General features: G+C 38.4%; 105 protein-coding genes, 5 rRNA genes and 2 pseudogenes (2 of these 112 running past the window's edge). 83 read left to right on the top strand and 29 right to left on the bottom strand.

What is annotated here, in order from left to right; genetic code table 11:
• From D0S48_RS15315 to D0S48_RS21140, 8 genes are all read left to right on the top strand, one after another.
• Positions 1–2,136 (top strand): 23S ribosomal RNA (locus tag D0S48_RS15315) (it extends 791 nt beyond the left edge of the window).
• A 179-nt stretch (positions 2,137–2,315) separates the two neighbouring features.
• A 5S ribosomal RNA gene (gene rrf / locus D0S48_RS15320) occupies positions 2,316–2,431 on the top strand.
• Positions 2,432–3,360: 929 nt separating this feature from the next.
• Positions 3,361–4,227: a helix-turn-helix transcriptional regulator gene (locus D0S48_RS15330; protein WP_151112506.1), complete on the top strand. Its 867-nt coding sequence runs from the start codon at positions 3,361–3,363 to the stop codon at positions 4,225–4,227.
• Between the two features lie 219 nt (positions 4,228–4,446).
• Entirely contained in the window at positions 4,447–4,818 is a 372-nt protein-coding gene (locus D0S48_RS15335) for a GntR family transcriptional regulator (RefSeq protein WP_144541653.1), read from the top strand.
• Between the two features lie 44 nt (positions 4,819–4,862).
• The gene (locus tag D0S48_RS15340) at positions 4,863–5,705 is read left to right on the top strand and encodes an ATP-binding cassette domain-containing protein (protein ID WP_370455762.1); all 843 of its coding nucleotides are present in this window, start codon (positions 4,863–4,865) and stop codon (positions 5,703–5,705) included.
• Positions 5,689–6,420, top strand: a complete 732-nt coding sequence (locus D0S48_RS15345) for a hypothetical protein (protein WP_151112510.1) — start codon at positions 5,689–5,691, stop codon at positions 6,418–6,420. The genes D0S48_RS15340 and D0S48_RS15345 overlap by 17 nt, the downstream gene beginning before the upstream one ends.
• Complete coding sequence (locus tag D0S48_RS15350; RefSeq protein WP_151112513.1) at positions 6,417–7,121, top strand: hypothetical protein; 705 nt, start codon at positions 6,417–6,419, stop codon at positions 7,119–7,121. Before D0S48_RS15345 ends, D0S48_RS15350 begins: the two co-directional genes overlap by 4 nt.
• Before the next feature lie 16 nt (positions 7,122–7,137).
• Positions 7,138–7,272, top strand: a complete 135-nt coding sequence (locus tag D0S48_RS21140) for a hypothetical protein (RefSeq protein ID WP_255475362.1) — start codon at positions 7,138–7,140, stop codon at positions 7,270–7,272.
• Between the two features lie 30 nt (positions 7,273–7,302).
• Here the strand turns inward: D0S48_RS21140 and D0S48_RS15355 are convergent, their stop codons facing one another.
• Positions 7,303–8,442 carry an FAD-dependent monooxygenase gene (locus tag D0S48_RS15355; protein ID WP_191963815.1) on the bottom strand — a complete coding sequence of 380 codons (1,140 nt, stop codon included), beginning with the start codon at positions 8,440–8,442 and terminating at the stop codon, positions 7,303–7,305.
• A gap of 75 nt (positions 8,443–8,517) precedes the next feature.
• Between D0S48_RS15355 and D0S48_RS20985 the strand changes: the two genes are divergently transcribed.
• A complete protein-coding gene (locus D0S48_RS20985; protein ID WP_225321631.1) occupies positions 8,518–9,498 on the top strand; it encodes a GNAT family N-acetyltransferase in 981 nt (326 codons plus the stop codon).
• Between the two features lie 62 nt (positions 9,499–9,560).
• Here the strand turns inward: D0S48_RS20985 and D0S48_RS15365 are convergent, their stop codons facing one another.
• Complete coding sequence (locus tag D0S48_RS15365; RefSeq protein WP_144541664.1) at positions 9,561–10,553, bottom strand: PQQ-dependent sugar dehydrogenase; 993 nt, start codon at positions 10,551–10,553, stop codon at positions 9,561–9,563.
• Positions 10,554–10,714: 161 nt separating this feature from the next.
• Here D0S48_RS15365 and D0S48_RS15370 point away from each other — a divergent pair, with 161 nt between their 5' ends.
• Entirely contained in the window at positions 10,715–11,449 is a 735-nt protein-coding gene (locus tag D0S48_RS15370; protein ID WP_144541666.1) for a sulfite exporter TauE/SafE family protein, read from the top strand.
• An 18-nt stretch (positions 11,450–11,467) separates the two neighbouring features.
• On the top strand, positions 11,468–12,427 hold the full coding sequence (locus D0S48_RS15375) for a D-2-hydroxyacid dehydrogenase family protein (RefSeq protein WP_151112516.1): 960 nt from the start codon (positions 11,468–11,470) through the stop codon (positions 12,425–12,427).
• Positions 12,428–12,539: 112 nt separating this feature from the next.
• On the opposite strand, the gene D0S48_RS15380 is transcribed toward D0S48_RS15375, so the two are convergent.
• Positions 12,540–14,687, bottom strand: a complete 2,148-nt coding sequence (locus D0S48_RS15380) for a M28 family peptidase (protein WP_151112518.1) — start codon at positions 14,685–14,687, stop codon at positions 12,540–12,542.
• Positions 14,688–14,810: 123 nt separating this feature from the next.
• On the opposite strand from D0S48_RS15380, the gene D0S48_RS15385 reads away from it, so the two are divergent.
• The 3 genes from D0S48_RS15385 (at position 14,811) to D0S48_RS15395 (ending at position 17,612) form a co-directional block, all read left to right on the top strand.
• Positions 14,811–15,425, top strand: a complete 615-nt coding sequence (locus D0S48_RS15385) for a PH domain-containing protein (protein ID WP_151112520.1) — start codon at positions 14,811–14,813, stop codon at positions 15,423–15,425.
• Positions 15,426–15,582: 157 nt separating this feature from the next.
• Positions 15,583–16,431, top strand: coding sequence for a VanW family protein (locus tag D0S48_RS15390; protein WP_151112522.1), 849 nt, complete (start codon positions 15,583–15,585; stop codon positions 16,429–16,431).
• A gap of 11 nt (positions 16,432–16,442) precedes the next feature.
• Positions 16,443–17,612 (top strand): PstS family phosphate ABC transporter substrate-binding protein, encoded by a 1,170-nt coding sequence (locus D0S48_RS15395; RefSeq protein WP_225321632.1) that lies wholly within the window; start codon positions 16,443–16,445, stop codon positions 17,610–17,612.
• A gap of 88 nt (positions 17,613–17,700) precedes the next feature.
• Here the strand turns inward: D0S48_RS15395 and D0S48_RS15400 are convergent, their stop codons facing one another.
• The 4 genes from D0S48_RS15400 to D0S48_RS15415 are packed head-to-tail and all read right to left on the bottom strand — an operon-like array spanning position 17,701 to position 20,092.
• Positions 17,701–18,111: a DUF3021 domain-containing protein gene (locus tag D0S48_RS15400; RefSeq protein WP_151112524.1), complete on the bottom strand. Its 411-nt coding sequence runs from the start codon at positions 18,109–18,111 to the stop codon at positions 17,701–17,703.
• A complete protein-coding gene (locus D0S48_RS15405; RefSeq protein ID WP_151112526.1) occupies positions 18,108–18,566 on the bottom strand; it encodes a LytTR family DNA-binding domain-containing protein in 459 nt (152 codons plus the stop codon). The genes D0S48_RS15400 and D0S48_RS15405 overlap by 4 nt, the downstream gene beginning before the upstream one ends.
• A 50-nt stretch (positions 18,567–18,616) precedes the next feature.
• Positions 18,617–19,360 (bottom strand): ABC transporter permease, encoded by a 744-nt coding sequence (locus tag D0S48_RS15410; protein WP_151112529.1) that lies wholly within the window; start codon positions 19,358–19,360, stop codon positions 18,617–18,619.
• 12 nt (positions 19,361–19,372) lie between these two features.
• Complete coding sequence (locus tag D0S48_RS15415; protein WP_151112531.1) at positions 19,373–20,092, bottom strand: ABC transporter ATP-binding protein; 720 nt, start codon at positions 20,090–20,092, stop codon at positions 19,373–19,375.
• Positions 20,093–20,187: 95 nt separating this feature from the next.
• Between D0S48_RS15415 and D0S48_RS15420 the strand changes: the two genes are divergently transcribed.
• The 7 genes from D0S48_RS15420 (at position 20,188) to D0S48_RS15450 (ending at position 27,988) form a co-directional block, all read left to right on the top strand.
• The gene (locus D0S48_RS15420) at positions 20,188–21,417 is read left to right on the top strand and encodes a YecA family protein (protein WP_151112533.1); all 1,230 of its coding nucleotides are present in this window, start codon (positions 20,188–20,190) and stop codon (positions 21,415–21,417) included.
• A gap of 145 nt (positions 21,418–21,562) precedes the next feature.
• Positions 21,563–22,492 (top strand): AEC family transporter, encoded by a 930-nt coding sequence (locus D0S48_RS15425; RefSeq protein WP_151112535.1) that lies wholly within the window; start codon positions 21,563–21,565, stop codon positions 22,490–22,492.
• Between the two features lies 1 nt (position 22,493).
• Entirely contained in the window at positions 22,494–24,110 is a 1,617-nt protein-coding gene (locus tag D0S48_RS15430) for an ATP-binding protein (RefSeq protein ID WP_151112537.1), read from the top strand.
• On the top strand, positions 24,094–24,789 hold the full coding sequence (locus D0S48_RS15435; RefSeq protein ID WP_144541691.1) for a response regulator: 696 nt from the start codon (positions 24,094–24,096) through the stop codon (positions 24,787–24,789). The genes D0S48_RS15430 and D0S48_RS15435 overlap by 17 nt, the downstream gene beginning before the upstream one ends.
• Positions 24,790–24,927: 138 nt before the next feature.
• Entirely contained in the window at positions 24,928–25,938 is a 1,011-nt protein-coding gene (locus tag D0S48_RS15440) for a Bug family tripartite tricarboxylate transporter substrate binding protein (RefSeq protein ID WP_151112539.1), read from the top strand.
• Positions 25,939–25,993: 55 nt separating this feature from the next.
• Positions 25,994–26,443 carry a tripartite tricarboxylate transporter TctB family protein gene (locus D0S48_RS15445; protein ID WP_144541695.1) on the top strand — a complete coding sequence of 150 codons (450 nt, stop codon included), beginning with the start codon at positions 25,994–25,996 and terminating at the stop codon, positions 26,441–26,443.
• An 18-nt stretch (positions 26,444–26,461) separates the two neighbouring features.
• The gene (locus tag D0S48_RS15450) at positions 26,462–27,988 is read left to right on the top strand and encodes a tripartite tricarboxylate transporter permease (RefSeq protein ID WP_151112541.1); all 1,527 of its coding nucleotides are present in this window, start codon (positions 26,462–26,464) and stop codon (positions 27,986–27,988) included.
• A 361-nt stretch (positions 27,989–28,349) separates the two neighbouring features.
• On the opposite strand, the gene D0S48_RS15455 is transcribed toward D0S48_RS15450, so the two are convergent.
• Entirely contained in the window at positions 28,350–30,038 is a 1,689-nt protein-coding gene (locus D0S48_RS15455; RefSeq protein ID WP_151112543.1) for a methyl-accepting chemotaxis protein, read from the bottom strand.
• A gap of 199 nt (positions 30,039–30,237) precedes the next feature.
• Between D0S48_RS15455 and D0S48_RS15460 the strand changes: the two genes are divergently transcribed.
• Genes D0S48_RS15460 through D0S48_RS15470 form a run of 3 tightly spaced genes read left to right on the top strand, consistent with a single transcriptional unit; the run spans position 30,238 to position 31,479 of the window.
• Positions 30,238–30,540 carry a hypothetical protein gene (locus D0S48_RS15460; RefSeq protein WP_151112545.1) on the top strand — a complete coding sequence of 101 codons (303 nt, stop codon included), beginning with the start codon at positions 30,238–30,240 and terminating at the stop codon, positions 30,538–30,540.
• Positions 30,537–30,932, top strand: coding sequence for a MerR family transcriptional regulator (locus D0S48_RS15465; protein ID WP_191963816.1), 396 nt, complete (start codon positions 30,537–30,539; stop codon positions 30,930–30,932). The genes D0S48_RS15460 and D0S48_RS15465 overlap by 4 nt, the downstream gene beginning before the upstream one ends.
• A complete protein-coding gene (locus D0S48_RS15470; protein WP_151112549.1) occupies positions 30,922–31,479 on the top strand; it encodes a DUF6434 domain-containing protein in 558 nt (185 codons plus the stop codon). Before D0S48_RS15465 ends, D0S48_RS15470 begins: the two co-directional genes overlap by 11 nt.
• A 59-nt stretch (positions 31,480–31,538) precedes the next feature.
• Here D0S48_RS15470 and D0S48_RS15475 read toward each other — a convergent pair whose 3' ends face one another.
• On the bottom strand, positions 31,539–31,739 hold the full coding sequence (locus D0S48_RS15475) for a cold-shock protein (protein ID WP_144541707.1): 201 nt from the start codon (positions 31,737–31,739) through the stop codon (positions 31,539–31,541).
• Positions 31,740–32,101: 362 nt separating this feature from the next.
• Between D0S48_RS15475 and D0S48_RS15480 the strand changes: the two genes are divergently transcribed.
• Complete coding sequence (locus D0S48_RS15480) at positions 32,102–32,926, top strand: MBL fold metallo-hydrolase (RefSeq protein ID WP_151112551.1); 825 nt, start codon at positions 32,102–32,104, stop codon at positions 32,924–32,926.
• On the opposite strand, the gene D0S48_RS20695 is transcribed toward D0S48_RS15480, so the two are convergent.
• A complete protein-coding gene (locus D0S48_RS20695) occupies positions 32,919–33,134 on the bottom strand; it encodes a hypothetical protein (RefSeq protein WP_191963921.1) in 216 nt (71 codons plus the stop codon). The genes D0S48_RS15480 and D0S48_RS20695 overlap by 8 nt on opposite strands.
• A 535-nt stretch (positions 33,135–33,669) precedes the next feature.
• Here D0S48_RS20695 and D0S48_RS15485 point away from each other — a divergent pair.
• Entirely contained in the window at positions 33,670–35,049 is a 1,380-nt protein-coding gene (locus D0S48_RS15485) for a plasmid pRiA4b ORF-3 family protein (protein WP_151112553.1), read from the top strand.
• Between the two features lie 153 nt (positions 35,050–35,202).
• On the opposite strand, the gene D0S48_RS15490 is transcribed toward D0S48_RS15485, so the two are convergent.
• Positions 35,203–35,967, bottom strand: coding sequence for an NRDE family protein (locus D0S48_RS15490; RefSeq protein WP_151112555.1), 765 nt, complete (start codon positions 35,965–35,967; stop codon positions 35,203–35,205).
• Positions 35,968–36,125: 158 nt separating this feature from the next.
• Here D0S48_RS15490 and D0S48_RS15495 point away from each other — a divergent pair, with 158 nt between their 5' ends.
• From D0S48_RS15495 to D0S48_RS15535, 9 genes are all read left to right on the top strand, one after another.
• Positions 36,126–36,773, top strand: a complete 648-nt coding sequence (locus D0S48_RS15495) for a PAQR family membrane homeostasis protein TrhA (RefSeq protein WP_151112557.1) — start codon at positions 36,126–36,128, stop codon at positions 36,771–36,773.
• 16 nt (positions 36,774–36,789) lie between these two features.
• Positions 36,790–37,305 carry a hypothetical protein gene (locus D0S48_RS15500; RefSeq protein ID WP_151112559.1) on the top strand — a complete coding sequence of 172 codons (516 nt, stop codon included), beginning with the start codon at positions 36,790–36,792 and terminating at the stop codon, positions 37,303–37,305.
• 717 nt (positions 37,306–38,022) lie between these two features.
• A 16S ribosomal RNA gene (locus D0S48_RS15505) occupies positions 38,023–39,576 on the top strand.
• Positions 39,577–39,811: 235 nt separating this feature from the next.
• A 23S ribosomal RNA gene (locus D0S48_RS15510) occupies positions 39,812–42,739 on the top strand.
• A gap of 179 nt (positions 42,740–42,918) precedes the next feature.
• Positions 42,919–43,034 (top strand): 5S ribosomal RNA (rrf, locus tag D0S48_RS15515).
• The 16S, 23S and 5S rRNA genes sit together here, the layout of an rRNA operon.
• Before the next feature lie 463 nt (positions 43,035–43,497).
• Entirely contained in the window at positions 43,498–44,124 is a 627-nt protein-coding gene (locus D0S48_RS15520; protein WP_144541846.1) for an NUDIX hydrolase, read from the top strand.
• A 464-nt stretch (positions 44,125–44,588) separates the two neighbouring features.
• Positions 44,589–46,514: a ribonuclease YeeF family protein gene (locus D0S48_RS15525; protein ID WP_186318282.1), complete on the top strand. Its 1,926-nt coding sequence runs from the start codon at positions 44,589–44,591 to the stop codon at positions 46,512–46,514.
• Between the two features lie 12 nt (positions 46,515–46,526).
• Positions 46,527–46,901 carry an immunity 22 family protein gene (locus tag D0S48_RS15530; protein WP_144541850.1) on the top strand — a complete coding sequence of 125 codons (375 nt, stop codon included), beginning with the start codon at positions 46,527–46,529 and terminating at the stop codon, positions 46,899–46,901.
• Between the two features lie 35 nt (positions 46,902–46,936).
• Complete coding sequence (locus D0S48_RS15535) at positions 46,937–47,392, top strand: DUF4274 domain-containing protein (RefSeq protein WP_144541852.1); 456 nt, start codon at positions 46,937–46,939, stop codon at positions 47,390–47,392.
• 321 nt (positions 47,393–47,713) lie between these two features.
• Here the strand turns inward: D0S48_RS15535 and D0S48_RS15540 are convergent, their stop codons facing one another.
• On the bottom strand, positions 47,714–47,914 hold the full coding sequence (locus D0S48_RS15540; RefSeq protein ID WP_026906918.1) for a helix-turn-helix domain-containing protein: 201 nt from the start codon (positions 47,912–47,914) through the stop codon (positions 47,714–47,716).
• Between the two features lie 166 nt (positions 47,915–48,080).
• Between D0S48_RS15540 and D0S48_RS15545 the strand changes: the two genes are divergently transcribed.
• From D0S48_RS15545 to D0S48_RS15560, 4 genes are all read left to right on the top strand, one after another.
• Positions 48,081–48,857, top strand: a complete 777-nt coding sequence (locus D0S48_RS15545) for a recombinase family protein (RefSeq protein ID WP_144541854.1) — start codon at positions 48,081–48,083, stop codon at positions 48,855–48,857.
• Between the two features lie 131 nt (positions 48,858–48,988).
• Entirely contained in the window at positions 48,989–49,798 is an 810-nt protein-coding gene (locus D0S48_RS15550) for an IS110 family transposase (protein ID WP_225216193.1), read from the top strand.
• A gap of 102 nt (positions 49,799–49,900) precedes the next feature.
• Positions 49,901–50,227 carry an AHH domain-containing protein gene (locus tag D0S48_RS15555; RefSeq protein WP_144541856.1) on the top strand — a complete coding sequence of 109 codons (327 nt, stop codon included), beginning with the start codon at positions 49,901–49,903 and terminating at the stop codon, positions 50,225–50,227.
• A gap of 19 nt (positions 50,228–50,246) precedes the next feature.
• Positions 50,247–50,813, top strand: coding sequence for an imm11 family protein (locus D0S48_RS15560; protein ID WP_144541858.1), 567 nt, complete (start codon positions 50,247–50,249; stop codon positions 50,811–50,813).
• Between the two features lie 574 nt (positions 50,814–51,387).
• On the opposite strand, the pseudogene D0S48_RS21360 reads toward D0S48_RS15560, so the two are convergent.
• Positions 51,388–51,456: pseudogene (locus tag D0S48_RS21360) on the bottom strand (resolvase); the annotation flags it as partial.
• A 66-nt stretch (positions 51,457–51,522) separates the two neighbouring features.
• Between D0S48_RS21360 and D0S48_RS15570 the strand changes: the two are divergent.
• From D0S48_RS15570 to D0S48_RS15605, 8 genes and pseudogenes are all read left to right on the top strand, one after another.
• Positions 51,523–51,741 (top strand): annotated as a pseudogene (locus tag D0S48_RS15570) (YrhA family protein); the annotation flags it as partial.
• Positions 51,742–51,953: 212 nt separating this feature from the next.
• Positions 51,954–52,274 (top strand): DUF6572 domain-containing protein, encoded by a 321-nt coding sequence (locus tag D0S48_RS15580; protein ID WP_144541862.1) that lies wholly within the window; start codon positions 51,954–51,956, stop codon positions 52,272–52,274.
• A 22-nt stretch (positions 52,275–52,296) separates the two neighbouring features.
• Positions 52,297–52,623 carry a hypothetical protein gene (locus D0S48_RS15585; RefSeq protein ID WP_151112561.1) on the top strand — a complete coding sequence of 109 codons (327 nt, stop codon included), beginning with the start codon at positions 52,297–52,299 and terminating at the stop codon, positions 52,621–52,623.
• 368 nt (positions 52,624–52,991) lie between these two features.
• Positions 52,992–53,402, top strand: coding sequence for a hypothetical protein (locus tag D0S48_RS15590; protein WP_144541866.1), 411 nt, complete (start codon positions 52,992–52,994; stop codon positions 53,400–53,402).
• Positions 53,403–53,536: 134 nt separating this feature from the next.
• Positions 53,537–53,761: a hypothetical protein gene (locus D0S48_RS21145; RefSeq protein ID WP_255475363.1), complete on the top strand. Its 225-nt coding sequence runs from the start codon at positions 53,537–53,539 to the stop codon at positions 53,759–53,761.
• Between the two features lie 56 nt (positions 53,762–53,817).
• Positions 53,818–53,946: a hypothetical protein gene (locus D0S48_RS21150; RefSeq protein ID WP_255475364.1), complete on the top strand. Its 129-nt coding sequence runs from the start codon at positions 53,818–53,820 to the stop codon at positions 53,944–53,946.
• A gap of 16 nt (positions 53,947–53,962) precedes the next feature.
• Entirely contained in the window at positions 53,963–54,469 is a 507-nt protein-coding gene (locus tag D0S48_RS15600; protein ID WP_144541868.1) for an SMI1/KNR4 family protein, read from the top strand.
• Between the two features lie 113 nt (positions 54,470–54,582).
• Positions 54,583–55,092: an ankyrin repeat domain-containing protein gene (locus D0S48_RS15605; protein WP_144541871.1), complete on the top strand. Its 510-nt coding sequence runs from the start codon at positions 54,583–54,585 to the stop codon at positions 55,090–55,092.
• Between the two features lie 506 nt (positions 55,093–55,598).
• On the opposite strand, the gene D0S48_RS15610 is transcribed toward D0S48_RS15605, so the two are convergent.
• A complete protein-coding gene (locus D0S48_RS15610; protein ID WP_144541873.1) occupies positions 55,599–55,925 on the bottom strand; it encodes a nucleoside triphosphate pyrophosphohydrolase in 327 nt (108 codons plus the stop codon).
• 123 nt (positions 55,926–56,048) lie between these two features.
• Positions 56,049–56,828: an IclR family transcriptional regulator domain-containing protein gene (locus tag D0S48_RS15615; protein ID WP_151112563.1), complete on the bottom strand. Its 780-nt coding sequence runs from the start codon at positions 56,826–56,828 to the stop codon at positions 56,049–56,051.
• A 239-nt stretch (positions 56,829–57,067) separates the two neighbouring features.
• Here D0S48_RS15615 and D0S48_RS15620 point away from each other — a divergent pair, with 239 nt between their 5' ends.
• Genes D0S48_RS15620 through D0S48_RS15635 form a run of 4 tightly spaced genes read left to right on the top strand, consistent with a single transcriptional unit; the run spans position 57,068 to position 60,885 of the window.
• Entirely contained in the window at positions 57,068–57,724 is a 657-nt protein-coding gene (locus tag D0S48_RS15620; protein ID WP_151112564.1) for a CoA transferase subunit A, read from the top strand.
• Positions 57,725–57,728: 4 nt separating this feature from the next.
• Positions 57,729–58,385, top strand: coding sequence for a 3-oxoacid CoA-transferase subunit B (locus D0S48_RS15625; protein ID WP_151112566.1), 657 nt, complete (start codon positions 57,729–57,731; stop codon positions 58,383–58,385).
• Between the two features lie 29 nt (positions 58,386–58,414).
• Entirely contained in the window at positions 58,415–59,596 is a 1,182-nt protein-coding gene (locus tag D0S48_RS15630) for a thiolase family protein (protein ID WP_151112568.1), read from the top strand.
• Positions 59,548–60,885 (top strand): Nramp family divalent metal transporter, encoded by a 1,338-nt coding sequence (locus D0S48_RS15635; RefSeq protein WP_225216191.1) that lies wholly within the window; start codon positions 59,548–59,550, stop codon positions 60,883–60,885. The genes D0S48_RS15630 and D0S48_RS15635 overlap by 49 nt, the downstream gene beginning before the upstream one ends.
• Positions 60,886–61,002: 117 nt before the next feature.
• Here the strand turns inward: D0S48_RS15635 and D0S48_RS15640 are convergent, their stop codons facing one another.
• Positions 61,003–62,487 carry a response regulator transcription factor gene (locus D0S48_RS15640; RefSeq protein WP_151112570.1) on the bottom strand — a complete coding sequence of 495 codons (1,485 nt, stop codon included), beginning with the start codon at positions 62,485–62,487 and terminating at the stop codon, positions 61,003–61,005.
• Between the two features lie 270 nt (positions 62,488–62,757).
• Here D0S48_RS15640 and D0S48_RS15645 point away from each other — a divergent pair, with 270 nt between their 5' ends.
• From D0S48_RS15645 to purU, 7 genes are all read left to right on the top strand, one after another.
• The gene (locus D0S48_RS15645; RefSeq protein WP_151113843.1) at positions 62,758–64,038 is read left to right on the top strand and encodes a YjiH family protein; all 1,281 of its coding nucleotides are present in this window, start codon (positions 62,758–62,760) and stop codon (positions 64,036–64,038) included.
• Between the two features lie 15 nt (positions 64,039–64,053).
• The gene (hutU, locus tag D0S48_RS15650) at positions 64,054–65,724 is read left to right on the top strand and encodes a urocanate hydratase (protein ID WP_151112572.1); all 1,671 of its coding nucleotides are present in this window, start codon (positions 64,054–64,056) and stop codon (positions 65,722–65,724) included.
• A 6-nt stretch (positions 65,725–65,730) separates the two neighbouring features.
• Positions 65,731–67,023 (top strand): imidazolonepropionase, encoded by a 1,293-nt coding sequence (gene hutI, locus D0S48_RS15655; protein WP_151112574.1) that lies wholly within the window; start codon positions 65,731–65,733, stop codon positions 67,021–67,023.
• On the top strand, positions 66,998–67,996 hold the full coding sequence (locus D0S48_RS15660) for an agmatinase family protein (RefSeq protein ID WP_151112576.1): 999 nt from the start codon (positions 66,998–67,000) through the stop codon (positions 67,994–67,996). The genes hutI and D0S48_RS15660 overlap by 26 nt, the downstream gene beginning before the upstream one ends.
• Positions 67,997–68,234: 238 nt before the next feature.
• Positions 68,235–68,555 (top strand): hypothetical protein, encoded by a 321-nt coding sequence (locus tag D0S48_RS15665; RefSeq protein WP_144541893.1) that lies wholly within the window; start codon positions 68,235–68,237, stop codon positions 68,553–68,555.
• A 777-nt stretch (positions 68,556–69,332) separates the two neighbouring features.
• The gene (locus D0S48_RS21195; RefSeq protein WP_191963817.1) at positions 69,333–70,163 is read left to right on the top strand and encodes a 3D domain-containing protein; all 831 of its coding nucleotides are present in this window, start codon (positions 69,333–69,335) and stop codon (positions 70,161–70,163) included.
• Between the two features lie 122 nt (positions 70,164–70,285).
• A complete protein-coding gene (gene purU / locus D0S48_RS15675; protein ID WP_144540597.1) occupies positions 70,286–71,191 on the top strand; it encodes a formyltetrahydrofolate deformylase in 906 nt (301 codons plus the stop codon).
• A 104-nt stretch (positions 71,192–71,295) separates the two neighbouring features.
• On the opposite strand, the gene D0S48_RS15680 is transcribed toward purU, so the two are convergent.
• Positions 71,296–71,901 carry a hypothetical protein gene (locus D0S48_RS15680; protein ID WP_151112578.1) on the bottom strand — a complete coding sequence of 202 codons (606 nt, stop codon included), beginning with the start codon at positions 71,899–71,901 and terminating at the stop codon, positions 71,296–71,298.
• Positions 71,898–72,539 (bottom strand): phosphate starvation-inducible protein PhoH, encoded by a 642-nt coding sequence (locus tag D0S48_RS15685; RefSeq protein ID WP_151112580.1) that lies wholly within the window; start codon positions 72,537–72,539, stop codon positions 71,898–71,900. The genes D0S48_RS15680 and D0S48_RS15685 overlap by 4 nt, the downstream gene beginning before the upstream one ends.
• Positions 72,540–72,745: 206 nt before the next feature.
• Between D0S48_RS15685 and D0S48_RS15690 the strand changes: the two genes are divergently transcribed.
• From D0S48_RS15690 to D0S48_RS15700, 3 genes are read left to right on the top strand one after another with little or no spacing between them, the layout of a single operon-like run.
• Positions 72,746–73,876 (top strand): ABC transporter substrate-binding protein, encoded by a 1,131-nt coding sequence (locus D0S48_RS15690; RefSeq protein ID WP_151112582.1) that lies wholly within the window; start codon positions 72,746–72,748, stop codon positions 73,874–73,876.
• Between the two features lie 18 nt (positions 73,877–73,894).
• Positions 73,895–74,899: a FecCD family ABC transporter permease gene (locus D0S48_RS15695; RefSeq protein WP_151112584.1), complete on the top strand. Its 1,005-nt coding sequence runs from the start codon at positions 73,895–73,897 to the stop codon at positions 74,897–74,899.
• Positions 74,896–75,717: an ABC transporter ATP-binding protein gene (locus tag D0S48_RS15700; RefSeq protein WP_151112585.1), complete on the top strand. Its 822-nt coding sequence runs from the start codon at positions 74,896–74,898 to the stop codon at positions 75,715–75,717. The genes D0S48_RS15695 and D0S48_RS15700 overlap by 4 nt, the downstream gene beginning before the upstream one ends.
• A 596-nt stretch (positions 75,718–76,313) precedes the next feature.
• Here the strand turns inward: D0S48_RS15700 and D0S48_RS15705 are convergent.
• Positions 76,314–77,366 carry an acyltransferase family protein gene (locus D0S48_RS15705; protein ID WP_151112587.1) on the bottom strand — a complete coding sequence of 351 codons (1,053 nt, stop codon included), beginning with the start codon at positions 77,364–77,366 and terminating at the stop codon, positions 76,314–76,316.
• Between the two features lie 108 nt (positions 77,367–77,474).
• Between D0S48_RS15705 and D0S48_RS15710 the strand changes: the two genes are divergently transcribed.
• The 6 genes from D0S48_RS15710 to tsaD all read left to right on the top strand — a co-directional run bounded on the left by D0S48_RS15710 (position 77,475) and on the right by tsaD (position 81,713).
• Entirely contained in the window at positions 77,475–78,101 is a 627-nt protein-coding gene (locus D0S48_RS15710; RefSeq protein WP_151112589.1) for a GDSL-type esterase/lipase family protein, read from the top strand.
• A 74-nt stretch (positions 78,102–78,175) separates the two neighbouring features.
• Positions 78,176–78,586, top strand: a complete 411-nt coding sequence (locus D0S48_RS15715) for a YugN family protein (RefSeq protein ID WP_151112591.1) — start codon at positions 78,176–78,178, stop codon at positions 78,584–78,586.
• A 530-nt stretch (positions 78,587–79,116) separates the two neighbouring features.
• Entirely contained in the window at positions 79,117–79,566 is a 450-nt protein-coding gene (gene tsaE / locus D0S48_RS15720) for a tRNA (adenosine(37)-N6)-threonylcarbamoyltransferase complex ATPase subunit type 1 TsaE (RefSeq protein ID WP_144540623.1), read from the top strand.
• Complete coding sequence (tsaB, locus tag D0S48_RS15725) at positions 79,563–80,249, top strand: tRNA (adenosine(37)-N6)-threonylcarbamoyltransferase complex dimerization subunit type 1 TsaB (protein WP_151112593.1); 687 nt, start codon at positions 79,563–79,565, stop codon at positions 80,247–80,249. Before tsaE ends, tsaB begins: the two co-directional genes overlap by 4 nt.
• Complete coding sequence (gene rimI, locus D0S48_RS15730; RefSeq protein ID WP_151112595.1) at positions 80,239–80,697, top strand: ribosomal protein S18-alanine N-acetyltransferase; 459 nt, start codon at positions 80,239–80,241, stop codon at positions 80,695–80,697. The genes tsaB and rimI overlap by 11 nt, the downstream gene beginning before the upstream one ends.
• The gene (tsaD, locus tag D0S48_RS15735; RefSeq protein WP_151112597.1) at positions 80,694–81,713 is read left to right on the top strand and encodes a tRNA (adenosine(37)-N6)-threonylcarbamoyltransferase complex transferase subunit TsaD; all 1,020 of its coding nucleotides are present in this window, start codon (positions 80,694–80,696) and stop codon (positions 81,711–81,713) included. Before rimI ends, tsaD begins: the two co-directional genes overlap by 4 nt.
• A gap of 483 nt (positions 81,714–82,196) precedes the next feature.
• Here the strand turns inward: tsaD and D0S48_RS15740 are convergent, their stop codons facing one another.
• Entirely contained in the window at positions 82,197–84,128 is a 1,932-nt protein-coding gene (locus tag D0S48_RS15740) for an ABC-F family ATP-binding cassette domain-containing protein (protein WP_144540635.1), read from the bottom strand.
• Between the two features lie 127 nt (positions 84,129–84,255).
• On the opposite strand from D0S48_RS15740, the gene D0S48_RS15745 reads away from it, so the two are divergent.
• Complete coding sequence (locus D0S48_RS15745; protein ID WP_144540638.1) at positions 84,256–84,891, top strand: redox-sensing transcriptional repressor Rex; 636 nt, start codon at positions 84,256–84,258, stop codon at positions 84,889–84,891.
• A 296-nt stretch (positions 84,892–85,187) separates the two neighbouring features.
• Here the strand turns inward: D0S48_RS15745 and D0S48_RS15750 are convergent, their stop codons facing one another.
• Both D0S48_RS15750 and D0S48_RS15755 read right to left on the bottom strand, forming a co-directional pair.
• Positions 85,188–85,742: a GNAT family N-acetyltransferase gene (locus D0S48_RS15750; RefSeq protein WP_151112599.1), complete on the bottom strand. Its 555-nt coding sequence runs from the start codon at positions 85,740–85,742 to the stop codon at positions 85,188–85,190.
• Between the two features lie 12 nt (positions 85,743–85,754).
• Positions 85,755–86,474 carry a CPBP family intramembrane glutamic endopeptidase gene (locus D0S48_RS15755; RefSeq protein WP_151112601.1) on the bottom strand — a complete coding sequence of 240 codons (720 nt, stop codon included), beginning with the start codon at positions 86,472–86,474 and terminating at the stop codon, positions 85,755–85,757.
• A gap of 367 nt (positions 86,475–86,841) precedes the next feature.
• On the opposite strand from D0S48_RS15755, the gene groES reads away from it, so the two are divergent.
• On the top strand, positions 86,842–87,126 hold the full coding sequence (gene groES, locus D0S48_RS15760; protein ID WP_144540647.1) for a co-chaperone GroES: 285 nt from the start codon (positions 86,842–86,844) through the stop codon (positions 87,124–87,126).
• Between the two features lie 40 nt (positions 87,127–87,166).
• Positions 87,167–88,801, top strand: a complete 1,635-nt coding sequence (gene groL, locus D0S48_RS15765) for a chaperonin GroEL (RefSeq protein WP_144540650.1) — start codon at positions 87,167–87,169, stop codon at positions 88,799–88,801.
• Positions 88,802–89,011: 210 nt separating this feature from the next.
• Here groL and D0S48_RS15770 read toward each other — a convergent pair whose 3' ends face one another.
• Together D0S48_RS15770 and D0S48_RS15775 are read right to left on the bottom strand one after the other, a co-directional pair.
• Positions 89,012–90,424, bottom strand: coding sequence for a VanZ family protein (locus tag D0S48_RS15770; RefSeq protein WP_151112603.1), 1,413 nt, complete (start codon positions 90,422–90,424; stop codon positions 89,012–89,014).
• A gap of 136 nt (positions 90,425–90,560) precedes the next feature.
• Positions 90,561–91,937, bottom strand: coding sequence for a right-handed parallel beta-helix repeat-containing protein (locus tag D0S48_RS15775; protein WP_151112605.1), 1,377 nt, complete (start codon positions 91,935–91,937; stop codon positions 90,561–90,563).
• A 358-nt stretch (positions 91,938–92,295) separates the two neighbouring features.
• Here D0S48_RS15775 and D0S48_RS15780 point away from each other — a divergent pair, with 358 nt between their 5' ends.
• From D0S48_RS15780 to xylF, 8 genes are all read left to right on the top strand, one after another.
• The gene (locus tag D0S48_RS15780) at positions 92,296–92,928 is read left to right on the top strand and encodes a DUF305 domain-containing protein (RefSeq protein ID WP_191963818.1); all 633 of its coding nucleotides are present in this window, start codon (positions 92,296–92,298) and stop codon (positions 92,926–92,928) included.
• A 247-nt stretch (positions 92,929–93,175) separates the two neighbouring features.
• Entirely contained in the window at positions 93,176–94,282 is a 1,107-nt protein-coding gene (locus D0S48_RS15785; protein ID WP_151112609.1) for a sugar ABC transporter substrate-binding protein, read from the top strand.
• 84 nt (positions 94,283–94,366) lie between these two features.
• The gene (locus tag D0S48_RS15790) at positions 94,367–95,887 is read left to right on the top strand and encodes a sugar ABC transporter ATP-binding protein (protein WP_151112611.1); all 1,521 of its coding nucleotides are present in this window, start codon (positions 94,367–94,369) and stop codon (positions 95,885–95,887) included.
• An 18-nt stretch (positions 95,888–95,905) separates the two neighbouring features.
• A complete protein-coding gene (locus D0S48_RS15795; protein ID WP_151112613.1) occupies positions 95,906–97,081 on the top strand; it encodes a sugar ABC transporter permease in 1,176 nt (391 codons plus the stop codon).
• 385 nt (positions 97,082–97,466) lie between these two features.
• Positions 97,467–98,447: a substrate-binding domain-containing protein gene (locus tag D0S48_RS15800; RefSeq protein WP_151112615.1), complete on the top strand. Its 981-nt coding sequence runs from the start codon at positions 97,467–97,469 to the stop codon at positions 98,445–98,447.
• Positions 98,444–99,907: a sensor histidine kinase gene (locus D0S48_RS15805; protein WP_151112616.1), complete on the top strand. Its 1,464-nt coding sequence runs from the start codon at positions 98,444–98,446 to the stop codon at positions 99,905–99,907. The genes D0S48_RS15800 and D0S48_RS15805 overlap by 4 nt, the downstream gene beginning before the upstream one ends.
• The gene (locus D0S48_RS15810; protein ID WP_151112618.1) at positions 99,882–101,429 is read left to right on the top strand and encodes a response regulator; all 1,548 of its coding nucleotides are present in this window, start codon (positions 99,882–99,884) and stop codon (positions 101,427–101,429) included. Before D0S48_RS15805 ends, D0S48_RS15810 begins: the two co-directional genes overlap by 26 nt.
• A gap of 16 nt (positions 101,430–101,445) precedes the next feature.
• The gene (xylF, locus tag D0S48_RS15815) at positions 101,446–102,501 is read left to right on the top strand and encodes a D-xylose ABC transporter substrate-binding protein (protein ID WP_151112620.1); all 1,056 of its coding nucleotides are present in this window, start codon (positions 101,446–101,448) and stop codon (positions 102,499–102,501) included.
• Positions 102,502–102,838: 337 nt separating this feature from the next.
• Here xylF and D0S48_RS15820 read toward each other — a convergent pair whose 3' ends face one another.
• From D0S48_RS15820 to D0S48_RS15835, 4 genes are all read right to left on the bottom strand, one after another.
• Positions 102,839–104,251 carry a DHA2 family efflux MFS transporter permease subunit gene (locus D0S48_RS15820; RefSeq protein ID WP_151112622.1) on the bottom strand — a complete coding sequence of 471 codons (1,413 nt, stop codon included), beginning with the start codon at positions 104,249–104,251 and terminating at the stop codon, positions 102,839–102,841.
• Between the two features lie 7 nt (positions 104,252–104,258).
• Positions 104,259–104,849, bottom strand: coding sequence for a TetR/AcrR family transcriptional regulator (locus tag D0S48_RS15825; RefSeq protein ID WP_151112623.1), 591 nt, complete (start codon positions 104,847–104,849; stop codon positions 104,259–104,261).
• Between the two features lie 192 nt (positions 104,850–105,041).
• Positions 105,042–107,123, bottom strand: coding sequence for an SA1320 family protein (locus D0S48_RS15830; RefSeq protein WP_151112625.1), 2,082 nt, complete (start codon positions 107,121–107,123; stop codon positions 105,042–105,044).
• A gap of 14 nt (positions 107,124–107,137) precedes the next feature.
• Positions 107,138–108,064 carry a DUF1672 family protein gene (locus D0S48_RS15835; RefSeq protein WP_151112627.1) on the bottom strand — a complete coding sequence of 309 codons (927 nt, stop codon included), beginning with the start codon at positions 108,062–108,064 and terminating at the stop codon, positions 107,138–107,140.
• A gap of 415 nt (positions 108,065–108,479) precedes the next feature.
• Between D0S48_RS15835 and D0S48_RS15840 the strand changes: the two genes are divergently transcribed.
• The 4 genes from D0S48_RS15840 to D0S48_RS15855 all read left to right on the top strand — a co-directional run bounded on the left by D0S48_RS15840 (position 108,480) and on the right by D0S48_RS15855 (position 113,302).
• Positions 108,480–109,511: an alpha/beta fold hydrolase gene (locus D0S48_RS15840; protein ID WP_144540694.1), complete on the top strand. Its 1,032-nt coding sequence runs from the start codon at positions 108,480–108,482 to the stop codon at positions 109,509–109,511.
• 36 nt (positions 109,512–109,547) lie between these two features.
• A complete protein-coding gene (locus tag D0S48_RS15845) occupies positions 109,548–110,246 on the top strand; it encodes a hypothetical protein (protein WP_144540697.1) in 699 nt (232 codons plus the stop codon).
• Positions 110,247–110,361: 115 nt separating this feature from the next.
• A complete protein-coding gene (locus D0S48_RS15850) occupies positions 110,362–110,865 on the top strand; it encodes a lysozyme inhibitor LprI family protein (protein ID WP_144540700.1) in 504 nt (167 codons plus the stop codon).
• A gap of 220 nt (positions 110,866–111,085) precedes the next feature.
• Positions 111,086–113,302: a YcdB/YcdC domain-containing protein gene (locus D0S48_RS15855; protein ID WP_151112629.1), complete on the top strand. Its 2,217-nt coding sequence runs from the start codon at positions 111,086–111,088 to the stop codon at positions 113,300–113,302.
• A gap of 177 nt (positions 113,303–113,479) precedes the next feature.
• Here the strand turns inward: D0S48_RS15855 and D0S48_RS15860 are convergent, their stop codons facing one another.
• Complete coding sequence (locus D0S48_RS15860) at positions 113,480–114,352, bottom strand: TetR/AcrR family transcriptional regulator (protein WP_144540705.1); 873 nt, start codon at positions 114,350–114,352, stop codon at positions 113,480–113,482.
• Between the two features lie 165 nt (positions 114,353–114,517).
• Here D0S48_RS15860 and D0S48_RS15865 point away from each other — a divergent pair, with 165 nt between their 5' ends.
• Positions 114,518–115,343, top strand: the 5' portion of a protein-coding gene (locus tag D0S48_RS15865) for a DHA2 family efflux MFS transporter permease subunit (RefSeq protein WP_225321633.1). The gene runs 671 nt beyond the window's last position; 826 of the gene's 1,497 nt are visible here — the first part of the coding sequence; it begins with the start codon at positions 114,518–114,520; the stop codon falls past the right edge of the window.

The raw sequence follows: 115,343 nt of genomic DNA on the forward strand, positions 1-115,343 counted from the left end.
TTGAAAAGTGCGGGGATGAGGTGTGGGTAGCGGAGAAATTCCAATCGAACCTGGAGATAGCTGGTTCTCTCCGAAATAGCTTTAGGGCTAGCCTCAAACGTTAGAATCTTGGAGGTAGAGCACTGTTTGGACTAGGGGCCCATCCCGGGTTACCGAATTCAGACAAACTCCGAATGCCAATGATTTATGTTTGGGAGTCAGACTGCGAGTGATAAGATCCGTAGTCAAGAGGGAAACAGCCCAGACCACCAGCTAAGGTCCCAAAGTATTTGTTAAGTGGAAAAGGATGTGGCGTTGCTTAGACAACCAGGATGTTGGCTTAGAAGCAGCCATCATTTAAAGAGTGCGTAATAGCTCACTGGTCGAGTGACGCTGCGCCGAAAATGTATCGGGGCTAAACAAATCACCGAAGCTGTGGATTGATACCTTTGGTATCAGTGGTAGGAGAGCGTTCTAAGGGCGTTGAAGTCAGACCGGAAGGACTGGTGGAGCGCTTAGAAGTGAGAATGCCGGTATGAGTAGCGAAAGATGGGTGAGAATCCCATCCACCGTATGACTAAGGTTTCCTGAGGAAGGCTCGTCCGCTCAGGGTTAGTCGGGACCTAAGTCGAGGCCGATAGGCGTAGACGATGGACAACAGGTTGATATTCCTGTACCACCACCCCACCGTTTGAGTGATGGGGGACGCAGTAGGATAGGGTAAGCGTGCTGTTGGTTATGCACGTCCAAGCAGTGAGGTGTGAGTGTAGGCAAATCCGCACTCTGTAACATTGAGCTGTGATGGCGAGGACTTAGTCCGAAGTTCCTGATTTCACACTGCCAAGAAAAGCCTCTAACGAGGTGGGAGGTGCCCGTACCGCAAACCGACACAGGTAGTCGAGGAGAGAATCCTAAGGTGAGCGAGAGAACTCTCGTTAAGGAACTCGGCAAAATGACCCCGTAACTTCGGGAGAAGGGGTGCTCTTTTGGGTGTATAGCCTAGAAGAGCCGCAGTGAATAGGCCCAGGCGACTGTTTAGCAAAAACACAGGTCTCTGCAAAACCGTAAGGTGAAGTATAGGGGCTGACGCCTGCCCGGTGCTGGAAGGTTAAGAGGAGTGCTTAGCGCAAGCGAAGGTGCGAATTGAAGCCCCAGTAAACGGCGGCCGTAACTATAACGGTCCTAAGGTAGCGAAATTCCTTGTCGGGTAAGTTCCGACCCGCACGAAAGGCGTAACGATCTGGGCACTGTCTCAACGAGAGACTCGGTGAAATTATAGTACCTGTGAAGATGCAGGTTACCCGCGACAGGACGGAAAGACCCCGTGGAGCTTTACTGTAGCTTGATATTGAATTTTGGTGCAACTTGTACAGGATAGGTAGGAGCCTTAGAGCCCGGAGCGCCAGCTTCGGAGGAGGCGTCGGTGGGATACTACCCTGGTTGTATTGAAATTCTAACCCATACCCGTAACCCGGGTAGGAGACAGTGTCAGGCGGGCAGTTTGACTGGGGCGGTCGCCTCCTAAAGTGTAACGGAGGCGCCCAAAGGTTCCCTCAGAATGGTTGGAAATCATTCGAAGAGTGTAAAGGCAGAAGGGAGCTTGACTGCGAGACCTACAAGTCGAGCAGGGTCGAAAGACGGGCTTAGTGATCCGGTGGTTCCGCATGGAAGGGCCATCGCTCAACGGATAAAAGCTACCCCGGGGATAACAGGCTTATCTCCCCCAAGAGTCCACATCGACGGGGAGGTTTGGCACCTCGATGTCGGCTCATCGCATCCTGGGGCTGTAGTCGGTCCCAAGGGTTGGGCTGTTCGCCCATTAAAGCGGTACGCGAGCTGGGTTCAGAACGTCGTGAGACAGTTCGGTCCCTATCCGTCGTGGGCGTAGGAAATTTGAGAGGAGCTGTCCTTAGTACGAGAGGACCGGGATGGACACACCGCTGGTGTACCAGTTGTTCTGCCAAGGGCATCGCTGGGTAGCTATGTGTGGACGGGATAAGTGCTGAAAGCATCTAAGCACGAAGCCCCCCTCAAGATGAGATTTCCCATTACGCAAGTAAGTAAGATCCCTCAAAGACGATGAGGTAGATAGGTTCGGGGTGGAAGCGTGGCGACACGTGCAGCTGACGAATACTAATCGATCGAGGACTTAACCAAATTGTTTGTTTCCATTAATGATGTCTTTTATCCAGTTTTGAGTGAACAACTCAGTAGGGTTTCAAAACACAAGTAGTGCTAGGAAACGAGTGAGCGAAGGAAGGAACGTACTTACGTACGTGACTGACTGAACGAGCGAAGTTGACAACGCAATGCGCAGTGGATTGAAAGCCGACAAGTCTAGTGATGATGGCGAAGAGGTCACACCCGTTCCCATACCGAACACGGAAGTTAAGCTCTTCAGCGCCGATGGTAGTTGGGGGTCTCCCCCTGCAAGAGTAGGACGTCGCTGGGCACTATAGGAAGTCGTTACCGAGAAATCGGTGACGGCTTTTTTGTTTGTTCTATAAAGAAATTAGAAATACCGAAGGCACCTAACCATTTCTAACTAAGCAAGTGTGCGAGAAAGCAGAGGGGCAAAGAGTTCGAGGAAGCAAGGAAGAGAGGCTCGGAGCGTATAGCAAACGCGAGAACCGATCGACTGCGGCTGACGAAGAAATCTGCCGTCCATCTGGTTTCGCAGCCGAGCCGATGGTAGTTGGAGGTTACCCCTGCAAGAGTAGGATGTCGCTGGGCACTATAGGAAGTCGTTACCGAGCAATCGGTGGCGGCTTTTTTGTTTGGTATTATTAAAGAAGTAAAGTCGAAAGTAAGCTTCTCTTCCAAAGAAGGAATGTCCATGATGCTATTGTTTCTCCAATGCTAAATTAAATGAAATCTTTATAAGCGCATCTTTCGTCATCATTTTAAGAGGATTATTTATTATGTCGAACAAAATTATCGATTATTTCCTTGAAATGACATTTCCCGGGAAATAGGAACGAAATATGACAGAAAGAAAATAATTTAATCCTTTAAGTAAAAGCGTAGCTGATTTAGTATTATTTTAGGCATATATTTAATTGGAATAATATGTTTGAAAAAAATCAAATTGAAAGGATCTGACGAGGTTAGAGTGACTGATAAGAAGAGGAAATATTGAACGGTCATAAAATAATTTATCCGGTCATAAAAAAATCTATCCGGTTATAAAATGACTCTATCCGGTCATAAATTTTTCTATCCGGTCATAAATCTCCACGAACGGTCATAAATCCAAAAATTCTTCCTAACTACTGTTATTTTATATCTATAATTTATCTTTCCAACGAAAATCCGCAAAAAATATCAAAAAATCCTAACTTCTACCAGATAAACTGTAATTAATAGGAGGTGCATGAGCGAATGAATATAATTCAACAAACAATTAACTGGTTGGAAAATAAATTAGAGGAACCAGTTCGTAACGAGGAAGTAGTACAAGTTACTGGCTATTCTTTTTATCATTTTCATCGATTGTTTCAGCAAAAGGTTGGAATGTCGTTACATGAATATGTTCGTAACAGAAGACTTACGATAGCAGCACAGCGATTGATTTATACAAATGAACGTATTCTAGACATTGCGTTTACTTACCAATTTGAGTCGCAGGAAGCATTTACGAGAGCCTTTCGTAAGGCCCATGGGTTGCCGCCAGGGAAGTATAGAATGCTCATGCGTACCTTACTAGAAAATTCAAAGGAGGTAGAGGTTATGAAAGGTTGGTTTATAAGTGGTACGAACCCACAGAGCTATGAAATGGGTAGAGATTTTCAAGAGGTGCATAAGGGAAATGCTTCAGGCTATTTGCGTTCTGTAATGGCTACAAAAGATGAAGAATTCGGCACTGTCATGCAACAGTTTCAGGCAAGTAAATACTGCGGTAAACGATTAAAGCTATCTTGTTTTATAAAGTCTATGAATATAGATGGGTTTGCTGGTCTTTGGATGCGGATTGACGCCAAGGACGGCGACACACTTCAATTTGATAATATGAGCAATCGTCCTATTAAAGGGACCACTGGATGGAATCATTATAGCGTTGTACTAGATGTACCTCCAAATGCAGGAGTGATTTACTTCGGTGTTTTATTGCAAGGCTCAGGGAGTATATGGATGGACGAGTTTGCTTTTGAAGAAGTGGATGATAAAACTCCTACAACAAACTTAAATACTCCTGATAGTATGCCGGCTGAACCAGTTAATTTAAATTTTGATCTGGAGTTAGAGTAGACAAATGAATATCAGGGGTACCTTTTTATAAGGTCGTTTTTCTACTCATTATAACCTTTATGTTTTTTTCGGAAATACATTCTTTCAAATCAAATTAAAAACCACATCTTAAAGGTGTGGTTTTTTATTGCCTAAATTTTATAGACAATTTCGTTTAATTATTATATACTACATTACAACACTAATGTACTAACTTCAATTGAGAGGGGATTTACCGCAATGATTTTAAATACGGATAGTGCAAAGCCCATCTATGTACAAATTGCGGAATGGCTAGAGAATGAAATAATAGCCGAGCGGTTTAAAAGTGACGAAAAGGTATATTCCCAATATCAGCTGGCAGAACTATTTAATATTAATCCTGCGACTGCAGCTAAGGGACTTACAATATTAGTAGAGGAAAATACGTTATATAAGAAAAGGGGACTTGGGATGTTTGTTGCGACAGAAGCCAAGACGATGATTCTAGATAAACGAAGAAATGAGACACTTACAAAAATGGTAACAGATCTGGTATTAGAAGCTAAAAGGTTGTCAGTGACAAAAGAGGAGTTAATTCAACTGATTCATAAATGCGGGGGGGAAAATTGATGAAGACAATTGAATGTCGAGAAGTCAAAAAAAAATATAGTAATATGAATGCTTTAGAGGATATAACCTTCGAGCTAAGTGATCAGAAAATTACAGGCCTTATCGGTCGCAATGGGGCAGGTAAAACAACATTATTGAAAATATTAACTGGTTTTATCATGCCTAGCTCAGGGGAAGTATGTGTCTTTGGGAGAAATCCCTATAATGACTTATTAGTATCTGCGAACAGTATATTAGTAGATGATCAGATGACTTTTCCAGACTCTCTGAATCTAGAAGAAATTTTAAACCTAGCACCAACCTTTTATAAAAAATGGGATGCTGAGCTTGCCAAACGCTTACTAAATTATTTTAAAATAAATCCAAAGCTTAAGTATTCTAATTTGTCCAAAGGGGCATCTGCTACATTTAATCTGATTTTTGGACTTTCTACGCACTGTGAGCTAACTATGCTGGATGAACCGATGAATGGGATGGATGAAGCAGTGAGGACTGATTTCTACCGAGCATTACTGAAGGATTATATAGCACATCCACGTTCCATCTTGATCTCTAGTCACCACTTAGCGGAAATAGAGCACTTGTTAGAGGATATTTTATTGGTTCATCAAGGGAAGGTAATATTACATCAATCACTTGATGAAATAAGAGATTATGCTGTGGGACTTCAATGGACGACAGCTGATTTAGATAAATGGACAGCAGGGGAAGAAATTTATTACTCAAAGCAGATTGATAGTGAGAGAAAATACGTAGTAGTGAAAAACACTTCTACCATTGAAAAGGCTTGTGCAGAAGGTGCTAGTATTCAGTCATTGTCGGCAAGCGATGTGTGCATGTACGTGACTAGTGATACTAAGGAGGGTATTGATGATGTTTTTAAGTAATGTCAGTTTAGCAAGCGTAGTGAAAGCACAGGTGAAATTTAAGCTACAGGCTTTTATTGGATCTTTTCTTTCATTAATATTCATCCAAGTGTTAGCACTGCTACTTACTAGTAGTACTGGAACGAGCGGAACCAGCTTTAATGGCACAGAAATCACTTTTAACATTTTTACACTTGATGGTGTCTTTGTATTTGTAGCAATATGGGCCGTATTTGTCGGGAATTTAATCACTACTAAGGCGTATCGTTATGATGATTTTTCGTTTGTCTCTACTCGACTAAGCAGTAATATAGCCAATATAATTGTACTGATGATTGTAAGTATAATTGCAGCGGTCACTACCTTTTTATCGACCTACCTGTTGCGTTTATACCAAGTAGTGTTTAGTAAAGTAGAGTTTATAAAAAGCCCAGGAATATTGAACGAGCCAGGGGAAACAGTCATGACTCTTCTTTTATTGTTCATCCTTATTTGGATGTTGACCTCTTTTGGGTACTTGCTTGGAGCATTAGTCCAAAAGCATAAGGGATTTATAATATTACTTCCTTTACTCTTTGTAGGGCTAGTGATTACCTCCTTGGGGCAAAATATTATACAATATTTCTTTATAGTAAATGGAGACTTGTGGAGCTTTATGCTAAAAGTACTTGGTGTAACTGTAATCTTCTTTATCATTTCACTTGTAGCCGCAAATAGATGGGAGGTAAGAGCATGAGTAGCATGTTTGTATTCCTAGTAGCCTTTCTCCCAATTGTTTTAATAATAGTAGTAGCTTTAATTTTAATACAACTGTTTAAAAAGCGTAAAAGGTCCTTCAATGGCTCCTTTAAGCTTAAGAAGTATATTATTTTTACTTATATTGTGATTCTCTTAATGGCAACGCTTGTTTTTGAGCTTATCCCAAGTAATCATTCAAATCTTCTAAAAAAGGAAGAGGTTCAAGATCTAGAAGCAGAAAATAAAGCATTAGAAGAAGCTTTAAAAAACTCTGAGACAAATAGTCTTACTGAAAAATTTCTGATTGAAGAGTGGACACAGGAATTAAGTGGAACGAATCTATCTATTGGATATGAAGGAATTGACACTTACTCGACTAGGTTTGTGGTGGAATGGACGGACTCTAGCGATCAAGTCGTAGAAGGTAAAGTTTATAGAACTAACACCCTTATATTTGGCATACCTATGGAAGAAAAAATACCTCTTCATATGATATATTGGTCTGGGAACCACCTAGTTTCGAAGGAGATAACGGGACAAAAAGTAGAATTTAATAAGTTTTCTAACAGTTTAACGATTCTCCCGGATGATAGTAATGAAGTGTTTTCGTATGAAAATGTAAGAGGCGTCACATATATTCACCTAAAGGTTCCGAAACATATAGAAATAGATGATCCATTAGGTTTGCAAATTTATTAATTAGGAGTGGAATAATTTGGGTTTATTTATAGGCATTGCACTATTATTAATCGTTTTAATCTCTTCTAGTACAATTGAAAAGAGATTAAAAAATATAGAGAGACAAAACGATCGCCTCATTGAAATTTTAGAAAAAATAAGTAATAAATAATAAGTGCCTGCTTAATGCAGGCGCTTTTTTTTATAGCCTCACATCAAATAAAAACTTGAGGCGCCATAGTAATGCTTTAGATGGGAGAAGAGGGAATAGAAAGTCTCGAGCAGCGGCGATAGGACGTGAGGAAATTTGAGCAGTTTCCCCAATTTGTCTAGAGAGGCGAATTACTTTAGCTGTACGGGCTACTCGCTTCTTCTCATAATGTGCCAATACTTTATTTACATCTTTGAATTGTTTAAATCCGTTTCCTAGTACAATTGAGTCTTCGATTGCCTGTCCAGCGCCTTGTCCCATATTCGGTGTGGTTGCGTGGGCAGCATCTCCTAATAAGACAACTCGATCAAACACAAAATTTTGAAGAGGCTTAATATCGTAAATGTCATGATGGAGAAGATTTTCCGCAGGAGTAGTAGCAATAATATCGGATGCTACTCTAGGAAAATGAGTGAAGATAGCTGCCACTTCTTGAGGCTTTAGCTGTTGATAGGCAGGATTTCTAGGAGTGGTGTTAATACAAGCAAACCAATAAATAAGCCCGCCTCTCATTGGTGCCATGCCGAACCTGCCTCTTGTGGACCAAAGCTCTTTGGAAGTGTATTCTTCTACCCTTCCTTTGTTCTCTGTTATACCTCTCCAACAAGTATAGCCAGAATATCTGGGTGTGGTATTAGGTAAAAGCTGTTGGCGGATAGGAGAATTAATACCATCAGCTGCTATTAGAAGCTCTGCTTCAGCTGTAGATCCGTCTTCGAAAAAAGCTGTAATCCCATTTTCATCTTGTCGAATGTGAATGCATTTTTTATTATACTGAATGGTATTTGGTTTGAGAGCCTCTAAAAAGGTTCGGTGGAGGTCAGCGCGGTGTATGGTGATATTCTCTTGTCCATACATTTTTTTTAGGACGGAGAAGTCGATGGTGTTTAACGTTTTTCCATGCACATCTTGAAAAACTTGTGTATGCAGCACGTAGCCGTTATTGAAAATTTCTTCTCCTACACCGATTCCCATTAGAGCCTGCAAAGCATTGGAGCCGATTCCTATTCCTGCTCCAACCGGTTGAAAGGCTTTAGCAGACTCAAAAACTTGTACTTCTTGACCTTGATTTTGGAGAGTCACTGTTGCACAAAGTCCTCCAATACCGCCACCAATTATGGAAATTTTCACGTTAACCATCCTCCTTAATAACATCTAGTCTAGCAGAAAATTTATGTTATGCTAATAAAAAGGGGAGGGAGAAACATGATTGCATTAGCAAAATATGAACCAAACTATCGAGAGGCATTGGACAATTACACATTGTCTGAGGAACACCTAGCCTTCACAGGTCATCCAATAGAAATGTTGAAAAAAAGTGAAACAAATCCTACCTACACTCCAATAGTTATATTAGAAGGGGAACAAGTAGCGGGCTTTTTTGTATTAGACATAGGAGATGACAAGCTACATTACACCGATATACCAGAAAGTATTTTACTAAGAGGATATTCCATTCATCCCAATTATCAAGGGAGAGGATTAGCTAAAGCCTCTATTAAGCTTCTGCCTTCATTTGTAAAAGAGCATTTCCCAGATATAAAGCAAATTGTGCTCGGGGTCAACGAAGCCAATAAGGCTGCCCAGGCTGTCTATTTAAAGAATGGATTCATAGATGAGGGGCGCAGATACTTAGGGCGTTCAGGATTTCAAATAGCTATGTGTCTTAAGGTAAATGAATTACTAGTACGTAAAGCTCAGCAAGGGGATGAGCAGGGGATAGTTGATGTATGTGTAGCTGCACAATGGAACACATATAATGATTTATATTCTAAGGAGTACATAGAAGGTGTTATTCAAAAGTTTTACACGGTAGAGAGAATCCAAAAGGAAATTGGGGAAACTAATCGTGATTGGAATGGATACTTTGTTGCGCTTCTCAACAATGAAATCGTTGGTGCAATTGGCGGTGGAGTAGATGATAAAGGAATTTCAGAGGTATATGTCCTTTACTTGGATCCAGAGAAAAGGAACAAAGGAATTGGAACAAGGCTGCTGAGCTATCTAACAGATGTTCAGCGAAGTAAATACGGTTCACATGAACAATGGGTGTCGGTAACGAAAGACAATATGCTTGGAATTCCTTTTTATGAGGCACGAGGATTTAAATTTCAGCATGAGCAGCAATCCTATGAGAGCAAGCCAGAGGATCAAGCCATTTCCTTAAGATATAAACGAAATATATAAATAGAAGAAAAGCATCTGGACCAGATGCTTTTTTATGTTTTAAAAATATATGCTTTGTTTTCCTATTTTAGCTTATATAAAATATCATCGTCCTCGCTTGGATTACCACGACCATCTGTATTATTAGTGACAAAATAGAGTGCTTCACCATCTGAAAAGACATCACGTACACGTCCAAAGCCAGTGATGGACTGTTCTACATTGCCCGTTTCTACATTCATCACCTTTACTGCTTCTCCACGAAGAGAGGCTACATATAGCTTGCCCTTATGAAAGGTGATGCCGGAAGGTGCCCATGTCTCACTACTGCCCGAAGTAATGATTGGGGTCACAAAGCCATCCTTTGTCTCATTCCCTTCAATAATGGGATAGCCATAATTCTTGCCCTGTTCAATTATATTAATCTCATCGTTAGCTGATTGGCCATGCTCTGCCTCGAAAAGTGTACCATTTTCATGCCATGCAAGTCCCTGAGGATTGCGATGACCAGTGGAGAAAATTTTGAAAGAGCCATTGTCCTCCATTCGTACAATTTTTCCGTTCATTGATGTGTCATCCTGAGAATTATTAGGGTCACCTGCATCACCAATAGTTACATAGAGTTTTCCATCAGGTCCTATTTCTAGTCTTCCGCCATGATGGATATTACCAGTCTTTATTTTATCGATGTGTATTTCTATTTCATTCCATTTCTTGTTTTCTCGCTTTAAAGTAACTACACGATTAAAAGATTCACCATTTAGGTCGTACGTATAGTAGGCAAAAGCCTCCTTAGTTTCTTGAAAGTCTGGTTTAAGTACAAAGCCAAGTAGCCCTGCCTCGGAAGCGGAGGATAGCTTATCCGAAAGCAAGACCTCCTCGTGAGTAACAGTTGCTCCATCAATAACAGCTATGGTACCAACTCTCTCAGATATATAAAAGATGCCATCCTGCTGGTTGATTGACCATGGAATATCTAAATTGGTCGCAACTTTTTCTGCAATTTCTTTTTCAGGTTCAATTGCCTCCTGAGAGCATCCGAATAAAATAAGTGATAATAGTATGAGTCTTTTCATATAAAAACCTCCTCCAGTTAGTACTTCTATTAAAGAAAAGCATAATCCTGCCTAAGACAATAAGTTTTACAAATGATAATCGATAGATTCTATCGAATTTACTTATCATAAGAGGGAGGGTATGCTGAATTTACAGAAGAGTTAAGAAAGAAGGCTAGACAATGGAATTTCTAATTTTTTTTATAATTGGAATAGCAGGGAATACGGTAGGAACGCTAGTAGGGGGCGGAGGACTTATCAGTCTGCCATTGATGCTGCTTATGGGCTTACCGATACATTCAGCGATCGGTGCGAACAAGGTATCAAATACAGTTAGCTCTTTATCAAGTTTTCTGGTCATTTTTTCTAAAAAGGAAGTGTCAGCGAAGGAAGCACTTTCTGTATTAATATTTTGTTTAGGGGGAGGAATATTAGGGGGACTCACTGCGTCGTTCCTAAGCGGAGAGACGTTGATGATCCTTGCGATTGTGTTATTAAGCTTTGCATTTATTAACTCCTTTATGGGAAAAGGTAATTTTGATGGAACTTCAACCTTCCAGCTGAATAAAAAAACGATTCCTTCCTTAGTGGGGATTGGAATGTATGATGGAATGTTCGGACCCGGAAGTAGTACACTGGCATTATACTTGTATGCTAGTGAGAAAATTGCCTATATCCGAGCGGTAGGGCTAGCTAGAATCGGTGTATTTGCTAGCTGTTTTGGAGCCTCTATTACGTATATATCCACTGGGAAAATTTTGTGGCCAGTTACTCTAGCGCTTATGTTAGGAGCAATTATTGGAGCGCAGCTAGGAGTAAGGCTAGCGCGCAAATTAAAATCTAAGCACATAACGCCACTTCTACGAGTAGTAACAGTTTTGTTGATAGTGCAAATAGTAATTGATTATATAAAGTAATAGGAAAGGAGAGGTTATATGAAATTACATTGTGCAATTTTAGATGACTACCAGCATGTAGCTATGGAAATGGCCGACTGGTCAACTGTGAAGGAGCAGGTAGATGTACAATCCTTCTCTCAGCATTTTGAAAAGGAAGAGGAACTATTAAAAGCAATTAACCATTGTGAAATTATTGTTATCATGCGAGAGCGGACCCCCTTTACAGCATCACTTTTTGAAAAGTTACCCAAGCTAAAGCTCTTAATAACCTCAGGAATGAGGAACGCTTCTATAGATTTAGCAGCTGCAGCTGCACATGGAGTAACTGTATGTGGAACAGCGAGCTCTTCAGAGCCACCGACTGAGCTGACATGGGCTCTAATCTTAAACCTTGCCAGAAAAGTTACAGAGGAGAATAGATCATTAAGAGAAAATGGTGCATGGCAGAGCACCGTAGGAACAGATCTACACGGTAGAACTTTAGGATTGCTTGGATTAGGTAAAATCGGTAGTCGTATGGCTATAATTGCAAAGGCATTTGGGATGAATGTTATCGCATGGAGCCAAAACTTAACGAAGGAGCAAACCGACCAATATGGTGTTCGTCTGGCAAATTCAAAGGAAGAGCTTCTAGTAACAAGTGATTTTGTCTCTGTTCATTTAGTATTAAGCGACCGAACAAGAGGGCTAATAGGAAAACAGGAATTACAGCAGATGAAAAGTACCGCCTATCTGATCAATACTTCTCGCGCTGCTATTGTAGACCAGGAAATGTTAATAAAAGCCTTACGTGAAAAGTGGATTGCAGGAGCAGGCTTAGATGTATTCGATGAAGAGCCACTACCAGAAAATCACTCATACCGCACACTAAATAATGTGCTAGCAACTCCGCATTTAGGCTATGTGAGTGAGATTAACTACTGTACCTACTTTAAAGAAGCAGTTGAGGACATTGCAGCTTTTCTAAAAGGAGAAGCTATCCGTAAAATAAATTAAAGCTAACTGAGATACTAGGAGTAGAACCGACCGATATGTGCTGAGCTGACTCACAGGGTCAAAAAAGGAGGGGCACAAGACTAATTGTAGTCTTGTGCCCCTTTTACTTACCTTATTTCAATTGTTCAAGCTGTCTGCCAAGCTCTCGCAAGTCAGCAACTTGCTCAGAAGTAGTTGTTTTCAATAGTGCTTTTTGAGATTTTAATACTCGATCCAGAACTGCAATTTCTTCTGATAGGTCTGGATTTTCTGTATCCCTTTTTTCTTTAAGAGAGTGGATTAATGTGTACAGATTTTCGTGTCCAACGATTCGTCCTTCTCCCCACATTAGCTTATCGGCTGGCGCATCTAGGACGTAGGCTGTGAAGTAATCAAATACTTCTTGGTCGAAGTCATAGGCATACCAATTATTATCAATATTCCAAAGGTATTCATCTAATGGTGTAGCGATATCTCCATCCTTTAATGCTTCAATTGATAGAGTTAAGTTATTAATGTTGTTTTGCGGATGCTCAAATGGGAATATAACTGCATCCTCCCAAGTAAGGCGAGTGAAGCTGTCCTCTGTATGCTTAAATGCAGATAGCAAGTCACTGTTGAGCTGACGGCTTTGATTATAAAGCTTTTTAGCAGTGGCATGATCATCCTTAGAAAGGGCATTTAAGTAATCTTCATTAATCTTTGCCACCTTCTTATTTACGTCTTTTGCCACTTTAAGTACATGATCAATTTCTTCTATTAGCTTGTCCGAAGATACCTCAGCTTGTTCAAAGATATTTTCATCTAATGTTTCTTTCATAGCGTTTAGACGGGTTGTAAAATCTAAAGGTACAACAGCAGTTTTGTCATAATGCATGGTTAAAAGTCCATACAAGTTTAAGTGGAATTTAAATGCATCCTCATTATACTGCTCCTCTGTATCGAACTGAGAATGGTAATGAGTACGCATATAATTGCTATCTTGGAAATCATTACGTAGGGCAGGGACGCCAGCAATATTAAAGGAAAAATCATCTGACCAAGTACGTAATGGAGATACAACAGAAATTCCGTCTTTATAAACTCCTTCTACAGTAGGAACATCTTTAGAGAACTCTGTAAGATAATTATTCAATTCGTAAGTAGCTCGAATTTCATCCTGTGTAGTATGCTCATAAGCAGGTAATTCAAAATTCATATTGGCAAATGCTTTTCCAACCCATTCTGGATGGATTTTAAAGATTTGATTGTATGCTCCAGTTGACCAGTCATAACGAGAGTTAGAAACTCCCCATTCCTCAGCTGCCAAGGCATTAAAGATAATTGTTTTTTCCGGCTGATAGCCACTGTCGACTAACCCTTTTGCAACACCCATCATCAATCCAATTGCTGCATTGTCATCCTGAAAACCTGTGAAGTAGGAGTCATAATGGGCAGATAGGATAATATAGGACTCGGGATCCTTTCCTACTATTTTTCCGTAGTAGTTATAGGATTTACCATCCATTTCAACAGTAGATTTTGCATCAAATTTTACTTTAATGGAGCCAGTCTCACTAGCTTCCAATGCTTTTTTAAGATTATTTCCATCAGTTTGGGACATTGAAAATGCAGGGGCATCATCTGGTCCACAAATATCCTGAGCATTCAGTGCATCTGGGGATGCTTCGCCATAACCAGCTTCTTGTACGGCTATAACACCTGCAGCACCTTTTACATGGGCTTGATAAGCAGGATAATTTATCCACCATTCCTCACGCTGATTAATATCTATTAAAACGAGCTTGCCTTCGATGTCGAGGCCTTCTAAATCCTCTGCAGTTGCTTTTCCACCGTAAACAATATCATATTCCTTCATACCATTTGTATTGAAATTAACCTGATACCCACCAAGAACAGCTAAATGTTCCTTCCCGTTTTCATCGGTGAACGTTAAATCGGCTTTTTCAAATGTCCAAGTATCTAAAGAAAACTCATCCTTCGTTACTTCGGTAAGGCCTATTTTCTCCATCTCTTGTCCAATTTTTTCACCGGTTTTTAGTTCAGCCACAGAACCAGCAGTTCGGTATCCAAGCTTTTCATTTGTTTTAAATTCTTCTAAGCTTTTAGTAAATTCGTAGGCATAATTTACATCAACTGATGATAAATACTCATCTGAAATATTATCGATTAAACCATCTTTTACTTTATCAGCGTCCTCTTTTACCTCTTTGTCAGTACAGCCTGCAAGAGCAAGTCCTACCAGAAGGGATAGAGTTAGCGCCTTTGTGATTCTTTTCATGTATCACATTCCTTTCATACTATGTAGAAATTAATATTATCAAAAAATAATAATTATTACCACTTTTCTTTACGGGAAATAGGGAATATTATAAGATGAAGGAAACTTAAGGAGGTCAATTATATGTTTAAAAAGCTTGCGTCAGATGCTTTAGGAATTTCAGATATCGGAGTTGTTGTGTCTAAAGCAGATTTTGATAAGACAGAATCGGATGACTTTGTCATGCACGAAGCAGGTGAGATAGTTTATTTTCTCATTAAAACAAAATCTGATGAATATTGCTTTACCAACAAAGCTCTGTTTCATGTAGACGGGGAAAATGCTATTAGCAAGAAAAGAACATTACGCCGCTATGACTATGCGTACAATCCGATTACTGATGTAGCGCTCGAAACTGCAGGCACCATTGATCTTGATATGGAGATTAAATTCACGATTGGTAATGTTCCATTAAGCATTGATATTCACAAAAAGTTTGCGACAGAAATTAAAGATTTGTATAAGGCAATCCATACCATTTCAATTCAAACGATAGACAACAAAAAGAAATATGAAATTGCTCAAAACAGCTTAGGCTATGCGGCTCAGTCCGTCGGCAAAATGGAAAGTAAAGATACTACTCCATTGTCTTCATTCGAAGCAATTACTCAATTCTCTTCGAATTGGATGCTAGAGCAAAAAGACAAATACTTGAAAAAAGACTTCAAGGATGTATTTGATTTATTTATTAACGAATAAGATGAACTAAGCCACTACCTGTATGGGTAGTGTTTTTTTATGTCAAATAACTTGTCTAATTTATGCTCCTCTATTACAAGGGATTTAACTCCTATTTTGTCAATATTATCAAAGTGATGCTTCTTATTTCTGAAAAGTTGGTCTATTATTGAGCTATATGTCTAATTCAGAACAGGAGGGACAAGTAGTGGAATCACTGAAGCCGATAGATAGAAGTCAATTACGCATTTACTTTGGAAAAAAGTATTTTCGTATGAAGCGTTATGTTGATTGGTATGCTGGAAAGAAAAAATATGCTTTAGAGAAGGTAGAGAATAGAAAGCCAAAGGTTATTGCCTCTCATCAAACGCTTCTACTCCGCGAATTACAAGATGTAGAAATGTGGCTACAGCATAACAAGATTAGGAATCTTAAAATTGCTGCTAAGCAAATAAGTGGTGTCATCGTTCAACCTGGAGAAACGCTCTCATATTGGCGATTAATCGGAAATACGAGTAAGAGAAAGGGTTACGTCGAAGGCATGATTTTACACTATGGAAAGGTAACGGTAGGAGTCGGAGGTGGCCTGTGCCAATTATCAAACCTGATCTATTGGATTACATTGCATACACCGCTTAAGGTAACGGAGCGATATCGCCATAGTTATGATGTATTCCCCGATTCTAATCGCAGTCAACCATTTGGAAGCGGGGCTACCTGTGCATACAATTACTTGGATCTGCAGATTACGAATGAAACAAGTCAGCCCTATCAATTAATATTATATCTAACGGATACCCATTTAGTAGGAGAATGGAGAGCAGACAACCCTGCTACTAGTAGATATGAGGTGTACGAGAAGGACCATTTAATTTCGAAGGAATATTGGGGAGGCTATGTTAGAGACAACAGTATTTATAGAAGAGTATATGATTTGCAGGGTGGGTTAATTGATGATGAGTTCATTACGCAAAATCACGCGATAATGATGTATGAGCCTATGCTGACAACTTCTGCAAAGTATTAGGGGGTAATAGAATGGATGAACGAAAAGAGTCACTAAGAGCAAAAATATTCTATGCATTTTTTAGTTTAATAGGCTTAAGCATGATAACATTTTTCATTCTCGTAGTACTTGCATTGACTGGAAACATTTATTATATAGCGACATTAATAACTGGAGCAATTGCCCTGTACTTATTTTTCATTTTCCGATTGTTTAATTTTTTTACTACTAAAAAAAGGACAAAATGGTTTTTAGGAATCATGGGAATAGCTCTAGCAATTAGTGCAATTACTCCTGTTAAAAAGATGTACGAGAATAGTATTCCAACAGTGGGGGCAGAATTAGATATTAGGGAGTATCAGCCATTCATTGAGCCTTTAAAGATTGCAACGCTAGAAGAAGAGGCGTCGCTAAAAATTACAGATAATCTTCCTAAGATGGACGGAGCGACTGCTTTGTATCCTTTGTATGCTTCTTTTGCTCAGGCGATTTACCCAGAAAAAACATATGAGCCAGGCTCCAGTGAAGTCATGGTGAATACAACTCCCGATGCATACAATAATTTAATCCAAGGTAAGGTAGATATGATTTTCGTGGCGCAGCCTTCTAAGGAGCAAATCAATCACGCAAAGCGTAATGGTGTAGAGCTTAAACTTACACCGATTGGGAGAGAAGCATTTGTGTTTTTTGTCCACCAAAAAAATGAAGTAGACGGGCTCAGTATTAAGCAAATCCAGGATATTTACTCAGGGAGCATTAAAAATTGGCAGAATGTTGGAGGAAGTGACGATTCTATACGAGCATTCCAACGACCTGAGGGTAGTGGGAGTCAAACAGCTTTACAAAGTTTAATGGGAGAAACTCCTTTAATGGAAGCTCCGACTCAGGATATTGTGAATGCCATGGATGGAATTATTGAAGAGGTAGCCCAATATAAAAATTATAAAAATGCTATTGGTTACACCTTTCGTTTTTATTCGAATGAAATGGTGAAAAACGACCAGATTAAACTATTAAACATAAACGGGATAGCACCTACGAAAGAGAATATTCGAAACAACCAATATCCAATTGCATCAGAGTTTTATGTAATAACAACCAATACTAAAAATCCCCATGTAGATGAACTCATCGAATGGATTCTTTCTCCGCAAGGGCAGGAACTAGTTGAAAAAACAGGATATGTACCAATACATGAATAATAGGTTGCGAGTTTTCCTCATAACCTATTATTCATGTGTTAGGAAATAGGAATCTGCGAACTACCTCCACAGATTTCCTACACTTTTCTTATATAGAGTTTAGTTCTTTGTTTAGTTTTTTTGCTTGTATACGGAAATAGTAGTAGAAGGCTAGCCAATGTAAGGTATAAACAACAACGAAAATGGTAAGTGCAGTTCCAAAACTAAACAAGGTAAAAGGAATCCAGCCTATAAAGAAGGCAAAGATAAAATATGCTACAAAAACAGTTAGAAAATGGAGGACAGTTGCTTGCATCATTGTAAAACGCATATTCTCGAAGTAGAGTGGAGTTACTGTGAATAACCAACCGCAAAATATAGAACCTAATGAATTTTTCAAGAATAGCGGCCCGTTTAATGTTTCTCTGTCACTAAAGAGAACGACACCATTTGTTAATAGGACAGCTATAAATGCACCGAAAAAGATACCAATCATGCTTCTAAACAAAAAAGTTTTCATTCGCTTTTCCTCCTGTTCATCTTTAGGGCCTCCTTAATATGATTGACGTACGTTCTAGAGACATATTCTTTTGCTCCAGATTTAAAGTAAACGCATAGCGTCCCATTGAAAGAAGCCTCAAAACGATTGAGTTCATAGAGGTTAGCTATTACTGATTTAGATAAACGTATAAATTTGCTTGATGGTAAGATTTCCTCTAGCTCATATAACTTTTCCTTCAATCTATACGATCCAGTTGAGGTTACTGCAATAACCGCCTCCTTTTCTGTATGAAAATAATGAATGTCCTCTGGCTTTAAAATATGCTGCATTTCACCTATTTTACCAACTAAAAATTCAGTTTCTCTGCCTTTTATAAACTCTAATAATTCCTGAACTGATTCACTTAGCTTAGGCGTTTCAATTTTGACTTTCGTCTCTTTAAATTCACTATCAATAGTTAACGATACTTTCATTTACAGCACCTCTCTTATCAATAGTGTAAACCTTCAAATAATAATTGTCTTTAGATTTTCCGCTTGTGCATGAAACGAATAAGGAGGATAGATACAATCAGAACCCCTCCAATATAGCTAAGAGAAATCAGTGTTTCATTAGACAAAGAAAGCTGACCATTCCACACTGCCTTAAACATGTTATTCATATGATAGAGAGGGTTTAGCTCTGCAATAACCTGCACAAACTTTGGCATTAAGTTAATCGGCTGTGCAAAACCCCCGGTAAAAATGACAACCTGCATGATAACGATAGAAAATACAAGAGCACTGTTCATATTCTTGAAAAAGGAGTAAATAGCAGACGCCATGATTAGTAATGCAACGTTCATAAGTATAAAAAAAACGTAGGAAGTAAGAACGTTCATTAAATCAAAGGACAAATCATACATAACTAATCCAATGCCAAATATCATAAGGTAGCCTATGGTTGTAATAATAATCGCCCGTAAAATGCTTGAAGTTAGTAAAATATTTTTGGGTACAGGAGATAGACGAATTCGTTTTTCAACACCAGTTGTACGATGAGTGACCTGATCAAACCCAAAAGCAAAAAAGACAACGGTGAATGTTATAAGTAAAATAAAGGATGGTGTATAAGATTGTGCATAATTTAATCCATGATCATACGTCATTTCACCATATAATTGGCCCATAAAGATATACGTGATTGGTGGTATAACAATGGCAAAGACAAGGTAAAAAATTTCTCTAGAAAACATAAGTAAATCATATTTTAATTGTGTAGCTAACATGATAAGTCCCCCTTAGATAGATACTTTCTGAAGGTAAAAGTCATTGATGGAGCGGTGGCCTAAAGCTAAAATTTCATCGGTTGTAGCAAAAACCTCGTTTGTACCATTGTTGATTAGCAATACCTTGTCACAGTACAGCTCTACCTCATCCATATTGTGGGTAGTCAAAATGACGGTGCCTCCGGTGCGTTCATTGTATTGAGTTATATAGGACCACAGCATATTACGCATATGTGGATCTAAACCAGTGGTTGGCTCATCTAAAATAAGCAGCTTGGGCTCGGACAAAAATGCAATAGATAGGCTTACAATTTGTTTCCAGCCACCAGATAATTTATCAAAATATTTTTTGCGATGTGGCTCTAATTTAAAGTCTCCCATAATTTTTTCTATATCAATGGAGGATCTATAATAGGACTTAAATAGCTTTAATAATTCCTCTACCTTTAACGTACGATAAAATTGAGTCGGCTGTAGAACAACCGCAATTTGTTTTCGAAGCTCTTCTAAGCGCTGCATGGAAATGGAACAAATATTTTCTTCTAGTACTAGGACACTTCCAGCATCAAATTGTTTGATAGTCATGAGAATTTCTAAAAAAGTAGATTTACCTGCTCCATTTTTTCCAATCACCCCGATGATTTCCCCCGTTGTTGCTTGAAAATCTAAACCTATTAGTACCTCCTTATCCCCATAAGATTTTTTCAAATTTTGAACTTCAATAATATGCAAAATAATCCCTCCCGTTTTATTTATAAACCAAGTGTATGATGATTCTGCTTTGCATTCTTCTGTATTTCGGTAAGTGGTAAGTTGGAGGAGGTAACTTGCATAAATTTATAGGTCAGTTGCAATTGTCTACTAAAAGGAAGTATATTGAGAGTATTAAAGGAGGAATTCAAATGAATCAAGCATTCTTAAACAAAGTAACTCCCATGATTAATCATGAGGAAAGACTGGTCAGAGAATTTGCATCGTATGTACTGAATGAATTTCCATTTACGCCAAGTGAGACGGTAAATGAACAACTAACGAATGCGCTAAATGCTGACGTACAAGAAAGGGATTCCATTCTAGTCTGGGGACAGGAGAATAATGTAACAGAAGAAACGTTCCCGATTCTGATGAAGCTCCTCCAAAAGGTAACAAAGTCGAAGAGACATTTAGTCCTTCAATATGTCATGAATCTACCTTCTCAGGTTCTGGTGGACAAAGCAAATCAGCTTACTCCTTATATTGGAACGGAGTACATTGAATTCAATCAATTATTATTGGAGGCAAGCAAGGATGCGCTTTGGAAAACGTATGAGGAGGTTGTTGGGAATGTTAACCGTGATGGATTCAACGCGCTAGAATTTCAAAAATCTAAAAAGATACTTGGACGAATGATTGAGAAGGACAGCTATGGCCCTCAAGAAGTGAAGAAAATTCTGGAGCAAGAGATAGGAGAAAAACATTTCTCGGTCGCTGGCATTTTAGCTGTAAGAGCAGTTGGTATCCTACAGTTAAATGAATATATACCTTCGCTTGCTACCCTATTAGATAGAGAAGAAGATATTCTATTAGAAGAAGTGGCAGTTGCACTTAGTAGCTTTCAATTAGATGATGTAGTGGAAGCAGTTGCTCCCTATGCGATGAAGAATGAAACGTGTATTTATGCGACCAGTATTTTAAAAGAAACGAAAACGGACAAAGCAATAGAAGTACTAATAAAAAGCTATGATAAGTTAGATGAGACTGGAAAAGAGACTGTTATTGAGTCTATAACAGCTCACTTAACAGAGCAAGCATTTCCTTTAATAGAGGATTACCTTAGTAATGGCTACCATGGCGGTATGATTGATTTAGAACAAACACTTTACGCTTTCTATACAGTAATGGGACGTTCACATGATTCGTTGGGAGAATGGAAGCAAATTGCGGAGCAAAACGCCATAGAGTTTGAACAAGAGCAACAAGCACAGGCTTCCCAACCAGTAGTAAGCGAAAAAATAGGTAGAAATGATCCATGTCCGTGTGGCAGCGGTAAAAAATATAAAAAATGCTGTGGAAAATGATTAGCTTTATTGAAAAAATTAATGAAATACAGGAGAACCACCATTAACTGGTGGTTTTTCTATATAATGATATAGCAGAAAATTTAAAAAGTTAAATAACATCTAAAAATTTTACGGGGGAAAAATTATGAAAGGAGAAGGGGATATGGAATATTTAAGTATGGTTTTTTTACAGGTAGTAGCACCTATTTTAATCATGTTGATGATTGGTGCATGGCTACAATGGAAGTTTTCGTTTAACCTGAAAGCGTTATCTAACCTAATCACCTATTGTCTAATGCCAGCCGCTGTGTTTATTAACATTTATGAGACTGAAGTTAATGCAGGAATATTAGGAAGCATTACGCTATATCTGCTTATTTTTAGTGCTTGCTTAATGGTGGTTAGCTGGCTGCTTGGAAAACTTTTAAAGCTAGAGAAGAAGCAGTCAGCTATTTTTAGTAATAGTATCGTGCTGATCAATTCTGGAAACTATGGGATTCCGGTCAGTCAAATGCTTTTCTATGCCAATCCACTGGGAACTTCTATTCAAATCATTATTGTTATCTTTCAAAATATCATGACCTATACATATGGACTTTATAATTTGATATCTACTACAAAATCTGGACTGGACATATTGAAAAGTTTATTTCGTCTCCCATTGGTACATGCGCTGATAATAGGGGCATTGATGAATTACTGGAATATTGGCATTCCTATATCATTGAGAATTCCAATCGACTATTTAGCTAATGCATTTATATCAATTGCGCTTATTACACTGGGCGCACAATTGGCGCAGCTCAATATAAAGACTATTTTCAACAAGCTCATTTTGTTTAGCACATTTGGTCGCTTAATAATAGGCCCATTGCTTGCCTTTGGATTAATCACTTTAATGGAATTGGATGGAGTCGTTGCTCAGTCTTTGTTTATCGCAAGCGCTTTTCCGACTTCTAGAAACAGTTCAACCTTGGCACTAGAATATGATGTGGAGCCAAACCTAGCAGCACAAATAGTATTGTTTTCAACCGTTGTTAGCTGCCTAACAGTAACAGTTGTCATTTATTTATCGAATATATGGTGGGGATGAGATGAAGAAGCAGAAACGTTCATTGCAAAAAAGAATATTTGGGTTTGGTGCAATCTTTGTGTCATTAGTTGCAATTATTATCGGTGTCTCTCTTTATTTTACAATGTCTCATGCAATAGAAGATGAAATTGGAGAAAGGGCACTCAGTATAGCCAAGACGACAGCGGAGCGACCGGATATTTTGGCGGGCTTTCAGTCAGAAAATCCTACTGAGCTCCTACAGCCAATAGCTCTAGAGATTCAGGGTTTAACCGGAGCGGAATATATTGTTATTGGAGACGAGGAAGGCTATCGTTACGCCCACCCAGTAGAGGACAGAATAGGAGAAAAAATGGTTGGCGATGACAATGAGCAAGCATTAGTTTATGGGAAATCCTACGTTTCCGAGGCGACTGGGACATTGGGATCTGCGTTAAGAGGAAAGGCTCCTGTTTTGGATGAACAAGGGGAAATAGTCGGGATTATTTCGGTAGGGTTTTTAAAGGAAGACATGAGTCTTATCTTTGCAAGGTATATTGATAATATTGCATATATTGTTTTGATTGCAATAGCCATTGGAATTATTGGCTCTAGTATTTTGGCACGGACTATTAAAAAGGAGCTCTTTAATCTAGAACCCTCGGAAATTGCTAACTTGTTCATGGAGCGAAATGCTTTAATAGAGTCGATACGGGAGGGAGTCATAATGGTCGATGCTAAGGGAATCATTACCATGATTAATACGGCAGCTCATGAAGTTCTCTCTTTACCTACGGAAGCCCAATTGGTTGGGAGGAACATTTGGGAGGTTATCCCTAATACATACCTCCTGCAGGTTATGGAGACTGGGGAGCAGCATTTAGACCGACCTATGGAGATTAAAGGGAAAAAGGCTATTGTTAATCGAATTCCAATACGTGTCGGTGAGGAAATTATAGGAGCAGTTTCAAGCTTTCGTCTTCAATCTGACATAGACAAGCTGTCGGAGGAGCTTTCACAGGTAAAGCAGTACACAGAAGCCCTAAGAGCACAAACTCATGAGTATCACAATTTTCTTTACACAATTTCTGGCTTAATACAGCTTCATTCCTACGAGGATGCGATTGAGTTAATACAGTTAGAGACAGCAGAGCATCAGTCGCTTATTCAATTTATGACTAGAAGACTGCAGGACCCTTTTTTAGGGGGAATTGTGATTGGCTTTTTAAATCGTGCCAAGGAGTTGAAGGTGCGCTTTATCTTAGATGAGGATAGTTACTTAGAAAAGATTCCAAGTCATTTACAAAAGCATTTATTTGTCTCTATTATAGGAAATTTAGTGACAAATGCCTTTGAGGCGGTCGAATCTAAACCAGAAGCAGAACGAAATGTTCGGATATATATTTTTGATAATGGAGAAGAAATTATTATAGAAGTCGAGGATTCTGGAGATGGAATGCCGAATGGGCTATTAGATATTGTACTAACTGAAAAGATATCCACAAAAAGTGAGGGAGATCATGGATACGGATTGGTTAAGGTAAAGGATAGTTTAAATGATTTAGCTGGAAAGATTTCCATTGAACGAGGAGATTTGGGTGGGGCATTGTTTATCGTGTCTATACCAAAAGGAGGTTACTTGCATGACAAAGGAAATTGAAGTTTTAATCATAGAGGATGACAGACGAATTTCTGATATTCATCGTAGATTTATAGAGAAAATTGAAGGATTCCAAATGATTGGTGCAGCCTTCACGGGAGAAGAGGCGAAGGATTGGATTATTTCATATAAGCCGGATCTGATTTTACTAGATGTGTACCTACCTGATACGAAAGGGACAGAGCTACTAAAAGTCATTCAGGAATATAGTCCAGAAACAGACATTATCTTCATCACAGCTGCCTCTGAATCTAATATTGTAAAAAAAGCATTCCGAAGCGGTGTAGCAGACTATATCTTAAAGCCACTTACCTTTGAAAGATTTAAAGAAAGCTTACTTGCGTACAAGGCAAAAAGAGACATTCTAGAAGAAGAGGGCCAAGTCCAGGAAAGCATCATCAAATCTCTTTGGGGAAACAGTACAACTAACGGTACGTTAGAAAAGGAAGCAATACCTCCTAAAGGGATAGATCCAATTACAAAGGAAAAGGTAGTCAATCATATTAAACAAATTAAGGATGGGATTACAGCAGAGGGACTTGGAATGGATATTGGTGTTAGTCGCTCAACTGCACGGCGATATCTAGAGTATTTAGTATCGGAACGAATCGTTTATACAGAGCTTATTTACGGTTCAGTAGGAAGACCAGAGAGAAGATACTTTATAAATCAGTCGTGAACAATATGAACAAAATGATTTTTATGTTCCTTATTGAACTTATAACCACAAACATTGAATATATAAAATGTTTTGATAAATTAATAGAAAGCGTATGAAAACGCTCTCATAAAATAGGTTATAAGGAGGGAAAGTTAGATGTGGATGAAAAAATTTGCTCCTATCGCTTTAGTCGCAACACTTACATTAGGTCTTGCAGCGTGTTCATCGGATGATGGAGGTGTTAAAGCATCGGAGTATCCAAAGAATAACATTACACTTGTTGCTCCTTCTGGAGCAGGTGGTGGCTGGGATCTTACAGCACGTGCCATTGCAAAAACATTAAACGATACAAAATTGGTGGAGAAGCCAATTACAGTGGAGAATAAACCAGGTGGTGGTGGAGCTGTATACATGGCAGAATTCGCTACGAAAGAAGTAAAAAATGATCATGTCCTAATGGTTAAATCACCACCAATTCTTATTAATAACAACAAGGCTGAAGGGAATAGTCCATATGGCTACAAGGATACTACTCCTTTAGCACAGCTTACTCGTGATTATGGCGCAATCGTAGTAAAAAATGATTCTAAGTTTGAATCACTTCAAGACGTGCTAGACGCTATTAAAGCAGATCCGAAAGCAGTTACTTTAGCTGGAGGGTCAGCACCGGGCTCTATGGATCATTTAGTTGGAGTACTACCAGCACATGAAGCGGGAATCGACCCTAAGTCTGTAAAGTATGTGCCCTATGACGGAGGGGGAGAAGCAGTTGCTGCTCTTCTTGGTGGAAATGCTGATGTGATAGCTACAGATGCTTCTACTATCGCAACTTATGTGAAGTCTGGAGATGTGAGAGTTTTGGCAGTTAGCTCTAGTGAACGATTAGAGGGAGAGCTTGCTGAAGTTCCAACATTCAAGGAATCCGGAATTGATGCAGAATTCACTATTTGGCGTGGAATTTTTGGCCCTAAGGAAATGTCTGAAGGTGCTGTAACCTATTGGTCAGAAAAGCTGGAAAAGATGACGGAGACAGACGAGTGGAAAGCAGAGCTTGAGAGAAACGGCTGGGCTAGTGAATATCGTAACTCAGAAGACTTTACCGCTTATTTAGAAGAGCAAGATGAAGTAATTGTAGAATTGCTAACAGCTCTTGGTATGCAGAAATAATCAGGTGAGGCGACTAGTAAAGTCGCCTTTTCCTTTTGGTGGGAGGGATAGATAGATGAATAAAAGCTTTGACCGCTTTGCTGGTATTGGCTTTTTATTGGTAGGAATAATTTTTTTGGTGGAGAGTCAAAAAATTTCTGATAGCGCATATGGCTCCTCAGTAGGACCAAAAATCTTTCCGATGTGGCTTGGAATTATATTAATGCTTCTTAGTATTCGCTTAATATATGAAACGTTTAAATATAAATCAGAGGAATCTGGCAAAGAAAAGCTTCAATATAAGAAATTTATCATAATTTTTGTTAGTGCCTTACTTTACGCCTTTTTACTCGAAAAGATTGGTTATGTTATTTCTACTTTTCTCTTTCTGCTTGTTGCTTTTCAAACAGTTGAACGTGGAAAAGTTATTTACTCGGTCATCATATCTGCCGTATTTTCAGTCGGGGTTTATTACTTATTCTCAGAGCTGCTCGGAGGTTCGTTACCAGGATTTCCACTGCTATAAGGAGGGAGACATCAAGCGATGAGTACATTACAGTTTTTAATGGATGGATTTAGTGTTGCCTTCCAATGGCAAAATATATTATTTGCATTTGTAGGTGTAATTATTGGAACCGCTGTTGGCGTTTTACCTGGGATTGGACCTATGAGCGGTGTGGCTCTCCTAATTCCGGTAACTGCAACTATCACGTCGGGGATGCCAACAGAAGCTGCAGCAGCTAGCTCTATTATATTGTTAGCAGGGGTTTATTATGGTGCTATGTATGGGGGGTCAACGACATCTATATTATTGAATACACCGGGAGAGTCCTCATCCGTTGTAACTACATTAGACGGATACCAAATGGCACAGCAGGGCAGAGCAGGAGCTGCTTTATCCATCGCTGCTATCGGATCATTCGTGGCAGGAATTGTTGCCCTTCTCGGTCTAGTGCTGCTAGCCGAGCCTCTTTCTAATGTCGCGATTAAATTCGGACCAGCTGAGTACTTTTCTTTAATGCTGCTGGGGCTAGCTGCCGTTAGTGGGCTCGCAGGAAAGTCTATGACCAAGGCATTAATAATGACTGTTTTAGGACTCATGCTAGGAACGATTGGTATTGATGCAGTTTCCGGTATTGCTCGCTTTACATATGACCAACCGATTCTTTATTCTGGTCTAGAGTTTTTAACAATCGCTGTAGGATTATTTGCACTAGGTGAGGTATTTAAAACGATATTGGAGAAAGATGAAGAGACGGGTAATATAGCAAAGATAAACCGCATACTACCCACTAAACAGGATATCAAGGACAGCTCTGTACCTATTGTCCGAGGTTCATTACTTGGCTTCTTTATTGGAGTCTTACCAGGAGCAGGGGCTACACTTGCATCCTTCTTTTCCTACACTACAGAGAAGAAATTTAGCAAAAAGCCTGAAACTTTCGGCAAGGGGAATATTGCAGGAGTGGCTGGTCCAGAATCAGCAAACAATGCAGCTTCAGGTGGAGCGATGATTCCACTTTTGACACTAGGTATACCTGGATCTGGGACAACAGCGATCCTTATGGGAGCACTTATTATGTATAATATTCAGCCAGGCCCGTTATTATTTGATGAGCATCCAGAGGTTGCATGGGGTCTGATTGCTAGTATGTTCATTGGGAATCTGATGCTGCTTGTGTTGAATATGCCATTAGTTAGAGTGTTTGCAAAAATTATTGAAACACCTAAAAAATATTTGCTACCAATGATTATAGCCATTTCATTTTTCGGAGTGTACGCTGTACAGTACACAACCTTCGATTTGTTTTTATTATTAGGCTGTGGAATACTTGGGTATCTCTTATCTAAAAATGATTTCCCAGTTGCCCCATTAGTGCTTGCACTTGTGTTAGGTCCTATGATAGAAAATAACATGCGCCGTGCACTGACCATTTCTAACGGAGACTTTAGTATCTTCTTTACGAAACCATTATCATTAGTTTTCATAATTGTGGCAGCTGCTTGGTTGTTAGTCCCTCTTATATTAAAGGCTAGAGGGAAACAAGTGATTATTAATGAGGAAGAATAGATATAAGGGATTCTTAAAAGATGGTTTTAAGATATTTCCGCTTTAAGCGGGCGCTTTCTGGTGGGGGAGTGAAAAAGCTGGCCCTGTCGCTTACACGTCATTTGGAATGGCCTTAGCTGTCTACCTCCCCGCCTGTCTATATGCTTTTCTTATCCCTCAAAACAGCTGCCAGAGTCATAAACTTTGGTAGCTGTTTTTTTATAAAAATGTATTGCTATAGGCGCTCACTTTTAATTGAGGTGATCGATAAATATTAAAATAGGAGGACGATCATGAAGTGCGATCATCCTCCTAAAAATTATTCGGTATTGAATGGACTATAGGTCTGTAGCTTTCGAAAAAGAGTAAAATGGAGATATTTTTATGCTAGTTTGAATTTATTTATTTCTTCTTGTAAGTCCTGAGCATTCTGTGACAGCTCAACCGCCACACCACTGACTTGCTCCATACTAGCTGTTTGCTCCTCGATAGCTGCTGCAATACTTTCTACGTTAGAGGAAGCATTTGCTGCTCCGTTAGCGATTTCCATTGCAGAGGCTGAAACCTGTTCTGCAGAAGCTGAAATTTCCTCAGAAGTAGCTGAAATTTCCTCAATTTGAATGTTCATCTGCTCTACAGCAGTGACAATTTCCTCAAAAGCTTGGCCTGCTTCTCCAATAATTTTTACACCTTCTGTAACAGAAGTGAGGGAGTCCTCAGCAGCTTTCTCTACATTGCTTGTATCTAATTTTATCTCCTTAATCAAATTCACTATTTGATTTGCGGATTGTCTAGATTCTTCTGCAAGCTTGCGAACCTCATCAGCAACAACTGCAAATCCTTTTCCATGTTCTCCTGCTCGTGCTGCTTCGATTGCAGCGTTTAGAGCTAAGAGATTAGTCTGCTCTGTGATATTCGTAATCACATTAGTGATATTTTCAATTTCAATTGTTTGTTTGCTAAGCTTTTGTACTAAATCATTCATCATCTCGGAAGAATGGTTAATCGTATTCATCTGCTCGCTAGCCTGTTGAATAATTTTACCTCCAGCGAGTGCTGCTTGATACGTCTCGTTCGAATTGTCATGTAAGCTCTGTGTTGATTCGGCAATTCTTTGAACTCCCGTTGCAGTTTCATCCATAGCGCGCGAACTTTCGTTGGCTGACTGGGCAGCAGAAGTGGAAGATTCTAGAGTGTCATTAGCACGATTGGCCATCTCATTTGTAGAGGCGGTTACCTCTTCTGTGCTAGCAGATAGCTCCTCAGCAGCTGCGCTTAAATGCTCCGAATTCTCATGTATGCGTTTGAGTAACGTTTGAAGATTGTTTTTCATTTGATTAGTAGCAGAAGAGAGCTTTCCTATTTCATCCTTAGATACGTATTTCAAATCATCCACCGATAAATCTCCAGTCGCAATGGTTTCGGACACGCTCACCATTTCTTTTAACGGATTAGAGATTTGCTTACGAGTGAACCACATAACAAAACAACCGTTTATCAGAATAATGACTAACATAACAATTGCTACAATGTTAGACAGAATCATAGCGTTATCCGTATCTTCCGATATTTTATTCAGTTCCTTATCCTGATAATCGAGCATTTTTTTTGCAACATCTAAAATACCAGCATTTGCAGGAGTAATACGATCCTTTAAAATTCTTGTTCCAGAGCTCATGCTACCTGTTTTAGCATACTCCAAGTATATTCCAGATGCCTCATTGAATTCATTTTTATAAACGTAAATCTCTTCAACATATTCCTTCATAGTTTTGGAGTGGGCAAGAGATGCAATTTCAGCAATTTTGTTGTCGACATACTGGATATAGTATTCTAACTGCTCCTTCGTCTCTGGAGAATTATCAATTAACAGTTCCTGTGAATATTGACCCTGCATTCCAATCCCAAAACGAATCTCGTCGATTATTCGTAATTGAGTGACTCTATAGTCGAGAGCCTCATCCACTTTACTTTCCACATTAGCAGATGTAAGCATAAATGTTCCAGTAGAGATTAATAACAAAACTAGAATAGTGATAAATGCGATGTTTAACTTTTTGCCGATACTCATAAGCTGCCTTCTTTCCAATAAATATAATCACTTCGTATTTATCGACTATTAGTAATGTCATTTGAAGTAGGCTAATGAAAAATTATTACTAAAAGGAATTTATTGATAAAAATTTAATAAAAATAGTCTAAAGTAGCTTAAAAACATTGTTGACATGGAGTTAACTCCACGATTTAAAGTCAAAGAGGAGGTGTTGGAGATGGAAATAGTTGTTCATAGTTTAGTTTGTATGTATGGATTCTTAACATTAGTAGCTGGAGTGGTACAATGGAAGGAAAAGGGTTTTTCTATACGATCCTTATTATTTGTGTTAACTTCGCTTGCATTGGTTGTAAGCTCGTTCATTCCAAACTGGACGTTGTATTTAATAGTAGTCTGTTTTATAAGTCTACATTTGCTAGCAATCTGGGAAGGAATACAGACAAAGGGAAGGATCAGCTATAGTCACCATGGTTTTCGGTTTGTTTTTCATATGCTAATTGTAATAGGGGTGATATTGTGAAAATTGGAGAATTTGCTTCCCAGACCGGGGTTAGCAAGGATACTATTCGTTATTATGAAAAGATAAAACTATTAAAGCCAAACATAGAGTGCCATCACCGAGATTACACAGAAGAGGATATACTGTCTATCCAAGTAATTATTAAGCTAAAACAGAATGGTTTTACATTAAATGAAATAAAATTACTCTTTGAGTGGACTGAACATGTAGATAAAGATAGTGAATTAACTGAGGAAGAAACAGATAAATTACAATTGCTAAGAAATTTATTTCAAGAAAAATATCGGGAAATGATACAAAAAGAAGAACAGATTATACAAATAAAAGAAGTGTTGCTCCGTGCAGACAAGAAAATGGAACAATTACTTGGAGGAACAAAAAATGAGACCTAATCTAACAAAAAATTTAAGCATAGAGGAATTTCAACAGTACTATTGGTTAAAGGAAGAACTTCAAAAGTTTTGTAGAGAACACAGTATTAGTCCCTCTGGTTCTAAAATAGAAATTGCCAATCGAATAGAGGTTTTCTTGCGCTCAGGTGAAATACTTCAACCAGTCAGGAGGACTAAACAGGTTAAAGCAGATGCAGTGTTATCTTTAGATACTGTTATAAATGAGGGACATCGCTGTAGCCAACAAGTAAGAGCATTTTTTCAGCATACCATTGGACCAAAATTTCATTTTTCTACATTTATTCAGGACTATTTTAAAAATAACGTTGGAAAAACATACCGTGATGCAGTGAATGCTTGGAAAGGGGAAGAAGAACGTAAAAAAGATCCAACCTATAAAAGAGAGATTGCACCTCAATTTGAATATAACCGCTTCACTCAAGACTTTTTTGCCGATCCTAACAATAAAGAAAAAACACGTCAGGATGCAATCGATGCTTGGAATGCTATCAAACAGCTACCAGGTAGTAATAAATATCAAAAATAAAAAGCCGTACATTCGAATTACTTCGAGTGTACGGCTTTTATCAAGTTAATTCCGAAGAATTAAAGTTTTACGATGTTAACTGCTTGTGGTCCGCGGTTACCTTCTTCGATATCAAATTCAACTTTTTGACCTTCGTCAAGAGATTTGAATCCTTCACCTTGAATAGCTGAGAAATGAGCGAATACGTCGCTTCCGCCTTCAACCTCGATAAATCCGAAACCTTTTTCTGCGTTAAACCATTTTACTGTACCTTGTGTCATGTAAAAAACCTCCATAAAATAAATTAAATAATATAAATCTTTCAACAGATAAAAAAATTCACATATTACAAAGAGTATCGACAAACATTTCACGATCACTTTTTGTAATATGTGAATTCAATGTTTTGATGAAGCAATTTAACTATTGAACTCAGTATATAACGTAACTTCTCATTTGTCCAGTAAAGTACTTAAGATATCTCAAAGTATTTCCCTAATCCTGTAAAACAGAATAAATAATTATCTTATATTTTATATAATGAATAGCTAAGCACCAGTACTTAGGAATGTTTAAAAATAGTGAATAGTTATTCATTTTATGATATTCTTCTTTAAAGAATATTTTTAAAAGGGGAGAATGTATGCTTTTTAAAAAGGAATTTGATGTTTCCACTAAAAATGGCGTGATAATGGGAAACGGGAAGGTATCCTTTCAGGGTGTTAAACTAAATGTCCATTGTTTTGTAGTGGATGGCGTTTTAATAGATACAGGGTCACAATCTCTCGAAAAGGAATTTAAACCATTTTTTCACCAGCAGGAAGTAAATCAAGTAATGATTACTCATTATCATGAGGATCATACTGGCTGTGCTTCTTATCTACAAAATCAAGGTAAAACAATCTATATGAATGAGCTTTATATAGATTATTGCCAAACGAAAGCCGACTATCCTCTCTATCGCAAGCTATTTTGGGGGAAGAGGCAGCCGTTTAAAGCAGAACCGATTGGCGAGACGTTTACTTCCAAATCCGCCACATGGGACGTCATTCCTACACCTGGTCACGCCAAGGATCATTTAGCATTTCTTAATCGACAGACCGGTCAATTGTTTACAGGAGATCTCTATTGCCAGGAACGAACGAAGGTCGTGCTTCGAGAGGAAAGCATCCCGACATTAATAGACTCCCTACAGCGAGTTCTTATGTATGATTTTGATGAAGTTTATTGCTGCCATGCAGGCTACTTAGAGAAGGGTAGGAGACAACTCGAAAGAAAGTTACATTATTTATTAGAGATACAGGACCGTATCTTGCAGCTTCATGCGGAGGGTAAACGTGAAGAAGAAATAACCCATATTATTTTTCCGAAGAAATATCCCATCACTCGCTTCTCCATGGGTGAATGGAGCTCCCTACATATCATACGTTCCGTGATTAATGAGAGCCTCAAAAGGACTGCTACATAGTAGAGTCCTTCAGACTGTAGACAAACACCATGAATTTTGGTGTTTTGCCTACAGTCTTTTTTCCTTTAAGAGATAAAGCTAGAAATGTTAATCTCCGCTCCGAGCGGACGCTTTCCGCGGGCACGGCTTCAGCCGCTTCCTTCGCTACGCTCTGTCCAGGGTCTTCAGCTCGCGCTATTCCCGCTGGAGTCGCCGCTCTCCGCTCCAATCAACAATGCTTCCTATTAAAGGAATGAGGGGACGGATAATATAGCTGAGGACTTGCGACACAACCATGAAAGAAATATATGGAAAGAGTAAAGAAAAGCATGGTATGCGATGGACAACCCTAATGGAATAAAAAAAATTGTCCATGCAGGCGATGCTTACTTTTGCTGACTTAAATCTTAAGAAACTAACCAGATTTAACCTAGAATAATTGGAAAAAGGTTGGAAATAGAAATGATTTCCAACCCTTTTGTCTACACTCTAAAGGACTGCTACATAGTAGAGTCCTTTTTTACTTAGTCTATTTCTCTGTACAAAGTGAGCAATCATACTAGCAAATATAGAAAAGGACAGCTTTTTTCAAATTCCTCCTACATACACTCCATTATCCCTACTATTTTACCTTTATCTAAAAAGCAAAAGACCTTCCTAAAATACATTATATAGAATCCCTGCGTAAGCGTTCTCCTAAAAGAAGTTTTTGCTCGAAGAAAACAGTTTTATACCGTATGATTAATGGAGGAAGGTGAATTTATTTGAAAGCTTATATTTTAAAATTATCATTTGAGCACGTAGATCCGAAGGTGTGGAGAAGAATCGTTCTGCCGGCAGATGCGACATTTAATAGACTTCATGAGACCATTCAATACGTGACAAATTTTCGAAGCATGATGGAACCATATCATTCCTTCGCGATAGAAACAAACGACAAGTATATTACGAATGATGAAGCAATCATACAAAAATATAAAGGGAAGAAGTATGAAGGCAAAGAGGTTAAGCAGCCAACCCGTATAAAGATTGACAAGTATCTTCAAGAGAAGGGTTACCTCATTTATAACTATGACTTTGAAGACGATTGGAGAATTCTAATAGAGCTAGAAGAGATAGTAGAGGATTATTATTTTGGTTATCCTACTATATTGGATGGAGAAGGCATGGCGCCTCCTGAAGATATTGGTGGTCCAATTGGCTTTTCGGAATTTAAAAAAATTATGGCCAACCCTAATCATCCGGATTATTTACATATGTATGGCTGGGCTGAGCATCAGGAATTTAAACCTTTTGATAAAGACAAGTTAAATGAACTGCTTAAAAATGTGAAGTATAAAAAGACAGAGTGGGAGAAAATTGATCATGATAATTATCTTGTCCTCACGGATAAATATCGAGGTGGAGAATCTACTATTCTTGAGCATTCAGAAAACACGGAAGCTATTTTAAAGTATACAGCTGCTTGTATTAACTTATATGGAATTATTGACTTCTCTAAATTTCTAGATATATATAATTCGCAAAATGTTAAAGCTCTGACGAGAAATGAATTATTGTCATTTATAGATAAATCGTCAGAACAATTACAAAATCAATTTGTTACAGTTAATTCAGATGAGTTTGTACATACTTCGATAAACTCCAATGATTATGAAATCTTAAAAGAAAGCTCTGTAGGAAAGCCTTATTACGTGCCAGCAAAGGAAGAGCTTCTTCGTTATGCAGATCCTAATTATTACGAGGAAACAATCTATCAAGAAAAGCTTGCGTCCATGATGCAAAAGGATCTATTTGGTGGTAGCACATTAATGATCAAAGAAAATATGGATCAGCTAATCGGAGATATGCGAACAGTCGGTAGTAGTATTAATACGGTGGTTCAGCAATTTGCTGTTCGTCATAACATTCAAGATCAGGAAATGTTCAATGAATATGTGCAGGCAATTGCCTTCGTGTCGGTAACAACTCGCCTGTGGGGCAATAGAGGTCATACCCCACATGAAATTACTTTGATGGAGCAGCCAAATCTAAAAGCAGTACCAGCTGCACCGGAGAGCAAACAAACAGATAAAAAGGTCGGCCGAAACGACCCGTGTCCATGTGGCAGTGGTAAAAAGTATAAGAAATGCTGTGGAAAATAAAGACTGTGACACAACTCACCTTAAAAAATGAAAAGCTTCGAAAATTTTATGAACAGTAAAATTTTCGAAGCTTTATTTTTTGTTATAGGCTGCTATTGTTTTCGCAACAGGGGAAACTTTTTCTTGATATGACCTCAGTTTTATAGAAGCTAGTTATGTCAGGCTTGTTTTGAATGCAAAAGAATTTTCAGACTGTGTTTCACCTTCTGAATAGGTTCGTTCTGCAAAGGTAACCAGTTGATTGTAGTCCATTAACAATACAGTCGAGGAGCGTGTACCGTAGTTAGGTATTTTGATAAACATTGGAGATAAGCTACGTTCAAGCTCGAGAGCTACACCAGTCTCGGGAAGCTCATAATCCTGTGCAACATTTTCGTCTTTAAGTATTTCGAACAGAGGCTCAACTTCTACTTTATCTAATAGAAGATATTCAGCTAATTTCTGCTTTCCTTTTTTCACCTTTGGCCAGGGTGTATTTAAGGTATGATTGCTTAAGCTATGTGTACCAGGCGCAATTTCATTCATTTCATCTAGGATATTGTTATAGTGATACAGGTGATTACTATCCCCAATGACAACATTATAGCCACCGTAGTTTTCTCTTTTTCTCTTTAAGCCTGCGATAAACTCCATTGGTTCTTCATTGCCAGCTAAAAAATCTCGAACGATATCACCTCGAGAAAGCCGACCCGGTTTTAGTTGAGGATCCCTAAAATTGGTCAATGCTGCAAAGCGACCAGCTTTAGAAACCCCTAGCCATGTTCCCATTTGAAGCAAATCTCGTCCGGCAAGGATGTTAGGATAATCCGTCCAAAAATGAGCAGACTCAGTTGGACGTTCATAAAATTCGTCTCGATTGGCAACTACTATGAGTGGATAGGTAGGATGAGTTTTAAATTGAAAATTAACGAGACACATATAAGATAGCTCCTTTTTGAACAAGTTATGAGGGAAGTCAGGTCTATAGCTAACTACTTCAATTATTATATCATTATCAGATTTGATGAGTGTCTGCTTTTATTGATGAAAAGTGATAGGATAAAATGGAATAAACGATTTTAATGGAGATGACAGAGATGAGTAATACACATATATTTTCTAAACGAGAAGAGCTTGCAAATGCAATTATACATGGTGTTGGTACACTTTTAAGTATAGCTGCACTTGTTATTTTAATCCTTTCCTCAGTCAAGTATGGGAATGCTTGGCATGTGGTGAGTTTTACACTGTTTGGGGCATCCATGGTGCTATTGTTTACATCATCGACCCTTGTACATGCATTTCCAGAGGGAAGAGCCAAAGACTTCTTTGAAATCATGGATCATTCTTCTATTTATTATTTAATAGCAGGCTCCTATACTCCACTTCTATTCTTAGTAGTAAAAGGTCCGCTAGGTTGGACATTGTTTGGTATTATGTGGGGACTAGCGATAGCAGGTACAGTGTTCAAAGCCTATTTTGTTAAGCGGTTTTTGCATACCTCTACTATCTTGTATGTTGTGATGGGCTGGTTAATAGTTTTTGCATGGAAGCCGCTCATCACCAATATGTCCACAGAGGGACTTGTTTTGCTAGCGCTTGGCGGATTGCTCTATACCGGAGGGGCGGTCTTTTATGTATGGAGAGGCTTTCCGTACCATCACGCAGTGTGGCATGTATTTGTGCTCGTAGCGGCTATTTTAGTTTTCTTCGCTATCATGACACTACTGCCAATACCTGTATAACTAAGGAGGAAATCACATGTATGATCCAACCGTCTTCGAAAATTTAAAGGTTGCATTTGAGAATCTTCTATATGATATGGACAATATAGAACGCAAAATCAATATAACTAACAGAACAGATCGAATGGATTTTTCTATTATAAAAAGAGACTTTTCTATTGAATTTGTCCTTTCCGATAAACAAAAAGTAACGGCAGAGATTATAATAGAAGCTTCCTTGGAGGAGTTAGCATCCGAAATTTTGGAGACTCCTGGTAAGGCCCCTGGCTGTACGTTACAGTTAAAATTTCAAAAAAGTGTAATAGAAGTACCTGAAGAGTGTAAGAGTATTGAGTTAGCCCTAAAGGAAATATGGGAGGACGATATAACAATCACTCAGCGTTTAAGCTTTGAATACGGACAATTAAAGAAAAACTATGTAAATACAATTTTGCTAAGCTTCCACCAAAAAATTAAAGAAGAAAATATAGGCGAAATAGATGATTTTCTAAGCAGTGTAATCGAAACGTTAGAGCTTCTTCATACTATATAGTCCTTTAGCAGAGAGATATTACTATTTGAGACCGGCTATCAAGGGTTTATGACCGGATAGAAAATTTTATAACCTGATAGCGAGGATTTATGACCGGATAGATTTTTTTATGACCGCATAAAAATATTTATAACCGTTCACGCCAAAAAGAAGTATTACATAGCGCAAACTCAATAGGAAGGTAATTAAAGAAGCAGTAGGAAGTAAGGATATTACTTTCTACTGCTTATTATTTGTTTCTGTAAGGAGTATTGTCTGAATCGACTGTAGAAAATAACAAGGTTGAACAGAGCGAAATATAGTTTTGAATTACCATAAACGAAGAATAACTATTGCCAGCGTATTTATATAACCAAATTGCAAGGAGATGTATACTAATATATATAGAAGGAAAGTGATTTATCATATAATTTTTTGCCTAATATCAATCCTAGAACATTCTACTAATGTAGCTAACTCTGAAGAGGAATGAGACTCTAATAAAATCTTTTTAAAAAAGTTTTTAAAAAGTGTTGACTTATAATATAAACGAGAGTAATATAGTAGAAGTCGCCAAGAGGTAAACAAGTTTGGCTGACATGATGAACATTGAAAACTGAACATGCAAAACGTTAAGAAATATAGCGTCAAACAACTTCGGTTGTATTGACACAAAACAATTTTTGACATCATTTAATGATGATGCCAGCAAAACAAAATGAGCTTTTTAAGTTCTCTATTATGGAGAGTTTGATCCTGGCTCAGGACGAACGCTGGCGGCGTGCCTAATACATGCAAGTCGAGCGAATGATGAAGAAGCTTGCTTCTTCTGATTTAGCGGCGGACGGGTGAGTAACACGTGGGCAACCTGCCCTGTAGATTGGGATAACTCCGGGAAACCGGGGCTAATACCGAATAATCCATTTCCTCACATGGGGGAATGTTAAAAGACGGTTTCGGCTGTCACTACAGGATGGGCCCGCGGCGCATTAGCTAGTTGGTGAGGTAACGGCTCACCAAGGCGACGATGCGTAGCCGACCTGAGAGGGTGATCGGCCACACTGGGACTGAGACACGGCCCAGACTCCTACGGGAGGCAGCAGTAGGGAATCTTCCACAATGGACGAAAGTCTGATGGAGCAACGCCGCGTGAGTGAAGAAGGTTTTCGGATCGTAAAACTCTGTTGTGAGGGAAGAACAAGTACGAGAGTAACTGCTCGTACCTTGACGGTACCTCATTAGAAAGCCACGGCTAACTACGTGCCAGCAGCCGCGGTAATACGTAGGTGGCAAGCGTTGTCCGGAATTATTGGGCGTAAAGCGCGCGCAGGCGGTCCTTTAAGTCTGATGTGAAAGCCCACGGCTCAACCGTGGAGGGTCATTGGAAACTGGGGGACTTGAGTGCAGAAGAGGAAAGCGGAATTCCAAGTGTAGCGGTGAAATGCGTAGAGATTTGGAGGAACACCAGTGGCGAAGGCGGCTTTCTGGTCTGTAACTGACGCTGAGGCGCGAAAGCGTGGGGAGCAAACAGGATTAGATACCCTGGTAGTCCACGCCGTAAACGATGAGTGCTAAGTGTTAGGGGGTTTCCGCCCCTTAGTGCTGCAGCTAACGCATTAAGCACTCCGCCTGGGGAGTACGGTCGCAAGACTGAAACTCAAAGGAATTGACGGGGGCCCGCACAAGCGGTGGAGCATGTGGTTTAATTCGAAGCAACGCGAAGAACCTTACCAGGTCTTGACATCCCGCTGACCGGCCTAGAGATAGGCTTTTCCCTTCGGGGACAGCGGTGACAGGTGGTGCATGGTTGTCGTCAGCTCGTGTCGTGAGATGTTGGGTTAAGTCCCGCAACGAGCGCAACCCTTGATCTTAGTTGCCAGCATTTAGTTGGGCACTCTAAGGTGACTGCCGGTGATAAACCGGAGGAAGGTGGGGATGACGTCAAATCATCATGCCCCTTATGACCTGGGCTACACACGTGCTACAATGGACGGTACAGAGGGTCGCAACCCCGCGAGGGTGAGCTAATCCCATAAAACCGTTCTCAGTTCGGATTGTAGGCTGCAACTCGCCTACATGAAGCCGGAATCGCTAGTAATCGTGGATCAGCATGCCACGGTGAATACGTTCCCGGGCCTTGTACACACCGCCCGTCACACCACGAGAGTTTGTAACACCCGAAGTCGGTGGGGTAACCCTTTTGGGAGCCAGCCGCCGAAGGTGGGACAGATGATTGGGGTGAAGTCGTAACAAGGTAGCCGTATCGGAAGGTGCGGCTGGATCACCTCCTTTCTAAGGATATATTCGGAATACAGATCTTTATCTGTATCTTAACGTTTTGCAGTTCAGTTTTGAGTGTTCATTTTTATGATGAGCATTTATACTTGCTCCTGCGATTACTCGTCGCAAAGGAACAAGCCCTTTGTTCTTTGAAAACTGGATAAAACGACATCAAAAAAGAAACAAACGCAAGATATTCAAATTGTGATCACTTACGTGATTGCAAGTGTAGTACTTTTAACTTTTAGGTTAAGTTAATAAGGGCGCACGGTGGATGCCTTGGCACTAGGAGTCGACGAAGGACGGCACTAACACCGATATGCTTCGGGGAGCTGTAAGTGAGCTTCGATCCGGAGATTTCCGAATGGGGAAACCCACTGCCCGTAATGGGGCAGTACATTTGCGTGAATACATAGCGCATCTGAGACACACCCAGGGAACTGAAACATCTAAGTACCTGGAGGAAGAGAAAGAAAATTCGATTCCCTGAGTAGCGGCGAGCGAAACGGGAAGAGCCCAAACCAAGAGGCTTGCCTCTTGGGGTTGTAGGACACTCTATACGGAGTTACAAAAGAATGAGTTAGATGAAGCGACCTGGAAAGGTCCGCAGGATAGGGTAAAAGCCCCGTAGTCCAAAATTCATTCCCTCCAGAGTGTATCCTGAGTACGGCGGAACACGTGAAATTCCGTCGGAATCCGGGAGGACCATCTCCCAAGGCTAAATACTACCTAGTGACCGATAGTGAACCAGTACCGTGAGGGAAAGGTGAAAAGCACCCCGGAAGGGGAGTGAAATAGACCCTGAAACCGTGTGCCTACAAATAGTCAAAGCCCGTTAACGGGTGATGGCGTGCCTTTTGTAGAATGAACCGGCGAGTTACGATTACATGCGAGGTTAAGTTGAGAAGACGGAGCCGCAGCGAAAGCGAGTCTGAATAGGGCGAATGAGTATGTGGTCGTAGACCCGAAACCAGGTGATCTACCCATGTCCAGGATGAAGGTAAGGTAACACTTACTGGAGGTCCGAACCCACGCACGTTGAAAAGTGCGGGGATGAGGTGTGGGTAGCGGAGAAATTCCAATCGAACCTGGAGATAGCTGGTTCTCTCCGAAATAGCTTTAGGGCTAGCCTCAAACGTTAGAATCTTGGAGGTAGAGCACTGTTTGGACTAGGGGCCCATCCCGGGTTACCGAATTCAGACAAACTCCGAATGCCAATGATTTATGTTTGGGAGTCAGACTGCGAGTGATAAGATCCGTAGTCAAGAGGGAAACAGCCCAGACCACCAGCTAAGGTCCCAAAGTATTTGTTAAGTGGAAAAGGATGTGGCGTTGCTTAGACAACCAGGATGTTGGCTTAGAAGCAGCCATCATTTAAAGAGTGCGTAATAGCTCACTGGTCGAGTGACGCTGCGCCGAAAATGTATCGGGGCTAAACAAATCACCGAAGCTGTGGATTGATACCTTTGGTATCAGTGGTAGGAGAGCGTTCTAAGGGCGTTGAAGTCAGACCGGAAGGACTGGTGGAGCGCTTAGAAGTGAGAATGCCGGTATGAGTAGCGAAAGATGGGTGAGAATCCCATCCACCGTATGACTAAGGTTTCCTGAGGAAGGCTCGTCCGCTCAGGGTTAGTCGGGACCTAAGTCGAGGCCGATAGGCGTAGACGATGGACAACAGGTTGATATTCCTGTACCACCACCCCACCGTTTGAGTGATGGGGGGACGCAGTAGGATAGGGTAAGCGTGCTGTTGGTTATGCACGTCCAAGCAGTGAGGTGTGAGTGTAGGCAAATCCGCACTCTGTAACATTGAGCTGTGATGGCGAGGACTTAGTCCGAAGTTCCTGATTTCACACTGCCAAGAAAAGCCTCTAACGAGGTGGGAGGTGCCCGTACCGCAAACCGACACAGGTAGTCGAGGAGAGAATCCTAAGGTGAGCGAGAGAACTCTCGTTAAGGAACTCGGCAAAATGACCCCGTAACTTCGGGAGAAGGGGTGCTCTTTTGGGTGTATAGCCTAGAAGAGCCGCAGTGAATAGGCCCAGGCGACTGTTTAGCAAAAACACAGGTCTCTGCAAAACCGTAAGGTGAAGTATAGGGGCTGACGCCTGCCCGGTGCTGGAAGGTTAAGAGGAGTGCTTAGCGCAAGCGAAGGTGCGAATTGAAGCCCCAGTAAACGGCGGCCGTAACTATAACGGTCCTAAGGTAGCGAAATTCCTTGTCGGGTAAGTTCCGACCCGCACGAAAGGCGTAACGATCTGGGCACTGTCTCAACGAGAGACTCGGTGAAATTATAGTACCTGTGAAGATGCAGGTTACCCGCGACAGGACGGAAAGACCCCGTGGAGCTTTACTGTAGCTTGATATTGAATTTTGGTGCAACTTGTACAGGATAGGTAGGAGCCTTAGAGCCCGGAGCGCCAGCTTCGGAGGAGGCGTCGGTGGGATACTACCCTGGTTGTATTGAAATTCTAACCCATACCCGTAACCCGGGTAGGAGACAGTGTCAGGCGGGCAGTTTGACTGGGGCGGTCGCCTCCTAAAGTGTAACGGAGGCGCCCAAAGGTTCCCTCAGAATGGTTGGAAATCATTCGAAGAGTGTAAAGGCAGAAGGGAGCTTGACTGCGAGACCTACAAGTCGAGCAGGGTCGAAAGACGGGCTTAGTGATCCGGTGGTTCCGCATGGAAGGGCCATCGCTCAACGGATAAAAGCTACCCCGGGGATAACAGGCTTATCTCCCCCAAGAGTCCACATCGACGGGGAGGTTTGGCACCTCGATGTCGGCTCATCGCATCCTGGGGCTGTAGTCGGTCCCAAGGGTTGGGCTGTTCGCCCATTAAAGCGGTACGCGAGCTGGGTTCAGAACGTCGTGAGACAGTTCGGTCCCTATCCGTCGTGGGCGTAGGAAATTTGAGAGGAGCTGTCCTTAGTACGAGAGGACCGGGATGGACACACCGCTGGTGTACCAGTTGTTCTGCCAAGGGCATCGCTGGGTAGCTATGTGTGGACGGGATAAGTGCTGAAAGCATCTAAGCACGAAGCCCCCCTCAAGATGAGATTTCCCATTACGCAAGTAAGTAAGATCCCTCAAAGACGATGAGGTAGATAGGTTCGGGGTGGAAGCGTGGCGACACGTGCAGCTGACGAATACTAATCGATCGAGGACTTAACCAAATTGTTTGTTTCCATTAATGATGTCTTTTATCCAGTTTTGAGTGAACAACTCAGTAGGGTTTCAAAACACAAGTAGTGCTAGGAAACGAGTGAGCGAAGGAAGGAACGTACTTACGTACGTGACTGACTGAACGAGCGAAGTTGACAACGCAATGCGCAGTGGATTGGAAGCCGACAAGTCTAGTGATGATGGCGAAGAGGTCACACCCGTTCCCATACCGAACACGGAAGTTAAGCTCTTCAGCGCCGATGGTAGTTGGGGGTCTCCCCCTGCAAGAGTAGGACGTCGCTGGGCACTGAAAAAAGTCGTTACCGAGAAATCGATGACGGCTTTTTTGTATTAAGGAGAAAAAGGCCGAAGGCAATCAACCTTATATAAGCAAGTGAGCGAGAAAGCAGAGGGGCAAAGAGTTCGAGGAAGCAAGGAAGAGAGGCTCGGAGCGTATAGCATACGCGAGAACCGATCGACGTAGCTGACGAAGAAATCTGCCGTCCATCTGGTTTCGCAGCCTGCGCCGATGGTAGTTGGGGGTTCCCCTGCAAGAGTAGGACGTCGCTGGGCACTATAGGAAGTCGTTACCGATTAATCGGTAGCGGCTTTTTGTTTGGCATTTTTTAAAATGAATATAAATAAATTAAGTCTAAAGTAAAATACATAATTAGACGTTTCATATATCTAAATGGCACTTCACATTATTTTAAACGAGACAATATTAATGTTACTCTTATAATAGAGAAACTAAGCAAGGGGGAACTCCATGTTCTTGGAGGAGCTAAAGAAAGAATTACACCATAGACAGCCACTATTTATTGGGGAGGAAACAGCTCTGCGCTCGGCAATCATGCTTCCACTTGTGGAAGTGGAAGGAGAATGGCATATTTTGTTTGAAGTGCGCTCCTTAACGATGAGAAAGCAGCCTGGAGATATTAGTTTTCCAGGTGGTCGTATTGATGCTACAGATGCATCTCCAATGGAAGCTGCTATACGAGAAACCCATGAAGAGTTGGGTGTAGCCCCGACATCTATAAAAATTTTAGGACAAATGAGTCCTTATATCACTTCTTCATCTTTCGTAGTTTATCCATTTGTAGCGACTATTGATCATCATCAAATCGAAAATTTTAACAAACAAGAGGTTGAAGAAGTATTTACAGTGCCAATCAACTGGCTCTTAAACTATGAGCCTTATATGCACACTGTCTCTGTTCAACCTATGCCTCCGATGGACTTTCCATTTGAAAAAATTTTTAATGGAGACAAATACCAATGGAGACCCCGTGATGTTGAAGAATGGTTTTATGATTATAAAAACTATACAATTTGGGGATTAACAGCACGGGTATTAAAACATTTTGTGGAAACAATAAGAAATGTTAATAGATAATAATAAGAAATAATCTAAAAAGGGGGAGAAATATGTACCATGATACTTTCATAATACTAAGGAGATAAATTTAACACAAAGCTCTTAGCATTGTATAAAAGTATTAGAGTATTAAATTTATAGTAGTTTTAAAAGGCTTTCTATTGATAGGGAGTCTTATTAATTTGTATAGGAAGAGTATCAAAATTAGAATTAAATAATAATAATTAGCACTTTATAAATGCGCCTATGCTCCTATAAGTCATTCCTTCTAAATAACCAGTTTCCTAAAAAAAGACAATTCTTCTGAATCATTTTAATATGAAATGACAGTCTTCACTTTACCTTTCTATATAAAAAATGGAATATTATAGGTAATGTAAGTTTGCTAGAGGAGGAGATTTTATGTCTATCTGGTGGGGAATATTGTATAATAGAGAAAATTGGAAATGCTTCATTGTACCTGATTCGATGAGGACATGCCTATGAAAATCCTAGATGTAGACTTACTTCAAGATGGGCTGCAACGTAACATAGCTATGCTTGAACGACTGCAAAACGAAGTAGGAAATATTCAAGACACAGTTAAAGAATTAGTAGCAATGGAAGAGGTATTGAAGGGGGCGGGAGGTAGTGCAATCCGAGGCTTCTATTCGGATGTTCATTTGCCATTCCTTCATTTTTTTCTTGTCTTCTCAGACAGCTTCAAGCAAAAGCTCCAACAAGTTGAAGCTGCCCTCATATCATTAGAACCGGATGCAGCTGGCTATATTCTCGAACAGTTTTTAGAGGGAGAGCTGGAACAGGGACTTACGCTAATTGCTAATATAACGGAAAGACTTACGAACGAGGCAAACAGTATCATGGACTCGGTAAGTGATATAGTTGCTTTACCTCACTTGAATGACAGTGAGGTGCAAGAAGGGGTACAAAACTCCAAAAAGAAACGTGATGACACAGTTTTACAGCTACATGAATTTGATGCCTCTCAAACGACTTCGCTAAACCCGGTGGAACAGAATATTCAAACGATGGGCTCTTGGCTTGCAGATATGGAGGGAATGTTCAAAGCAGGAGTGAAGGACATTCATTTCCAACCGAGTCAATGGAATGCACTTACGTTTGGAAGTGGAATTAGAACAGAACTATTTCCTAAAGTATACTTAGATCCTAATAGTTTATGGGTAGAAGAACATGAAAAAATGATCGGTACGATGATTAGTACCCAAACTTTTCAAGCCCTAGATTTGAAAAGAATGAATACAATTGAAGAAAACGTCGGAGAGAATGTAAAATACCATCAGTATGCAAATGGTCTCCTGATAAAAGAGTACTCGGAAAACGGGACAGTATACTACGAAATCGTTTCTAAAGTAGAATACAAGGAAGAAGTAGTCCAAGTTGAGCCACCAAAAGAAAATAAACTGTTGGATGGAATACAGTTTGGATTAGATTTAGTAGGGCTAATACCCGGAATCGGAGAAATAGCGGATGGGGCAAATGGGATTATTTATACAGCTAGAGGAGATAAGTTGAACGCAACACTCTCGTTTGGTGCGATGATTCCATTTGCAGGCTGGGGAAGTACCGGAGCAAAATTTGTAAATAAAGGTAGCAAGTTTTTTCAGCCCAAAAATGTCTTAAGTGATGAGGCTGTAGAATCTGTCTATACTTCAGTTTACCGGGATGTGGTCAATAGTCCACTGGGTGGAACACAGACAAAATTAAATCTGTTTACTAGCTTACAGAATGGGACACCGAACGCTCTAGCATTCAACCATTTGAATAGTCCATCAATGTTTAATATGCCAACAGCGAAAATGGATATACCTACAACCTCCAAAAGTACAAAGGCAATTAGCACGCCGTCTACAAAAGTGGATACTGCCCCAACAAATAAAAGTATCTATGATAATGTTAATAAAGATATAATGAATGTGGATGTAGATACTAAGGGTATAGATAATGCTAAAGATATAACAAAATTAACTGTTGAAGATATACCAACTGCAAAGAGTGGGCATTTTAATAAATTTTTCAATTCCCTCACAAGTAGTGAACTAGACGAACTTTGGAAAGATAAAAAGATTAGAAAGAAAATTGAACGTCAACTAAGAGAACCAGGAGGATTACATGAGTGGCACTTAGTTTCAAGAGCTCCTCAATTTAAGTATTGGAATATTGGTGCTGAGGAGATTAAAGATTTAAGAACAGCTATATCCGATGTCAAATTTGTCAATCCAAACGGTGTTCATGGAGGGTTAGGCTCAACTAAGGCACATAATGAATTGTTAGCAATAATAGATACTTCTAGCGACTATAATACATTTGTTAGACGACTTAATAACTGGGCTAATTATAGATTAGAGGGTGGAGTTTCGTCTTTACCACAAGGTCTAAGATTAAAGTAGGAGGGTACTATAATGGAAAAACAAGGATGGGTTTCAATTTGGTTAGGGAATATTAACGATGAGGACTCAATAGGAGAGTATGTTGATTTAACGTATGATGAGGATGGAGAGTCTGTCCCATCCCAATTTTTTATCGATTTTAATATTGATATGGATGAAACAGATGAGGATACTATAGAAAAAGCGGTCTATAAGAATAGTAGTAGTGATATTTCAGTATTATTAAATGGGTGTTCGTATGAAGAAATTGTCATCCCAAAAATCCAGAAAAGTATAGACCTAAAGAAATCATATAATGCAGTAATTTTAATATATAATTTTGAATATAAAAATGAAATTATTTCAAAAGGTGCTATTGATTTTATTGCTGCTACAAATTATGAGTAAGAGAAATCTTAAGGTATGGAGAAATGATTTAGTTGATGGTTAACTCAGAAATTACTTATCTGGTGGGGTTGCTTTATAATACAGATAAAAATATTTTAATCAGCCAGTTAAAAAAAGTAGATAATTCACTAATACTTCATTACTTTGCTGCAAATTATAATTGGAATAGTGGGTTTGATGTACCAACAGTCATCTTAGATAATGAGGCTTGTGATTTAGGGACAGGTTTACTAATGTTCCATTATGCAGATGGCTATCGTTTGTTAGAGAGTTCAGATGAAGTTTCAAGTTCTTCATTAGAGGAATGGAAAGTTTTTTTGAGAAAGATTTATAATAAACTATTAAGCTTAGACTTTAAATCACAAGACATTTCCTTTGACCCTGAATTAACAAAAATTCAAAAGTATAAGTTGAAAAAGAATAATCCAGACCTTCCTGATGTTTTAATTAGTAAGTCTCCAGGCAAAGAGATTGATATACCTAAAATATGATGTGATTTATTAGAAACCTTGATTGGCAAAAAAATTTCAAGGTTTCTTTTTTGTGGGGGCTACCTAGTGCCGAATGAACGACTTATTATTTTCAGAGTGGAGATAAGCCTTGTAAGCCCTATATAATGTTTTAACAAATTATAAAGTGCGTACAACACCTTTAAAACGTATAACCAATTTAATGTATTCTACCTCTTAAAAGTAGTCACAAAATCATCAGTTACCACCATCTATATTCTCAAATACTATACCTTTGCTTTCCCATGCTTTTTAAAATTTTTCGCAACTATGACGTACATAGAACGATTACTAGAGTGAGGACTACTCCACCTCGATTAATTCCTGAATGTCGATGTCTAACACTTTGCATACTGTTTCTAATGTCGATAAATAAACCCTGTCCACGTTGTCTGAACAAAGATGGCTTATTGTATTAGGGCGAAGCCCTGTCATTCGTGCCAATTCACGTTGTGAAAGGTCACGTTCTTTAAGGATTTCCTTTAGCTTGATTGTAATAGGCATGGTACTTCCCTTCCTCTTATTCATGTTACCTTTTACGATACATCACAAACTTGTATCGGTAAAGGGGTTGATTGTATCGTTAAAGCCGCATACAATGAATTTATGTTAATTATAGCGGCTAAGCGTTACGTTAATCCTAATTAGCGTAACGGAGGGGGAAAATACCATGAAAGTTATCGGATATATTCGAGTATCTACACAAGGACAAGCAAGGGATGGATACAGTCTTGCTTACCAAGAAGATGAAATTAAGGCATATTGTCAGGCTCAAGGATATACACTTTTACGCTTATTTAAAGATGAGGGTATCAGTGGGGCTAAAGTAGATGAAGAAGCGTTAGAAGTGGACAGAATGGGCTTTCAGGAGATGTTGGAGTATCTCACCCTCCATGAGGTGGATTATGTTGTCACACTGAATACAAGCCGTTTATGGCGGTCAGACATTGTGAAAGTGTTAGTCCATCGAGAATTGAAAAAGTATGGATTAGACATTCGGAGTATTGAACAACCACAATACAGTATCTATAAGAAAGACCCTAGCGACTTTTTAATTAATGGTTTAATGGAGTTATTAGACCAATATCAACGATTAGAAATCTCTTTAAAGCTAGGGAGAGGACGAAATAAGAAAGCCCAACAGGGCGGCTATGCAGGAGGAAATGTGGCTTTAGGCTACAAAGTGAAGAAAGGTCAGAAAAGCCTTGTAGTAGATGACAGACAGGCTCAGACCGTACAAAGAGTGTTTGACTTAAAGGAACAGTTTCCTTCATGGTCTTTAACTCAACTAGCAGAACAACTGAATGAAGAAGGACATCGAACAAAACAAGGAAAATGGTTTACGAAAGTCCAGATCAAACGGATTTTAGATAGAAAAGCGTTTTATAGTGGTTTATACCACTATGGAGAAATAACAGCAAATGGCAAACACGAAGCCATTTTATAACGGTTAACAGATAGAGAATGGATAGGCTTTCGTACCCTTGCGAGTCCAAGTGACTAACGCTCGACCTAAGGTTGCCGACATTCTCTGTCTTGCTTTATCCGTTTAATCTAATGTAGGGGTGAGGATTTCTGATGAAAAGAGATAAGTATATTTATATAGGACTAGATTTACATAAGTTTCAACATACAGCGGTGATAGTGGATTGTTGGTTTGAGAAGTTGGGTGAGATGACTTTTCAAAATAAACCATCTATTTTTCCTAGTTTATTAGAATATGTGAATAGATTTCTAACAGAAGGGTTGACCCCTGTATTTGGATTAGAAGATGTGGGCGGTTACGGAAGAGATTTAGCGTTATACCTTTTAGAGCAAGGGTATATTGTGAAGTTTGTTAATTCCTCTTTATCCAATGCAGAACGAAACAGCTATGCGATGACACAAAAACATGATAGTTGGGACGCTCAATGTGTGGCAAGGGTTTTAATACGTGACCTACCTTATTTGCCTGAAGCTACACCATCCGATATTCATTGGATAATCTCTCAATTGGTTGGAAGAAGAAATACGATAGTGAAAGCACAAACAGCCTTGAAAAACCAACTGCATATGCAATTAAACTATCATTTTCCAAGCTACAAGGAGTTCTTTTCAGAAGTGGATGGCAAAACTGCATTAGCTTTTTGGGAGAGTTACCCTTCACCTTCTCATTTGGATGGGAAAACAGTAGAGGACTTACGAAAGTTTCTATTAGAAGCGAGTAGCAAAGCTTGTTCAACTAAAAAAGCAGAACTAATATTATCTTTAGTCCAAGATGATGGAGAAGTAAAACGAGAATATCAGACATCTAGAGATTTTATCATTCAAAGCATGGTCAGAGATATAAGCCCTTCTTTGCATTATGAGAAGATTAGTCAGAATAATCTATGGTATGATGAAAAATAAAACGGCTTACATCATGCCAGAGCAACTTGTAACAATAGCTAGTTAATCAATTTGGGTGGTGGTTGAATAGACTGCCACCTTTCATAAAGTATATTTTTCGATATTCCTAAGGGTACGGGTAAGCCTAAAAAAGAAAAACCAAAACAAGTTCATCACTATGCGACAAATAAAAGTAAAACGTATACTCACCAGTTAGAAAATGTGAAAAAAAAGTATGGTTTGGAATTAGATGACGCTTGGAATAAAGAATTATTGCCACCTCAAGGTAGAGATCCGAACGCATATCATGAATATGTGTTAGACAGGATAAATGAATATGATGCTATTGCGCGTGGGAATAAAGAAATTTTTTTAGAGCTATTTGAAGGTTTAAAGAAAGAAGTCAGGGAAAATCCAGATATGCTTTACAAAGAGTATTGGTTAAATTAAAAATAGGTAGGGAATACAGATGAAATTTTATAAGCTAAGCATAGAAGTTTCAGGTGAAAATGATATAGTTTGTCATTATAAGGATGATTTAAGTATTCAACAATATGAATTTAAAACTGGACAGACTTTTAATAGATGGGATGGAAGTTTTAAATTTTACTATGATAAAAGTGAGGGAGAAGTGCCTACAGACTATCTTGCAAATGATATGGGATGGTCTGTGGTATCTAGAAGATTGAAAACTATTATGGAGACCTTAAATACAAAAATTGAGTACTTTCCAGTTGACATTGTTGAGTTGAAAAGTGGAGATAGTTTAGAAGGGTATTATATTGCTAATATTCTTAAAGTGGTCGATGCAATTTGTTTAGAAGAATCAGACTACCATGAAATACAGACTAAAAGTGTTGGGACAATATATAATGTACGAAAATATGCAATTTATGAGAGTAAAGTAGAAAATAGTGATATTTTTAAATTGGGAAATAGACAGGAAATTCCTATTTTTGTTTCAGAAATATTTAAAAAAGAAATTGAAAATAATGAATTAACGGGTATGGAATTTTACGAAATTAAAGCTATCTAAATTTTAGAATAAGAATTTTTTACTAGAATATATTCGAAAATAAAGACTCCATGAAGGTAATACCATCATGGAGTTTTATTTATATAGGAATGATAAGAGAAAAGTACAAGAAATGGTCGATTTGACATTTCACATGTTGGTGGTAACGATACGGATACATAAAGATAGTGAATAATAGCATTATGAGCTTTGTCATTGCCTTAAGTTTGTAGGTTTTGCAAGTAAGATTTTTGAGTGAGACAATAAGAATGTGTTTTGTTTGAGAATCGAAAGCTCATGATGGTTATACCATCAAGGAGTTTTATTTTAATACTGGCTAGGAAGAAAAGTATGAGTTGGGCGAGACGACATTTTACATGGCGGGGGTAGCTATGACATGTAATGGCTAAAAAACTAACGAGAATGACAAATCTCGTGGCGATAACAATAAGATTACGTGAAAGAGAGTTCTTATATTGCTTGGGCTTAAAATTTGGGGGTTGTATTTTTACTAGAGACGGTCGTGCTAAAAAGTTGATATTATCAAATATTTTAAAAGCGGTGAAATAAAATTAAAGCACTTGATTGTCTACTATTGGGCTTTCTTGTTTCGCACTCTCCCTAACTTTAATGCAATTTCTAATCTTTGATATTGGTCTAATAACATTTTCCTATTCTAGAAGGAGACATTTACCCAAGAAATAAATAATATTTAGAAGGTGATTATTATATGTGGAGAGAGCAAGTTAGTCAGATTTCCAAAATGAGAGAGAAACGAAATCGAGAACTCAATTTACCTGCCAATGAAAACGAGTTATCAGAATTTCGTAAATCTGTAGTAGAAAAATTTGGTGAAGAAGTACTGCCTCAGGAATACTATGAATTTTTACAAAGAGTGAGTGGAATTGAATTTAATGGACTTAAAATCTATGGGATTGACCAAAAGTTTGAATCTGCTTTTTCTGAAGCACTTAGTTAAAATATACAATCCGGCGGCAGCTTTTAACAACAGCACCTTTGACAAAAAATCAAACAAAAGGTTTCCCAGAATTACAGGTGAGGGAAATGTAGTAGGTAAAGGTAAAGGAAGGTTTGAAGGTGGTACACAAATACCTCCTACAAAAGTAGAGATTATTAGACCAGAATAGCGAGGCGAGAGATATGTCAATATTAGAAACTGATAAAATTGATGCTATGGGTATAAGCAAGGATGGGAAAGGCTTGAGATTAATGCTTTCAGACCATTTAGATTGGGAAAATGAAGCAGAGCATTTAAACTTATTGCAAGATAAAATTAATGCGTATCTAAGTTTTATAGAATCAAATCAGTACGCACAGACCTATCCAGATGAATCGTTTGAATATTACATTATTGATGTAGGGTTTAAATATGAAGCAAGTGAGAACTGTTTAAAATTTGTTCAAGTTATTAATAAACAATTGAGAGAATACAATATCCAAGTGGTTATAAGTAAGAATTGAATCGGAAAGAGATTGATAGAATATGAGCAAAAATCAAAAAAACCGAGAAATAGAAAAAATGATAATGACCAACATAAAGCAAGAGGCGAAAAAACAAAAATTCAAGGTGATATCCAACTGTATTTATAAGGTTGTGGGTGAATATTTTGTTAATGCTGTATTCTGGCCTCAATGCAACGAAGACAAATGGACTTTATTTCTCAGAATGAATATTAAATCTTATAACTATGACAATTTATTTTGGGAAATCTTTGAAATGCCTGAGAACATAAATGCAAAAGAAAGTTTGAGAGCAAATGGGGCATTTGCATGTCTTCATATCAATGGATTGAAAAAACATATGAAATAAGTACATTAGAATCGATGCAGATAGATATTGCAAATGCAATTTAATGATTTTCAGTATGAAGTAAATAAATTAATTGAATTGATTAAATTGGAGTTTGGTGATTTCAATTCCACTATATTATTTCAGAAAAATATTATTGATGAGAATTTATTAAAAATGATAGCAAGTATATCTAAAGATGATTAATCTGTTGTAAAGGAGAACTATGCAGCTTTTGATACCAAGGAGAAATTTAATGAGATGGATGACAAGGGAGATCCTATAAAGTTGAGCAACTAAACGCTTGCATTCAAAAATACAAAGCTGCAAAAGTGGATACTATAATGCTCCATTACCAGGTGGTTTTAGTAAATAGAGGAGGAAAGTGAATGTATGAAAAAGTAGATGCAGTATTATCTGAAAATAGCGCAGATAATTATTTTTATGACGATGAATTTATGTATGTGCAAGAATTGATGAGTGAGTTTACTAATATTGATTGGGAGAATTTAATTCGAGGATTAAAAGATAAAGATGATAAATATAAAATTAGATTGGCCTACTGTATAGATGAGGATAACGGAGTATATGGATTTAATTTATTATTAGACTTACTTAATGAGAGTGATGAAGTGGCTGAATATGCAATAGATTCTTTACGTTCTTTTGATGGAGAAGAGTATAAAAAAATAATTGCTTCTAATAAGCAAATAAAGGACAAAGTAGAGAAATTATTAAAAACTGCTAGTTTACCTATTGAAAGGATTTTAGAAGCATTTTCACAACAAAACAAATTATAAAAAAATCTTGTGAAAGCTAAAATATTGAAAAATTAGATGATTATTTAGTGAAATTAATTGATAAGCATTATGAAAAAATAGACTTAGGTGACTAGTATATGAGTCAATAAATCTTAAGACTATTCTTAAATATAATGTATGTGGATGTAGATACTAAGGGTACGGAAAAAGTTGTAAAAGAGTATGATGTAATTTCTTATCGTCCTGCAAATGGAAAGCACGGTCTCGAAAATCATCATGGAGTAATGAATGAGTGGGCAAAGCAAAATATTCCAGGATATAAAGAAAAAGTTGGTAAGTCACCTACAGTTGCTCTCACAGATAGGAATAATGGTGGGATGCACGAAGCAACTAAATAGGTCTATAGAAAATGGCTACGGGAGAGAACAGGTAGACCTGTAGGAGCGAAAGTTGATTGGAAAATGTTAGTCCTAAAGAGATACAAAAATTATCAGAAGATATGTTTGATGCTGCAAAGGTTCCGGAATTAACTAGGAGAGAATATTACAGACAAATAAATAAATATTTATATACACTAGACTAATAATAAGGAGGCTATTATGAGCATAAAAGAGATTCTTCAAAAAATAAATGAAACAGAATACTGTAAAGTTTACCCACTTCAAGGACTTCCAGAAAATATTGAACAGGGTGACGTTCTTCCGAAAGATTTACTTGAATTTTATACGATTTGTGGAGGAGTGGAGTTGTTTACTAATGTAGATTTTGGCGTTTCTATCGTTCCTTCTGATAAATTCGTGCTGGCAAACCCTATAATTGTGGGGGAAAAATGCGAATATGATATTTCCTCACATTGGTATATTTTCGGTGACCTAGGTAGTGGTAATTATTTATCGATTGATTTACATCCTGACAGGTTAGGAAAATGCTATGATAGTCACTGGGATTCCCATGGTGTAGTAGGTAGTAGTACAGTTGTAGCAATTTCATTTACTGATTTATTAAATAGAATATTAGTAAGTAAAGGCGAAGGTGAGAGTTGGTATTGGTATAGTGATGATTTTGAATCACTAGGAGATGCTTATGACGGAATTGAAATAGAGTAGAAATTTTACTTGTTACCTTGTTTGGCTCAAAGCTTTTCAAGGTTTTTTATTTTAAATTATATTAAATCAGCTGATATTGCTTCTAGGAAATAGAGGCTAAAGGAGAAATTAAGATGGATAAGAAACAACTTGCTAAAGATATTAGAAGTGCCATAAAAAGTGGTAAATTGGATACTTTGAGAGATTTACTTGAGAAAGAACCAGAAATGTTAACATGGATGACACCTTTTGGTACATGGTTACATGTAGCGGCAGCACATGGGCATTTAGAAATAGTAGGATATCTTATTAATGCTGGAATAGATATTAATGCAAAAGGTGGAACTTTTTCTACAAATGCTCTTGAAAGAGCTACTGCTAAAGGACATTTAGATATTGCTGATTATCTAATTAGAGAGAATGTGGAGATTGATATTAGTGAACCCGATAGAAATCCTCTGTTTGCTGCAATATATGGAGGACATATGGATATTGTTAAATTATTAGTTGAGAATAATATAAATATATTTATAAAATACACTGGAGAAACCATGAAAGATATGGATGCCTATGCATTTGCCGTAGAAAGAGGACAAAAAGAAATTGCTGATTATCTAAAGCAGAAGATGACAGAAAAAGAATAAAAAATTTATATAGACGGGTAGCCTTAGAATTTTAAGATTAATAGGCTCAGTAGTATAGAGATGATATTAAAAATTTAATCATAAATAAAGCACTTGATTGCCTTATAGGTAACAGGTGTTTTTTTTATGAAACAATTATACTTTGTATAACATGAATATAGTCTAAGTAACGACAAGAAGAAAATAATTGTTTGAGAATCCAGAGATCATGGTGGTTGTACCATCATGGAGTATCGTTTTAATACTAATGGCAGTATTAATCAAGATATTCAGAACGCGCATGCTACAATAAGGAAAAATGAGATGGATGATCCTAGAAAGCAGCAACCAAACGTTTCGATCCAAAAATTCAAAGACAATTAACACGCCGTCTGCAAAAGTGGATACTGCCCCAACAAACAAAGGTATCGATGGTAATGTTAATGAAGATATAATGAATCCCAGTCGCCACCTTGTTTGTACTTAATGTAGAGAAAGACTTTTAATTAGATGTAATTATCCACAGCTTACGCATCCTCAACCTCTATCAAATAGACTCCATCATTGAAGCCCCCTCGCTTTTCTTTTTTAGCTATCCGAATTTGTTCAAGCTCTTCATACGTAGCTTCAAAAATAGGAAGTGCTGCGTGTATTAATTCTAGAATGTCAGCAAGCTCCTCGAGGGCATCCTTTCTATTATCCGTAGCTTCAAATTCTTTCATTTCTTCATAAAATTTATTTTTAACTTCGGTTAGATGCTCTGATTTATCTAAAATACGAGTGGAAAACCTACTTCCAGAGTTCTCAATTACTTGCGGAATTAGGTCTCGTACTAGCTTATTGTAAACTGGCATTTAAATTCCTCCTGTCATTATTCCTTTCATTAAAGCGGCTAAGAGTTAGGATAACTTATATTAGTTTTATGTGTCCTGACAATACAGGAAATTGTTAAGTTGTCTCTGTTTACTTCCATTTATTCAACTTAAATGTTCAGTTTGTCGGTTGATGGTCCTTGCCCCTTCTTTTAGGGCTGGTAGATAGACGTCAGCAATTTGTTGTTCAGAGCTTCGTAATAAGTTGGTAGAGATGTTGATGGCTGCTATTGGTAATCCCCTGCGATTGAAAATGGGCATTGCTATGGAACGTAGTCCAACCTCTAGTTCGCCATTGCCTTCAGCATAGCCCTGGGAACGGCAAATGGCCAAATGGGCTTCAAATTCTTCATAGGATGTTATGGTTTTTTCCGTAAAGGCCTCTATCGTTGCAGAGTCCCATGTTTTTTTCCTTTCGCTCTCTGGAAGCCAAGCAACAAGTGCTTTTCCTAGGGAGCTTGCAAAATAGGGAAGTCTAGATCCAATGCGCAAATTTGATCCAATGATTCGTTCGGCGGCATTGACACGTAGTACATAGACAACCTCTGGTCCATCAAGCACTGCCATATTGGTTGACTCCTTCACATTTTTAGCAATGTCCTGAAGGATTGGTAGTGATAGGTCAGGCAGGCTTAGAGTCTCCAAGTAATTGGATCCTAGATCTAATACTTTGGGGCTTAACTGAAATTTATTCTCTGGCAATAATCGAAGATAGCCCAAATCGACTAAAGTGAGGGCAAACCTTCTGACTGTAGCCTTGTTGATACCTGTTTTTTCTTCCAAATCACGAAGGGACATTGTACTAGCATTGGAGGTAAAGGCATTTAACACCTCAAATCCTTTGGCAACGGAATTTACAAAGTAACCATTATTATTTTTTTTCAAAAAAATCTTCTCCTCTATATATGAAACCTTACGATTATTTTACAATATTATCCTTAAATATTCTAAATATTTTATATTATTCTTGAAAAATAAAAAATTAATATATATAATTATAGAACACATAACGTATTACTGTACGGATAGTGTACAACTTAATGAGAAGTATGGCAATGATGTCTATATTTTTTATACATAAATGTAAGGGTTTTCAGGGTTTCTACAAAGGAGGATTTATCAACATGAACAAGATTGTGACTGCTGAGAAAGCAATCTCTTCTATTAAAAATGGGGATATCGTTGCAGTGGGAGGCTTTGGCTTAATAGGCTGTCCGCTTCAGCTTGTGGATACACTAGCTGAGCATGAGGTTTCTGATTTAACAATTATTAGCAACAATTTAGGAGAACCAGGTGGTAAGGGCTTAGGCAAAATATTAATGCAAAACAAAATAAAAAAAGCAATCGGCTCTTATTTTACAAGCAATAGGGATGCGGTCCAATATGCAAAGGATGGAAAACTTAAAGTAGAGCTTGTACCTCAGGGGACGCTTGGAGAGAGGCTTAGAGCTGCTGGAGCAGGGCTTGGTGGTTTTTACACTCGTACATCAGCTGGTACATTGCTCGCAGAGAACAAGGAATCACGAGTAATAGATGGTAAGGAATATGTATTGGAGTTTCCTCTTCAGGCGGATGTGGCCCTTATTAAAGCTAAAAAGGCCGATAAGCTAGGCAATTTAGTTTTTTCAAAGACTGCTAGAAACTTTAATCCTGATATGGCGATGGCTGCCAAAATCACTATTGTGCAAGTAGAAGAGTTAGTGGAGGTAGGGCAACTAGATCCTGAGCATATCATCACCCCACATTTATTTGTCAATTATATTGTGGAGGAGGGGAAGTGAAAAAATGGAAACTATAAGTAGTAAAGCAAAAATCGCGAAAAGAGCCGCGGAAGAAATAAAAAACGGTTCCATTGTGAATCTTGGAATAGGTATCCCGACGTTAGTAGCGGATTATTTAGACACAGGCAAAGAAGTTTATTTACATACGGAAAATGGATTGCTAGGCGTTGGTCCATCTCCGAGCGAGAAACAGTTAGATCTCGAAATTATTAATGCGGGTAAGCTACCAGTTACCGCTCAACTAGGCGCTTCCTATTTTTCTTCCTCCGAATCCTTTGCCATGATTCGTGGAGGGCATGTGAATACGGTCATTCTAGGAGCATTGCAGATTAGTGAAACAGGGGATTTAGCAAACTGGGCAGTTCCTGGAAAGGATATTTTAGGAGTAGGTGGGGCTATGGATTTAGTAGCTGGTGCAAAGGAAGTCATTATAACGACTCAGCATTGCTCCAAGGATGGCGAGCCGAAAATCGTTAGTGAATGTACCTACCCAGTAACAGCAAAGAATATCGTAAGTACACTTATTTCGGAGTATGCCGTGTTTCGTTTTGTAGAAAACAAAATGGTTCTGGAGGAACTAGCAGACGGTTGGACAGTAGAGAAGCTAAAAGAAATTACACCTGCGAAATTTATTGTGTCTCCAACATTATCAATTTATTAGATAGAAGAAACTACAAGGGGGATTAGAATATGGAGCATGAATTTGTGATTGTTAGTGCCAATCGAACAGCGGTAGGCAGATTTGGTGGGCAGCTAAGAAACGTTCCAGCTGCTGATCTTGCTGCTACCGTGATGAAAGAAGCAATTACCCAAGCAGGATTGACAGTCGAACAAGTTAATGAAGTAGTGTTCGGTGAAGTAAGGCAATCGACGGAAGCCTCCAATTTGGCTAGAGTCGCGGCTCTGAAAGCAGGAATTCCAATCGAGTCATCTGGTTATACAGTAAATCGCCTTTGTGCATCAGGTATGCAATCGGTTATATCCGGTGTTCAGCATCTCGCTTTCCATTCTCAAGATATTGTTCTAGCAGGTGGAGCAGAGAATATGAGTAGAGCACCTTTGTATTTACGAAATTCTCGTTTTGGAGAAGGAAATCCATATATCGTAGATTCCAATTTAGAAAATGGTCAACAACCGATGGAGATGTATGGTAAGGATTTAGGAATGGGTATGACAGCAGAAAATGTAGCTGAAAAATATGACATATCTCGCGAAGATCAGGATGCATTTGCTTTGGAAAGTCAAAAACGAGCGAAGCAAGCCTGGGAGGAAGGCCGTTTTGACTCTCAGATCGTACCAATTGAAATAAAGTATAAAAAAGAAACTAGTGTGTTTGCAAGAGATGAGCATATGCGTGACACCTCATTAGAAAAATTAGCAAGTTTAAAGCCGGTGTTTAAAAAGGACGGAACAGTAACTGCTGGAAACGCATGCGGAAGAAATGATGGGGCAAGTGCGATTATCCTTATGACTGCAGAGAAAGCAAACATACTAGGCTTAAAACCGTTGGCGAAAGTAAAAAGTTGGTCCACAACTGGAGTAGACCCCCGTTATATGGGGATTGGTCCAGTCCCAGCAATTGAAAAACTTCTAAAACAAACAGACTTGAAGGTACAGGATATTGGACTATGGGAGCTAAATGAAGCATTTGCCTCTCAATCACTTGCAGTTATCAGACAAGTGGGGATTCCAATAAGTAAGGTAAATGTTAATGGAGGGGCTATTGCTTTAGGACACCCCCTAGGTGCTACGGGTGCAATTATTCTTACGAAGCTATTACATGAAATGAAGCATAGAAATGAACAATTTGGAATCTCAACGCTATGCGTTGGAGGTGGCCAGGGGATGGCTGTACTTCTGGAGAATATGTAAAAATACATAATACAAAGGATGATATGATGAGTAAAGAGGTAAATCAATATTTAATTCCACCTGCTACATTTGGCGAGAAGCTGAAGCAGGTTGGTCCAGGAATCGTCGTGGCGGCAACCGGTGCTGGAACGGCCGACTTAATAACATCGCTTGTAATAGGTACATCTTTTGGAATGACTTTTGTATGGGCAGTAATTGTTGGTGCCATTTTAAAATACTTCTTGAACGAGGGAGTAGGGAGACTGTATTTAGAAACCGGTCAAACGATTGTGGATGGCTGGCATTCTCTCGGTAAATGGGCAACTGGTTACTTTGGTGTTTATGCAATTATATGGGGCTTTGTATATGGTGCAGCAGCTGCTTCCACATCAGGGATGGCGATGCATGCCATGTTCCCAATTATGCCAATTTGGGCTTGGGCTATCATCCACTCAATCGTAGGTTTTATATTAATATGGGTTGGTCGCTATCTTCTGTTTGAAAAAGTAATGACTGTTTTAGTTGGAGTCATGTTTATCACGATTATCGGTACAGCAGTAATGTTCTTACCAAGCTTTGGTGATTTCGCGTTTGGATTTGTACCCCGTATTCCAGAAGGTTCATTTATTCTTATGCTTGGTTTAATCGGTGGAGTAGGTGGGACAATAACAATGGCCTCCTACGGATATTGGTTGACTGAGAAAGGGTGGAAGGGTAAGGAATGGGTTAGTGCCATGCGTCTGGATGCCAAAGTCGCATATACTCTAACAGCTCTTTTTACACTAGCTGGTTTAGTCATAGGGGCACAGTTCCTAGCAGGTACGGGAGTGAGTATTCGAGATGATGAAGGACTGGTTAAGCTAGCTGACATGCTAGGAGCTGAATTCGGAACACCTATGCGCTGGATGTTCTTAGTGGCCTTCTGGTCTGCAGCATACACTTCTCTACTAGGTGTTTGGAATGGCGTTCCTTATCTGTTCGCAGATTTCATGAAAACCATTCGTAAAAAGAAAGGCCCTGGAAAAGAGAAGGTTTCTACAAAGGAACCAGCTTATCGCTTCTATTTAGCATGGCTGACATTCCCTCCAATGGTTCTGTTTTATTTCGGAAAACCAGTAGAACTAATCATTATTTATGGAGCGTTAGGATCTCTATTCATGCCATTTTTAGCCCTTTCTTTAGTATTGCTTCTTAATGCCAAGAATTTAGAATCACGTAACAAATTAGTGTCCAATGCCGTACTAATAGGATGTCTCATTATGTTTGGTTATTTGGGAATAAGTGAATTGGTTAAAATATTGTTTGGTTAATATAGGAGCCATCACGTTTGTTAACGTGATGGTTTTATTTTTTATACGATTTTTATTGTTATAGCTATAGCAACAGGCGACTACTTCAACGGAAAACAGCTATTTTAAAAATGACACTTAAAGGGTACCTGCGCCTTTCGCTATAGATAAAGTTGCATGTTGCCTATACAAAAGTGGGCTTTCTCCATACTTCCCCTTAAACAGTTTTGAAAAGTAGTTGGCGTCATTAAAGCCGGTCTTTGATGCAATTTCATGGATGGTTAGATTGGTTTCCTGAAGCAGCTGCTTTGCATGAGTAAGACGTTTTTGGTTAAGGTATTGCTTGAATGTCATCTCTTTTGTTTGTGAAAAGAGCATGCTTAAATAGCTTTGGCTGATCCCTATAAAACTAGCTAGTACCTCTAAATTTAACTTAGGATCCGTATAGGAATAATCGATAAAGTCTAGGGCGGCATTTACATAGTCGAACTGGCCTTTTTCTTTTTGTTTTATCGATTGGTTCATGGTGTCCTGACAGAATAGGACGAATTCCTGAATAATCGTGTAAAGGACCGGATGATTCAGGATGATATCGAAGAGTCGGTTGTATCGCAATTCTAAATCTAATCGCTTTTCCATTTGGTATTTCAGCATGAACCTCCTTACCTGAGCAAGTATGCTAGTAAGCTGAATGCGGATGGTGTCCGGCTGATAGTAGATCTCATTGGCTGTGATGCTATATAAAAACCTCTTGATAGTTTGAACATCGTTTTGTTCAAGACTTGTTATCCACAGTCGTTGTTGCTCTATAGTCAAAAAAGGATCTAAACTATGAAATTTAGGAAGCTTGCTGACAAGAAAAACTTGTCCGAAGCCATGCTGAAAACGTAGCTTTAGAGTTTCTTTTATAGCTTGATACATTTCCTTAATGGATTTTCTCGGTAAATCATAGATCGCGATATTTAAGTTTGCGTTATGTGTGCTTGTCCATTCTCTAATAATTGCTTTTGCTCTTTTAGTAAGCCCCTCCAGGGAATCATCCGTTGAAAATGCCACAATGCGCTTAGAAAGGGGTAAAAGAGTCAGATGATTTAAAGATTCTAGCCAATGAAATAGCTGCTCGTTTTGCTCCAAAAACTCTGTTTCTAACATGAGACAGAATGTAAATTCATTATTTACTACCTGATGCTTCTCTAAAAATAAAGAAGGATAAATAGAATGATCGCCAACTAAGGGGAGAACCTCTCTTTGAACATTTATTTTCTGTCTTATTGCATGAGTTATATATTGCTTTAGCATGTTTAAATCGAGGGGTTTAACGAGTAGGGTGAGTGCTCGTAGAGATAGAGCATTTAATGCGTGCTTAAAAAGAGGCTCTGCCGTCATACCAATGATGTGCTGAGAATTTAGCGATAAAGCCTTTCTCAATCGATTTGACTCCTCCTGAGTAAGCAGTTCCATCTCCAATAAAATAACCTCTGGGTTCTCTGCTTCAAGCTGTTGAACCGCCTCATTAATATTTCCAGCCTCTAAAATAGTCGTAATATTTAACTGATATCGCTTGATATACCACTGAATTCCATTTCTTTCTGTTTGATCTCGGTCAATTATTAAGAGCTTCACTCAATTACACCTCATTTTTTACGATAGTTATCTAGCTTTAAATCTTTATCCCCTTAGGAATTTCTTATGATTTTATTCATTCTGTCAAAAAATCATAAATTATTCCTTCTCTTTCTTAATAAAATTCCATCTTATCTAAAGAAATTCCTTTATTTTATAACAACATTACATATATTTAATCTTTTCTGAATTTTATAATTGATTGAAAAAGGAGTGGTGGGTTTGGTAAATATCCCGAATAAAGGGCTCATTCAAGAGGGTAAGACCGAGATGCTTTCTGTCTTCAAGTTTGTTATTTGCAGTTTAATAGGAATCTTTAGCTTCTTTGTTACCTTTACGTATAACGAGAAATCTTCTATTCTACTTGATCATATTGTAACGTGGCTATCAGTGAATGCACCTACTTTTGTAACAATCTATATAGTAATCATGCTTGTATGTGGAGCTGTATATCCATTTGTCACTAAAACATGGAATAAGGATAAGGTCAGTATTATTATGTCCTTATTTAAATTGGTTGGTCTGGGAGTAGGGATATTGTTGTTGGTAGGTGTCGGACCTGCTTGGCTATTTGACCCAAATGTCGGACCATTTTTAATGGATAAGCTGATTAAGCCAGTTGGTGTTTTGATTCCGATAGGAGCTATCTTCTTAGCATTGCTAGTCAGCTATGGCTTACTTGAATTTATAGGTGTGTTCATGCAACCAATTATGCGACCGGTTTTTAGAACTCCCGGACGTTCTGCAGTAGATGCAGTTGCTTCCTTTGTAGGAAGTTATTCTGTTGGTTTATTGCTGACTAATCGCGTGTTTAACCAAGGGAAGTACACAATCAGAGAAGCTGCAATTATTGCAACAGGCTTCTCCACTGTTTCTGTTACATTTATGGTCGTAATTGCAAATACATTGGACTTAATGGCTTATTGGAGCTGGTTCTTCTGGGTTTCACTAGTCGTAACATTTTTAGTGACAGCTATTACGGCACGTATTTGGCCTTTAGCAAAACTGAAGGATGAGTACATCGTAGAGGAAGGAGACCCTGAGGTTGTTGTTAACGAAAATCGACTGCAGATAGCTTGGTCAGAGGCGATGCAGGCAGTGCGAACAAATCCGCCGTTGTGGAAAAACCTTTTGCAGCATTTAAAGGAAGGCTTAATAATGACGATGGGTGTTCTACCATCCATTCTTTCTATTGGACTTTTAGGGTTGCTGCTTGCTATGTATACCCCGGTGTTTGATTGGATTGCGTATATTTTCCTACCATTTACTTGGGCTTTGCAAATTCCAGATCCATTACTTACTGCAAAAGCATTATCTGTATCTATTGCAGAGATATTCCTTCCTGCCTTATTAGTGACCTCTGCTACTACTTTGACGAAATTTATCGTAGCTGTCGTATCGGTATCGGCGATTTTATTTTTCTCGGCTGTTATTCCAGTCATTCTCTCTACCGACATTCCGCTAACAATTCGTCAGATGGTCGTTATTTGGTTCCAACGGGTTGTACTTACTTTAATCATTGTTACACCAATCGCATTTATATTATTTTAAAGGGAGTGTTATTTTATGAAAAATGTATTACAAAATATAAAGGCACCAACAGGAAGTCAGCTATCATGCAAAGGATGGACACAAGAGGCTGCTATGAGGATGCTCATGAATAATTTGGATCCAGAGGTGGCAGAAAATCCAGATGAGCTAGTTGTGTATGGAGGAATTGGTAAGGCAGCACGAAACTGGGCGAGCTATGAACAAATAATTGAATCCTTGAAAAAGCTAGAAAACGATGAAACCCTACTCATTCAATCTGGTAAGCCAGTAGCAGTGTTTCGTACCTATGAGCATTCTCCACGTGTACTAATTGCAAACTCTAATTTGGTGCCAGCTTGGGCAAACTGGGAGCATTTTTACGAGCTAGAGGATAAGGATTTGATGATGTATGGTCAGATGACTGCAGGGAGCTGGATTTATATCGGTGCTCAAGGAATTTTACAGGGAACATATTTGAGCTTCGTGGAGGCCGGTAAAAAGGTGTTTGGCAGTTCAGATCTCCGTGGAAAATTAATCCTAACAGGTGGTATGGGAGGTATGAGTGGTGCTCAGCCACTTGCTGGTAAGATGGCAGGTGCAGTCATTCTTGTAGTAGAAGTAGACAAGAAAAGAATTGAACGAAAAATAAAAGAAGGCTATTGCGATTACTTAGTAGAAGATTTAGATGATGCCCTGAGAATGGCGAAGGAATTACAGGAAAAGAAAGAGGCAGCATCCATCGGGCTAGTAGGAAATTGTGCAGATGTATACAGAGAAATCTATGAACGTGGTATTGTTCCTGATCTAGTTACAGACCAAACAAGCGCACATGATCCGTTAAACGGATATATTCCAAACCATATGTCATTAGAGGAGGCACTAAAGCTTCGCAAGGTTGATCCAAAAGCATATGAACAAAAGGCGAAAAAGGCAATGGCTGAACATGTGCAGGCAATGCTGGATTTTCAAACAGCGGGGTCTGAGGTGTTTGATTATGGCAACAACATAAGAAAGTACGCACAGGAAATGGGAGTGGCGAATGCCTTTGACTTCCCAGGATTTGTACCAGCTTATATTAGACCATTGTTTTGTGAAGGAAAAGGTCCGTTCCGCTGGGCAGCTTTATCAGGGGATCCAGAGGATATCCTTAAGACAGATGCACTGGCAAAGGAAATGTTTGCAAACGATGAGGCGCTCGTGAACTGGATCGATATGGCTCAGAAGATGGTGAAGTGGCAGGGACTTCCTGCTCGAATCTGTTGGCTAGGCTATGGAGATCGTCACCGCTTTGCGCTTAAGGTCAATGAAATGGTCGCTTCAGGTGAACTTAAGGCTCCGATCGTTTTTGGACGTGACCACTTAGATTCAGGCTCTGTGGCATCCCCTAATCGGGAGACAGAGGGAATGAAGGACGGTTCTGATGCAGTGTCCGATTGGCCAATCTTAAATGCATTAGTGAATGTTGCTGGTGGAGCAAGCTGGGTAAGTGTACATCACGGTGGTGGCGTAGGAATGGGGTATTCACAGCATGCTGGTCAGGTGCTCGTAGCAGACGGCACGGATATGGCAGCAGAGAAGATTAGCCGTGTGCTAATATCTGATCCTGGTATGGGGGTTGCTCGCCATGCAGATGCAGGTTATGAGATTGCCATTAAAACTGCCCAGGAGAAGAATGTTCATATACCAATGCTAAACACAAAAGGATGAGAATACATGACACTACTAATTACAAATGCAAATCAATTAATTACTCTAGCGTCGGCTAGTAAGAAAGCGCGTACGGGAAAAGAAATGACTGAGCTTAACATTATAGAAAATGGAAGTCTATTAATAGAAGAAGACCGCATTGTAGCGGTTGGTACTAAGGAAGAACTTCAGGAGCAGCATCCAGAGTTAATGGAGAAGGCAGAGATATTAGATGCCACTGGCAGTGTAGTTATGCCGGGACTTGTTGACGCACATACGCATCTAGTATTCGGGGGAACTCGTGAAAATGAATTCCAAATGCGTTTAAATGGAGCTACCTACATGGAAATCATGAATGCAGGCGGAGGAATTCATGCTACCACGAAGAAAACGAGAGAGTCATCCTTTGACCATTTATATGAGAAAACATATGCACACCTAAATGATTTTCTTCGTCATGGGATAACAACAGTAGAAGCAAAAAGTGGCTATGGCTTAGATTGGGAAACAGAGGAGAAACAGCTACAGGTTGCAAAGAAGCTTCAGGAGAATCATACAATCGATGTAGTAAGAACGTTCATGGGGGCCCATGCGGTACCTGCTGAGTATAAGGAAAATCCTGATGCGTTTGTAGACTTGATTGTCAATGAGATGATTCCGAAAGTAGCAGAGTTAGGTCTAGCGGAGTTCAATGACGTTTTCTGTGAAAAGGGTGTCTTTACTCCAGAGCAGTCTCGTAGAATTTTATTGGCTGGTAAAGAACACGGGCTCATCCCTAAAATCCATGCAGATGAAATCGAGCCATATGAGGGAGCAGAGCTAGCAGCGGAGGTAGGAGCTATTTCAGCGGAGCATTTATTGGTAGCCTCGGATAAAGGAATCCAAGCAATGGCGCAGGCTGGAACAGTGGCTGTTTTGTTGCCAGGGACAGCTTTTTTCTTAAAGGCAGCTTCTGCGCGAGGGCGATTGATGGTGGATGAAGGTGTGCCGGTTGCCATTTCAACTGACTTTAACCCGGGTTCTTCTCCAACGATTTCGCTGCCTTTCATCATGAATTTAGCCTGTATGAATATGGGCATGACGATGGAGGAGGTTCTGACAGCGACCACCATTAACGCCTCATATGCGATTAACAGAGGAAATGAGATAGGTTCTTTAGAATCTGGTAAGAAGGCGGACGTGCTTATTTTAAATGTCGAAAACTATCAGCAACTTCAATATTTTTACGGAATGAACCATACGAAGACCGTTGTAAAAAATGGAAAAGTAGTTGTGGATAATGGGGTGATCATAGATGGACTACAAAAAAGCACCAATTGAGCCTGCTCCATTTAACTGGCAGAGAATAGAGCATCAAGATATGAAGGTCAAGGACTGGATTGTTCCCCAGTGGCGAAGTGAGAAAAAGGACTGGGAGGTAGTGCTTCTTGGGGCACCGCTTTCTAGGTCTTCTATTAGTGTTTCAGGAGCATCTGAGTTTCCAAATGCCTTTCGTCAGTCATGGGAAAAATTCTCGACATACTATATTGATGAAGGTATAGACATTCGTGAGTTGAAGGTGGCGGATATCGGAAATGTAAAGATGCATTTCACGGACATATTGCGTAGCCATCAACACATCGAGGACGCTATGGAGAATGTGGCAGGAGAATATCCAAACGCATTGAAGGTAACAATTGGCGGAGATCATTCAGTAACGGCTGCAACTATTCGTGGATTAAAGAAGGTTATGCCAGAAAAGAAGATTGGTATTTTACAGTTAGATACACATTTAGATTTGCGCTCCACAGATGAACACGGTCCGACAAACGGAACCCCCATTCGCCAATTAATAGAAGGTAGAGTGATCGAGGGGAAGCATGTCTACAATATTGGATTGCATGGTTTTTATAATGCACCTTCTCTAATAGAGGCTGCAAACGATTATGAGGTTCACCGGATACGATTGAAGGAGCTGCGACAAAAAGGCATCGAGCAAACGATACAGGACGTACTATCTGTATTGATGGAGCAAGTAGACTTTATTTATGTCACCGTAGACATGGATGTCCTAGATATAGCCTATGCGCCCGGTGTTCCAGCATCCACACCCGGTGGCATGCGTTCGGATGAGCTATTTGATATTTTATATGAAGTAGGGAAATGTGAAGGGATAGGAGCCATTGACTTTGTATGTATTGATCCAACGAAGGATAACCTAGTACAAGCTACTGTCAAGACGACCACTTACGCATTTTTAACGTTTTTAGCGTCCTTTTATCAGCACCAGGTGAAGAAACGCGAGGCATTATGAGGTTTATGACCGGATGGGGAAATTTATGACCGTTCGGGAGAGGTTTATGACCGGATAGAAATTTTTATGACCGTTCGCGCGAGATTTATGACCGGATAAAAATTTTTATGACCGTTCATATAAAAAGAGCGTGAGGCTAAATATAGCTTCACGCTCTTTCAAATAAAATTCAGAAAAATAAATCTTTTCCACCTGTTTTAGCGTATAATAGTAGTAAATGGGACAGGGGAGGAATTGTATGATAGAAAGGATATCCACTACGTTTATCCAATATATTAATAATATTTCAAAGTTTGTAGTGTCCATGTTTCTTTCAGATGGAAGGACAAAGGAAGTAACCACGGAAGAGAGTCGAAGGGCCGTCCGACATATGCGAAGGATGTACCAATATGATTGGTATGTAGAGCTGAAGAATCGATTCGAACAAAATTGGGATCATCATCCCGAGGTTTTACACTTCATGAGTCAGGTAGATGTTAAATCGTTAAATAGCGAGGAGAGCAAGGAGAACTTTTTAAAAAATTTTCATCAACTATTGGAGAACCTAAAATGGATATAAAAGTCTGATCCAGAAAGAAACGAGCTTATCGCTTTCTTCTCTGGATTTTTGTTTGCTTAAAATTCTAATTAATAATTGATAGTGAAATTAATAAATGATGAGAAATTTGTCTCCAAGCTCGCAGCCGTAATGGATTCTGAAGTGTCTCCTAAATATGTAAAAGTCGCTCCTACATTGAAGAAACCCGCTCCTAAACTAAGTTTGCGCCCCTAAAATGAAGAAAAGCGCCCGTACGGAAGCCAGAAGTGTCTCCTAACCATGTAAAAGCCGCTCCTAAATCGAAGAAAACCGCTCCTAAACTAAGTTTGCGCCCCTAAAATGAAGAAAAGCGCCCATATCATAGTCAGAAGTGTCTCCTAAATATGTAAAAGTCGCTCCTAAATCGAAGAATATAGCTCCAAAACTAAGTTTGCGCCCCTAAAATGGAGAAAAGCGCCCGTTAAGTTTTAAAAATTGCCCACTTAAAAGTGTGAATATTCGATTATTTTTAAATGAAAATACAATTTTGTAGATGTTGAAAAGGGGTTGTTTTATTTAGAAAAAAATGGGTATTTTTATTTAATACAATGACTCTTTATGATATTTTTATAATGTGGAATTAATAGGAATTTGATGAATTTAATCTCAATCTATTATGATATAAAGTCCTTTGTTTCTCTAAAAACTTTAGTTGTTTCGAACGAAACCTTCTATTTTTTTATTTAGAGGGTTTGTTTTTTAAAGTTTTGGGGCAATACTCTAGAGAGTTTACGAAAAGAGGTACAAAGGAGGAACTTTATGTTCAAGGTTAGGACTATTTTATTCGTTGCGCTAATTACTTTAACTACAAACTCAGTAGCGCACGCATCGAATGTTTTATCCCCTACGGATCAAAGGGATGAAATGATTCTTCTTACCGACGCTTCAGACCAAAGGAATTTAGTAGACGAAGAAACTGACTTAGAAACTGACTTAGAAACTGAGATGGACGATTTTAATATACATTTTGATGACTTATATGCAATGAAATTGCTTATGAAAATTCGTTCTGAGCCAGTAATTTACACGGTTACCGAGGGGGACAATCTCTATAGGATTGCTCTAGCAAATGATTTGTCACTCAGCGAACTTATGAATATGAATAATATAACAGGAGATTTAATATTTCCAGGTGATGAATTAATAGTGAAGCAAGGAACTGGGAAATCGGAGGATTCACCGAAGAGACAGGTGATGGGGGTTACTGCTCCACCAAATGAGCCAGTAGCTCCAAGCTCAGCATCGACAAAGATTGAAGTATCTGCACCAGTTGTAGCAGAAGCACCAAAAACAGATGGTTCCATTGAGATGACGATGGAAGCAACAGCCTATACAGCCTATTGTACAGGATGCTCGGGTACAACTGCCTACGGTATTGATTTAAGAGCCAATCCCGAAGAAAAAGTAATTGCCGTTGATCCACGTATAATTCCACTTGGGACAAGAGTATGGGTAGAAGGTTATGGAGAGGCAATTGCAGGTGATACTGGTGGGGCTATTAAAGGTAATAAAATTGATGTATTTATGCCATCCTATGAAAATGCAATGCAATGGGGTAGAAAGCAAGTTAAATTAATCATTTTAGATTAAGTTAGAAGCCTATGTAAATATTACATAGGCTTTTTCTCTGGTCGAAGATAAAGCACTTGTGAAGATTTTCAAAATGAAGGATAATGAGAAAATTAATATTTACGTAAAGGGTGTTATAAAAAATGGACGATGTACAAGTTAAGCAAGTGTTGAATACGCATCACAATACTTTGGAAAATCGAGGACGCCTACTAGTAAAATGTGTAGATAAGCCGGGTATTGTATCAGTGCTATCTACTTTTTTATATGAGCATGAATGCAATATCATAGAGTCTAGTCAGTATTCAAGCAATCCTGAGAATGGGATGTTCTTTATACGAATTGCGTACCACGGGGACAACTTAGTGGCAAAGGCAGCTAAAATGGAAAAGGATTTTGAGGAAGTAGCACATACCCACGGAATGGAATATAAGTTTTCATATCCAGCACAGCGAATTCGTTCTGCAATCTTTGTCTCTCAAGAACCACATTGTTTAATTGAACTTCTATGGGAATGGCAAAATGGTGATCTGGACACTGATATTGTTGTTGTCATAAGCAATCATGAAACGGCGCGCCCGATGGTAGAGTCTTTAGGAATTCCATTTCACTATATTCCCGCTAACAAAGAAATTCGTAAGCAGGTGGAAGAGGAGCAGATTCGATTAATGGAGCAATATGAGGTGGATTTATTAATCTTGGCACGATATATGCAAATACTCACTCCTGATTTTGTTGCTCATTTTGAGAATCGCATTATCAATATCCACCATTCATTCCTGCCAGCATTTATAGGAGCTGGTCCCTATGAACGTGCATATGAACGAGGAGTAAAGCTGATCGGTGCTACCTCTCATTATGTAACAAACAATTTGGATGAAGGGCCAATCATCGAACAAGATGTGGAACGAGTAGACCATCGGGATGATGTGACTGATCTTAAGAAGCTTGGACGTCAAATCGAACGACGAGTGCTAGCAAGAGCTGTAAAATGGCATTTGGAAAACCGAATAATTGTAGAGGGCAATAAAACAATCGTATTTCATTAAATAGAACCCATAGTGGGAGCTTTAATTAGTAAATCGCTAGAGATTTCAAGCGAAGGAAATATAAATAAAAAACCTGTATCGATTTATCTCGATACAGGTTTCTTTTATATATTACCTTTAGCAAGCCAAGGTAAAAAGCCATCTAGGAATCGTTCAGTTGCGGGCATGAAATAAGAGCCAAAATGATAGTCTGGGTCAAGTGTAGTAATAATCCAAGTACCCTTTGTGCTGACCTTATCAACGTAAAGAACAGCTCCTCCGTCCTCAGTAGTAATCAGCTTTTGAGCACCTTCCTCTGGCCAAAATACACCGTGCTGGTGCCAAGTTGCATCTTTCAAGGTTATATAGTTGAACAAATCATATTTTGGATCAGCTAACACTAAACCACTTTTTGCGTCCTTTTCTAGCCACCACCAAAAATTAGTCTCACGTTCTTCCCATTTTTGATTTGGGAGCCATTCCCAGGGCTGAGGCCCAAAGGCTAATACAATTCCTCCATCATTAGCAAAAGCATGAATTTTCGCCTTCGCATTCATCAATAAATGCTCATTCAATTGAGAGGGCACAAACAATACATCTACTCCCTCTAAAGAAGCATCCTGGAATTCAGGGAAATAGATTAGTCGGTCAATGTATTGCTTATATTTTGGTTCATTAAAAGTCCGGTGATGAGGCGCATGTCCACTGTAAATCACGGCAATTTTTCTCATTTGGTGCTGCCTCCCTTTTGTAATACCTGATATTCATCTTGAATCCATTGAAGCAGCTGAGTGCTAATGCGATCTGTCGATTTATTTTGCATGCGATGAGCGAAAAGATCTCGACCAGAATGGACTAAAATCGTGCCTTTCGTTGATTGTCTATCAATATATGTAATAGCCATTCCGTCTCGGAAAGTCAGAAGTACATCTGAACCAGCTGGAACAGGGGAGTGTGTCACCCTAGCAAAGAAGCCTGCCACACCTTTGTTATAGGTCATATCATCCGTGTCTACTCCTTCAAAAATGGGATGATCTATTTTCTTATATACATTGTAATCTTCATGGGATTCAATAGTTCTAGGAGTAAAAATAGGACAACCAGGAAGCCACTCTCTAAATAAATGTCCCCCGAAAATAACAATTTTACCTGCCTCTAAAAAGACTTGAATAATTGCTCTATTTTTATATAAATACTCTTGGTCTGCAAAATCGTGAACTACTATACAGCAGTATGGCTCTAGATTATGTTGAGTTAATTGGTATTGATCGATAATCGTAAAATGTTTGTTCATGAAAGGATTGGTACGGTTGGACAATCCAAAGGCATGACCTGGATCCAAATATAGAATACTGTTTGAGTTAGCCAAAAAGAGCCCTCCATTTAATTTAATTGATAACTATTCTCATTTGTTTGCATCATAACACAAAAATTAAAAATATGAAAAGACAAAATTTTACTATATTGCATTCTGAATATTATTTTTTTAATAAGCTTTCTTGACCTTTTGGGATAATTATTATAAGTTAGTTAGTAGTTGAAAATGATTCTCAATAAGAAACGGGGACAAATGTAATGAGGAAACGTACATATAGATATTTAATTGCATCGGCTTCCATAGCGTTATTGCTAACAGGCTGCGGTAATAATGATAATGAAGTGGGCAGTAAGGATTTAGAGGCTAGCCAAGAAACGAAGCTAATTGTAGACGAATTAAATAGAGAGGTAGAGATACCAGGAACATTGGATAGTATTGTAATGGGTGGAATACTACCATACTTCTCTACATGGTTTATCGCTACAAATTCTACTGAGGAGATTGCAGGGATACATCCAAATTCTTATAATGCAGCTTCCCACTCTATTTTAAAGGAAATTTCACCATCTATTCTAGATGCTAAAACGAACTTTATTGAAAATGGTGAAGTAAATGTAGAGGAGCTATTGTCTTTAGATCCAGATGTATATTTTGAGATTGCTAATCAAGAAAAAACGGTGAAAAAACTTGAAGATACGGGTATAACAACGGTCGCTTTAGACACTGCTACTGACTCACTTAACCCGCTAGATACATTGAATCGCTGGTTGACCTTAACTGGAGAGATTACTGGTGTAACAGATCGACCTGCAGAGATAATTGCAGAGGGTGAAGAAAATCAACAAATGATTTATGACACGTTGGACGAAGCAGGTATTGAAGAGAAAGATATGCCTCGAGTAATGGTATTGCAATACCATAATAATGGAGAGATTTCTGTAGCTGGAACAGGTATGCACGGTAACCGTTGGTTGAACTCTACTGGTGGAATTGATGTTGCAGCAGAAGAGGTCGATGGTATTAAAGCAGTAAATATGGAGCAAATTTATAAATGGAACCCTGATATCATTTATATCACTAATTTTACAGAAACTCAGCCTGAGGACTTGTATAACAACGTTTTCGAAAGCCAAGACTGGAGTGAAGTAAAGGCAGTTCAAGATAAAAAGGTTTATAAAATGCCGCTCGGTATTTATCGCTGGTATCCACCAAGTGGAGATGCACCATTGATGCTAAAATGGATGGCTCAAAAAAATCATCCAGATTTGTTTACGTATGACATGAACGAAGAAATAAAAGACTATTACAAACGTTACTATAGTTATGATTTAACTGATACACAAGTGGAAGAAATTCTAAATCCACCATCGGAAGCAGCAAAATACTAATACAAAGGTGTCTTAAAAATGAAGTCTAAATTAATCAAGATATTACTTTGGACATTGCCTGTCATAGTTGGTCTGATTTCGATTGGGGTAGGCCGGTATCAAATTGATTTCATTGTTCAAATCAAAATATTACTTTCACAAATAATTCCAATGGATCAAACATGGTCTAATATGGAAGAAACAGTCGTCATGAATGTCCGTTTGCCGAGAATTTTATTAGCTATGCTGATCGGTGGAGGTTTATCTATCGCCGGTGCAGCGTTCCAGGGAATGTTCGCCAATCCTTTAGTTAGCCCTGATATTTTAGGTGTTTCCGCTGGTGCAGGATTTGGTGCATCAATTGGAATTTTGTTATTCGGTAATAGCTTTACGATGCAAATCATTGCATTAGTAATGGGGATGCTTGCAATTGGCTTCACATTTTTAATAGGTGGAGTAAAACGAGATATGCCTATATTTATGCTTGTCCTTGCAGGAGTAGTTACTAGTGCATTGTTTCAGGCCTTAATCTCTCTCGTGAAGTTCCTAGCTGATCCTGAAGAAAAGCTGCCAGCAATAACATATTGGTTGATGGGTAGTCTTGGTACTGCAAGCTATAGCGATTTAATGATTGGTGGACCAATTATTTTGGTTGGAATACTAATTTTGTATGTGCTGCGCTGGAGATTGAATATCCTTTCCCTTTCGGAGGAAGAGGCATTATCATTAGGTATTTCTGTAAACAAGCTGAAATGGCTAATTATTTTAGGGGCAACCTTGATCACTGCGGCAGCAGTTTCAATAGCTGGTATCATTGGCTGGGTAGGGCTGATTATCCCACATATCGCTCGAATGATTGTAGGGAGTAACAATCAATATGTCCTTCCTGCATCTATTTCCATAGGAGCAGTATACTTATTAGTCATTGATAATCTTGCTCGAAGTCTAACGGCAGCTGAAATCCCACTTTCTATTTTGACAGCTATTATCGGAGCTCCTTTTTTCGCGTATTTACTTCGTAAAACAGGAGGTGGCTGGAAATGATATTACAGGTAAAGGACGGCAATTATTTTTACAAAAAAGCCAAAAATCCTGATGCTCAAAAACTACTTTATGCAAATGATATCAACTTTGAGCTTCATCCTGGTCAAATATTGTCCATACTTGGCCCAAATGGTGCAGGGAAGACAACTCTATTAAAATGCATGATGGGTTTACAGGATTGGAAAAGAGGGGCAACCTTACTCGATGGCGAGCCGCTTTCTAATATGAATTCTAAGGAAGTCTGGACAAAAATTGGTTACGTTCCTCAAGCTTCGAGTATGACGTTCAGCTATTCCATTTTAGATTTAGTGACGATGGGAAGAGCAGTTTACATTCGCTCATTCGCCCAGCCATCTAAAAAGGACTATGCTTTAGCGTTAGAAGCATTAGACTCTGTAGGCATCAAGCATTTAGCAGAGGAATCCTGTACATCTGTCAGTGGGGGAGAACTGCAATTAGCATTAATCGCTCGAACATTAGTGGCAGAGCCAGAAATTTTAGTATTGGACGAACCTGAATCGCATCTAGATATGCAAAAGCAAAAGATTATACTACAAACAATTAAAAGGTTAGTGAAAGAAAAAGGGTTAGCCTGTGTCATCAATACACACTATGCCAACCATGCATTTTATTTAGGAGATAAAGTTTTAATGGTCGCCAAAGAAAAGCCAGTGATAACCGGAAGTGTTTCTGAGGTTATGACGGAAGAAAACATTTTGAATTATTTCCAAATTGAAGTAAAGCGTCTAAGACATGAATTGGACGGACAGGTTTATGAAACCGTGGTGCCTACATATTTCGGAAATGATACTTATTAGGGGCGAGTTGAAGAAATCAGAAAAGAGTAGACGTTTAAATGTCTATTCTTTTTTATATAATCTAAGATTTGTACTGTTTAGGATACACATATAAAATATAGTTGCATAAAATGAAGTAATCCATTAGTAATGAAATCTATTAGTAAAAAGCAGAGAAGTAAGGCATATTTGACCAGTATGAGTTGAATATGCATTGCTTTCTGTATATAATAACAATAAGCAAGTAAGTTAAAGGACTGGATACTGCAATATCCAGTCCAACAATATGCAGACCGCAGAAAGAGCGGTTGGTCCTAGGTCAGAAATAACCGTCAAACCTTTGCCAGGGGACGGTTATTTCTTTTTTATGAAGAAAATAATCAATGTCACTACGATAGAAAAAGCTGTTAGAAAGACAGCACTTAGCTGCATTAACAAATTCATCGTTTCGTAAATTGTCATTGGCATCACCCCTTTGAAAGAAGTGACCGCCGCCCAACCTGGTATGCAATTGCTTTTTCTATTATAACACATTTCAGAACAAATGTTCTTGTTCGTAAAGTTTTTATTTAGAAAATATTTACTGAAACATCAAAAAACCGCCAAAATGGCGGTTTTTAAATTTCTATCTGCATTGGTTTTTTTGCGCGGATATCTCCTAGCAAAAATTTACCATATGGGATAACGTTTTGAATAATGACCGAAATAATAATTGGAATTAGAGTACATAATATAGTGTAACCGACGACTCCATATTCAACGTAATCGTTTAGAATCATGTCCGTAAAAATATGTAAGTACATAATTGCAATGGAATGATTTTCGATTTTTCTTAACCAATCTAACGAAATAATCTTCGTAACTCTTTGGAAAAGACCGACAATGACGATGATAAAGGAGATCGGAACGATTAAATCTAATAACATATGGTCATATCGTAAAAATTTCATACTTAGCTTATAATTGATTAATCCGTTTTGGTCAGCTAGAATCATACCAAACGCTACAAAGCTTGCACTGAAAAGCCAAGGCTTGGTTACATTCATCCAAAGAGATTTACCATAATAACCTAAGGAGAAATATACAACTGCCATTAATACTACATCTAAATTCCATACCATTGGAATAGATTGTGCTGACTCTACTGCAGATTCACTAATTACTTCTCTAGCAAAAATACTTTGCAAATGTGCAGCTAAATAGCAAATAGCGATTAGGCTTATTTGTTTTGTTTTGCTTAAATATTTAGTCATCCACATAAATAGTAAATACGTAAAGAATAAAGTGGTTACAAACCAGAAAACTCCGTATGCACCTCGTACAAATCTTCCTGCAATAATTAGCTTCCATAAATCTTGAAGATACCAAGATATATTATAATTACCTTGAGCTACCTCCATTCCGTAACGAATGCTGGTAATGGATAAAAGGAAAAATAGATACGGAACCATAAGCTGTAAGAATCTCTTTTTGACGGTTTTATTAGATGCTTCATCTTCTTTAATTTCCTTAAAAAATATACCGCTTAGCAAGAAAAAAGCTGGCATGTGAAACCAATAGATATATTTGGATAATGGGAAGTTTAGTTCACCAGGATAATGACCTATAACTACTAAAATCATTAAAAAACCCTTTGTGACATCTACCCAAGTAACTCGTTTTTTATTCATGATGTTCCTCCAAGGCAGTCTTATATGTTTGTATAACCGTTTTTTAGTGAATATAAACTTATAGAGCACTATAAAAATATAAAAATTAATAGATTGGAGGTTTGTAATATGACTACTGTCGTTTGCTTTGGTGATAGTATCACCGCAAGAAAAGAAGGTTACCCTGCTCCAGCGCTAACGTTTAAGCTATCTCATAAATTGCCTGACTATGACTTTATTAATGCTGGAGTTTCGGGAAATACAACCGAACAGGCAATCGAGCGCTTTGCCGCAGATGTTATTGCAAAAAAACCTGATTTTGTCACTGTTCTGTTTGGAGCCAATGATTCTGCCTCACATCGATTAGTAGACATTGAGCAGTATAAACGAAACTTATGTACATTTGCTAAAGTAATTGGTCCCCATAAAACTATTCTCATCACACCAGCTCCTGTAGATGAATTCTTACAAGAAAATCGCACTAATGAGAGACTACAAAGGTATGCAACTGTAGTAAATGAGGTCGCCAAAGAAACTGGAAGTCAATATATCGATTTTTTTACCGCTATGTATTCCAGAGAAAACTACAAGGAGCTTTTAATTGGAGAAAAAGATGATGGCCTCCATTTTGGAGAGGCGGGATACGAAATATTGTCTGATTTAATCGCAAATAAGCTCGTAGAAATAAATCGAGATCCACCAAAAAAAGGGCTTTTTGAAAAGGTCATTAGCTTATTTTTTGAAAAAGAAAAATGATTTTCTCATCTGTATGTTATCGCTCGCTTTGGGAAACTCTATAAACGAGAATTCATATGAAGGAGTGATAGCAAATGCTTCAGCTTAACACAGAACTAGAAGGTAAGTTCGCAAATTTTGGAGATTTACAGGATCGTATCTCAAGTCTAGGCTATTCAATCGGAGGAAACTGGGATTACCATAAAGGTAGCTTTGACTCTATCCTCTGTCGCGAGGAAGGTGAAACAATCTACCTTCGAATTCCCTTTACAGTGACTCAAGGGATGCTTGATGATTCTGATGCACACATTAGATTCCAGTCCCCCTATTTGATTAAGCATGTCGTAAACGTCGGTTTAGATAAGGATGAAAATTCATTGCTTACCACTACTGGCTTCGATCAGTTTCAGACGCCTGTTGATCAGGATGGCAATATCACTGACAAAAACCGCTGGGAGCATGCTGGAGAGCAGGAAGTTCAAAAAGTGCTTCGATTACTGCAATAAAATCTTACTTAGGACTGTCTCACAAGGGATGTGAGGCGGTCCTTTTGCGTTTTGGAGTGTTTGGAGAAAATTTGCATGGGAGAGGGAGAGAGAGAGGGAGAGTAGATTGGGGATTGTAGTAAACTGGAAGGGGATTGTCGCAAACTACGAGGGAATTGTAGTAATTCAGGCATGAATTGTCGTAAAAAACGATTGGATTGTAGTAAATCAGAGGGAAAATGTAGAGCGGATATAGGATTGTAGTAAACTACGGGTTGATTGTAGTAAACCAGACGCGAATTGTAGTAAACCAAGCGCGAATTGTCGTAAAAAACGATGGGATTGTAGTAAAACAGCGGGAAATAGTAGAACAGATTGAGGAATGTCTTAAACCGTTCGAAGTCCAGTGAGCGGACTGTTTATTGCAAAACAGATTTTCGTAAATTTGTTTAAGAGATCTCTCGACAAAAATGCCCTATAGTTACATTATGAGCTGTAATTCTTTATAATAGAGTCAAATAGATTTGTACTTGAAAGGAAAGCGATCGACGATGTATGAACGATTGATTGATTCGGAGCAGGAGACGGAAGCATTAGCCCGACAACTCGCTGAAAAACTAAATCCTGCAGATGTCCTGACATTAGAGGGAGACCTTGGAGCGGGAAAGACAACTTTTACGAAAAGTGTGGCGAAGGGGCTTGGAATCACGAGAAATGTGAACAGTCCGACGTTTACTATATTGAAGCAATATGAGGGCAGACTGCCTTTAAATCATTTGGATGTGTACCGATTAGCTAATAGTGATGAAGATTTAGGCTGGGACGAGCTATTTTATGGTGAAGCGGTAAGTATTATCGAATGGGCTCATTTAATACAGGATGATTTACCATCAGAACGTTTAGCGATACAGATTCACCGACTAGAAGGAGACAAACGCAGATTTACGTTTGAACCCTTTGGGAAACGATATGAACAATTATGTGAGGAGCTTTTTGAATGATTTGGTTAGGAATAGATACATCTCATACACCGCTTGCAGTAGCAATCGTGAAAGATGGACAGGTGCTTGCGGAATATAAATCCTCAGTGAAGGTAACTCATTCTATTGGAACGATGCCCGCGATAGAGGAACTCATGAAAAAAGCTAACATCAAGCCGAGTGAGCTAAATGCGATTGCTGTTGCAAAAGGCCCGGGCTCGTATACGGGAGTGCGAATTGGTGTAACAATTGGCAAAACGCTTGCATGGACGCTGAACCTTCCGATTTACTCTGTTTCAAGCCTACAGGTGCTAGCTGGGAACGCGCCATATTTCCAAGGAGCAGTTTGTTCAATTATGGATGCGCGACGTGGAAATGTATTTGCAGGAATTTATGTAAACGGAGAAACAGTGAAGGAAGCTCATATGTCGATGGTAGACCTGTTAGCTTTGTTAGATGAAATGGAGCAGCCGGTTTTATTTGTTGGGATGGATGTAAATCTTCATTGGGAACAAATAAATGAGGTGCTTGGTGATAAGGTAAAACAGGCGGGAGCGGCGTTCTCCTTACCAAGTGCAGCTGTTCTAATAGAAATTGCTCAAAGCATGGAGCCGATAAATGTACATACAGCGGTGCCAGAATATTTGCGAATAACTGAGGCAGAGGCAAACTGGATGAAAGAGCAGAAGAAAAATGGAAACTAAGACTATCACCTATCGCAAAATGACAATAGAAGATATTGACCAGGTTCTTTTAATAGAAGAAGAAGCATTCACTCTTCCTTGGACTAGAGAAGCATTCGAGCATGAAATGACGACCAATCTATATTCCTACTATTTAGTAGCAGAGACAGAGGAAAAGGATATTGTCGGCTACTGTGGAATGTGGATTGTTATGGATGAAAGTCATATCACGAACGTGGCTGTTGCTGAGCGTATGCGAGGACATAAAATTGGGGAAGGCTTAATGCGCGAGGCTATTCGTGTCGTGAAGGAGCAAAAAGTAGTCCTCATGACATTAGAGGTGCGCGTATCCAATATAGTCGCAAAAAACTTATATTATAAGCTAGGCTTCCAAGACGGAGGCATTCGAAAAAACTATTATACAGATACACAAGAGGATGCTCTTGTAATGTGGGTGGAATTCAAATGACAAAAGATCAATATATATTAGGAATAGAAACGAGCTGTGATGAAACCGCAGCTTCCATCGTCAAAAATGGAACAGAGATTATAACCAATGTAGTAGCATCTCAAATAGAAAGTCATAAACGATTCGGTGGAGTAGTGCCTGAGGTTGCTTCTCGACATCATGTGGAGCAGATTACGCTTGTTATCGAAGAAGCATTGAAGCAAGCGAACATGACACCGCAGGAACTAGATGCAGTAGCGGTGACTGAAGGACCTGGACTGGTTGGGGCACTTTTAATAGGAATAAACGCAGCAAAAGCATTCGCGTTTGCAAATGACCTTCCTTTAGTAGGCGTCCACCATATCGCAGGACATATTTACGCAAATGCATTAGTCCAACCGATGGAATTCCCATTGCTTGCTCTAGTAGTTTCGGGAGGGCATACCGAGTTAGTATTGATGAAGAAAGACGGTCAGTTTGAGCTAATCGGAGAAACACGCGATGATGCAGCTGGTGAGGCTTATGATAAAGTTGCAAGAGTTTTGAATCTTCCTTATCCGGGTGGTCCACATATTGATCGTCTGGCGAATGAGAGCGATGAAGCAGTTTCATTTCCAAGAGCTTGGCTAGAGGAAGGCTCTTATGATTTTAGCTTTAGTGGCTTAAAATCGGCAGTCATCAACTATCAGCATAATGCGGAGCAACGTGGGGAAGAGATCAATCCAAACCACCTAGCAGCTGGATTCCAGCAAAGTGTAATAGAAGTACTGACTACTAAAACCGTACGAGCAGCTAGAGAGTTCAATGTAAAGCAGGTAATTGCTGCTGGTGGAGTAGCCGCAAATAAAGGACTTCGTAAATCTTTAGAAGAAGCCTTTGAAAAAGAAAACATTCCATTCTATGTACCACCTATAAATTTATGTACAGATAATGCCGCAATGATCGCAGCCGCTGGGAGCTCTAAGTACTCAGCAGGGCAAACGGGAGATTTGTCGATGAATGGAAGACCAGGGTTAGAACTAAATAGTTGGAACTAAATGAAATCCTCTTTTCTTCGACAAGAAAAGAGGATTTTTTACCACGTATTATTTCTGTTGTCAATAGAGAACATTCGTACTTATGCACAATCTGTGAATAACTTGTTAGTAAGTTGTGTTTTTTCAATATATTGTGGTTATTTATGCTTACACCTTGTGGAAAAGTTTGTTTTAAAACTGTGGATAATGTGGATAAACCTGTTGATAGATTGATATAACAGTATTTTTGATGTTAATAAATATGTGGAAAAAGAATTTGTTGAAAAAGGTACTTGACCTATATATATGCCAGTGTTCGACAAAATACAACAAGGCTATTATATATGCTTTCAGAAGGAGCGCAGAACAATCTCCAAAAATCGGACGGTTTGAGCAAATAATTGGACAGTTCACCCCAAAAATTGGTCGGTTTCTCTCTAAAATCGGACCGTTCGACATTATTATTTTTCCCCATATAAAAAAAGGTAAACCGAGTCAATCGGTTTACCCTGTAATCTCTTCTAATTGTTCCTGTAGCTCCAGCCATTCGTTGGAGATTGTGTCTTGCTTTACCTTTAGTATATCCAATTCGCCTTGTAGCTTTTGGACTGCCTCATGATCCTGGAATATCTCTGGATCACATAGCTTCTCTTCTATAGAAGCAATTTCTGAATCTATGGAAGGAATCTGTCCTTCTAGTTCCTCAATTTGACGACGTAGCTGGCGTTCCTTTTTCTTCGCCTCTTTATCAATTGTAGACGTATTGACCTTTTGAACTACAGTGTTTTGAACCACTGCATTTTCCATGGCGATTTCCTCGAGCTCTTCCTTTTTCTCTAAATAATAATCATAGTCTCCCAAGAAAAGGGTGGCATCATCAGAGGAAAGTTCAATTACCTTCGTTGCAATTCGATTAATAAAGTAACGGTCATGTGATACGAAAATAATCGTTCCTGGAAAATCAAGCAATGCATTCTCCAAGACTTCCTTGCTGTCTAAGTCTAAATGGTTAGTAGGCTCATCTAGTACAAGTGTATTCGACTTCAATAGCATGAGTTTTGCAAGTGCAAGTCTAGCCTTTTCTCCACCGGATAGATTAGACACAGTTTTTTGCACATCGTCTCCAGAGAAGAGGAAGCGACCTAGCACATTGCGTATATCTTTCTCATTCATCAGAGGCCATTCATCCCATAGCTCTTTAAGGACGGTTTTATTGCCAGTAAGAGCTGCCTGCTCCTGGTCATAGTATCCAAATTGCACATTTGTGCCGTATTGAATATTACCACCAGCTGAAGGGAGCTGCTTCATAATAGTTTTTAGCAAGGTGGACTTACCGACACCATTTGGTCCAACCAAAGCGATGCGGTCTTGCTTATAAACGGAAAATGAGATGTTAGAGGAAACGGTTTTATTTGGATAACCTACAGCAATATCCTCTAAACGCAGAACATCATTACCGCTAGGACGGTCAATGGTAAAGCCGAAGTTAGCGGATTTCTCATCGCCATCTGGGGCATCCATCCAGTCAGTTTTCTCGATAACCTTTCTTCGAGATTGTGCCATCTTCGTTGTAGAAGCACGCGCCAGGTTACGGCTAACAAAGTCCTCTAGCTTTGCTTTTTCCTCCTGCTGCTTCTCATATTTCTTTTTATCGAGCTCATAATTTTTCGCTTTCTGCGTTAAATACGCGCTATAGTTACCTACGTATCTCGTAACGTTATGACGTGAAACCTCATACACTAAATTTACTACCTGGTCTAGGAAATATCGATCATGGGATACAATCAAAATGGCACCACTATAGTTTTTTAAATAGTTTTCAAGGAAGCTGAGTGTTTGAATATCTAAATGGTTCGTAGGCTCATCGAGTATAAGCAAATCGGGCTTGCTCAACAGCATTTTAGCTAATGCTAATCTCGTTTTTTGTCCCCCGGATAACGCTTGTACTGGCTTATCATAATCCTCAGGGAAAAATTGCATACCATGTAAGATGGAACGGATATCCGATTCAAAGCGGTATCCACCAGCCTCATTAAAGGCAAGCTGAAGCTCGTCATAGGTAGCTGCAACTCTAGCATAGGCTTCTGAATCTTCATAGATAGAAGGGTCAGCCATTTGTGCTTCTAGTGAGCGCAGTTCTCTTTCAGAATCAATCAAATGACTAAAAATCGATTTCATTTCCTCCCAAATCGTCAGCTTCGATTCAAGACCCGCATGCTGCTCTAAATAGCCCAGTCTAATATTTTTAGGCATAATAATGTCACCGGAATCGTATGACATTTCTCCAGCAATTATTTTAAGTAAAGTAGATTTTCCCGCACCATTACGCCCAACCAGTGCAACTCGGTCGCGGTCTTGAACTTCTAACTTTACGTTTGTTAATATATCTTCACCGTTAAAGGATTTAGTTACTTGGTTTACTTGTAAAACAATCACGTTAATTTGCACCTCAATTCTATCCTAAGTGTAATAGATAGGACTTGTCGTTGCAACGTTCTCCCTTTACAATAAAAGAAAGGTAACGTGTAAAAATGAATTTGCCTTATACAATAGGAGGACACTTATGAAACGTGATGTACCTCGCATCCCTCAAGCGACAATGAAACGACTTCCTTTATATTATAGATTTTTACAAAGCTTTCATAATGCAGATCATAAACGAGTTTCATCCCAACAGCTAAGTGAAGCGATGAAGATAGATTCAGCAACCATCCGAAGAGATTTTTCTCATTTCGGTGCGCTAGGAAAGAAAGGGTACGGCTATGATGTGCCCCATCTACTTGAGTTTTTCAGAAAAACACTAGACCAAGATGAGGCGGCACGGGTCGCACTAATAGGTGTTGGTAGCTTAGGAACAGCTTTTGTAAAATATAACTTTCAAAAAAACCATAACACTAGAATTGTAGTGGCATTCGATACGAAGGCACCACTCGAAGGAACGATTATTAGTGACATTCCTGTATTTCATTCTAGTGTGATGTTGGAAAAGCTAAAGGAATACGGAATTGAATTAGTGATTTTTACACTTCCAAGTCGTGCGGCTCAGGAAGTAGCTGATCTTTTAGTGGGCTCTAATGTAAAAGGAATTTTAAACTTCACCCCAGTCCCAATAAGTACTCCAGATGAGATTCGCGTACATACGATTGACCTTTCAGTTGAACTTCAAACACTCATCTACATGATTCGAAACGAGATCTAAGAAAAGCGCAAGCGCCTATGTCTGCCCCGACAAGCAAATGGAGAAAAGCAAGGAGGCAGTTCCTCAGCCACCGGAGCTTTTATCCATTTGACCTCGAGGGGCAAGGCTGCTTGCGCTAGACAAATAAGAAAAGCGCAAGCGCCTATGTCTGCCCCGACAAGCAAATGGAGAAAAGCAAGGAGGCAGTTCCTCAGCCACCGGAGCTTTTGTCCATTTGACCTCGAGGGGCAAGGCGGGCGCTGATACCAATCTTATAAGAAAAAAAGCCTTCGACTATTATCTAGTCGAAGGCTTTCCTATTTATATTCGCTTTTTAGTAGGGAATAGATAGCAAGATCGATATAGCGTCCCTTTTCAAACTCATGCTGTCTTAGGACACCATCTTTGTGAAAGCCTAGCTTACTCAAAAGGTGAAGGGAGGCAACATTCTCTGAAGTGACCTCAGCTTCAATTTTGTTCATGTTCATATCATGAAAGGCAAAATGAATGATGGGCTTAAGCGCCTCCGTCATAATTCCCTTTCCCCAAGCATTAGGTGAAAGATCATATCCAATTTCTATACGCTTATGCTCAGTCTCATAGTTTAAATAACCACAAGTACCGATTACTTTTTGGGTTATTTTATCTTCTATTACCCAGCGCATACCAGTTTGTTCGAGAAAAATTTTCTCGTACCAACTAATTTCGCCCTTAGCATCTTCAACAGAAGTAAAGGGACCGATGGCCATATACTGTACTACGTTTTCATTAGAATATAACTCTAAAATGTCCTTTGCATCCCGTTCGATTGCTTTTCGGAGGACGAGTCTTTCTGTTTCTATTGTAGGAAAACTTACAAATGAAAAAGTCATTATTATTACCCCTTATTGCTGCAACTCAGCAAGTCTTTTTAAAAAGTTGACGATTTCTTCATTATACAGCTGAACAATTACTACGAATCCATTAAGTAGCATATGGGCAATAATAGAGGTGATTATTCGCTTTGTTTTATAGTAAATGAAAGCGAATATAAACCCAGACACAGCATATATTAGTATGTGTGTGAACTCAAAGTGAATGACGGCAAAGGACAGTGAGCTAACGAGCGCTGCTACAAAGAAGTTCGTTTTAGGCAGTAAAGTTCCGAAAATGATGCGACGGAATATAAGCTCCTCTAAAATAGGTGCGAAGAGCACAATGGAGAAAAAGACAAAAGGTACTGAATTGCCAAGATCCATAAACTGCGACGTATTTTCAGAACCAGCTTCTATACCAAAAAATCTAATTTCAATATTAGCAGCTAATGTTTGGCCGTACAAAACCATGAGAAAGCCAAGAATTCCCCAGCCAATTGCTCCGGGAAGACCAGATGCCTTCCCTTTTAGAGGTCGTATAAAATTCTTGTCTTGGCGAATCATAAGCAAGGTGATAGCTGTAGCAATTCCCATTCCAAGGAAAACCCACCATCCAGAAGCTAAGTACCTTGCGTTTTCTAAGCCGAAATAGTTAAAGATTATTAGTAGAAGAGGAGCAAATAATGCACCGGAGAGCTGCATCACACAGTAGGTGATTAATATGTATAAACCTGTCTTTTGTTGTTTCATCTAAATATCCTTTCTATTTATAGCAGTTGCTTTTATAAGTTTACTAATCAGGATAGTAAATAGATAATCTTGCTTTTGTAAGATGTACTAGCCTTAGCCTTATTGTAAAGGAAAACTAAAATAAAATCGCTCCTTAGCCATTTTATAATCATCTTTAATAGTCAACTTTAGTATCTTCGTTTTCAAAAACTAGAAGCCTCATAGGTTTTAAACCAACTGAGGATTAGAGCGTTAAAAATTATTAAAAAAAATGATGTTCTCACTTGCAAATTCTTCTAAGTTTAATTATTATTATAAGTGTGTTAGCACTCAAAGTGTGAGAGTGCTAATAAAAATAAATTCAACTATTTTAGGGAGGTAGTTTCACTTGTTAAGACCATTAGGTGATCGTATTGTAATCGAATTAATCGAAGCTGAGGAAAAAACAGCATCTGGCATCGTACTTCCAGACTCTGCTAAAGAGAAACCACAAGAGGGTAAAGTCGTTGCAGTAGGTACTGGACGAGTACTAGAAAACGGAAACCGCGTTGAATTAGACGTAGCAGAAGGGGACCGTATTATCTTCTCTAAATATGCTGGAACTGAAGTGAAATATGAAGGCCACGACTATTTAATCTTACGCGAAAGCGATATTCTTGCTGTAATTGGCTAATAAAAGAACTTAAAAAGAAAAATTAGGAGGGCATATTAACATGGCAAAAGAAATTAAATTTAGTGAAGACGCTCGTAGCGCAATGCTGCGTGGGGTAGATAAATTAGCAGACGCTGTAAAAGTAACTTTAGGGCCAAAGGGTCGTAACGTAGTTCTAGAGAAAAAATTTGGTTCACCACTTATCACTAACGATGGTGTAACAATCGCAAAAGATATCGAGCTAGAGGATGCATTCGAAAACATGGGTGCGAAATTAGTGGCAGAGGTTGCTTCAAAAACTAATGACATCGCTGGTGACGGTACAACAACTGCAACTGTTCTTGCACAATCTATGATTCGTGAAGGACTTAAAAACGTAACTGCTGGAGCTAACCCAGTTGGTATTCGTAAAGGTATCGACTTTGCTGTAGCTTCTGCTGTGACAGAGCTAAAAGCAATCTCTAAACAAATCGAAGGTAAAGAATCTATCGCTCAAGTAGCTGCTATCTCATCTGGTGATGAAGAAGTTGGTGAGCTAATCGCTGAAGCTATGGAGCGCGTTGGTAACGATGGAGTTATTACAATCGAAGAATCTAAAGGATTCACAACAGAGCTTGATGTGGTAGAAGGTATGCAATTCGACCGCGGTTATGCTTCTCCATACATGGTAACTGATTCAGATAAAATGGAAGCTAACCTAGACAATCCATATATCTTAATCACAGACAAAAAAATCTCTAGCATTCAAGAAATCTTACCAGTGCTTGAGCAAGTAGTTCAACAAGGCAAACCACTTTTACTTATTGCTGAAGATGTAGAAGGGGAAGCATTAGCTACTCTAGTAGTAAACAAATTACGCGGAACATTCAATGCAGTAGCTGTTAAAGCTCCTGGATTCGGTGACCGTCGTAAAGCAATGCTTGAAGATATTGCTATCCTAACTGGTGCAGAAGTAATCACAGAAGATTTAGGACTAGACCTAAAATCTGCGAACATCACTCAACTAGGACGCGCTTCTAAAGTAGTAGTAACAAAAGACAACACAACAATCGTAGAAGGTAATGGAGATACGAAAAACATCGCTAGCCGTGTTGCTCAAATCCGTGGCCAATTAGAAGATACAACTTCTGAATTCGATAAAGAAAAACTTCAAGAGCGTCTTGCTAAGCTTGCTGGTGGAGTAGCTGTAGTGAAAGTAGGAGCAGCAACAGAAACTGAGCTAAAAGAACGCAAACTTCGCATTGAAGATGCACTTAACGCAACTCGCGCAGCTGTAGAAGAAGGTATCGTATCTGGTGGTGGTACTGCACTAGTAAACGTATACAACAAAGTAGCTGAGCTTGCAGAAACAAAAGAAGGCGACGTAGCAACTGGTATTCGTATCGTACTTCGTGCATTAGAAGAGCCGGTTCGTCAAATCGCTAACAACGCTGGTTTAGAAGGATCTATCGTAGTAGATCGTCTAAAACGCGAAGACATTGGCATGGGCTTCAACGCAGCAACTGGCGAATGGGTGAACATGATCGACGCAGGTATCGTAGATCCAACTAAAGTAACTCGTTCAGCTCTACAAAACGCTGCATCTGTAGCTTCTCTATTCTTAACTACTGAAGCAGTAGTAGCAGACATTCCAGAACCAGCAGGAGCAGGCGGCATGGGTATGCCTGACATGGGCGGAATGGGCGGCATGATGTAACCTGCCGTATGAACCCATAATATGAATGGGTTTGTATGTAAGATTAAATTGAATTGCTAACATGAGGTTATTAGCGGGGGCTTCTCGAAAGTTTATTAGACTTTCGAGAAGCCTCTTTTTCATCTTTTGAATATGAGAGATTGGGGTAACAAATAAAATTCATACTAAAACAGCACAAACTTTAGCTAGTCAAAGTAAGTGCTGTTTTATTTATGGAATAGCTGGAATTGATATTTCAACTGTGGAGTCTGGATCGTTAACACTGCCAGTAAAGACATAGATAGGCTGATAATACCCTTTAGTATCATAAGTATAGCCTAATTGAACATCCGTTATTGTTAGCGTATCTCCTTTTTGTAAAGGATTGAATAAGTTAAACTTTCCGTTTGTCAAAGCTTCATATGCTTCCTGTTGTGAAATGATTTTCTCTTTCCCAACTATTTCATTGTTACTAACATCGTAGATGATGTTGTCGGGTATTTGCTGATCAGAGAGTGTGATTACGAGGAAACCTTGAGAAAAATCATCACATACAGTTTGTAAATCCACTGCTTCAGCTAAATCCCAACGAATTGTACGTTCATCCTGCTGCTGATAGATAGCGTTACTTGGAAATAAACCTTCGTTATCTAGCCAATTTTCTATAACCTGCTTTTGCTGTTCAATATCAACTTTTGGCGGCTCTTCACTATAATTTTCAGAGGAAAAGGACCAAAAACCATTTGACATGAAATAAGTTAAATAATAGACAAGGCCTTCATCATCTATAAATTTTAATTGACGGTTTTCTCCTTCCCTGCGGATGCCGCCTTGCTGTTGTAATTCAAATTGTTGTGCAATGGATTGAGAGATTGATTTTATATTTTTCATATCTTTAACATTTGAATTGTAATAAACGCAAGCGTTCGATGATTTGTTGGAGAGCTTTGTTTCCAGTTCGACATCTATTTGATCCATGTTTTGTTTTTGTGAAGGCTCGAATGGCAGATTTCCAAATTCCTGTGCATTATATATAACGGTTGCAACACCAAATAATGCAACAAAAAAAATAGGAATAGATATAGCTTTTACAATTGGAGCAAATTTTAACTTTCGTTGCTCTATGCTTAATATGATTGCCATTACGAAAAAGTACCCAGCTAAACTCCCTATTGTATTATGCAAAAGGTCATCCAGTTCGAAAATTCCTTTACCTGAAACAAATTGGAAAATTTCAATGCAAAGTGTGAATACAATTGTTATAACTAGTACACGCGAAAACGATTTGTTTTTTTTGTGAATTAACGGTAAGAGTACTCCTAATGGCACAAACATTAACATATTAAAGATGATTAGCTGAAATTCAGACACTGACCATTTGTTCCATGAACTTACATAGCTACTCAAAAGACTAAGATTAAACTGACCTGCAAACATCGCCGGTCTATTTAAAGTTGTGATACCTAATACAACAATTCCCCAGCAGATTAGTAAAATGATAAAAATAAATTTAGATAGATTTATTGTATATTTTTTCTGAAAAAAGATCTTAAATACGAAGTAGCCAATCATTAAGATGACGAAAATGAAAATAGAATATTTTATATACGGTAAAAGACCAGACACTACACTCAGTAAATCCATGAAACGTAACCTCCTAAAAATTTTGGTACGTTTATCGTAGCAAGGAATTCTTAAGAGGCTGTTAGTATAAATCTTAAGATTTTATGAGTAATAAGTTTAAACAGCAATATTTAATTTTTAGTACCAATCAATTTTTTCACTGATACATTCTCAAATAGTTTTGTAAATGTAAATTTAGTAGCTTTGAGTTGGATAGATCTTCATTAGAGCCAAATGTACTTTCAAGTCTCTCTTCATAGTTATTTTGACCCCTTATATTTAGCGCTTTTGAAGAGCCAGGGTATCTGTTCAGTGAAGAAGGAGACTGTACTGTTTTTAAAGGAATAAATTCTGTATGCTCTTGATCAAACTTTTTAAATGTAGGATTAATTCGGATAAAATCCTCTACATAATTAATAATAGTATTAGTAGAAAGTGCCTCTTTATTATCCTCACTTAGCTCATTATAAGTTATATCATATTCGGAACCAGAATCACTGTTTTTCCAGGCAGTAAATTGCATTGCCCGTGGTATGTCTATAAACACATTACTTTGGAAGGTAGGATTAAGGGCGCCGCTTGCTATAATCCCCCTGTTAGCGTTGTATTTACCTGGAGCAACATTTTTAAACATATTGTTTTCTATCGTTGCATTACTCCAGTTCAACACGCGAATTGCATCCTGACGCATTTTCTCTATTTTATTATTTCTGATTATGATTTTATCGTGATATTTACCACCTGAATATTTATGGGTGCCAATTGCACGATCAAGGCCGTAGAAAATATTGTTTTCTATCTTCATATTGGAGTTAGGTGTTTTGTCGAACTTACTCCAAACAGAGCTCCAGCCATTTGTTAGCTTATCAGGAGTATCGATATTAATTGCTTCTTTGATTTCAGTTGTTGAAGGTATTGAATTCATAAATTTATTGTTGGTTATAACAGCATCCTTTGTTGCATCTATCTCAATGAAATGACCGGAATACATGTTTTGAAAATTAATATTTTCAATCCTAATATTTTGATTATGACCAGCAATAATAGCAATAGCATCCTTTTCGAAATTCAAATCAATCGTCGCTGAACCAGCTCCAATGATGGAAATATTTTTTTCACCATCATACCCTCCATAGACACCTTCTTTTTTACCAAGAGAAGGACGAATGAAATGGAAAAGTGAGTGGTCAGCATTGAGCTTAGATTTACCTGTTTCACTACCATTCATAATTTTCGCGCCATCCTTTAGTTTTATCGTTGTATTAGATGGTACGAACAATACATTAGAAACTATGTATGTTCCCTTTTCTAATTCGAGTGTGCCACCACCTGTTTCTTCAAGTCGTTCAAGATATGTACGAAGTAAATAATAATGTTTCGTATCATTATTGTAATTAGAATCGTTCATTAGATTCCTATTATATGTTTCGCTATTTGGCGAAATAGTATATGTTTCTGCCTTAGCTTCAATTGAATTCGAAGGATAGATAGCCCACAAACTCCAGACAACTAAGATCAGTAATAATTTTTTCATGATTCCTATGTTCCTCCTGACAATGCTTTTAAATATGATTGTAAACTTAGCTCATTATCAATTGTAGCGAAAGGCTCAACTCTAGCAGGATGAATGAGACAGATAAACCTCACAAACATGCGGAAGCGAAGCTGATGGCTTATCACTCACCCCGCCTAAAACTGTCCATCTAAAGTGGAAATCGATATTGGATTCAGTTGTTCAATCTTTTAAATGTATACCCTAAATACAAATAAATAATCTGATGAAAGAGCATTACATCGCAATCTACTGAGCAAGAAATGACACATTCTGACTTGTATAAAGTAATTCTATATCTTGCATAATAAAATGAGCGTAAATAATGGGAGGGTACAATATGAGGACAGGCATTCAAATAACTAGAATAGGTTTTTTTACATTGATACTATGCATGTTTAGTATTCAAGCACATGCACAGTTGGGTCCGGATGAAAAAGTGTATTATGATAATTATCAAAGTATATTGCAAATCATGGAAAAGGGAATGGAAGAATCGATTAAAACAGGTGATCCCAGTCTTGATTTCCTTTATGAAATGATTCCACATCACCAGGCAGCTGTATCGATGTCTGAAAATGTCTTGAAATATAGCGATAATGAACAAGTCAACAAAATAGCAGCAACCATTATAAGAGAACAACTGGAAGGTATTAAGAAAATGGAAGCTCTTAAAGATAAAATAAAGGTGAGCCCAGAAGTAAACGTACAAGCGGAGGCATCTTACTTAAAAGCTTATAATAACATCTATAAAACGATGATTGCGTCTATGGAAGATGCCAGGCCAACAGGGAATATAGATAAAGATTTCCTGGAAGAAATGATCCCCCATCATGTAGGTGCAATAAAAATGGCTGGAAATATCTTGAAATATACTCAAAATAGTGAACTCAAAACAATTGTAGAAAACATTATAACTACTCAACAAAAACAGGCTACAGAAATGCAAAAACTTTTAAAGACTATAGATTAAAAAAGTAAAGCCAAGAAGAGGCTGACCAAAACGCTCATTTAGGAATCCTTTTGGCCAGCTTCTATTTTTTATTTAAATTTAATTCTCTGTTTGAGACGAACCCAAGGTGGCTCGTCTCTATTTTTATACTTAAAAGTTAAAAAAGTATAGGTAATATTAAAAGAGTGCTATTGATAGCGCTTTCATAAAAGTATTCAGAATTTATAATTAAAAGGTAAGGATTTTATACAAAGGGAGAGTGTTAAAAATGTTGAAGAAGTTCAAGGGATTCACATTTTTATTTATGTTAATGGCATTTGCCATAGTAGCAGCAGCTTGTGACGCAAGTGGGAGTAGCTCAGTAGATGTGGGAATAGTGTTGCCTACGAAGGATGAGCCTCGTTGGGTGCAGGATGAGCAACGTTTTAAGGATGCTTTAGCGGATTCGGATTATTCTACGGAAATCCTATTTAGCCAAGGATCATCTGCAAAGGAAAAAGAAAATGTAGAGGCATTGTTGAATAAAGGTATTAAAGTATTAATCATTACTCCTCATGATGGTGCGGCAGCTGCATCTGCAGTAGAGGCAGCTAAGAAAGAGGGAGTTACTGTAATTGCATATGACCGTTTAATAACTGATACCGATGCTGTCGATTACTATGTAACTTTTGATAGTTTAGCAGTTGGTGCAGCACAGGCTCAGTACTTAGTAGACAATGCAAAGGGTTCTAATGCACCTCTTTACCTGTATGCTGGGGCGGCATCTGATAATAATGCATTCCTATTTTTTGAGGGCGCTTGGCAGGTGCTTCAGCCGAAAATCGCTGATGGTACATTTAAAATTGCTAACTCCAGTGAAGCAGAGGCTTTAAAGGATTCTGCAGATCTTTCTCGTGATCAGCTCGGAAAAATCATCGGGCAAATTACGACTAACTGGGATTCAAATGAAGCAAAAAACAAGGCACAAACACATTTAACTGCCGCGAGTGATGACCTAAAAGGGGATGTTTTAATCCTTGCTCCTAATGATGGGACTGCACGTTCAATCGCAGATGTGTTTGGTTCTGATAGTGCTATTACAAGCTATTTTGTAACGGGCCAAGATGCGGAGAAAGCTTCTGTACAATACATTATTGATGAAAAACAATCGATGACGGTGTTTAAAGATGTTCGTTCATTAGTAAAAGACGCTATGGGCATGGCAGTTGAAATTTTGGATGGAAAAACTCCTGAAACTACTGGTTCTTACGATAATGGTGCTATAGAAGTGAAAGCGAAACAAACGAATGTAATTGTTGTAGATAAAGACAATGTGAAATCAGAGTTAATTGATTCAGAGTATTATGAGGCAAGTGAATTCACCGGTATAAAGTAAAAGCCAATAAGAGGAGAAAAAGTGTTGTAGCGATCAATCACTTTTTCTCTATCTTTAATTTGTATAGGTGAGGGAGGTACGAGAATGAGTGGCTATATTTTAGAAATGAATAACATATCCAAAGAGTTCCCTGGAGTAAAGGCTCTCTCCAACGTAAATTTCAAAGTATGTAAGGCAGAAATCCATTGCTTAGTCGGAGAAAACGGAGCAGGTAAATCTACTCTAATGAAGGTATTAAGTGGAGTATATCCATATGGTACCTATGATGGGGACATAGTGTTCGAAGGACAGGTACAACAATTTCAAGTAATCAGTGATAGCGTAAAGGCTGGTATTGGAATCATCTATCAGGAGCTAGCCCTTTTTCCTGATTTATCGGTCTACGAGAACATATTTGCCGGAAATGAAGTTAAAAAAGGTCCCTTTGTTGATTGGAATCAAACGATTGTCCAGGCTACAGGGTTACTTAAAAAAGTGAATTTAAAAGTGACTCCAGAAACATTGATTAAGGAATTAGGTGTAGGTAAACAACAACTCGTGGAAATTGCCAAAGCACTAAGCAAGGACGTTAACTTACTTATTTTAGACGAACCAACAGCAGCTCTGAATGAGGATGATAGCGAAAATCTATTAGAACTCTTAAAAGAATTGAAGAGTCAGGGAATTAGCTGCATTATGATTTCGCATAAGCTGAAAGAGGTTATTCATATTGCAGATAAGGTAACGGTGCTTCGTGATGGGAAAACCATTTGCACATTAGATGCAAGTAAGGGAGAGGTGGCTGAAAATGTCATCATCAAAAATATGGTTGGAAGAGACATCGAAGATATTTATCCAAAACGACCTGACAAGAAAATCGGAGAGACGGTTTTATCATTAAAAGATTGGTCTGCCTATGATACACAGCTAGGAAGAAACGTAGTTAAAAATGCAAATCTTCAACTCAAGAAGGGAGAAATTATTGGTATTGCTGGTCTTATGGGCTCAGGGCGTACAGAGCTTGCATTAAGTATTTTTGGCAATCCCAAGAATTATAAGCTTCAAGGAACGTTAGAAATGCAAGGGGTATCTAAGACACTAAAGCATACTAGTGATGCGATTAAAGCAGGAATTGCCTATGTGACAGAGGACAGAAAGGGAGACGGTTTGTTTTTACTACAAGATATAAAGAGTAATGTCTCTGCTGCTCATCTGAAGGGGATATCAAGCAGAGGAGTCCTTAACTTAAACGAAGAGGTAAAGGTCGGTAAAGAATATAAGGATTCTTTATATATTAAAGCTAGTTCTCTAGAACAAATAGTTGGCAAACTTAGCGGTGGAAATCAGCAGAAGGTGTCTCTTGGAAAATGGTTGTTTACTGGACCTAAGATCTTAATTTTGGATGAACCGACACGAGGTATTGATGTGGGGGCAAAATTTGAAATTTATACGATTATGAATCAGCTAATCAATGAAGGAATGAGCATTATCATGATTTCCTCTGAACTCGGTGAAGTGCTAGGAATGAGTGATCGTATTTATGTAATGGCTAATGGAGCTATAAGAGGTGAATTGACTGCAGAAGAAGCATCTCAAGAAGCTATTATGGAACTCGCTACTCAATAGATAGAAAGGGGAAGAATCATGAATTTATTCAAAGAGGCTAAGGACCTTGTGAAAGATAATATACGAGATTATGGAATGTATATTGCTTTAGCAGTCATTCTATTAACATTTACGATTATGACAAACGGTTTGTTTATGTCTTCGAGAAATATAAGTAATTTACTAGATTCCGCGGGCTACATTGCAGTGCTAGCAGTCGGAATGACACTAGTTATCGTCATCCGTCATATTGACTTATCAGTTGGCTTTGTCGCTGGTTTTTTAGGCGCAGTGGCAGCAATATTTTTGACACAATGGGGTGTTTCCATATGGATTACAATTCCAACAGTCTTAATCTTCGGGGTAGTTATAGGTTTATTTAACGGTGTTTTAGTTGCGAGAATCGGTATTCCTTCTTTTGTTGCCACTTTAGCAGGAATGTTAATATTTCGAGGAGCGCTTTTACAGGTAACGGAAAGAACAGGGACAATTATTATTAAGGACAGTCAATTTAACGCTATTGGAAATGGGTTTATACCATCTCTTATGCAAATTAACGGATTACACCTTATGACATTGATTGTTGGGTTGATCGGTATACTTTTGTATATTTATAGTGAATTTTCTAATCGACGAAATAAATTGAAATATGGCTTTGAAGTAATGTCTAATGGCATATTTACTATTAAGCTTATTTTAATATCAGGAATTATTGCGTATATCACTTGGATTTTAGCGGGATATAATGGTTTTTCTTGGACGGTTGTTATTATGGTAATTGTGGTTATTATTTATCATTTTTTATCTACTAAAACGGTGCTTGGTCGACACATTTACGCGGTGGGTAGTAACCCAGAAGCCGCACATCTCAGTGGCATAAACGTACAAAAGATTACATATATCGTCTTCGGCTCTATGGGGATGCTTGCAGCCTTATCAGGAATATTATTTACTTCGCGTCTTCAATCAGCTACCACTACAGCTGGTACTCTTTTTGAGTTAGATGCTATAGCAGCGGCTTATGTAGGTGGGGTTTCGTCTGCAGGAGGAGTTGGAAAAGTAACTGGCGCCATCATTGGTGCAATTGTTATGGCTTCTCTTTCAAGTGGCATGAACCTACTAGGCGTTGGAATATCGTATCAATATATGATACGTGGTGGGGTTTTAGCTGGAGCAGTAATATTTGATGTGATGACACGAAAACAAAGAGCTTAATAGAAGAAATGGACAAAAGGTATTAAGAAAGGTCTAATACCTTTTTGTCTTTTTATTTCTTACAATTTTTATAATACTTGAAAACTATTGCAGTATCTTAATGCATTTTCAACATTATAACTTTTCCTTTAAAAATAATGATTGATCAGTCTGTTGATTGTAGCGGCAGGTGACGACTCCTGTGGGATGAGTGAGACAGATGAGTCATCACAAACGACGGTGATGGCTTAGCGCTCCCCCCGCGGAAAGCGTCCGTCTAAAACGGAAATCATGCTTAGTAGAGGTGTCTTCATAGAAGAATGAACTTCCGTTTTATATAGCTTATTGTCAATTAATGGACAAATGATAATATAGTAGAAAAAGCGAGATGCAAGGAGAGAAGGGAATGGGGAAAAAAGTAGTTTTCATACTTGGAGCACTTATTTTGATCTTTAGTTATTTGACCTTTTCCACGGCAACCCATGCGCTCCGTACTACTAGCGAAATGCCCAAAACCATTCCCTCTAATGAGGATACCATTCGCCTTGTACTTATAACTCAGGAACTGGACACCCCTTTTTGGAATAAAGTCGGGCAAGGTGCAGCAGAACAAGCAAAATTAGAAAATGTTCAATTAGAGGTCTGGGGAAGCTATGGTAATAACGAGGAAGATTTTTTGAAAAGAGTGGAGATAGCCCTTCATTCAAAGGTTAGCGGAATAATTGTTCAGGGACTAGATAATGAAGAATTTAAAGAATTGACCAAAGTGAAGGCTGCATTCTACGGTATTCCAGTCATTACAGTCGCTAACGATGTCCCGGTCGAGGAAAGTTTAAGAAAGACCTATATCGGTTCAAATCAGCTCGAAGCAGGAAGAATGGTCGCACAACGATTAGTCAGTACAATGGGTACAACTGGAGATATAATCATTCTAGGAGATAAGAAACTAGCACATTATCAGAAGGAACGCTTGCAAGGAATTCAAGAAGTGCTTAAACACTATGAGGGAATTCAGGTGACCGTAAGAGGGACCGAGGATACTAAGGAACAGGTGATGGCTACAACTCAGCAACTTATGAACGAAACTCCACAGGCACAAGCTTTTATAGCAATCAATGCAAATTATGCTGGACCTATGATACAGGAAATTGGGAGACGTACAAGGGTAGAGCCATATCATATTTATACATTTGATGATGGAATTGAATCCAAAACTTTACTAGAGCAGGGGCAACTAGATGGTGTGTTGGAGCAACAGCCGGAGAGAATGGGTAAGGAAAGCGTGAAAAGACTCATGAAATGGTTAACTAATGAAACTGTTCCCCTTGACTCTGATGGTTATTTAACTGAAATAAGAATGGCTGAATTGGATGGTACGAAGCAATGACTACGATTCATAAAAAGATTTGGATGCTCGTTTCAGTAGTCCTCGTTATAATGGGTATCATTTGGTTAATGCTCACGTATTACAACCAAAGAACACAAGAGCAAACAAATGATGTATTACAGCGATACTTAAGGATGAATGAAGTAACTACAGCTAGTCAAAAAATAATAACTAATCTAAACAATTATTTACTAAATCCTACAGAAGCACATAAGCAACAGCTGGAGAAAAGTATAGTAGATATAAAAGAGGTTCAAGAGGATGTTGCAGAGCTTAGAAACGTGGAGAATTCATTTTCGTTAACGAATTATATTCATTTAATTGATAGTTTAGTAGAGACTACGGAGCGTTCTATTATGCTCATACAGGAACGAGATATAGAAGACTCCACCAAGGAATTCAATGAAGCTAATCGTATTTCTATGTACATATCAGAAATGACATTGACTATTTTGGATCGTGAACTGAAGACATATAACGAATTTTATCGGGCAATCATTAACCAATCCGAAGAGTTAAAAAAGCTTGGAATTTATTTGCTGCTATTGATTACCTGTGTGCTACTACTGGCGACTTATTGGTTTTCATTGAGCATTACTAAACCAGTTCATCAGCTTACAAAAGCGGCCAATGAATTAGCACAGGGGAGATTCAACCAGCAGATAGAAGTGAAATCTAATGATGAAATAGCATTTCTAGCCAAAACATTTGATGAAATGCGAATCAATATTAATGATTTAATACAAGAAATTCAACAAAAGGCACAACTGGAGCATGAGCTACAACAAAGCAGACTTCTACTAAAGGAGAGCCAATTAAAGACTTTACAAAGTCAAATAAACCCTCATTTCCTGTTTAACACTTTAAATACCCTTTCTAAAAAAGCTTATTTGGACGGGGCAGAGGAAACGAGTGACCTACTTGTAAGTGTCGCAGGATTACTTCGCTATAACCTCAAGCGAGGGGATGGAACGGTAACATTATTTGAGGAGGTTATAGTTCTCAATCAATACATGGAGATTCAAAAGGCTCGCTTTATCGATCGATTACGATTTATATCTCACATTGATGAGACGTGCTTACATATAAAAATTCCAGGTCTAACACTTCAGCCAATTATCGAAAATGCAGTTATTCACGCTATTGAGCCTGAGATAGATGGAGGCACAATTTGGTTTAGAATTCTTAAAGTGGAATCATTCGTGATTATAGAGATAGAAGACAGTGGCAAGGGGATGACAACGAAACAAATTGAAGAATTACTTAAGGGAGATATTGTGCCTAGCGAGGGGCATTCAACAGGAATGGGCTTTCAAAATGTTGTAAAAAGGCTGTCTTTGTTTTACGGAGATAAAAGCACTATCACTATTCATAGTATAGAAGGTCAAGGGACAAAGGTAATCATACAAATTCCAATAGCATGGGAGGAAAATGATGATGAAACTTCTGATCGTCGATGATGAACCGATAGAACGTGAAGGAATGCAGGCTATACTTCAAAAATCTTTTCCAGAGTACTCCTTTTATCAGGCTAAAAACGGGAAGCAGGCAATCGAACTTGCAGATAGTATTCGTCCAGATTTAGTGTTAATGGATATTATGATGCCAGGCATGAATGGGCTAGAAGCCATAGAAAAAATAAAAGAAACGAATTCATCTACCAAGTTTGTGATGGTAACTGCATTCGATATGTTTGATTATGCAAGGAAAGCTATTAAGCTTGGAGTGAAAGATTACTTACTCAAACCTAGTAAAGTAACCGAAATAGTCTCTACTGTAGGTAAAGTATTAGAGGAATGTAGAGTAGAAAAAGAAGCGGAGGCTAGCAGCCGTCTAGCAAATGAAATGTGGCAAAAAACATTGACTTTAGCAGAGACAGATATTGTAACACAGCTATTATTTGATCATGTTCACGAAGTGCATATAGACTTACTAGTGGAAATGTTAGATACCCCTTCTACACAAGAAAAATTTGTAGTTGTTATACTCTTACCGGAAGGTGCAGAGCATTTGTATGTGGACATCAAGCAGAAAGTTCGTCAAACAACCAATGCTTGGGTTGGTGCCTTATATGGAAGGCAATTACCAATTATTGTGTTTAGAAACCCTGATCAAACATTTCGTGCACAGGCAATAGCATTTTCAAAAGAGATTTTATCCTTAAATAAAGAAAACATCGGTATGGATTGGTTTATTGGAATTGGTCAAGTATATGGGGAACTCTCGGAAATTAGGCAATCCTACCAAGAGGCTCTTATTGCTACGATGGATCCCACTTTGGTTGTAAAGTATCGGTTTTATTCTGAAGTTCAGGCTATTACTGTTGAAACAGACTATCAGGTCATCAGACAACGGGAGCAGCTGTATTTCGAACAATTAAGACTAGGGGATTGGGAGTCGATTCGCTTATTTGTATTGGATATGATTCAACAGCATGAAAAAAAAGGAAATGCACTTATCTACACTCAACAAAGAGTATTGGAGTTATTGTGGATTGCACATAGAGTCATGAATGAATTAGGAATTGACTCAGAGGTACCTGTTTTCCCACTTCAAGCACTTGAGTATCGTCAGTTGCGATTGGAAACTACACGTTTGCTTGATCGTATGCAAACTGTTTATAAGAGCTATTTTGAACGGATGGAAGTTGATAAAATTCAACAAATCAAACAGTTTATATATGATAATTCCCATAAGGACATATCCTTAGATATACTGGCGCAAAAAGTCGACTTAAGCCCAATCTATATTAGTAAAATGTTCAAGGAGAAGCTAGGTATTAACTATATTGATTTTCTAACGGAGTGTCGAATTGGAAAGGCTAAAAAGCTCCTCAATAATTCAGAACGAAGCTTAAAGGAAATTACGTTTGAAATTGGCTACCATGATCCTAATTATTTCAGCAAGGTATTCAAAAAGATGTGTGGAATCTCTCCAAAGGAATATAGAAAAACCATGTTAAGTAAGAAAATAGAATTTTAATGAGAGGGGGAAAAGGATGAAACAAAGGGCTAAACCTATTTGGCTTTTGGGTATCATTCTGCTGTTAGTTGCTTGTTCCCCTGATACTGAAAGGGAAAGTATTAAACCAGAGAAAGGACCCCCTTCTCCAAAAGAAGAGGAGCCGATACGAATAGGGTTTTCTATGGATACCTTATTGGAAGAACGATGGCTAAAGGATCGAGATTTATTCAAGGAGGCTGTGGAGGCTTTGGGTGCCGAGGTAGAAATATTTGCAGCAAATGGAGATGATGCACTTCAAATATCTCAAGCAGAGCGACTTATTCAAAGCGGTGTCGATGTATTAGTAATTGTTCCGCATAACGCCGAGGCAACCGCGGCCATTGTCCATAAGGCTCATCTTGCAGGTATACAGGTGATTGCATATGACAGACTTGTGAAAAACTCTGATCTCGATTTGTATGTTTCCTTCGATAATGAACAAGTGGGAGAAATGCAGGCAAAGGCTATTACAGAGCTTGTACCAAAAGGGAACTATGTGATTATAGGGGGAGCAATCACGGATAACAATGCGCATCTTCTGAAAAAGGGAGTATTTAAAGTACTTCGTCCATATATAGAGAATGGAGATATCAACATTATTTATGACCAATGGACGAAGGATTGGACACCAGTAAATGCAAATGCGAATATGGAAGAAGCACTTCGTACAACAAATCTACAGATTGATGCAGTAATTGCAGCAAATGATGCTACTGCTGGTGGGGTAATAGAAGCACTTGAGGCCAAAGGGCTCGCTGGACAAATACCAGTCGCAGGCCAGGATGCGGATTTAGCAGGGGTACAGAGAATAGTTAAAGGGACGCAAACTATGACTGTATACAAACCTATTCACATGCTCTCAGAGGAGGTTGCGAAACTGGCTGTATCCATGGCTAAAGGTGAAAATATTAATGCGGGGCAGAAAGTTAAAAACGGAAAAATTGAAGTTCCTTCGGTGTTATTAACACCAATTCCAGTAAATAAATCCAATCTTAATACCACAGTTATTACAGATGGTTTTCATTCAGAAGAGGAAGTTTATCAAGAGTAGAAAGAGTAGCCCCCTTAATAAAAGGCAATGTGTTTGATTAACAACCCACTTCTGACTAATTTAGCAATATAAATTACACTAAGAAAACGCTCAGAGTAATTCAGTCTATATGTATTCCACACAACAATGGAATGTTCCTGTAATAATTGTTTTTATCTATTTAACCTACTGTGTCATTTAAAGTATAAAGCTTTAAAACTTATTCTTATATTAACCTAAGCATTTTATTTGATTTAATTGTCATCAAAGCATTTTAAGAGGACTCGACTTTTGATGTCCTTATAAATTAAAACACCCTCCAATCAACTGGAGGGTGTTTTATAATGAAGCAAAAATACTAATTACTTTGTTTAGCTGTTTGTTGCTTTCCTTTAATAAAGAAAGATAGGATAATTCCAATTACTGCTAGAGCAATAGCGTATTTAAAGGATGTTTGTACCCCATAAATAAACGCGTCTACTGATGAAGCTGATGCACCTTGCTCTGTCACAAAGGAAGCTTGGGCAGAGGACATAATGGTAATCGCCACTGCAGTCCCGATTGCACCGGATACTTGCTGAAGAGTATTCATTAATGCGGTGCCATCTGGATATAGATGACGAGGCAATTGATTTAAGCCATTTGTTTGAGCAGGAGCCATAACAAGCGATACACCAATCATCATTACACTATGTAGCACGATAATCGTTAGCTGAGATGTCTGCTGGTCAATTTGCATAAAGAATACGAACGCAATCCCGATTAAGATGAAGCCAGGCATTACAAGTACCTTTGCACCGTAATTGTCAAACAGGCGTCCGACAATTGGAGAGAAAATACCGTTAATAATTCCACCTGGTAACAAGACTAGACCAGCGGCAAATGTTGCTAAAGCCAATCCAGTTTGTAAGTAAAGTGGAAGTAAAATCATAGTTGAAAGAATACACATAAAGGCTATAAATACGGCGATTAAGCCTAATGTAAACATTGGATATTTTAGAACCTTTAAATTGATCATTGGTTTTTCCATGTTGTTTTGACGCCAAGCGAATAAGGCAAGACCAATTACTCCTGCAGCTAGAGCAATAATTACAATCGAACTGCTCCAGCCTTTATCGCCAGCTACACTAAAGCCATACACAATGCCTCCAAAACCAATACTAGAGAAGATAACAGATAGAACATCAATCTTCGGATGGGTAAGCTCATTGACATTTTGCATATAGAAGTAGCCGAAAATCAATGCAAATACAAGGAATGGAAGTGTAGTCCAGAAAATCCAGTGCCAAGTTAAGTATTCTAAAATAATTCCAGAAACGGTAGGGGAAATCGCAGGTGCGAACATGATAACAAGTCCCATGACACCCATTGCTGATCCACGTTTTTCAATTGGAAAAATTAATAAAACCGTATTGAACATCAATGGTAATAAAATCGCAGTACCAATAGCTTGAACTATACGAGCCATCAATAAAAACGCAAAGGTCGGTGCAAGTCCTGCTATAATAGTTCCTATTATAGAAAATATCAAGGAAGTCAGGAATAGCTGACGAGTGGTGAATTTTTGAATCAGTAATCCGGAAATTGGGACTAGAATACCAAGTGTTAATAAATAGCCAGTAGTCAGCCATTGAATAGTTGTATGTTCAACGCCGAGCTCAATGACTAATTGGCCTAATGCCATGTTTAGTGCTGTTTCACTAAATAGTCCAACAAAACCAGCGATTAGAAATGCTGCTAGTATTGGTGTTTTTTTGATTGGTTGTGACATGAAAATCCTACTCTCTTAATAAATTACTTTTTGGTGCTACTAAATAAGGAATTTGCTTGGCGATTGCTCTGAGCGGATCACCAGAAGCACTTGTGATGCTTAATAATATACCACCTTCAAATAGTGCATTTAATGTGATTGCAAGATTACTTGCATCTTCCTCTTGCATCCCACAGTCAATAAATTTATCTTTTATCAGTTGTTGCCAGCTTTTAAAAACCTGATCACAGGCTAGGCGTATCTCTTTGTTTTTAATCGCCATTTCACCAGCAATATTACCAATGGGGACACCATCTATTTCGCGGTTCAACTCAACTTGTGAAGCAATATGATTTAAATGGCTTGATAATATCTTTATAGGATCTGCGGATTCACTCAACAAATTCCTTGTATCCTGTAGCATAATTTTTCCTGTATATTGAATAGCTGCTAATAATAGTTCTTCTTTGCCATTAGGAAAATGATGATAAAGGGCACCCTTTGTTGTATTACATTCCTTAATGATTGTAGCAATACTAACTGCCTCAAAACCATACCATCGAAATAGATGACCAGCAGTCTGAATTATATGCTGTTTAGTTTCCTGCCCAACGGACATATCAATTACTCCTTTCCACAAAACAGAACGGTCGGTTTGTTTTTAGCACAAAGTCTAGTATAAAGAGTGATTAAGCACAAAGCAAGCTTGAAAGCTCAAGCTTTAGCTTAAATCCATTAAAAAAATCAATGCATGGGCAAAAATAAAAGAACTCTAATGTAGCAACGCTGCACTGGAGTTCCACTCTGTATTTTACAATGTTCCGCGATCTACTTGTTCCTTTAATATTTGTAGATTACCTAATACATTCTTCGAGACCTCTAACGTTTCTTCGATTGCATTAGCTTTTTCATCGGCTAGCTGGTAAATTATTTCGTTAAATAATAGCTCCATCTCCTCTAATATAGCTAAGGCAGCGACATTGTACAATTTTACATTTTCAAATTTAGCTGGTTCAAAAATGGCAGTATCCAGATAGGGCTTAAAATTGTCTAGCATTTCCGGTAGGTTTACATTCATCCTATTGAATCCAATGCGCAAACTTTCCATTAAGACCTCCATTTCTATAAGAGGCTCGAGGGCACTAGCTACAGCACTTTTTACTCTATGTTCATAATCTGTAAACAAACTCATCAGCAAACCGATGGGATTTCCGTACAGACCGATATTTTGAGCAGCCTTTACAGCGAGGATAATTGCAGTTAATGCAGCTTCTATTAGAAGTGCAATAACTTCTAGGATGGAAAGGATGGGACTTAATATTGTTGTTCCTAAAGTAACTATCGTATTATGGGCCAATTGGACTTGAACTTCCTTAATTTTCATTCCTACTACTAAATAAGAGGATTCCTGAATCGTCTTAATCTCTGTTTTTTGAACTGCATCTACACGATCTCCAGGTGAAGATCCCATGTGTATAGCATCTGCTAGGCTGACATCACGGTTAATAAAGGAATTGGCAATGTCATTAACCTGAGTTTCGTACTCAGTTAATTGATTGTATACTTCTTCTTTATTTATTTTTAAGATGTTATAGTGCGCATCCAGCTCCCCGACGACTGCATCGACAAAATTGTCTGTTCCTCCTCTAAATAATTCAGGTATATCCTTATACATAATATTGTGTGCACTCGTCACTAGATTATCTACGTCTAGCTTAAGCTGATTTAAATAATCTCTTGCTGGAGCGAAGAGTGTTTCTACACTTATGTCAGTTGAGGTAATAAACTCAATGATTTCAGCCGGTTTAGAGTTTAAAATGCTGTTTAATATTCTACAACGATCCTCTGCTGTATTAAGAAGATCTATTAGATCATCTATGGCTGCCTTGATAAAGGCCCCTGTCTCTGCAATGCCCTTAAAAACGGGGTCTCCGGCTATTTCTTCAAGCATTTGTTGAAAGATTTCTTGGAGGGTAGTTACACGCTGACTGAATTTAGCACTCTCATCCTCAACAATACTTACCGAGTTACCTATATACTCTTTGACATTTGTTATTCGACCTTTTACTTGGTCTCTTATTCCGTTGGAGAGTAAAATCATATTTTCTTGGTTAATCTCAATTTTTTCAGTATAGCCTCCATAAATAGGATTTCCTGTCCAAATACTTGTTACAATATGATCGTCAGCACCAATGTGGATATATCCATGTCCGGGCTGTCCCTTTATACCAACTTCAACAACAAAGTTCCCGTCTTTATCAGGGGTAACGTAGCCTGTATGATTCGATACAATCTGTGAAAGCAGGGGAACCCCATTGTTAATGTTATATTTTTTCCCTGGTATTCTATTGCCCATTCCAATAGCTTCTTCTGTGCTCGTAAGAAAGTCGAAGCGGCTGTAATAATTGGTGATATTCTCATACATCATCGTAGGATCCACTAAACCAGCAGGAAGGATTGCAGGGTTCAATGTTACAGCTTTAACCTGAGGGTTATTAATTGCAACAGAGTTAGTAAGTCCACCACCTAGAGAATTACCTGTTACTGAATCTACGTTTCCAAGACTAGTATTTACCCAATCAAAATACTTTTGAGCATCCTCTAATTGAGCGGGAGGAGTATCCGCTAGTAGCTTTGCATTTGTATCAATCCAATCCTTGTTGTCTGCGCTACCAACAAAAACTACAGTCAATTCCTTTGTTTCATTGTTTTGGACGGTAAGTGCATCAAGACCTGAAGACATCCCGTATTGGGTATCCACTACTCTGAATACTTTATCGTTAACTGTTATAATTCTACCTTCTGGATAATTTCGATAAGCATGAGAACCAGCTAATTCTACTAAATCTTGATCATTTGTCTGGACGTTAGAAACAGGATTAATAGTAGTCATCGAGATTTCCACTCCTATTCTTTCATAATCTCATTTAATTTAGTCTTGTTTATCGAGCTTTTTTTTGATCCGTCAGCATACTCTGCGTTAATCAAGTTATCGTGTAAAATTACCGAGTAAGAGCCTTGGGGTATTCCTTCCATTTGCTCGATATCTGAAACAATTTGGTCATAAAGTGCTTCATCTGGGTCGGTATCGGATTCTTTCATATATAAAGTAATAGTGATGAGCATTAGATTAGAATCGAAATTATACTTTTCAAATGAGCTTTTTAATTCTTCCTTGCTAATTGTTGTGTCTTCTATATATTTGTTATAAAGCTCTGTAAAGTATTCGCCTGAGGCACTTGTGTAATAATAGGGAGTTGCAAATCCATTAGCACCTACTCTTTCCACTGCCTCCATACGAACTCCTACTACAGGATTTTTTACAGTTATTTCATTTAAGTATTTATCAAGGTTAGAAAATTCCTGATCATTAATCATTGCATAAAGACCAGTAGAAATTGCATCTTCTATCTGTCCCTCTTGAGACCACACTTTGTCTGATTCTACTTTTTCCTTTTCCACATCAATAGGTACAATGGCAAAAGTGTAGAAATGAGGCTCTCCAACAGATTCTACGAATACAGAGGCACCGTCCACAGCTCCCACGATGTTATGGATTTTTACCTCTGTTTTATACTTGTTTAGAAAGAACTCCTTTACCGCTTGTTCAATCGAATCACGATTCTCCTCCGCGATTTTGTCCGTTTTTTCTCCATTTTGTAAGGTGTATTCGTCACCTTTGTAATCTTGAACGCTAACAAAGCTCTCACTATCTAAAGCAATATCACCATTTCCAAGTATTTTGGTTTCCTTTGTATTCTCTACATCCACGTTGCAACCTCCTAATAAAAGTGTTGTGCTAACAATTGCTAAGGCCATTTTGCTTTTCTTCATATTAATCCTCCCGCTTTAGAGCTAAATCCGTCGGTTTTTATTTATTGTAATCAAACCTTACGAGATAAGAAAATAAAAGCTTGATATTTTGTTTGAATTTTAAGAAAACAGGTGAAAGGTTGTATAGGGATTTTGTGTAATAAGGACTTTTGTTTTAAAGGGGAGAAGTTCATCCTTGGATGTGTTAACACCAAATTCATGAAGGGAGAGTAATGAGTGAATCAATTTTTCGCAATCGTACACTATTTATTTTAGATAAGAAAAATCTCATCCCTAAGATGTACTATAATTTCGTTCCGAAGATGTACTAGAAAATTTTACTAAATTGTTATACTTATTATGAGATCTAACAAAAAAGGAAAGATAGGGCAATTAGAAAGAGAATAAAAGAGTACAAGAATAGGGGAATGGTCGCGTGAAAAAGACAAAGAAATTAATCATATGTATTTTAGTATCAATTGTAGTAGTCCTAATAGGAGCCCTTTTTTCTCCGACATGGACAGCGTCTATTGAAGGGGAAAACAGTATTAGTGTTTTAGAGCAAGTGGAGGTTAATGGAAGTAACCATGAAGTATTGATTCGTGGCAATAATACCGATAACCCTGTTATCCTTTTTGTGCATGGGGGACCAGGAAGTTCAGAAATACCGTACGCTTCTCAATACCAAGACTTGCTAGAACAAGATTTTACAGTTGTTCAATATGATCAAAGAGCAAGTGGAAAATCATATCATTTTACAGAGGACTATTCTAATCTTTCAACAGATTTACTAGTAGAGGATCTGTTAGCTATGTCCGATTATATTTCGAAGAGACTTAATAAAGAAAAGATCATATTAATTGGTCATTCGGCAGGTACCTATATTGCTACCCAAGCTGCATATCAATCACCTGAAAAATATGAGGCATATATTGGTATAGGGCAAATGAGTGATACTATTGAAAGTGAGCTAGAGAGCTTAGCCTTCTGTATTGATCAAGCTGAAAAGGAAGGGAATATGGAGGATGTTACATATTTACAGGGGTTAGATGAAGATATTAAAAATGGTGACACAGTTACTCCAAGAAATTATGTAATGAAATATGGTGGGACTTCTAGACTTATCGAAAATCCAGACGGTAATAGCTTAAATAATTTTCTTAGCAAGGAATATAATTTATTGGACGTGATTCGTTATAACTATGGAATTTCCTACTCACAGAAAATGATGTTACCTGATTTGTTAAAAAAGCCGTTACCTAATATAGTTACAAAGCTTGAATTACCAGTTTATTTTGTAATGGGAAAGCACGATTATCATACTACTTATAGTACAGCCAAAAAATACTTGGATACTTTAAATGCAGAACAGAAAGAATTTATTACCTTTGAGAAATCAGCTCATTATCCACAATTCGAGGAAAAGGAAAAATTTTATGAGTGGATGTCCACCACTTTTACACAATAAATATATTTTAAACCAAGTTTTAAGGAAGGTGAACAAATGGAAAGGGCTTTAACCAATATTATTAACAGTGAAAATTTAAATGATTATCCGTTGTTTATAGAGTTTTGCCTATACAAGGAAAAAGGTCTACGTAAACAATCGTTAAAGTCATTAAATCTTTTTCTTCAGCAAGCATTAGAATGGGATATAAAAAAACAACAACAATTTGCATGCTGGATTTTTGAAGTAATTGAAGTATCAGAAGATGTACATCAGGTACTTATTCACCCATTAGAAGAGAGATTATTGAAACCTTTAATGGAGAAATGGATGGATTTAAATCCTGAAGACCCAAGAATGTACAGATGGTATGGTCTATTTCTGAATATCGATAAGCGGACAACCTATTTAGATAAAGCCTTAAAATTAGGTGGCGATAAGGAACAATTAGTAATACTAAAGCTAATAGATATTTATATAGATTCTCTTTGGTATTCTTTTCACCATATTTCAGAGGACCTATACTTAGGTGATATACAAGAAGATAGATTACTACTGAAAAAAATAGAACAGCTAAGCAAGAAAGTAGAAAAGGAAGAATACAAAATAAATATTTACCAACTTGTATCTTATTATAGTAATTTGATGAGTGATTGGATTTCGTTTTCAAGTGAAGGTACAGTCGGCTTTGTGCAATGGTGTGAGGATAAAGGCAAGGCCTATGAATTTACTAAGATCTATTATTATGAAAAGTAGGTTCCTGCATCTGCATTAGGAGATTTGAATGATTTTTTATAAAAAACAGAAAAAATAAAACTTTCCTGCTTATCGTTACGTCTAATGGGTAGAAGTGGAAGAAGGAGGGATATAATTGAAGAAAATACTAATGTTACTGCTACCATTTGTTTGGATCGTAGGATGCAGTTCTAGTTCGGAAAAGGATATAAATGAAACTAACGTTGCACCAGCTCAAGAAGTGTCTGAGGATACTGAAGAAACAGCTAGTGACCCTTCAGGAACAAAAGAAACTTATTTAAATAAATTAAATGAGATTGAAGTTAGTTTAAAGGAATTCGACAAGGTATATGAGTCTGGAACACAAACGGATATGAATCAAGCTAAATCAGAAACATTCAAAAGGTGGGACGAAGCTCTAAATGAAATTTATGGTGTACTTAAAGAGCAACTGTCTGAAAGTGAAATGGAGGATTTAAAAATAGAACAACGCGATTGGATTAAGCAGCGTGATAAAATCGCAGAAGAAAAATCCAAGGAAGCAGAGGGTGGAACACTTGAGCCGTTCCTGTATTCGAGTGCTTTAGCTGATCTTACTAAAGAAAGATGCTATGAATTAGTAAATAATTATATGAAATAAGTGAAAACGCCCCTCCGAGTGAGTGGCGTTTTTTTCGTTTAAAGAATTTTTGAAATCACAGTATTTAGATGAGACAGAATCAGAACGGCTAATAAAAATAATCAAATAATATCTAACTCTTAAAAATTTATTAAATAATTTTAAAATTAGGTAAATTTTAGTTTCTAATTTCCAAAATTTACTTTACAATATAATTATTACCGTAAAAGGGGGACTATTTTTGAAGAAGATAGGTATTATATTAACGGCTTCGGCTTTATCGATTGGAATGTTTTCATCTGCTGTAAGTGCTGCTGGTACAGGAGGGGCACAACCATATAATGTGATGACTCAGGTTGCAGCAGTGGATGTAACGGTATCTAAGGAGGACCTGCTAAAGAAATTTAAAGCGAGTTTTCCAGGGATATTTGACTCTGTAAAGGCTAGTGAATTTTATATGCATTCCTATGAAAATCCGTATGAAAACAAAACAAGATATGATATGTCTTTTAATAAGCAAGTAAAAGGTAAGGAAATCTACGGTAGTATTGGGTTTTCTGGAGACAATTTTGAGATAGAATCTTTTCACTATGAGCCGGTGACTACCGCTGATGCTTTATTTCCTGCAAAGGTATCCAAGGATGAAGCTAAAAAAATTGCCAATGACTTTGTACAAAAGTATATCAAGGACGGAAGCTACCAGCTAACAGAAGGGATGAATGATTTTTATTATTCTCCTCAACTTCTAACTAGACCTATTCGTTATTCTTTTTCATTTAATCGAGTCCAGGATGGAATTGCTATTCAAGATCAGAATGTAAACGTAACTATTTTAGGTAGCGGAGAGATTGTAGAATTTAATCGTTTTAATACAAGTAAATCTTCAACGTTTGAAGATGTGAAAAAATTGAATGATTCAAAAGAAGCACTAGCAAAAATAAAAGATAATGTAACAGCTAAACTACAATATCAAATTACTGCATCGGATGAAATTAATAAATATGATGTAAAATTAGTTTATACGCCAGATGTGCTTAGTTTAAATGCAACAACTGGTGAATGGTTTAATAGCTATGAATTTTTAGCCGAGCACCCTGCTAAAAAGGGATATGAAATGATTGTAGAAAAGGCATTGCCTGCAAAGCAAAATGGTATCACGAAGGAAGAAGCCAAAAAAACGGCAGAGAATCTACTAAAGGTAGATTCAAGTAAGGTAAAGCTATCTATTCAATCTGTAGAAGAGACGAAGAATTACAATGGACAAGATGTAATCAGTGTTCAATATATGTATAACTACTCAAACGGTAGCGGTTCTGGATCTAATATAGAATTTGATAAGAAAACAGGAGAGCTAGTTCAGTTTCATAGTATGAAACGTGAAATAACTGAATATTTAGAAGAGAAAAAAGATGACAAAGCTATTTCCTATGAAGAAGCACTAGCTAAGGCAGTGCAATATGCTAAGGAATATTTACCTTCTAATCTTCACCAATATGCACTTCCGACCGATTCATTTTATGAAGATCCTAGGGGTCTCTATTACTTTTCATTCCCTCGAATTGTAGACGGAGTACTTGTTTCAGGAGATCAAATAAATGTGCATTTAGAAAACGATGGCACTTTAGGCGGTATAAGTATTAATAGACCACAGATTGACGAGTGGCCATCAAAGGACAAAGTGATTTCTGAAAAAGAAGCAGAAGAGATTTTCAAGAAGTCTGTTTCATTAAAAACGAGTTACATGAAAGAATATCAGAAGAAAGAAAATAATCATTATAACTTAATATATTCTCCACAGTTTAATGAAGAAGATTATCAAGTATTAGAGGCAAACACAGGTAAATGGTTCAATCAATATAATAGAGAAGTGTTGCCAGAAGTCTCTCATAAAACCGCAGCAGATGAATTAAATTATTTAATACAAGCAAAAGTATTAACGGTTAAGGATGCAAAAACCTTTAATGGAGATGCAACTGTATCGAAGGGGGAAGCCATCAAAATAATGATGAATTCCTTGACGTATATGTATTCTGGTTTTCCTGGAGGAGATTCAGAAAACGTCAAACAAACCTTTACTAATGTAGATTCTAAGCATACATCTTATCAGGCAATAGAAAGAGCGGTAGAGCTAGGAGTACTCACAGCAGACAAGTCTACCTTTGATGTGGATAGTCCGATTACTAAAGAGGAGCTATCAGTATGGTACATCCGTGCTCTAGGCTTAGAGGAAGCTGCAAAACAATCTAAAATATTCAAAAATGATTATACAGATAGTAAAAAGATTAAAGCCGAGAACGCAGGCTATGTTGTGTTGGCAGACTCTTTGGGATTAGTAAAGGCAGAGAAAAATGAATTCAACCCTACTAAGCAAGTAACCTATGCAGACCTAGCAGTTTCTACTATCCGTTTAGGACATGAAATGTCTAAAAAAGGCAGAGACTATAGATTCGGTTATTAAATTTTCAAAAAGCGGTCAAGAACGCTGTATAACGAAAAGAAACGTTGTACAAATGGAAAGAAGTTTAAAGAAGAGCCCTCTATTTGATAGAAGGCTCTTCTGTTTTGTAGAAATCGAGACTGTATCAAAAGACAGTGCAAAAACTCACCAAGATTTTCTCTTGGTGAGTTTACTTTATTATTTCAGTTTTAAATAAAACCAAACGGCATTAATGAATGTCTGAGTTTGACCCTTAATAGATGTTCCATTAAAGGTTACTAAGAAAGGATTAAGCAGTGACTGAAGCACGCTTTTACGTATACGCTCCTGTTTAAGCTCAAAAATAATGGCCTCATAGAGATCCTCTTGTTCCATTGTGAAGTTCCCTGTTGCTTTAAGATGCTTGGCCATCTCCAATAGTTCGTTTATTTCTAGCGGTTTTCTATCTATATTCATTCGCATCAAATGGAAAGTAGATTGATCGATTAAAGAAGTATTATGTTGAATCATATGGGGAATGATAAGGCCAATGTATTCAAGTAAAACCTCTACAATCCGATGGAGTGAGAATGGTGCGTTAGTTATGCGTATCGTAAACATAATGTGCTGTAGCATACCATGGAATAATATAGCGCATTCAAAGGCGTGTTCTGAAATTTCTTCTCCAAATACAGCTTTAAATCTTATGGCTAACCATTCTAATTCAAATATGCGATGCTGTAAAACCAATTTTTTTAAATCTTTTTCGTTAGAACTAAGAATGGCATCGAAGAGTGCATGAAGGTTCCGCTCTTCATTTAACTGAATGATACTATAAATCTGCTCGGTTAAAACTTGTTGGTCTTTTTCGTTTTTCCCGACCTGACTTTGCATACGAAGCTGGCTAGCATCATAACGTAATCCTTCAAGTATTTCTGCTATACAATCATTTTTAGAAGTAAAGTAATTATAAAAAGTTCCTTTTGAAATATTTGCTCGATCTATAATATCTTGTATAGATGTTTGTTGGATGCCTTTTTCCACAAAAAGCATTAAGGCTACATCTGCGACATGTCTTTTACGTTTATTCATAAGTCCTCCACTACTATACTGATGGCTTTAGTATATATTTTGTGAACATAAAGTTCAATGTTTTTAAACCTTGAGTATAAATATATTGAAATAAATGGACTAATGGTTTAATATAATTCGAGTAATGAAATAAAAAGAGAAAAATAGAATAGGGGAAGACGAAAGATGAGTAATATTGAAAATAGAAAATCTACGTACTTAATGCTTGCCGTACTGTTTGTCGGAGCATTTGTGTCGTTTTTAAATAACTCGCTTTTAAACGTAGCGTTGCCTTCCATTATGGTGGATTTAGATGTCGATTATTCCACGGTACAATGGTTAGCAACGGGTTACATGCTAGTGAGTGGAGTATTAATACCAGCATCCGCATTTTTAATAAGAAGGTTTTCAAATAGAACGTTGTTTATTACATCAATGGCGATATTCACATTAGGTACTGCTATGGCAGCATTGGCACCAAATTTTGGCCTGCTATTAACTGGTCGTATGGTTCAAGCTGCAGGTTCGTCCGTAATGGGACCATTATTGATGAATGTTATGCTAGTTGCCTTCCCACGTGAAAAACGTGGAGCTGCAATGGGGATTTTTGGATTAGTTATGATTACAGCACCAGCGATTGGCCCTACATTATCAGGGTTTATAGTAGAGTACTATGACTGGCGTGTTCTTTTTATCATGATTCTGCCGTTAGCAGTCATTAGTTTAGGCTTAGCTGTATGGAAGTTAGGAAATGTAATGCAGACGGATAAAACTGCAACCATTGACTTTGCATCTGTCATTCTTTCAACATTTGGTTTTGGTGGTTTATTATATGGTGTCAGCACAGCAAGCTCAGCAGGTTGGGATGACCCAATTGTATTAACAACCTTAATAGTCGGAGCTGTATCTTTAGTAATTTTTGTTGTACGTCAGCTGAAGCTAGACGAACCACTATTAGATTTGCGTGTATATAAATATCCGATGTTTACTTTAGCGTCTATAATTGCTGTTG

Origin of the sequence: Psychrobacillus sp. AK 1817, assembly GCF_008807035.1 — a bacterium.
In the GTDB taxonomy this organism is placed as follows: domain Bacteria; phylum Bacillota; class Bacilli; order Bacillales_A; family Planococcaceae; genus Psychrobacillus; species Psychrobacillus faecigallinarum.

Coding starts and splice junctions, on each gene's coding strand:
- D0S48_RS15330 (WP_151112506.1), top strand. CDS start 3,361: ATGAATATAATTCAACAAACAATTAACTGGTTGGAAAATAAATTAGAG.
- D0S48_RS15335 (WP_144541653.1), top strand. CDS start 4,447: ATGATTTTAAATACGGATAGTGCAAAGCCCATCTATGTACAAATTGCG.
- D0S48_RS15340 (WP_370455762.1), top strand. CDS start 4,863: ATGAATGCTTTAGAGGATATAACCTTCGAGCTAAGTGATCAGAAAATT.
- D0S48_RS15345 (WP_151112510.1), top strand. CDS start 5,689: ATGATGTTTTTAAGTAATGTCAGTTTAGCAAGCGTAGTGAAAGCACAG.
- D0S48_RS15350 (WP_151112513.1), top strand. CDS start 6,417: ATGAGTAGCATGTTTGTATTCCTAGTAGCCTTTCTCCCAATTGTTTTA.
- D0S48_RS20985 (WP_225321631.1), top strand. CDS start 8,518: ATGATTGCATTAGCAAAATATGAACCAAACTATCGAGAGGCATTGGAC.
- D0S48_RS15365 (WP_144541664.1), bottom strand. CDS start 10,553: ATGAAAAGACTCATACTATTATCACTTATTTTATTCGGATGCTCTCAG.
- D0S48_RS15370 (WP_144541666.1), top strand. CDS start 10,715: ATGGAATTTCTAATTTTTTTTATAATTGGAATAGCAGGGAATACGGTA.
- D0S48_RS15375 (WP_151112516.1), top strand. CDS start 11,468: ATGAAATTACATTGTGCAATTTTAGATGACTACCAGCATGTAGCTATG.
- D0S48_RS15380 (WP_151112518.1), bottom strand. CDS start 14,687: ATGAAAAGAATCACAAAGGCGCTAACTCTATCCCTTCTGGTAGGACTT.
- D0S48_RS15385 (WP_151112520.1), top strand. CDS start 14,811: ATGTTTAAAAAGCTTGCGTCAGATGCTTTAGGAATTTCAGATATCGGA.
- D0S48_RS15390 (WP_151112522.1), top strand. CDS start 15,583: ATGTCTAATTCAGAACAGGAGGGACAAGTAGTGGAATCACTGAAGCCG.
- D0S48_RS15395 (WP_225321632.1), top strand. CDS start 16,443: ATGGATGAACGAAAAGAGTCACTAAGAGCAAAAATATTCTATGCATTT.
- D0S48_RS15400 (WP_151112524.1), bottom strand. CDS start 18,111: ATGAAAACTTTTTTGTTTAGAAGCATGATTGGTATCTTTTTCGGTGCA.
- D0S48_RS15405 (WP_151112526.1), bottom strand. CDS start 18,566: ATGAAAGTATCGTTAACTATTGATAGTGAATTTAAAGAGACGAAAGTC.
- D0S48_RS15410 (WP_151112529.1), bottom strand. CDS start 19,360: ATGTTAGCTACACAATTAAAATATGATTTACTTATGTTTTCTAGAGAA.
- D0S48_RS15425 (WP_151112535.1), top strand. CDS start 21,563: ATGGAATATTTAAGTATGGTTTTTTTACAGGTAGTAGCACCTATTTTA.
- D0S48_RS15430 (WP_151112537.1), top strand. CDS start 22,494: ATGAAGAAGCAGAAACGTTCATTGCAAAAAAGAATATTTGGGTTTGGT.
- D0S48_RS15435 (WP_144541691.1), top strand. CDS start 24,094: ATGACAAAGGAAATTGAAGTTTTAATCATAGAGGATGACAGACGAATT.
- D0S48_RS15440 (WP_151112539.1), top strand. CDS start 24,928: ATGTGGATGAAAAAATTTGCTCCTATCGCTTTAGTCGCAACACTTACA.
- D0S48_RS15445 (WP_144541695.1), top strand. CDS start 25,994: ATGAATAAAAGCTTTGACCGCTTTGCTGGTATTGGCTTTTTATTGGTA.
- D0S48_RS15450 (WP_151112541.1), top strand. CDS start 26,462: ATGAGTACATTACAGTTTTTAATGGATGGATTTAGTGTTGCCTTCCAA.
- D0S48_RS15455 (WP_151112543.1), bottom strand. CDS start 30,038: ATGAGTATCGGCAAAAAGTTAAACATCGCATTTATCACTATTCTAGTT.
- D0S48_RS15460 (WP_151112545.1), top strand. CDS start 30,238: ATGGAAATAGTTGTTCATAGTTTAGTTTGTATGTATGGATTCTTAACA.
- D0S48_RS15470 (WP_151112549.1), top strand. CDS start 30,922: ATGAGACCTAATCTAACAAAAAATTTAAGCATAGAGGAATTTCAACAG.
- D0S48_RS15475 (WP_144541707.1), bottom strand. CDS start 31,739: ATGACACAAGGTACAGTAAAATGGTTTAACGCAGAAAAAGGTTTCGGA.
- D0S48_RS15480 (WP_151112551.1), top strand. CDS start 32,102: ATGCTTTTTAAAAAGGAATTTGATGTTTCCACTAAAAATGGCGTGATA.
- D0S48_RS15490 (WP_151112555.1), bottom strand. CDS start 35,967: ATGTGTCTCGTTAATTTTCAATTTAAAACTCATCCTACCTATCCACTC.
- D0S48_RS15495 (WP_151112557.1), top strand. CDS start 36,126: ATGAGTAATACACATATATTTTCTAAACGAGAAGAGCTTGCAAATGCA.
- D0S48_RS15500 (WP_151112559.1), top strand. CDS start 36,790: ATGTATGATCCAACCGTCTTCGAAAATTTAAAGGTTGCATTTGAGAAT.
- D0S48_RS15520 (WP_144541846.1), top strand. CDS start 43,498: ATGTTCTTGGAGGAGCTAAAGAAAGAATTACACCATAGACAGCCACTA.
- D0S48_RS15525 (WP_186318282.1), top strand. CDS start 44,589: ATGAAAATCCTAGATGTAGACTTACTTCAAGATGGGCTGCAACGTAAC.
- D0S48_RS15530 (WP_144541850.1), top strand. CDS start 46,527: ATGGAAAAACAAGGATGGGTTTCAATTTGGTTAGGGAATATTAACGAT.
- D0S48_RS15535 (WP_144541852.1), top strand. CDS start 46,937: ATGGTTAACTCAGAAATTACTTATCTGGTGGGGTTGCTTTATAATACA.
- D0S48_RS15540 (WP_026906918.1), bottom strand. CDS start 47,914: ATGCCTATTACAATCAAGCTAAAGGAAATCCTTAAAGAACGTGACCTT.
- D0S48_RS15545 (WP_144541854.1), top strand. CDS start 48,081: ATGAAAGTTATCGGATATATTCGAGTATCTACACAAGGACAAGCAAGG.
- D0S48_RS15550 (WP_225216193.1), top strand. CDS start 48,989: ATGAAAAGAGATAAGTATATTTATATAGGACTAGATTTACATAAGTTT.
- D0S48_RS15560 (WP_144541858.1), top strand. CDS start 50,247: ATGAAATTTTATAAGCTAAGCATAGAAGTTTCAGGTGAAAATGATATA.
- D0S48_RS15580 (WP_144541862.1), top strand. CDS start 51,954: ATGTCAATATTAGAAACTGATAAAATTGATGCTATGGGTATAAGCAAG.
- D0S48_RS15585 (WP_151112561.1), top strand. CDS start 52,297: ATGAGCAAAAATCAAAAAAACCGAGAAATAGAAAAAATGATAATGACC.
- D0S48_RS15590 (WP_144541866.1), top strand. CDS start 52,992: ATGTATGAAAAAGTAGATGCAGTATTATCTGAAAATAGCGCAGATAAT.
- D0S48_RS21145 (WP_255475363.1), top strand. CDS start 53,537: ATGTATGTGGATGTAGATACTAAGGGTACGGAAAAAGTTGTAAAAGAG.
- D0S48_RS15600 (WP_144541868.1), top strand. CDS start 53,963: ATGAGCATAAAAGAGATTCTTCAAAAAATAAATGAAACAGAATACTGT.
- D0S48_RS15605 (WP_144541871.1), top strand. CDS start 54,583: ATGGATAAGAAACAACTTGCTAAAGATATTAGAAGTGCCATAAAAAGT.
- D0S48_RS15610 (WP_144541873.1), bottom strand. CDS start 55,925: ATGCCAGTTTACAATAAGCTAGTACGAGACCTAATTCCGCAAGTAATT.
- D0S48_RS15620 (WP_151112564.1), top strand. CDS start 57,068: ATGAACAAGATTGTGACTGCTGAGAAAGCAATCTCTTCTATTAAAAAT.
- D0S48_RS15625 (WP_151112566.1), top strand. CDS start 57,729: ATGGAAACTATAAGTAGTAAAGCAAAAATCGCGAAAAGAGCCGCGGAA.
- D0S48_RS15630 (WP_151112568.1), top strand. CDS start 58,415: ATGGAGCATGAATTTGTGATTGTTAGTGCCAATCGAACAGCGGTAGGC.
- D0S48_RS15635 (WP_225216191.1), top strand. CDS start 59,548: ATGCGTTGGAGGTGGCCAGGGGATGGCTGTACTTCTGGAGAATATGTA.
- D0S48_RS15645 (WP_151113843.1), top strand. CDS start 62,758: ATGCTTTCTGTCTTCAAGTTTGTTATTTGCAGTTTAATAGGAATCTTT.
- hutU (WP_151112572.1), top strand. CDS start 64,054: ATGAAAAATGTATTACAAAATATAAAGGCACCAACAGGAAGTCAGCTA.
- hutI (WP_151112574.1), top strand. CDS start 65,731: ATGACACTACTAATTACAAATGCAAATCAATTAATTACTCTAGCGTCG.
- D0S48_RS15660 (WP_151112576.1), top strand. CDS start 66,998: ATGGACTACAAAAAAGCACCAATTGAGCCTGCTCCATTTAACTGGCAG.
- D0S48_RS15665 (WP_144541893.1), top strand. CDS start 68,235: ATGATAGAAAGGATATCCACTACGTTTATCCAATATATTAATAATATT.
- D0S48_RS21195 (WP_191963817.1), top strand. CDS start 69,333: ATGTTCAAGGTTAGGACTATTTTATTCGTTGCGCTAATTACTTTAACT.
- purU (WP_144540597.1), top strand. CDS start 70,286: ATGGACGATGTACAAGTTAAGCAAGTGTTGAATACGCATCACAATACT.
- D0S48_RS15680 (WP_151112578.1), bottom strand. CDS start 71,901: ATGAGAAAAATTGCCGTGATTTACAGTGGACATGCGCCTCATCACCGG.
- D0S48_RS15690 (WP_151112582.1), top strand. CDS start 72,746: ATGAGGAAACGTACATATAGATATTTAATTGCATCGGCTTCCATAGCG.
- D0S48_RS15695 (WP_151112584.1), top strand. CDS start 73,895: ATGAAGTCTAAATTAATCAAGATATTACTTTGGACATTGCCTGTCATA.
- D0S48_RS15700 (WP_151112585.1), top strand. CDS start 74,896: ATGATATTACAGGTAAAGGACGGCAATTATTTTTACAAAAAAGCCAAA.
- D0S48_RS15705 (WP_151112587.1), bottom strand. CDS start 77,366: ATGAATAAAAAACGAGTTACTTGGGTAGATGTCACAAAGGGTTTTTTA.
- D0S48_RS15710 (WP_151112589.1), top strand. CDS start 77,475: ATGACTACTGTCGTTTGCTTTGGTGATAGTATCACCGCAAGAAAAGAA.
- D0S48_RS15715 (WP_151112591.1), top strand. CDS start 78,176: ATGCTTCAGCTTAACACAGAACTAGAAGGTAAGTTCGCAAATTTTGGA.
- tsaE (WP_144540623.1), top strand. CDS start 79,117: ATGTATGAACGATTGATTGATTCGGAGCAGGAGACGGAAGCATTAGCC.
- tsaB (WP_151112593.1), top strand. CDS start 79,563: ATGATTTGGTTAGGAATAGATACATCTCATACACCGCTTGCAGTAGCA.
- rimI (WP_151112595.1), top strand. CDS start 80,239: ATGGAAACTAAGACTATCACCTATCGCAAAATGACAATAGAAGATATT.
- tsaD (WP_151112597.1), top strand. CDS start 80,694: ATGACAAAAGATCAATATATATTAGGAATAGAAACGAGCTGTGATGAA.
- D0S48_RS15745 (WP_144540638.1), top strand. CDS start 84,256: ATGAAACGTGATGTACCTCGCATCCCTCAAGCGACAATGAAACGACTT.
- D0S48_RS15750 (WP_151112599.1), bottom strand. CDS start 85,742: ATGACTTTTTCATTTGTAAGTTTTCCTACAATAGAAACAGAAAGACTC.
- D0S48_RS15755 (WP_151112601.1), bottom strand. CDS start 86,474: ATGAAACAACAAAAGACAGGTTTATACATATTAATCACCTACTGTGTG.
- groL (WP_144540650.1), top strand. CDS start 87,167: ATGGCAAAAGAAATTAAATTTAGTGAAGACGCTCGTAGCGCAATGCTG.
- D0S48_RS15770 (WP_151112603.1), bottom strand. CDS start 90,424: ATGGATTTACTGAGTGTAGTGTCTGGTCTTTTACCGTATATAAAATAT.
- D0S48_RS15775 (WP_151112605.1), bottom strand. CDS start 91,937: ATGAAAAAATTATTACTGATCTTAGTTGTCTGGAGTTTGTGGGCTATC.
- D0S48_RS15780 (WP_191963818.1), top strand. CDS start 92,296: ATGAGGACAGGCATTCAAATAACTAGAATAGGTTTTTTTACATTGATA.
- D0S48_RS15785 (WP_151112609.1), top strand. CDS start 93,176: ATGTTGAAGAAGTTCAAGGGATTCACATTTTTATTTATGTTAATGGCA.
- D0S48_RS15790 (WP_151112611.1), top strand. CDS start 94,367: ATGAGTGGCTATATTTTAGAAATGAATAACATATCCAAAGAGTTCCCT.
- D0S48_RS15795 (WP_151112613.1), top strand. CDS start 95,906: ATGAATTTATTCAAAGAGGCTAAGGACCTTGTGAAAGATAATATACGA.
- D0S48_RS15800 (WP_151112615.1), top strand. CDS start 97,467: ATGGGGAAAAAAGTAGTTTTCATACTTGGAGCACTTATTTTGATCTTT.
- D0S48_RS15805 (WP_151112616.1), top strand. CDS start 98,444: ATGACTACGATTCATAAAAAGATTTGGATGCTCGTTTCAGTAGTCCTC.
- D0S48_RS15810 (WP_151112618.1), top strand. CDS start 99,882: ATGATGAAACTTCTGATCGTCGATGATGAACCGATAGAACGTGAAGGA.
- xylF (WP_151112620.1), top strand. CDS start 101,446: ATGAAACAAAGGGCTAAACCTATTTGGCTTTTGGGTATCATTCTGCTG.
- D0S48_RS15820 (WP_151112622.1), bottom strand. CDS start 104,251: ATGTCACAACCAATCAAAAAAACACCAATACTAGCAGCATTTCTAATC.
- D0S48_RS15825 (WP_151112623.1), bottom strand. CDS start 104,849: ATGTCCGTTGGGCAGGAAACTAAACAGCATATAATTCAGACTGCTGGT.
- D0S48_RS15830 (WP_151112625.1), bottom strand. CDS start 107,123: ATGACTACTATTAATCCTGTTTCTAACGTCCAGACAAATGATCAAGAT.
- D0S48_RS15835 (WP_151112627.1), bottom strand. CDS start 108,064: ATGAAGAAAAGCAAAATGGCCTTAGCAATTGTTAGCACAACACTTTTA.
- D0S48_RS15845 (WP_144540697.1), top strand. CDS start 109,548: ATGGAAAGGGCTTTAACCAATATTATTAACAGTGAAAATTTAAATGAT.
- D0S48_RS15860 (WP_144540705.1), bottom strand. CDS start 114,352: ATGAATAAACGTAAAAGACATGTCGCAGATGTAGCCTTAATGCTTTTT.